The organism is Serratia nematodiphila DZ0503SBS1, from assembly GCF_000738675.1.
GTDB lineage: Bacteria > Pseudomonadota > Gammaproteobacteria > Enterobacterales > Enterobacteriaceae > Serratia > Serratia nematodiphila.
Window position 1 is genome coordinate 4,115,252 of the sequence record NZ_JPUX01000001.1, and the last position, 112,048, is coordinate 4,227,299.

A 112,048-nucleotide genomic window follows, 5' to 3' on the forward strand; every position below is an offset into this window, starting at 1 on the left:
GTGCCGACCACCGCCGCCAGACTGGTCCAGCGGCCGTTGGCGAACTCGCCCATGATGTCGCGGCGGCGGGTGAACATCACCAGCGCGATCATCGGCGCCGGCAGCGCCAGGCTCAATATCACCTGACTGTAGACCAGCGCGTCGGTGGCGTTGACGCCCATCGCCACCACGATAAACGCTGGCACCATGGTCACCAGGCGGCGCACCCACACCGGGATGCGGAAGCCGACGAAGCCCTGCATGATCATTTGCCCGGCCATGGTGCCCACCACCGAGCTGGAAATGCCGGAGGCGATCAGCGAAGCCAGGAAGATGCCGGCCGCCGCCGCGCCGAACAGCGGCGTCAGGGTATGGTAGGCGGTGCCGATTTCGGCCACGTCGCTGTTACCGGCGTGGAAGGCGCTCGAGGCCATGATCACCATCGCAATATTCACCAGCCCGGCAAGCGCCAGCGCGATCACCACTTCAATATTGGAAAAACGCAGCAGCTTGCGCCGCTCGCCGTTGTCGCTGGCCGGGCTGCGGTGCTGAGTCAATCCCGAGTGCAGGAAAATGGCGTGCGGCATCACGGTGGCGCCGATAATGCCGACGGCGATGGTCAGCGCCTGGGCATCCGGCAACTGCGGCGTCACCATGCCGAGGCCGGCCGCCTGCCAGTCCACCGGCACGATGAACATCTCCACCAGGTAGCACAGCGCAATGATGCCCACCAGGCCGCCAATCATCAGCTCGACCGGGCGGAAACCTTTCTTTTCCACCATCAACAGCGCATAAGTGATCACCGCCGTCACCCCCATCCCCGCCAGCAGCGGCATGTGGAACAGCAGCGCCAGCGCGATCGCCCCGCCGAGAAACTCCGCCAGATCGGTGGCCATCGCCGCCACTTCGCTGAGCAGCCACATGCCGATCACCACCGGCCGTGAAAACTGGTCGCGGCACATTTCCGCCAGATTGCGGTTGGTGACGATGCCCAGTTTGGCCGACAGCGCCTGAAACAGCATGGCGATCAGGTTGGCCATCACCACCACCCACAGCAGGCTGTAGCCGTATTTCGCCCCGGCCTGAATGTTGGTGGCGAAATTACCGGGATCCATATAGGCGATAGAGGCAATCACCGCCGGGCCGGCGAACAGCAACGGCGTGAAGGCACCGCGCTTGCGTCCGGCAAGGGCGGCGCCAATCGCGATGTTGGTCCGTTCGGTTAACGATGAGGGGGTTGCCGCGTCTCGCATGAAGTACCCTTAATCTTTTACTGGTTATTTTTCCACCGTTCATGCTGACAATGTAGCATCGGCTACACTTTATGCAACAGGCGAAATTAATGGGCTTTGTGTAGAGATATTTCTAACTACCACAATGCATGGCATCGAATTGATAATGTGTGCTATTTGGACTAACTTAGGGCAACCCTCCCGCATTGCCGGGAGACGCCATTTTTATGCTTACAGGACGCCCCACGCTATGGTTACCCGCGCGCCAGATAACGCCGACCGCCACGCCCAGACCGACATGCCGGACGAGGCCGAGCACGCCCTGCGTTTTAGCCGCGCCCGCGAAGCGCAGTCCAATGCGCTGATCGAAGATTACGTTGAGCTGATCGCTGATTTGCTGCAAAGCACCCGTGAAGCCAGAACCACCGATATCGCGCGCCGCTTCGGCGTGTCTCACCCGACGGCGATCAAAAATATCGCGCGGCTCAAAAGCGCCGGGCTGGTGGAGTCGCGCCCTTATCGCGGGGTGTTTTTAACCGAGGAAGGCGAACAGCTGGCGCAGAAGGTGCGCCGCCGTCACCGCATCGTGGTCGATCTGCTGATGTGCCTCGGGGTGCCGAGCGAAACCGCCGAGCTGGACAGCGAAGGGATTGAACACCATATCTCGGACGAAACGCTGGCGGTGTTCGAGCATTACCTGCAAAAGCACGCCAAACCCTGACTCCCGGAGCACCGATGAGCTACGCCGTGCAGCAAGTCTACGATCAGCGCCTGGTGGTATTCGCCGAAGCCGGGCCGATGTTGAAAAGCGAAAACGACGTCAGCCTGTTTATCGCGCCCGCCTTTGAACACGAGGCCGGGATGATTGCCCTCCCCGTCAGCCGCCTCGACGCCGCCTTCTTCCAGCTGAGGAGCGGCATGGCCGGCGCCGTATTGCAGAAATTCATCAACTACCGCCTGCGCGTGGCGCTGCTGGGCGATATCTCCCCCTGGCTGGCGCAAAGCTGCGCGCTGCAAAACTTCGTGCGCGAAGCCAATCGCGGCGAACAGGTCTGGTTCCTCCCTTCTCTCGCCGAGCTCGAACAGCGCCTTGGCGCCTGACGACAGGCAATAAAAAAGGGAGGCTTTCGCCTCCCTTGGTAACTCCCCTGCCTGAATCAGTGATTACGGATGTATTCGTCCATATCGGTTTTCAGGTTGTCGGACTTGGTGCCGAAGATGGCCTGCACGCCGGAGCCAGCGACGACTACGCCGGCTGCGCCCAGTTTCTTCAGGCCCGCCTGGTCAACTTTGGACACGTCGGCCACGCTGACGCGCAGACGGGTGATGCAAGCATCCAGGTTAGTGATGTTTTCTTTGCCGCCGAAGGCCTGAACCAGCGCCGCGGACATTTCGGAACCGCCCTGCGCAGACTGCTCGGCAGCGGTGTCTTCACGGCCCGGCGTTTTCAGATCCAGCTTGGCGATCAGCACGCGGAAGATGGTGTAGTACACCAGACCGTAGACGATGCCGACGATTGGGAACAGCCAGATTTTGCTGCTATTGCCGCTCAGTACGATAAAGTCGATCAGGCCGTGCGAGAAGCTGGTGCCGTCACGCATGCCCAACAGGATGCAGATTGGGAACGCCAGACCGGCCAGGATAGCGTGGATCACGTACAGGATCGGCGCGACGAACATGAAGGAGAACTCGATCGGCTCGGTGATACCGGTCAGGAACGAGGTCAGCGCGGCGGAGATCATGATGCCGCCGACTTTAGCGCGGTTTTCCGGCTTGGCCGAGTGCCAGATGGCGATGGCCGCAGCAGGCAGACCGTACATTTTGAACAGGAAGCCGCCGGACAGTTTGCCCGCGGTTGGGTCACCCGCCATATAGCGAGGGATGTCGCCGTGGAACACCTGGCCCGCCGCGTTGGTGAATTCACCGATTTGCATCTGGAACGGTACGTTCCAGATGTGGTGCAGACCGAACGGCACCAGAGCACGCTCAACCACGCCGTAGATGCCGAAGGCCACGACCGGGTTCTGGTAAGCCGCCCACTGCGAGAAGGTCTGGATAGCCGTACCGATCGGCGGCCAGATGAAGGACAGCACTACGCCCAGAACGATCGCCGCCAGACCGGAAATGATCGGCACGAAACGCTTACCGGCAAAGAAGCCCAGGTATTCCGGCAGTTGAATGCGGAAGAAGCGGTTGAACATATAGGCCGCGATGGCGCCGGAGATAATCCCCCCGAGCACGCCGGTATCCGCCAGGTGTTTGGCCGCAATCTCTTCAGCCGGCAGGTGCAGCACCAGCGGCGCAACCACCGCCATGGTTTTCACCATGATGCCGTAGGCCACCACCGCCGCCAGCGCGGAAACGCCGTCGTTGTTGGTGAAGCCCAAGGCGACGCCGATGGCGAAAATCAGCGGCATGTTGGCGAAGACCGAACCGCCCGCTTCCGCCATCACGTGGGAGACTACCGCAGGTAGCCAGCTAAAGTTGGCGGAGCCGACGCCCAGCAGGATACCTGCGATAGGCAACACGGACACCGGCAGCATGAGCGATTTACCTACTTTTTGCAGGTTTGCAAATGCGTTCTTGAACATAGTTGAGTGTGCTCCTGAGTAATAATGCTTTGCTACTTCTTGTCGCGATACGTCGCGCTGCAAGGGGGGGAGAAAAACCCCTGCAATTCAGGGTGTCTGAGCACCCCTTGAATTTATTACGCAGAGTAAAATAAATAGCCTGCGCAATGTTTGATGACAATCACGTTTCGATGATCGAGCCGCGGCAACTTTGCATAAACCGGCGTTTTTTTGGCAAAAGAGAGCAAAAAACGCGCACCTACCACCTTGAAACGGGAGGGAACCTTACCCGTTTCAGTGATTAATTACGAGCTTAAAAAAAATTACGCAGACAATGACCTACAGCTATAGCCTAGGTCAAAGATCACAGATCGAGGTGAAATAAGCGTGAAAAGTTGGCGGTGGTGGCTTCGGCCAGCTGTTCCAGGCTAACGCCCTTCAATACCGCCATGTATTCAGCCACATCGCGCACATAGGCGGGTTGGTTTTCTTTGCCGCGATGCGGCACCGGCGCCAGGTAAGGCGAGTCGGTTTCCACCAGAATGCGATCCAGCGGCACGTAACGTGCCACTTCGCGCAGCTGTTCAGCATTGCGGAAGGTCACGATGCCGGAGAAAGAGATGTAGAAGCCCAGATCCAGCAAGGCTTCGGCCGTGGCCAGATCTTCGGTGAAGCAGTGCAGCACGCCGCCGCAGTCCTGTGCATTCTCTTCACGCAGGATCGCCAACGTGTCCGCGCGCGCGTCGCGGGTGTGGACGATCACCGGCTTGTTCAGATCCCGGCCGATACGGATATGCTCGCGGAAAGAGTCCTGTTGCAGCTCAAGGTTATCCTTCTGGTAGAAGTAATCGAGCCCGGTCTCCCCCAGCGCCACCACCTGCTCCGCCGCCGCCAGGCGACGCAGCTCGGCGTAATCATAGCCCTCTTCCAGATTGAGCGGATGCACCCCGCACGAGAAGGCCACGTCGTTACGCTCGCCGATCAGTTCGGTCATGGAACGGTAGCCCGGCAACGTGGTGGCGACCGCCAGCACATAGCCGACGTCGCGCGCTTTGGCCTTGGCCAGCGCGTCGTCCACATTCTGGTGCAGCGTCTGATAATCCAGACTGTCAAGGTGGCAATGAGAATCGACTAACAACATAATTTTTAACTCTTTAACTTTACAGCGAGTGAGGGTGGGAATAGCCGGCGGCGCCGAGCATCTGTTCCCAGCGAAGTAACTGTTCGGTCAGCAGCAGCTCGCGGTTAACGCCCACCACGCTGAGCAGCTGGTGACGGCAGTTCAGCCACTGCTGCACGATCTGCTGCAGCGAGGCGCTGCTCAGCAGGCTGGCCAGCTGATGCACCAGCGGTTGCTGATCCTGATTCAATACATAGTGATGCGCGCCTTGCTGCCACTTCATGGCGTCCACCAGCAGCGCGCACAGCCAGTGCAGGCGCTCAGCGACGTCTTCATGGTTCAGCACCGGCAGCAGCGACAGCATATCGCGCTGCGGCAGCGCGGCGCTCAACGCGGCACACAGCGCGCTGCGCTGCTGCCACTGCTGTGGCTGCAACAGCTGTTCGGCGGCCAGCGGCGCGCCGTCGTGCAGGCGCAGCGCCGTGAGGCGGTCCGTCTGAGAGCCGGCCGCCTGTCGGCCCAGCCACTGCAGGCTGAGCTGCTCCTCCGGGCTGGCCAAATGCCAGTACAGGCAGCGGCTGCGCAGCGTCGCCATCAGCCGCGACGGCTCACGGCAACCCAGCAGGAAATAGGTTTTCTCCGGCGGCTCTTCCAGCGTTTTAAGCAGCGCGTTGGCCGCCGCCTCGGTCAGCTGTTCCGCCTGCGGCAGCCAAATCACCTTGGCGCCGCCCTGCTGCGCATGGGCATACAGCGTTTCAATCACCTGGCGAATCGGTTCGATGCCCAGGCTGCTCTTGCCCTTTTCCGGCGCCAGCACGTGATAATCCGGGTGGTTGCCCGCCAGCATCAGCCGACAGCTGTGACACTCGCCGCAGCTTTTTTCACCGTTGCGCTGCTGACAGATCAACCAACGGCTCAGGCCATAGGTCAGCGCATCGTCACCGTTGCCCGGCGCCGCGTGCAGCAGCAGCGCATGATGGCCGCGCCCCTCGGCGTACTGCCCAATCAGCTGGCGATAAGGGCCATTCAGCCACGGATACCAGTTCATTATGCGCCTTCCTGCTGCCGCAACCAGTGGCCGACGCAGTCGCGGATCGCCGCCGTCACCTGCTCCAGCGGCTGGGCAGCGTTAACGGTGACGATGGTTTCATCCTGCGCCGCCAGCTCGAGATAGCGCGCGCGGGTGCGTTCGAAGAACGGCAGCGCCTCCTGTTCAATGCGATCCAGCTGGCCGCGCGCCTGTGCGCGTTGCAGGCCGACCAGCGGCGGCAGATCGAGATAAACCGTCAGATCCGGGCGGAAATCCCCCAGCACGGTGTCGCGCAGCGAGGCCATCAGCTGCGGATCTACGCCACGGCCACCGCCCTGGTAAGCCTGTGAAGAGAGATCGTGGCGATCGCCCACCACCCAGGCGCCGCGCGCCAGAGCCGGTTTAATCACGGTTTCCACCAGCTGCACGCGCGCGGCGTACAGCATCAATACTTCGGCCTTGATGGTCGGCAATTCGCCGTCGATGCCGCGCTTGAACAGATCGCGCAGTTTCTCCGCCAGCGGCGTGCCGCCGGGTTCACGGGTGAAGACGATGTCGCTGACGCCGTGTTCGCGCAACACATTGACCACCGTATCGCGCGCGGTGGTCTTGCCCGCGCCTTCCAGCCCTTCGATAACAACGAATTTACTTTTCATTCTTTTCCTTTAACGCCTGACGGTACACGCGCACCGCCTGGTTATGGCTCGCCAGATTGGTGGTGAAGGTATGCCCACCCTTGCCGTCGGCGACAAAATAGAGATATGGCGTTTTGGCCGGATTGGCGGCCGCCTGCAACGAGGCCTCACCCGGCATGGCGATCGGCGTTGGCGGCAGGCCGGCGATCACATAGGTGTTGTAAGGCGTCGGCGTCTCCAGATCCTTGCGCGTGATGCTGCCATTATAGCTTTCGCCCATGCCGTAGATCACCGTCGGATCGGTCTGCAGACGCATGCCGATGCGCAAGCGGTTGACGAACACCGACGCCACCTTGCTGCGCTCTTCCGGGACCGCGGTCTCTTTCTCGACGATCGAAGCCATGGTCAGCAGCTCCTCCGGCGTTTTGTACGGCAGGCTGGTGTCGCGGCCGGCCCAGGCGGCCTGCAGCGCTTTGTTCATGCGCACGTGCGCGCGTTTGAGCAGCGCGATGTCGCTCATGCCGGCGGTATACTGATAGGTATCCGGGTACAAATGCCCTTCCGGGGTTTCGCCCGCAGGAATGCCGAGCGCAGCGGCGATCTCCGCTTCGCTCTTGCCCGCCAGGGTGTGTTTCAGGTATTTGGACTGCTGCAACACCTGCTGCCAGTCACGCAGGCGTGAGCCTTCGATAAAGCGTGCGGTGAACTGTGCCTCTTTGCCGCTGGCCAACAGTTTCAGCATCTGACGCACCGTCATGCCCGGCGTGAACCGGTAGGTACCGGCTTTAAATTCCGCCAGCTCCGGCTCCAGCTTCAGCAGCCACTGGAACCAGCGGCCATTGTGCACCAATTTGTCGCGCACCAGTAACCCTTCGAGCGCTACCCGGCCAGTGCCGGCCGGCAGTTTGAAGATGGTCTCTTGCTGGATGGCCAGCGGCGTATCGGCAAAGCGTTCGATCTTCTGATAGCCCCAAAACAGCAGCGCCAATGCCAGAACAACAATAACAGACAGGACCTTCAGCTTTCTTTTCTTCATCAATTAGCCATGGTTAACAGTGTGGACGCAAAAAATCATACAGCTGACGCGAAGCATAACGCCATGATTGTGCAGCGTTTACCGGCAGCAACGGCATCAGTGCATTGCTCACCAGAACTTCGTCGGCATCGGCCAGCGTCTCCAGCGGTTCACTGACGCAATGCAGACGGTATTCCGAGCCCGCCAGCAGCGCGATCACTCGCCGCCGCATCAGGCCCGCGACGCCCGCCTGGCTCAGATCCGGGGTAAATACCGCTTTTCCCTTACGCCAGAACAAATTAGCCGCACAGCATTCCACCAGCATACCGGCAGTGTCAAGCACCAGCGCCTCGTCGGCGCCCGTCTGGTCAAGATGCGCGCGGATCAGCACCTGCTCCAGGCGGTTCAAATGCTTCAACCCCGCCAGCAGCGGATTGCGCGCCAGCGCCACCGGGCTGAGCGCAAGCGTAATGCCCTGCTCGCGCCACTGCAAATAGTGCGCAGGGTAGCTGCTGCGGGCAACAATGCGCGTCGGGTTCTCGCACCCGGTCGGGCTGTAACCCCGCCCACCGCTGCCGCGCGTCAGTATCGCTTTGACCACGCCGAGCGGAATTGATTCGGCCGCCAGCGCCATCTCGCGCTCGAACGCCGCCCAATCGGTGGCGGGCAGCATCAGCCTCTGCGCCGCTTGCTTCAGCCGCTCCAGATGCCAGGGCAAAAGCTCGATTTTACCGTCGATAACCCGGGCAGTCGTAAAACAGCCATCGCCGAACTGCAGGCCGCGATCACTCGGCGCCAGCGCGTCGTGGCGTTGTCCGTTAATCCAGTACATGCTTCCTCCTGTTGCCGGGTTATTTCATTACGCTCGCAGAATAGCAGGCGGCGAGGCAATACGCAGCCCTGCTGACGGCCGGACGCCAGGCGTAAAAAAGCCCGGTTAAAAAACCGGGCTTTCATCAGCGTTCGACAGCGCGAGTTACACTCGGCGGAAGATCAGCGAGCCGTTGGTGCCGCCGAAGCCGAAGGAGTTACACAGGGTGTACTCCATATCGCTGACCTGGCGCGCTTCGTGAGGCACGAAGTCCAGATCGCAACCTTCATCCGGGTTATCCAGGTTGATGGTTGGCGGTACCGCCTGATCGCGCAGCGCCAGCACGGTGAAGATGGACTCGATCGCGCCTGCCGCCCCCAACAGGTGGCCGGTCATCGATTTGGTCGAGCTCACCAGCACACGCTCTGCATCGGCGCCGAACACGGATTTCACCGCCTGCGCTTCCGCCTGGTCGCCCGCCGGCGTAGAGGTGCCGTGCGCATTGATGTAACCGATTTGTGACGGGGTCACACCGGCGTCAAGCAGGGCATTTTCCATCGCCAGCGCAGCGCCTGCGCCGTTTTCCGGTGGCGACGTCATGTGATAAGCATCGCTGCTCATCCCAAAGCCAACCACCTCGGCGTAGATTTTCGCGCCGCGTTTTTTCGCGTGTTCGTACTCTTCGAGCACCATCATGCCGGCGCCGTCGCCCAGCACGAAGCCGTCGCGGTCTTTATCCCACGGACGGCTCGCCGCCTGCGGATTGTCATTACGGGTGGACAGGGCGCGCGCTGCGCCAAAGCCGCCGACGCCCAATGGGGTGCTGGCTTTCTCTGCCCCACCGGCCAGCATCACGTCCGCATCATTGTAGGCAATGATGCGCGCCGCATGGCCGATATTGTGCACACCTGAAGTACAGGCGGTGGCGATGGAAATGCTTGGGCCACGCATGCCGTACATGATTGTCAGGTGACCTGCAATCATATTCACAATGGTGGAAGGCACGAAGAACGGACTGATTTTCCGTGGGCCACCGTTAACCAGTGAACTGTGGTTTTCTTCAATCAAACCCAGGCCGCCGATGCCGGAACCGATCGCGGCTCCAATGCGGCTGGCGTTAGCCTCGGTGATGTCCAGACCTGCATCCTGCATGGCTTGCATGCCGGCAGCGATACCGTACTGGATAAAGGCGTCCATCTTGCGCGCATCTTTGCGAGAGATGAAATCCTCAGAATTAAAATTCTTTACCAGGCCAGCAAACTTGGTCGCATAGGCAGTGGTATCGAAATGGTCGATCAGGCTGATGCCACTCTGACCGGCAAGAAGAGCGTTCCACGTGGACTCTACCGTATTGCCGACAGGAGACAACATGCCCAGTCCGGTCACAACTACTCGACGCTTAGACACGTTTGTCCTCCAGGGAGGGAAAAATATGACACTAGGGATAGAAAAAACTTAGGCGGTCGAACGACCGCCTAGATATGTTCTCTTACTGCTGGCTAGCGTTGATGAAATCAATAGCTGCCTGAACAGTAGTGATCTTCTCAGCTTCTTCGTCTGGAATCTCGGTGTCGAATTCTTCTTCCAGTGCCATTACCAGCTCAACGGTGTCAAGAGAATCAGCGCCCAGATCTTCAACGAAAGAAGCGTTGTTCAAAACTTCTTCCTGTTTAACACCCAGTTGCTCAACAATGATTTTCTTAACGCGTTCTTCGATAGTGCTCATACTCTTAAATTTCCTATCAAAACTCGCTTTCGCGATGGTTTTCGTAGTGTATAAAATGCTGAAAAAGATGCAACTAAATCCCGGCTGGTCAAACCACGATTTTACGCTATTTTGCGGTTTTTGCCTCAAATAACGCAAATGGTTTTCACATTTTTTAAATCATGTACATGCCGCCATTGACATGTAACGTTTCACCGGTGATATAGCCGGCCTCATCAGAGGCCAAAAATGCAACAGCGCTGGCGATTTCTTTAGCATCGCCCAGCCGGTTGGCTGGAACTGATGACAAAATGCCTGCGCGTTGATCATCTGTCAACGCCCGTGTCATGTCCGTCTCAATAAAGCCAGGTGCCACGACGTTGACCGTAATGCCACGCGAAGCAACTTCACGTGCCAAAGATTTGCTAAAACCAATCAGACCGGCTTTAGCCGCCGCGTAGTTCGCCTGCCCTGCGTTCCCCATGGTGCCGACAACGGAACCGATGGTGATGATACGGCCAAACCGCTTTTTCATCATAGCGCGCATTACCGCTTTTGACAGGCGGAATACGGAAGTCAGGTTGGTGTCGAGGATATCCTCCCACTCATCATCCTTCATACGCATCAGCAGGTTATCACGCGTGATGCCGGCATTATTCACTAAAATGTCGATTTCGCCAAATTCGGCGCGAATCGATGCCAGCACGCTGTCGATAGATTGCGCATCAACAACGTTCAACATAAACCCTTTGCCGTTTGCGCCCAGGTAGCCGCTGATCGCCTCAGCGCCGCTCTCGCTGGTCGCGGTGCCGATCACTTTGGCGCCGCGTGCTACAAACGTTTCTGCAATGGCTCGGCCAATACCGCGGCTCGCGCCGGTGACCAGAACGATTTTACCTTCGAAGCTCATCATTTTCCTCTTTATTGTTCAAGCGCCGCCGACAGGCTGGCGGTGTCGTTCACCGCCGCAGCCGTCAGGGTGTCAACAATACGTTTAGTCAGACCGGTCAGCACTTTGCCCGGCCCCACTTCCAGCAGCGACGTCACTCCCTGTGCTGCGATAAATTCTACGCTCTCGGTCCAACGCACCGGGCTGTACAGCTGACGCACCAGCGCGCTGCGGATCGCTTCAGGATCGTTTTCGGTGCGTACGTCGACGTTGTTCACCACCGGCACCTGAGGCGCGTTGAAGGTGATGTCCTGCAGCGCCACGGCCAGCTTGTCGGCGGCCGGTTTCATCAGCGCGCAGTGCGAAGGCACGCTCACCGGCAGCGGCAGCGCACGTTTGGCGCCGGCCGCTTTACAGGCGGCGCCTGCACGTTCAACCGCTTCTTTGTTGCCGGCGATAACCACCTGGCCCGGCGAGTTGAAGTTGACCGGAGAAACCACCTGCCCCTGCGCGGACTCTTCACACGCCTTGGCGATCGCGTCGTTGTCCAGACCGATGATGGCGTACATCGCGCCGGTGCCTTCCGGCACCGCTTCCTGCATCAGCTTGCCGCGCAGCTCGACCAGACGGATCGCCGCCTTGAAGTCCAGCACGCCGGCGCAGACCAGCGCCGAGTACTCGCCCAGGCTGTGGCCCGCCATCAGCGCAGGCACTTTACCGCCCTGCTGCTGCCAAACGCGGAAAATCGCCACCGAGGCGGCCAACAGAGCCGGTTGGGTCTGCCAGGTTTTGTTCAGTTCTTCCGCCGGACCTTGCTGCACCAGCTGCCACAGGTCGTAACCCAGGGCGGAAGAAGCCTCGCCGAAGGTTTCTTCGACGATCGGGAACTGTGCGGCCAACTCGGCCAGCATGCCAACGGTCTGCGACCCCTGGCCCGGGAAAACAAAAGCAAATTGCGTCATTTTTTCTTCCTGTCCAAATCAGAAACGAACCAGCGCCGAGCCCCAGGTAAAGCCGCCGCCGAAAGCTTCCAACAGCACCAGTTGACCACGCTGAATTCGCCCGTCGCGCACGGCTTCGTCCAGTGCGGAAGGCACCGAGGCGGCAGAAGTGTTGCCGTGACGATCGAGCGTCACCACCACTTTCTCCATCCCCATGCCCAGTTTTTTCGCCGTTGCGCTGATGATGCGCAGGTTGGCCTGGTGAGGCACCAGCCAATCCAGCTCGCTGCGATCCATGTTGTTGGCCTGCAGCGTCTCGTCGACGATGCGCGCCAGCTCGGTGACCGCAACCTTGAAGACTTCGTTGCCCGCCATGGTGACATAGGCCGGCTTGTCTTGATTCTGACGATCCTTGTAAGGCAGCGTCAGCAGGTTGCCGTAGCTGCCGTCGGCATGCAGATGAGTAGACAGAATGCCCGGCTCTTCAGACGCCCCCAGCACCACCGCACCCGCGCCATCACCAAACAGAATGATGGTGCCGCGATCTTCAGGATCCAGCGTGCGTGACAACAGATCTGCGCCGATCACCAACGCATGTTTGACCGCGCCGTTTTTCACGTACTGATCGGCCACGCTGAGCGCGTAAGTAAAGCCGGCGCAGGCCGCAGCCAGATCGAACGCCGCGCAGTCTTTGATACCCAGCATGTCTTGCACCAGGCACGCCGCGCTCGGGAACGCGTGCGTATTCGTGGTGGTGGCCACCACGATCAACCCGATGTCTTCTTTAGCCACACCTGCCATTTCCAGCGCTTTTTCAGCGGCCTGGAAGCTCATCGTCGCAACGGTTTCATCCGCGGCGGCGATGCGACGTTCGCGGATACCGGTACGCGTGACGATCCACTCGTCAGAGGTATCCACCATTTTTTCCAAATCAGCATTGGTGCGCACTTGTACGGGCAAATAACTCCCCGTACCGAGAATCTTTGTATACATGTACGATCAGTCACTCTTAGGTAATACAGCCTCAAGGCGCGCAGCAATCCTTTCCGGGACTTGCCGCTGCACCGCCTGCACAGCCTGTTCGATTGCGACTGCAAACGCGTGAGGGTTCGCAGCGCCGTGGCTCTTGACTACGGTGCTGCGCAATCCTAACAGACATGCGCCATTATACTGGTCGGGGTTCAGGTGGCCGAACCGCTTAACCACCCGTTTTTGCAACCAACGGCCCAACAATTTCAGCCACCACGCTCGCTTGTTTCCGTCGCCGGACGATTTCAGCAGCGATAAGAACACCCTGACCACCCCTTCCATGGTTTTCAGGGTGACGTTGCCCACGAAGCCATCACAAACCAACACGTCGGTCTTGCCGGTGAGCAGTTCGTTTCCTTCCAGGTAACCAATATAGTTGATTGCCGGAGTATTTTTTAGCACAGCGGCCGCTTCGCGGATATTATCCAGGCCTTTGGTCTCTTCTTCGCCAATATTCAGCAGCGCCACCCGCGGTTGCGCAATGCCGATCACCTCTTCCGCCATCACCGCACCCATCACGGCAAACTGCACCAGCATGGTGCTGTCGCACTCAACGTTGGCGCCCAAATCCAGCACCACGGTTTTGCTGCGTTGCTGGTTCGGGATCGCCGTCATCAGCGCCGGGCGCTCGATGCCTTCCAGCGGCTTGACCAACAGCTTCGCCAATCCCATCAGCGCACCGGTATTGCCGGCGCTGACGCACCCCTGCGCGTTTCCGCTGCTGAGTTGCTCGAGCGCAATGCGCATCGACGTACCGCGGCTGGCGCGTATCGCTTGTGAAGGTTTGGCGTCGCCGGCGATCACGGACTCGGCGGGCACGACTTGCAGACGCTCCAGAAGAACCGGATCGGCGTGGGCAAGCAAGGGAGAGATGACGTCGGGATTGCCGACCAGCAGGAGATGAAGCTGTAAATTAGAGGCCAGTGCCTGCAACGAAGCAGGCACTGTGACGCAGGGACCGAAGTCCCCGCCCATTGCATCTAACGCCAGGGTTAGACGAGTCAAGGTATCGCTACTTAGCCGATAACCTTGCGACCGCGGTAGAAACCGTCGGCAGTGATGTGGTGACGACGGTGAGTTTCACCGGATACTTTGTCTACAGACAGAGTAGTCGTGGTCAGAGCATCGTGAGAACGACGCATGCCACGCTTGGAACGGGTTGGTTTATTCTGTTGTACGGCCATGGACCTTACTCCTCAATTACTTACGCTTTAAACTGGCTAATACGGCAAACGGATTCGGTTTCTCCGCCTCGGGAGGCAGTTGGCCAAATACCATGTCCGCTTCGGACACTTCACAGTGTTCAGATTCATGTACCGGAACGACAGGCAGTGAAAGAATAATTTCGTCTTCAATCATTGCCAACAGATCGACTTCGCCAAACTCGTCAACTTCGATCGGTTCGTACGCTTCCGGTAATGCCTCAGCCTGCTCATCATTGACGACCGGGCTAAAACAATATGTTGTGTGAACCTGATGTTCGAACGGGACTCCACAGCGTTGGCACATCAACGTTACCGTGACATCCGCATGCCCTGTTATCACCGCGAGGCGTTGATTGTCGATATTGAACGACAACGACACCTCGACATCACTGTCCACACTGACCACGGAGTCGGCAACACGAGTAACCTGCTCAGGCGCATAGACACCAGCATAGTCCAGGCGTTTCTGAGCGGTACGTACCGCATCAATGGTCAAGGGTAATTTTACCTTTTGCATAGGGCGCGCATATTAACTTTGTAACGACATAGAGTCAAAGAAAAAGGCCGTAAAACGGCTCCTTTCACCAATATTCGCTTCCACAGCGGCCGACAGTTTAAAATGCCGTACCCATTTACGCTACGGTTTGCGAAAAAAATTATGCAGAGATTGCTTTTAGCCTCCACCTCCCCCTATCGAAAAATGCTGCTGGAGAAGCTGCAGCTGCCGTTCGACTGCGCCGCACCGGAGGTGGATGAAACCCCCTTGCCCGGCGAAAGTGCCGAAGCGCTGGTGCTGCGCCTGGCGGCGGCGAAGGCTCAGGCGTTGGCCCTCGCCTATCCCGAGCATCTGATCATCGGCTCCGATCAGGTCTGCGTGATCGATGGCAACATCACCGGCAAGCCCCATACCGAGGAAAACGCCCGCGCGCAGCTGCGGCAGGCCAGCGGCCAGGCCGTGACTTTCTATACCGGCCTGGCGCTGTACAACGGCCGCAGCAAGCAGCTGCAAGCCTTGTGCGAGCCGTTTCACGTGCATTTTCGCGCGCTAAGCGAAGCGGAGATAGCCGCCTATGTGCGTCTGGAGCAACCGCTGAACTGCGCAGGCAGTTTCAAGAGCGAGGGATTGGGGATCGCGCTGTTCGACAGGCTGGAAGGCCGGGATCCGAACGCCCTGATCGGCCTGCCGTTGATCGCGCTGTTGGACATGTTGCGGGCTGAAGGCATCAACCCGCTGGTGTGACGCAGATTACTTGGCCGCCTGCCGGCGCAGCACCTGCAGGCAGTGGCGCAGTTCTTCGTCCATCGGCGCTTCGATGCGCATCGTTTCGCCGGTGGCCGGATGCTCAAAGCGCAGCGCCGCAGCGTGCAGGAACAGCCGCTTCAGGCCGGTGCCCGCCAGTTGACGATCGAACTCGCGATCGCCATAGCGATCGTCAAAAGCGATCGGGTGCCCGGCATGCAGAGTGTGCACGCGGATCTGGTGAGTACGCCCGGTGATCGGGCTGGCCTTCACCAGGGTGGCGAATTCGTAACGCTCTTCTACCTTGAAGCGGGTTTCCGAAGGCTTGCCTTCGCTGTTGACGCGCACGATACGTTCGCCGCTTTGCAGAATATTTTTCAGCAGCGGCGCCTGTACGGCCTTGCAGTGCGATTGCCACTGGCCGCGCACCAGCGCCAGATAATCCTTCTGCATGCCCTTCAGCCGCAGTTGTTCATGCAGCGAACGCAGCGCGGAACGCTTCTTGGCCACCAACAGCACGCCGGAGGTATCGCGATCGAGCCGATGCACCAGCTCCAGGAAACGGGCTTCCGGGCGCAGCGCGCGCAACCCTTCGATCACGCCGAAGCTCAGGCCGCTGCCGCCGTGCACCGCGGTGCCGGAAGGCTTGTTGAGGATCAGCAGGTGGTCATCTTCATACAGAATGCAGTCGGCCAGCGCCGCCACCTTATCCAGCTTGGCCGACACCGGCGTCTCTTCGCGCTCGGCCACCCGCACCGGCGGCACGCGCACCACGTCGCCGGCCGCCAATTTGTATTCGACCTTGATGCGCCCTTTATTGACCCGCACCTCACCTTTACGCACGATGCGATAAATCATGCTCTTCGGCACGCCTTTCAGGCGAGCGAGCAGAAAGTTGTCGATTCTCTGACCGGCTTCGTCGTCGGAAATCGTGATGAATTGTACTGCTGGATTGTTCGTTTTCATGGTGCGGGATTCTAAATAGAGCGCGTGAATAGCGCCACATCTTTTTCTGTGCTTAACTGTCTCTCTGACGGCGGGCGAAACCCCAGCGGACAATAAGGCAGCAAGCCGATTTGAACGTTTGCGATTTCTTCCGCAGTTAAGGAAAAGTCACCTTGCTATAACGGCATCAGCAGTGGAATAATGCAGTCACTTTCCGCGTTGATTCTCGTTAAACAGGGAAAACGGTGGAATTATAAAATTTGTCTGATCGCGCAAAAACGCAGCAATGGCGTAAGACGTAATGCGAAATCAAACAATTAGCGGGCTGCGGGTTGCAGCTTGGCCGGCAAATGGAATCAGATCTGTCGACGTAAATCAGAGGCTATTCCCCTAGTAAAAGTGCTGTCTTTCACAAAGAAAAGCAGGCTTACCGAGATAATGCGCCCCTATGCAGGCGACAACCGTGAGGTTGACGACTTTGCGAGAAGACACGGGGCTTTCGGTTTAACTCCGGCCATGAGGTTATTTTGCCCGCAGCTTTGTCGATAATGTAAAAATAACGAGTAAGTTAAGATGAAAAGAATGTTGATTAACGCAACTCAGCAGGAAGAGTTGCGTGTTGCCCTCGTAGATGGACAGCGGCTGTATGATTTGGATATCGAAAGTCCGGGTCATGAGCAAAAAAAAGCGAATATTTACAAAGGCAAAATCACCCGCATTGAACCAAGTCTTGAAGCAGCGTTCGTGGATTACGGCGCAGAACGACATGGTTTCCTCCCCCTTAAAGAAATCGCCCGCGAATACTTCCCTAGCAATTACTCTTCCCATGGTCGCCCGAACATCAAAGATGTGCTGCGCGAAGGCCAGGAAGTCATTGTTCAGGTAGACAAAGAAGAACGTGGCAACAAAGGCGCCGCCTTGACCACCTTCATCAGCCTGGCGGGCAGCTATCTGGTGTTGATGCCGAACAACCCGCGCGCCGGCGGTATTTCTCGCCGCATCGAGGGTGACGATCGCACCGAGCTGAAAGAAGCGCTCTCTTCGCTGCAGCTGCCGGACGGCATGGGCCTGATCGTTCGCACCGCGGGCGTAGGCAAATCTGCCGACGCGCTGCAGTGGGATCTTTCCTTCCGTCTGAAGCACTGGGAAGCGATTAAAAAAGCCGCCGAAGGCCGCCCTGCGCCGTTCCTGATCCACCAGGAAAGCAACGTTATCGTGCGCGCCTTCCGCGACTACCTGCGCCCGGACATCGGCGAAATCCTGATCGACAACCCGAAAATTCTCGATCTGGCCAAAGAGCACATCGCTGCGCTGGGCCGCCCGGATTTCAGCAGCAAAATCAAACTGTACAGCGGTGAAATTCCCCTGTTCAGCCACTACCAGATCGAATCGCAGATCGAATCCGCCTTCCAGCGCGAAGTGCGCTTGCCGTCCGGCGGCTCGATCGTCATCGACAGCACCGAAGCGCTGACCGCCATCGACATCAACTCCGCGCGCGCAACCCGCGGCGGCGACATCGAAGAGACGGCGTTCAACACCAACCTGGAAGCGGCGGACGAGATCGCTCGCCAGCTGCGCCTGCGCGACCTCGGCGGCCTGATCGTCATCGACTTCATCGACATGACGCCGGTACGCCACCAGCGCGAAGTGGAAAACCGCCTGCGTGACGCCGTGCGCCAAGACCGCGCGCGCATCCAAATCGGCCGCATCTCCCGCTTCGGCCTGCTGGAAATGTCGCGTCAGCGCCTCAGCCCGTCGCTGGGCGAGTCCAGCCACCACGTATGCCCACGCTGTAACGGCACCGGCACCATTCGCGACAACGAATCGCTGGCGCTGTCCATTCTGCGCCTGATTGAAGAAGAAGCGCTGAAGGAAAACACCAAAGAAGTTCACGCTATCGTGCCGGTTCAGGTCGCTTCGTACCTGCTGAACGAAAAGCGCGAATCCGTCAGCGCGATCGAAAAACGCCAGGGCGGCGTGAAAGCCGTCATCGTGCCGAACGATCAGATGCAAACTCCACACTACTCTGTGCTGCGCGTGCGCAAGGGCGAGGAAACCTCTACCCTCAGCTACCTGCTGCCGAAGCTGCACGAAGAAGACATGGAGCGCCCGCTGGAAGATGCGCCGATGGAACGCAAGCGTCCGGAGCAACCGGCCCTGGCTTCCTTCTCGCTGTCCGCCGATGCGCCGCCGCCGGCTGAAGAGCCCGTCACCGTGGCCAAACCTGTCGCTGCCGCCGCCAAGGTGAAAGCCGCAGCGCCGGTCGCCGCCAAGCCGGGCTTCCTGGGCCGCCTGTTCGGTGGTCTGAAGAGCCTGTTCGCCGGTGAAGAACAACCTGCCGTCGAAGAAGCCAAACCGGCCGAAACGCCGAAAGCGGAAGGCAACGGTGAAAACCGTCGTCAGGATCGTCGCGGTCAGCGCCGCCAAGGCACCGGCCGTAAAGAGCGCGGTGAGCGTGGCGAACGTCCGGAACGCGGCGAGCGTAAAGAGCGCGGTGAAGGCCGTGACAATCGCGAGCGCGACAACCGTGAACCGCGTGAAAACCGTGAAGGCCGTGAATCGCGTGAGTCCCGCGATGAGCAGCGCCGTAACCGCCGCAACCAGCAGCAGAACGCGCCGGTAGCGGAGGAAACCGCTTCGGAAGAAAGCGCTAAAGCGCCGCGCGAAGATCAGCAGCAACGCCGTGAGCAGCGCGCTGAACGCCAGCGTCGCCGTCAGGAAGAGAAACGTCAGGCTCAGCAGGAAGTGAAAGCGCTGGAAAGCGTTGAAGCGGTCGAGAGCACCGACGAAGAGCAGGAAGAACGTCAGCAGCAGAACATGCAGCGCCGTCAGCGCCGCACGCTGACGCAGAAAGTGCGTATCCTGTCTGCCGAAGAAGAGCTGCAGCGCGCAGCGGAAGAGCTGTTGGCGCCGAAAGCGCCGGTAGCGAAAGCCGAAGACGTGCAGCCGACCGCCGACGACAGCGTCAAGCTGCTGCCGGAAACCGTTGCCGCACAGCCGGAAGACGATGCCCAGGGCGAAAGCCGCGGCAACGGCGAAGGCATGCCGCGCCGTTCCCGCCGTTCACCGCGCCACCTGCGCGTCAGCGGCCAGCGCCGCCGTCGTTACCGCGATGAGCGTTACCCGCTGCAATCTCCAATGCCGCTGGCGGGTGCCTTCGCTTCGCCGGAAATGGCATCGGGCAAAGTCTGGGTAAGCTACCCGGTCGCTCAGGTTGAAGAAGCCGAAGTGCAGACCGAAGCCGTAGAGCAGGCGCCGGTTGTCGCCGCAGCGGTTGAACAACACAACGTTGCCGTGGAAGAAACCCAGGCCGCGGCCAGCGTCAACGAACCGGCACCAGAAGCCGCCGTTGAAACTGCCGCCGTTACCGTCACGGAAGAAGCTGCAGCCGTAGCGCCTGTCGTTGCTATCCCGGCCGAGGAAACCCCGGCGCCGGCGGAAGCCGCGGTTGAAGAGCCGAAAGTGGAAGAGACTGCCCCGGCAGTGGAATCCGAGCCGGTAGTTGAAACCGTTGCTGCAGAGCCTGTAGTTGAAGCTAAGTCGGTGGAGGACGAGCCTGTGGTCGAAACTGCGCCGGTAGAAGCCGAGCCGGCGGAAGAAACGCCAGTGGTAGAAGCTGCACCTGCGGCGGCAGCCGTGGAAGCCGCTCCGGTGGAAACAGCCCCTGCGCCAGTGGTTGCTCAGCAGCCGGCGCCGGTGAAAGCCGTGCAGAACGTGCTGTACAAACACATCGCCACTGCGCCGATGACCAAAGCGCCGGCACCAGCCTATGTGCCGGAAGAACGCAAGCACAGCGACTGGCAGCGCCCTTCCTTCAACTTCGAAGGCAAAGGCTCCGCAGGCGGCCATTCGGCGGTAAGCCAGGCGACCGCGCCGGCCACCAAACCGCAGCCGGTTAACGAATAAGTTAATCTGCAACCCTAAAAAAACCCGCCATCGGCGGGTTTTTTCTTGCCTGTAAAATACTCAGGCGATCTTCTTCAGTTTTTTGATGTCCAGAACATCCAACTTGCCGTCAAGCCGGCTGACGAACTGCTGAAAATGCGCCGTCTCATTATGCTTATCCAGCGCTTCGCTGCTGGCCCAACGCTCAAAGAACACGAAAACACCCGGCTTTTCCAGATCGCGATGCAAGTCATATTGCAGGTTGCCCAACTCCTGGCGGCTCGGCTCGATAATGTCGTGCACCGCTTCGCTGACGGCGGCTTCAAATCCCGCTTTCGCTTGCAGGGTGGCGATAACGCGTACTTCCATTGCTTTCTCCCTTTCCACTTGATGAAGGTCGACGGTATTGGCGTCGGCATCGTTGAAATCCCGGTTACTATGCGCCCGCCGCGCTATTGATTTCAACTTGTCGGCAACAAACAGATGCATCTGCGGCACTTTCCGCTTATCCTTACACCCCGGCGTGAATAAACCCATTATTCGCTTTTCATTAGACGTATTTGACCGCCGGAGCCTAGCTAGATGACCGCACAACCTCAAGTTCTGAAAATCCGCCGCCCAGACGACTGGCATATCCACCTGCGTGACGATGAAATGCTGAAAACGGTGGTGCCCTATACCAGTCAGGTATTTGGCCGGGCGATCGTGATGCCGAACCTGGTTCCGCCCGTAACGACCGTGGCCGCCGCGCGCGCCTACCGCGATCGCATTCTGGCGGCGGTCCCGCAGGGGCACAACTTCACTCCGCTGATGACCTGCTACCTGACCAACTCCCTGGCGGCCAGTGAACTGGTCAACGGCTTCGAGCAAGGGGTGTTTACTGCCGCCAAGCTGTATCCGGCCAACGCCACCACCAACTCCAGCCACGGCGTCAGCGACGTGACCGGCATTTACCCGTTGTTCGAGCAGATGCAAAAAATCGGCATGCCTTTGCTGATCCACGGCGAAGTGACCGATCCCGCCGTCGATATCTTCGACCGCGAGGCGCGCTTTATCGAACAGGTGATGGAACCGATTCGCCAGCATTTCCCTGAGCTGAAGATCGTCTTCGAGCACATCACCACCAAGGAAGCGGCGCAATATGTGCAGGCAGGCAATCGTTTCCTCGGCGCCACCATCACGCCGCAGCACCTGATGTTCAACCGTAACCACATGCTGGTCGGTGGCATTCGTCCACACTTGTTCTGCTTGCCGATCCTCAAGCGCAATGTCCACCAGGAGGCGCTGCGTCAGGCGGTGGCCAGCGGCTCGGACCGCTTCTTCCTTGGCACCGACTCCGCGCCGCACCTCAAGCACCGTAAAGAGTCCAGCTGTGGCTGCGCCGGTTGCTTCAACGCGCCGAATGCCATCCCGGCTTACGCCGCCGTGTTCGAACAACTCGGCGCGTTGGAGCACTTTGAAGCCTTCTGCTCGCTCAACGGCCCGCGCTTCTATGGCCTGCCGCTCAACGAAGACTTCATCGAACTGCAGCGCGTGCCAACCACACAGCCGGAAGAGATCGCCCTCGGCAATGAATCCGTGATCCCCTTCCTGGCGGGTGAAACCCTGAACTGGTCGCTGAAAGACTGATATTTTTGCTTCGCCCTCTTGCCCCCGCACTTGGTTAACTGTATAAATAAACAGTGAATCGCTTCGGGGGCAATTATGCGTGTTGAAGTCACTATAGATAAAACCCGGCCGCTGCCGGCGGGCGCCATTGAGGCGCTGACCGGAGAACTGGGCAAGCGGGTCAACCGCCAGTTTCCAGACGCCGTCGTGCACGTACGTTATGCCGGCGCCAACGGGCTCTCCGTGCTGGGGGGCGCCAAAACCGACCGGGATCTGATCGAGGAAATCCTTCAGGAAACCTGGGAAAGCGCAGACGAATGGTTTAGCGCAGAATAACACTGCAATGCTGTTTTTGCCGGGGGTCGCTCTCCGGCTTTTTTGTTTCTGGCGCCCTGCCCATTCATCGCTTACCCTTACTCTGGAACAAAATCCGCCTCAGCGCTGTATTTAACGCAAAGGAGTAAGCATGGCCCCGGACAAGGTGAAATCCGAAGACGCAATGACGTTTGGCGAACTGCTGGCGCTGATAGCCGATCAGAAAAGGCGCTTGAACGTACTGGAAGTGGCTTTTTCTTATCTGGCCTTCAGCCTGGATGACAAAGCCAACCAACGGCTGATCCACAGCCTGAAGCTGGAATCGCACAGCCAGAATCGCGATGCCGAAACGCAAAAGCATTTCGCCCATTTGGCCGAAGAGCTGGAAAAATGTCTGCATGGCGCATCGCCGCCTGCCGACGCGGAATAACGCGCTGCGCTCTGCTCATCCGCTGCTGCACATACAAATTTGTAGAATAATTGTTCAAATAAATATTTATTTTGCAAATTTCGGTGACAACCCTCTCCACCGATGAAAGCGGATGCGTATACTGTAATTGCTCTCATGATGATGAGCCGCATTGATCCTCGTTAGTCACTCACGGTAGTTACTACTCAATAAGGGGTCTTTATGGACAGAAATGATGAAGTAATTCAGACGCACCCGCTTGTCGGTTGGGATATCAGTACTGTCGACGTTTACGACGCCATGATGATACGCCTTCATTACCTGTCTTCACTAGACCAAACGCCCGAAGAAGCCCAAGTAGACCGAACGCTTTGGCTGACTACAGATGTCGCCCGTCAATTAATCAATATTTTAGAGGCCGGCATCGCCAAGATTGAAGCTACGGATTACCAGGATCTTGATCGCAGAAAACATTGATTCATCGTCCCCTAACCCTAAGGCGCCGTGACCGTTCCCGGCGCCTTTTTCTTTGCCTTTCACCGTTCAATCAGTGCATTGCGCTCGCCAACCTTTTATCATGGGGCGATAAGCAATTGCTATCAGAGAGGGTGGGCACGTGGAATATGATTTGATCGTGGTGGGCAGCGGTTCAGTCGGCGCGGCGGCAGGGTATTACGCTACCCGGGCCGGCTTGAAAGCGCTGATGATCGACAGCGCCATTCCTCCACATCGCAACGGCAGCCATCACGGCGATACCCGCATCATTCGTCACGCTTACGGCGAAGGTGAAAAGTACGTGCCGCTGGTGCTGCGCGCACAGGCGCTGTGGAATGCGCTGATTCAGCAATCCGGTGAAGAACTGTTCCAGTCGTGCGGCGTGCTCAACCTGGGGCCGCAGCACTCCGAATTCATTCGCAATGCTCAGCAGAGCGCGCAAAAGTTTCGCCTGAATGCGCAAACCCTCAGCGCCGAACAGATCGCTCAACGCTGGCCGGAATTCCGCGCGCCGGAAGGTTACGTCGGCGTCTTCGAGCCGGACGCCGGCTTCCTGCGCTCCGAACTGGCGGTTGCCAGCCTGATCAAACTGGCGAAAGAGGCCGGCTGCAGCCAGCTGTTCAACTGCCCGGTCAGCGCGGTGAACCCCATTGATGGCGGTGTTGAGATCGTCACCGGCGAAGGGCGTTTCACGGCGCGAAAAGCGGTGGTCACCGCAGGCACCTGGGTGAAAGCGCTGTTGCCGCAGCTGCCTATCGCGCCATTGCGCAAGGTATTCTCCTGGCATCAGGCGGACGGCCGCTACAGCGTGAACAATCGCTTCCCGGCCTTTACCGTCGAAGCGCAGGACGGCACGCACTATTACGGCTTCCCGGCGGATAACGATGGCCTGAAAGTGGGCAAACACGACGGCGGCCAGCCGATGGATGCTCCCGAACAGCGCAAACCCTTCGGTAGCTACGCCAGCGACGGCACGGAAGTTTTCTCCTTCCTGCGGCAATTTTTGCCGGGTGTAGGCGTATGTTTACACGGCGAAGCCTGCAGTTATGATATGAGCCCCGACGAAGATTTTATTATCGATACCCTGCCGAATTGCGATCGCCTGATGGTCATCAGCGGCTTGAGCGGCCACGGCTTCAAGTTCGCCAGCGCACTGGGCGAGATCGCCGCGCTGTTCGCGCAGGACAAAGCGCCGCCGGTTGACCTCTCCAGCTTTGGTCTGAAGCGATTCAGCTAAGCGAAGGATTTCGCTGTCCACGTTCCCGTCGCGCCCTGGACAGCGAAATCTGCCGGTTACAATTTATTAACCTGCTAACTCTTTTAAATACCAAGTAAAAATTCTGATAACGGAAATTTCTTGCATTCAGCATTTGAATTTCCGAATTGAACACTTGCAGTGTAAGTCCTATTTTACAGAAGATATGCTCCATCGGCTTTCAACAAGGACGTCACCATGAAACTACTTGTCGTGGACGAATGCTGCTTCACCCGGGTCGGTATAGCCAGCTACTTTGCTGATAGTGGGATTACGACGATCAAGTGCTGCCACAGCATTGAATACGCTACGCCGCTGTTGGCCAGCTTTCAGCCGAGCCACATTCTGGTGAACCTCAGCAACCAATGCCGCTATAACGAAGCGGACGCACAGCTGCAGGCATTTATGGAAGCCAGCCAGTCCGCCTTGCTGTTTATCTATCTCGATACACCTTACCCTTACAGCGAAGCGCCAATGCGCATTGCCGATAATGCCTTTCTGTTCAATAAAAGTATTCTGCCGCTCACCTTACGCACGCTGCGCGAAAATCCGCTGGCGCTGGCCGATGACGGCGAAGAGCGTTCCCTGTTCAGCCCACAGGAACTGACGGTAATGAAATATTGGATGGCGGAGATGCCGAACTACCGCATCGCGAAAAAGCTGCAGATCAGCTCGCATACGGTGTACGTGCACAAGCGTCACATCACGGAGAAGATCAACGCGCGCAACCGGCTGGAGTTCTACTCGCTGTATAACGTGCTGCGCTATTTCTACCCGCCGAGCGCGCCAACCAATTCGACGCCGCTGGCGCTGCTGGCGGTATAACATCAAGCCTGCGATAACGCAGGCTTTTTTATCGCCGCTCCTCCAGCACTCACGCGCGGCGCGCTGTAAAAGACGCCGAGAAAAGGACTATAATCAAGGGTCCTTCTCTTCAGGCGGCTGAAATGTTAAACCGAATACTGGCGGCTATCGTCAACAACGTGCGTGAGCACCTGGTGCTTTACCTTTGTCTGTGGCTGGTGCTGCTGGCGTTGGATGTCTATTTCTTCTTCGTCATGTAAGCCATGCCGCCGTTATTTCCCCGATTGAGCTTCAGCCGCTTCGGCGATCCCACCCAGGTGCTGGAATTGCAGCAGATGAGCAGACCGCTGCTGCGCCCCGGGCAGCGGTTATTGCAGATGCGCTATGCCCCGATCAATCCTTCCGATCTGATCCCGATCCACGGCCAATACGCGCACCGCATCGCCCTGCCGCAGGTGCCGGGATATGAAGGCGTAGGCATCATCCTCAATCCGCAGAATGGACATTCAACGGGCCGACGCGCGCTGGCGGTAATGGGTAACGGCAGTTGGCAAACCTTCGTCACGCTGCCTGAGGATCGGGTGATCTGGGTGCCGGACGACATTGACGACGCTGGCGCAGCGCAAATCTATATCAACCCGCTCACCTGCTGGGTGCTGTTGACGCAATGGCTGCCGCTCAACGCCGGCGACGTACTGCTGCTCAACGGCGGCGGCTCCGCTGTCAGCCTGCTGTTGGCGCAGCTGACGGCGCTGCGCGGTATTCGTCTGGCGGTCGTGGTGCGCAACGCCGCTCATCGCCAGGCTTTACTGGCCGCCGGCGCCTGGCGCGTTATCGAAGCGCCGCAGCTGGTGGAAATGACGAATTTTGGCGCCCGTGCGGCCATCGACTGCATCGGTGGAGAAGACGGATTGCAATTGGCGCGGGCGGTACGCTCCGGCGGCGATTTTGTGGCGCTGGGCCTGCTGAGCGGCCGCCAGGTAGACTGGCGGCGCGTGGTGGACGAGTTAAAGCTGCGCGCTTCGCTGTTCCACCTGCGCAAATGGAACGCACAGGCGGCGCCGGCGCAATGGCAGATGGCGTTTTATCAGTTGTTCCAGCTGCTGCGGCGCGGCCAGCTGGCGCTGCGCCCACCCGCCGCGATTTATCCTTTGCATCAGTACGCAGCGGCGCTGCAGCATGCCGCACAACCCGGCGTGAGCGGAAAAATCTTCCTCACTCCGGCGCCGCCGGAGGCTGGCGCGGCGGGCGGCCGTCCCCCAGGATAACCGCCAGCCGATAGCCGCCCTCGGTGGTCTCCAGCGCGATGCGCGCCACGATCGTCAGTGGCACCGACAGCAACATGCCCACCGGGCCGAGCAGCCAGCCCCAAAAGATCAGCGACAGGAACACCACCAGCGTCGACAGTCCCAGCCCGCGCCCCATCACCCGCGGTTCGAGGATATTACCGATCACCATGTTGACAGCGATAAAGCCGCCCGCCACCACCAGCGCATCCCCCAATCCGTTGAACAACAGCGCCTGAATCAGCGGCGGAATGGCGGCCAACACCGAGCCGATATTGGGAATATAGTTGAGCAGAAACGCCAGCAGCCCCCAGATAAAGGCGAAGCGCACGCCGACCGCCGCCAGGAAGATCCAGACGATCACCCCAGTGGCCAGGCTGATGATGGTTTTAATCACCAGATAGCGCGTCACGCCGTCCAGCGCCCGCCGCATCGCGGCGAGCCCCTCGTTCGGCTTATCCAGCGCCTGCTGCAGCTTGTAAGGCAGCAGCTGCACTTCGAACAGCATAAACACCACGGTCATCAGCAGCAGGAAGACGTTGGTCATGGCGCCAGACAGGTGCCCCAGCATGCGGGTGACCAGATTCATCGCCGCGCTGGGATCAACATACTGCAGCATCGCTTCGCTGGAGAGGCTGATATTGAAGCGATCGGCGTAATGCTGCAGCTCGCGCAGCTTCTCGATCATCATGCCGCGATACTGCGGCAGCGAGCGGGCGAACTCATTGAGCGAAGCGCCCAACATGCCGATAAACAGCATCACGACCACGATCACCGCCGTCAGCAGCAGCGTCACCCCGACGATACGCGGCACCCGCTTGCGTTCCAGCATCGCCACCAGCGGGTTCAGCACCATGGCGAGAAACACCGCCAGTAAAAACGGCACCACGATGTCGGCGGCGGCTTTCACCCCGGCCAGAATGATCACCAACATCGCCAGCAGGACGGCCAGACGCAGGCTGCTGTCGGTCACGTGGGTTCGGCCCATGACGTTTCCTTGTTATTTCACTGGGTTAACCGGCCTCATGGGGCCGTCTCTTGGCGCTAATGGTAGCAAAATCCGCCGCTGCACCGCAGGGATTTAGCGAAACCGTTCGACAACGTTAATCTTTCCGCCCTGCTCTGCGCCGCAAAAAATAGGCATAACCTTTGCCAACAAATAATCTCACCGGGCAACTCACGCGAGGTTTACGTAAAATGACAAAAGCTGACATTAATAGATAATAAGCCTAATTTTCAACAACTAGCACAATCGCCGGGCGAGAGAAACAATATCATCTTCAACGATTTATCTGAAGGTTCCCGAACATCTCAAACAAATTCACTGACTAATATTTCTAAGAAGTAACATAGTTAAATTTATTATTGATTTTATGTTTCCTAAAGTTTAATTATTGCAGCCAGCCAATCGGTAATCGAAGGAAACAGGATGCTCTGGAAAAATACCGCCGATCGTTTCGGCCATGTGTCAGTGTTGATCCACTGGCTGGTGGCGTTGACGGTGTACGGCATGTTCGCGCTCGGCCTGTGGATGGTCACGCTGGGCTATTACGACGTCTGGTATCACCAGGCGCCGGAGATCCACAAAAGCATCGGCACGCTGCTGTTCATCGTGATGGTGATCCGCGTGATCTGGCGCTTTGTCTCGCCGCCGCCCAAACCTCTGGCCAGCTATGGCCGCCTCACTCGCGTCAGCGCCATCCTCGCGCATCTGGCGCTGTACGCCGTGCTGTTCGGCATTCTGATCAGCGGCTATCTGATCTCCACCGCCGACGGTCAACCGATCAGCGTCTTCGGCTGGTTCGACGTGCCCGCCACCGTGACCGGCATGGCGGAACAGGCCGACACCGCCGGCGCCATACACCTTTACCTGGCCTGGGCCGTGGTAGTGCTCTCGGTACTGCACGGGCTGGCCGCGCTTAAACATCACTTTATCGATCGTGATGTCACTTTGAAACGGATGCTGGGTAGCAGCGCCGATTAACCTTTGGATTTATGGAGATTGCTATGTTGAAAAAGACCGTATTGGGCCTGACCGCAGGTGCCCTGCTGCTGAGCGCCGGTTCCGCACTGGCGGCGGACTACAAGATCGACAAACAGGGCCAGCACGCCTTTATCGAGTTCCGCATCCAGCATCTGGGCTACAGCTGGCTGTACGGCAGCTTTAAAGACTTCGACGGTGGCTTCACCTTCGACGAAAAAGATCCTTCGAAGGACAAGGTCAACGTGACCATCAATACCGCCAGCGTCGACACCAACCATGCCGAGCGCGACAAGCACCTGCGCAGCGCCGAATTCCTCAACGTGGAGAAGAACAAGCAGGCCAAGTTTGAATCCACCGAAGTGAAGAAAAACGGCGACGGTTATGCGGTGGTCGGCAACCTGACGCTGAACGGCGTCACCAAACCGGTTACGCTGGACGCCAAACTGATTGGCCAGGGCAACGATCCGTGGGGCGGCTACCGCGCCGGCTTTGAAGCCAACGGCAAGATCAAGCTGAAAGATTTCGGCATCACCACCGATCTGGGCCCGGCGTCGCAAGACGTTGAGCTGATCATCTCCGTAGAAGGCGTGCGCGAGAAATAAAAAAAAGCCCGGCTTGGCGGCCGGGCTTCTCATTTCCTCAGGCTCAGCGGGCTGGGCCTTCTTCTTCCGGTGCCGGAATGTGCATCGTGGTCTGCAGCAAGCCTTTCGACTTATTGAAGATCTTGACGCCATTTTCACGGCCGGCACGGCGCGCGCGCTGTTCTTCGCGCGGCAGCTTCAGCTCTTCGCGGCAAATCTCGCTGCAGCATCCTTCAAACTTGGCGGCGCAGCTCGGGCACTGAATAAACAACAGATGGCAGCCGTCGTTCTTGCAGTTGGTATGAGTGTCGCACGGCGCTCCGCACTGGTGGCAGTTGGCGATCACATCGTCGGAGATGCGCTCGCCCATGCGCTCATCGAACACGAAGTTTTTGCCGATAAACTTCAGCGGCAACCCCTGTTCTTTCGCTTTGCGGGTGTATTCGATGATCCCGCCTTCCACGTGGTAGATGTTTTTAAAACCGTTGTGCAGCATATAGGCGCTGGCTTTTTCACAGCGAATGCCGCCGGTACAGTACATGACGATATTCTTGTCTTTGCTGTCCTGCAGCATCTCCACCGCCATCGGCAACTGATCGCGGAAGGTATCCGACGGCACCTCGATGGCGTTTTCGAAGTGGCCGACTTCGTACTCATAGTGGTTGCGCATATCGACAAATACCGTATTCGGATCGTCGATCATCTGATTGACGCGCTCGGCCTGCAGATACTCGCCGACGTTGCTCGGATCGAAACTTTCGTCATCGATGCCGTCGGCCACGATACGCTCACGCACCTTGAGGCGCAGCACCCAGAAGGATTTGCCGTCGTCTTCGAGCGCGATATTCAGGCGTACCTGATCCAGCGCCGGGTGCGAGGCGAACAGCGCGGCTTTGAACGCGTCGAAGTTATGCTGCGGCACGCTGATCTGCGCGTTGATGCCCTCTTTCGCCACGTAGATGCGGCCAAACACCTTCAGTTTTTCAAACTGAACGTACAGGCTGTCGCGAAACGCCTTGGGATCGTCGATGGAGAAGTATTTGTAAAAAGAAACTGTGGTGCGCGGCTCGGTTTCCGCCAGCATGCGCGCCTTCAGTTCCTCATTAGAAATTCGGTTATGTAACACTGGCATGGTGTACTTTCCTGTCTTTCGGGAGGTGACTGATTACCGCGCGCAGCCAGCAGGCCCACGCGCGGCGCACATCATACCCGAAAAACCGCCGCCGCGCAGCCCTGGCGCAGCGCCCCGTTCAGCGCCCGCCGCCTTCGGTAAACGCGGAAGCCACCATACCGAGCGCCATCATCACGCCGGCAAGCGCCAATATCGCGTTCATCTGCAGATGTGCGCCGACGCTGCCGACCGCCGCCCCCAACACCAGCAGCCCCGCACTGATCCATGATGCCAACATATTTACCCTCTAAATAATTACCGACAATAATATCGCCATTATCTTTGGCAGGAAAGATTGTGGAAAAATTCGGCATTCGATGCATATTTAACGCCCCAAAAGGGATTTTAATGCGTTGTGTTTTCCCGGATCGCCAGAAAAATGCCACAATAGTCGCAAACAAACGGCAGAAACGAACCTTGCCGCCGAGTTCACCCGGCTGCCAGACCGTGCGATGACGCTGTCATTACACTTAAACAACCGTATTCAAACAGAGAACCCATGACTCAAGTTCCTACTTTCAATCGCTCCTTATTGCACCCGCGCTACTGGCTGACCTGGGTCGGCATCGGCTTGCTGTATCTGCTGGTGTTGCTGCCTTACCCCGTCATCTACTGGCTCGGCACCTCGATTGGGCGATTTTCCATGCGCTTTCTCAAGCGGCGCGTCGCTATCGCCCAACGCAACCTCGAGCTCTGTTTTCCCGACATGCCGCAGGCCGAACGCGATGCGCTGGTGGTAAAGAATTTCGAATCGGTCGGCATGGGGCTGTTTGAAACCGGCATGGCGTGGTTCTGGCCCAACTGGCGCATCGAGCGCTGGTTCAAGGTCAGCGGCCTGGAGCATATCCAAAAAGCGCGCGACAACCAGCAAGGCGTGCTGCTGATTGGCCTGCACTTTTTGACGCTGGAGCTGGGCGCGCGCATCTTCGGCATTCACAACCCGGGCATCGGCGTTTACCGCCCGCACGACAACAAGCTGATGGACTGGCTGCAAACCTGGGGGCGCATGCGTTCCAACAAGTCGATGCTGGATCGCAAGGACGTCAAAGGCATGATCCGTGCCCTGAAACAGGGCGATATCATCTGGTATGCGCCGGATCACGACTACGGCCCGCGCAGCAGCGTTTTCGTGCCGCTGTTCGCCGTGGACAAAGCCGCCACCACCACCGGCAGCTATGTGCTGGTGCGAATGGGTAAACCGGCGATCATTCCGTTCACCCCGCGTCGCCTGCCGGACGGCAAAGGGTATGAACTGATCATGCAGCCGGCGGTGGAAAACTTCCCGCTGGATAATGAACTCGACGCCGCCGCCTTCATGAATAAAGTGGTGGAAAAAGAGATCCTGATGGCACCGGACCAATACATGTGGCTGCATCGCCGCTTCAAGACCCGTCCGGAAGGCGAGCCTTCGCTTTACTGATAAAACCAACCCGCCGCCGGCGGGTTTTTTATTGCGTGCCTCTTGAGAATCGCCGGCGAGGGTGGGATGGTAATGCCTTTGCCGACACCCCAGGAGCCGCTATGTACATTGTCAGCCTGACCTACCATCGCCCGATCGCCGACGTCGACAGCCACCTTGACGGGCACATCGCCTGGCTTAAGAAATATTTTCAGGACGGCACCTTCGTCGCTTCCGGCCGCAAGAATCCCCGCACCGGCGGCGTGATCCTGGCCAAGGGCATTGAGCGTGCGCAGCTGGACGCCATCCTGGCCGAAGATCCGTTCAACGCCGTGGCCCACTACGAGGTCATCGACTTTAGCGCTACCACCACCGCCGCTGGTTTCGAGACGCTGGTCGGCTTATAAAACGCTGTAAATTCCGTGCGCTAAGCGCGGAATAAGGTTTAAACGCCATTTTTAAAACTTTATTTCATTTTTCACCCTATTTCCGTCTTCTGGTTTGCCGTTGCCACGCAGGCGGCGCATACTTATCAGGCTAACTTTCACGTTTTGCCCCTTCATCATGCCGCCGGCAAAGCGCGTCACCTTTCGGCAGTGGACATTTATGGCTTCGGCAGCAGAACCCGTTAACTGGAAACGCAACCTTTTCGTCGCCTGGGTCGGGTGTTTTCTCACCGGCGCCGCCTTCAGCCTGGTGATGCCGTTTCTTCCGCTGTACGTAGAGACGCTGGGCGTAACCGGCCATCAGGCGCTCAACATGTGGTCCGGTCTGCTGTTCAGCATCACCTTCCTGTTTTCCGCTATCGCCGCGCCGTTTTGGGGCGCCCTGGCCGACCGACGCGGCCGTAAACTGATGCTGCTGCGCTCCGCCCTGGGCATGGCGATCGTCATGGTGCTGATGGGCATGGCGCAAACGGTCTGGCAATTTCTCGCGCTGCGCGCGGTGCTGGGGCTGCTCGGCGGGTTCATCCCCAACGCCAACGCGCTGATCGCCACCCAGGTGCCGCGCAACCGCAGCGGCTGGGCGCTCGGCACCCTGTCTACCGGCGGCGTCGGCGGCGCGCTGATCGGCCCGCTGATCGGTGGCCTGTTGGCCGATCTGTACGGGCTGCGCCCGGTGTTTTATATCACCGCCGCGGTGCTGTTCGTCTGCTTTGTGCTGACGCTGCTGTATGTCAAAGAGCAATTCACCCCGGTGCAAAAGCGCGACATGTTGCACGCAAAACAGGTGTTCGCCTCGCTGAAGAACCCGAAGCTGGTGCTCAGCCTGTTCGTGACCACCATGATCATTCAGATCGCCACCGGCTCGATTGCGCCGATCCTGACGCTGTATGTGCGCGATCTGGCCGGCGCCACCCATAACCTGGCGTTTATCAGCGGGCTGATTGCCTCGGTGCCCGGCGTCGCGGCCTTGATGAGCGCCCCACGGTTGGGCAAGCTGGGCGATCGCATCGGCCCGGAGCGCATTCTGGTGTTTATGCTGATCGTCTCGGTGCTGCTGCTGATCCCGATGGCGTTCGTGCAAACGCCGTGGCAGCTTGGGGTACTGCGTTTTCTGCTGGGAGCGGCCGACGGCGCGCTGCTGCCGGCGGTACAGACGCTGTTGATTTATAACTGCACCAATCAGGTAGCCGGCCGAATCTTCAGCTACAACCAATCGTTCCGCGACGTCGGCAACGTCAGCGGTCCGCTGCTCGGCGCTGCGGTCTCCGCCGGCTACGGTTTTCGCGCGGTCTTCGCCGTCACCGCTTTAGTGGTGCTGTTCAACGCCGGTTATTCCTGGTGGTGTCTGCGACGGCGGCCGGGCTATTTGCGGGAAGACACGCTGCAGGAAGAACAATAGCTGCATTTATCGCCAGCTTCCTCCGTTGGCCGGATCAACGGCGCATTTCCCCCACTTTTAATAATGCCTCCTTCGGGCCGGCGAATTTTCGTCCCACCCAGAGCTTTCTTATCTCAACACTTTGTTTATCAACAATTAATTAACTTTCAGCGCATAAAACCCGCTGTCAATCATATTCCTGTCACAACCAACAGAAAAACCAGAAAAGGAGATGCTTGTCGACTTTTCGTCTAAAAAATGGGATACAGGTACTAGACAAAACCAACGACCAGTTATCAAATGGTTAAATAATATCACGCCAGATGTGAAACATCGGCCAAGTGAAGAAAAGGTCAGCACGCTTTCCACGGTTTATCAGCGTTGCAGCCACGGTGTTTGTCGGGTAATCCGCATTGGGCGGATCGCCTTTATTAAATACACATACATACCACAGTACGGGCTGCAGCCTTGCAGCGCCTTTTATTGGGAAATCGTTATGCAATCCTCTGTCAATAAGTCAGAAAGCCGGACCTTCTTCGGCCATCCCTATCCGCTGGGTTCTCTGTTCTTCACCGAAATGTGGGAGCGTTTCTCGTTCTACGGCATCCGTCCGCTGCTGATCCTGTTTATGGCCGCCACCGTGTACGACGGCGGTCTGGGTCTCGCGCGCGAGAACGCGTCGGCGATCGTCGGCATCTTCGCCGGCAGCATGTACCTGGCGGCACTGCCGGGCGGCTGGCTGGCGGACAACTGGCTCGGCCAACGCAAGGCCGTCTGGTACGGTTCGATCCTGATCGCGCTCGGCCACCTGTCGATCGCCCTGTCCGCGGTGATGGGCACCAACCTGTTCTTCATCGGCCTGATGTTCATCGTGCTCGGTTCCGGCCTGTTCAAGACCTGTATCTCGGTGATGGTCGGCACGCTTTACAAGAAAGGCGATGCGCGCCGCGATGGCGGTTTCTCGCTGTTCTACATGGGCATCAACATCGGCTCGTTCATCGCTCCGCTGATCTCCGGTTGGCTGATCAAGTCACACGGCTGGCACTGGGGCTTCGGCATCGGCGGTATCGGGATGCTGGTGGCGCTGGTGATCTTCCGGGTGTTCGCCGTCCCGGCGATGAAACGCTATGACCGCGAAGTGGGCCTGGACTCCACCTGGAACAGCCCGGTAGCGAAGAAAAAAGGCGTCGGCGCCTGGTTGCTGGCGCTGGCGGTCATCCTGGTGGCCGTCATCGTGCTGATCGCTCAGGGCACCATCGTCATCAATCCGGTCGAAGTGGCCAGCGTGCTGGTGTACGTGATCGCTGCGTCGGTCACCCTGTACTTCATCTATCTGTTCGCCTTTGCCGGCCTGAGCCGCAAAGAGCGCGCACGCCTGCTGGTGTGCTTCATCCTGCTGATCTCCGCTGCGTTCTTCTGGTCGGCGTTTGAGCAAAAACCGACCTCGTTCAATCTGTTCGCCAACGATTACACCAATCGCATGATTGGCGGCTTCGAGATCCCGGCGGTGTGGTTCCAGTCGATCAACGCCCTGTTCATCATCCTGCTGGCGCCGGTGTTCAGCTGGGCCTGGCCTGCGCTGGCACGCAATAACGTGCGTCCGAGCAGCATCACCAAGTTCGTGATCGGTATCCTGTGCGCCGCCGGCGGTTTCGGCCTTATGATGTTGGCCGCGCAGAATGTGCTGAGCAACGGCGGCGCCGGCGTATCGCCGATGTGGCTGGTGGGCAGTATCCTGATGCTGACGCTGGGTGAGCTGTGCCTGAGCCCGATCGGGCTGGCCACCATGACGCTGCTGGCGCCGGAGAGAATGCGCGGTCAGATGATGGGGCTGTGGTTCTGCGCCAGCGCGTTGGGCAACCTGGCGGCCGGTCTGATCGGCGGTCACGTCAAGGCCGACCAACTGGATATGCTGCCGGATCTGTTCGCCCGCTGCTCAGTCGCGTTGCTGATCTGCGCCGCCGTGCTTATCGTGCTGATCGTGCCGATTCGCCGCATGCTGGAAAATACCCAGTCCAAGAGCGCACAAAAGCCGGCGACCAGCGCCTGACGGATAAACCGTTTTATCTCGCAAACCGGCGCTCGATGCGCCGGTTTTTTTATGCCTGCCAGGCCTGGTGTTGCAATACCACCCGGTAGCCATCAGGATCTTCAAAGGTTTGCCCCGCCCGATCCCAATAGGGGTTATAGGCGGCGACCGCCAAGAACCCCGCCGCCCGCATCCGCTCACACGCGGCTCGCCATTCGTTCTCATCCGGCAGATAAAACACCAGCAGGTGATCCTGCGTCGGCGCTTGTCCAACCTGCACCCCACGATGCTGCGTGAACTCCAGATGGTAAGCATGCTGCGGATGCCCGATCATCATGCCGTCAAAGCCCAGATGATCGACAAACTCGCCCAGCCTTTCGAACCCCAGCCCACGGCAATACAGCGCGGCAATCTCTTGCAACCGATCTGTCGGGCGCGCGATGCGCAACACCGCTTTGGCTATCGACATGTACGCCTCCGCCTCATGATAATTTCATACAGCGCCATACCCGCCAGCATCGCCAACAGGAACGGCCACACCCGCTGCATCTCCGCCCCCGCCAACACCCAGGCCGGGCCGGGGCAAATCCCCGCGATGCCCCAGCCGATGCCAAACAGCGCGCTGCCCGCCAGCAAACGGCGATCCACACGCCCGGCGGCCGGGATCTGCAGCGGCTCGCCCAACAGGCTCCGCTCGCGTCGCCGCGCCCACAGGAAGGCCGGCGCCGCCACCGCGATCGCCCCAGCCATCACCAGCGCCAACGAGGGATCCCACGTGCCGGTAACGTCGAGAAACGCCAATACCTTGGCCGGATTGGCCATGCCGGCAATAATTAACCCCAGACCGAAAATCACGCCGCTCAGCAGCGCCAACAGCGTTTTAAGCATTTTCACCCCCCCAACGTGTGGCGCATCAGCCACACGGTCATAAAGCCCAGCAGCATAAACAACGCCGTGGCGGCCAGTGAACGCGGCGCCAACCGCGCGATGCCGCACACGCCGTGCCCGCTGGTGCAACCGCTGCCCAATCGAGTGCCCAAGCCCACCAACAGCCCTGCGGCCGCCAGCCAGCCGTTGCCAACCGAGATCTCACCGGATGGCAACGCCGCAGCGGCAGCATATAGCCAGGGGGAGAGCAGCAACCCGCCAATAAATGCGGCGCGCCAGCCCCGCTCCCGGCCGCCCGCGCTCAATAAACCGCCGGTAATGCCACTGATACCGGCGATCCGGCCGTTGAACAACAGCAGCAGCGCTACCGCGCCGCCGATAATGGCCCCGCCCGCCAACGCGGAATACGGCGTGAAGTGCTGCCAGTCAATGGTCATCGCGGTTCTCCGGCTGTGGGCAATACAGTTGATACAGGGTCGCGAGCAGCGCCAGCGCTTTGGCATCGGCCACCGCATAGTAAATCTGCTTGCCGGCTCGCCGGGTGGAGACCAACCCCTCCTCGCGCAGCACGCCAAGCTGTTGGGACAGCGTCGGCTGGCGGATATCCAGCGCCTGCGCCAGTTCGCTCACCGCCATCTCGCCCTGACTGAGCCGGCACAGCAGCAGCAGCCGATCTTCGTTGCCCAGGGTACGCAGCATCGCACCGGCCTGCGCCGCCGCCTTGCGCATCGCATCAATATCCATTGCCTCTCCATCAGTTTATAAAATCATATAATATAATTTTATAAACCATTTTGCCGTGCCGCGCCACAGACTGGTGTGAAACAGCGACGCATGGCATGCTGTCCTCCCTCTTTTGCCGCGCGGAGCCTGCTTACGATGCTGTTTTTTCACGACGTTCTGCCGCCCGATCGGCCTGTCCGGCCGTTAGCCAGGGATTATCGCCACGGCGACAGCGAGCCGGACCACTACCATAACTGCGCGCAGCTGATCCACAGCCTGAGCGGCGTGGTGCAGGTCACGACCCGGCTCGGCAGCTGGGTGGTGCCGCCCGGCCGCGGCGTCTGGGTGCCGGCGAAAGTGGTGCACAGCCTGCGTATCACCGGCCAGGTGGCGGCCAGGACGTTGTTCGTCGATCCGTTGGCGCGCGCCGATCTGCCGGCCCAATGCCAGGTAGTGCAGGTTTCCCCGCTGCTGCGCGAGTTGATTATCTGTGCGATGGAGATTGCGCCCGGCTACCCCAGCGGCGGGCGCGATGAGCGCGTGATGGAGCTGATTCTGGATGAGTTGCGAATGTTGCCGATCCTGCCGCTGCACCTGCCGGAACCTCGCGAAGCCTCGCTGCTCGCCCTGTGCCGCCATATCCAGGCCACGCTGGCGCAGCCCTGGACGCTGGAACAGGCTGCCGCTCATCTCAGCGTCAGCGGACGCACCCTGTCGCGACGCTTCCTGCGAGAAACCGGGCTGCATTTTAGCGACTGGGTGCGACGCGCCCGTTTGCTGGCGGCATTAAACGCGCTGGCGACCGGCCGCTCGGTGTTGGAAGTGGCGCTGGATCTCGGCTATGACAGCCCCAGCGCGTTCAGCGCCATGTTCCGCCGGCTGCTGGGAGTAGCACCCAGCGACTATTTCAGCCGGACTGCGCCGACGTTGGCGCCAGATAGCGCCCGGCGACGTTGAACAGCGCCTGCAGCGAGGCGCTGGCGGAGTCGACGTCGATGCCAACGCCATAAGTCGCCTCACCTTGCGGCAGCGTACAGCGAATATAAGCCACCGCTCGGCTATCGCTCTGATGCCCCAAGGTATGCTCGTGGTAATCCTCGATCGCCAGCGGCAAGCCGAAGCGCTGACGCAGCGCATCCACCGCGCTGGACAGCAGACCGTTGCCGGCCCCCTGCAGGCGCAGCGGCTCTCCCTCGCAGGCAACTCGCGCGTTGAAGCTGTATGCCTCTGCGCCATGGCTTTCCGTCTGGTAGCTTAACAGCTGCAAACGCGGCTGCTCCACCAGCCCGTAAGTATCGCGGAATAAGCGCCACAGCTGCGCGCCGCTCATTTCTTTGCCGCTGCCGTCGGTCGCGCGCTGCACCACCTGGCTGAAATCAATCTGCAAACCGCGCGGCAACGCCAGCCCATGATTCTGCTCCAACAGCCAGGCGGCGCCGCTTTTGCCGGACTGGCTGTTGACCCGGATCACCGCCTCATAGCTGCAACCGACATCGGCGGGATCGAGCGGCAGGTATGGCACCTGCCAGCGGCCATCTTGCCGCTGCCGCTGTGCGGCGAAACCTTTCTTGATCGCATCCTGATGCGAACCGGAGAAGGCGGTAAACACCAACTCGCCGGCATAAGGATGGCGAGGATGCACCGGCAGCTGATTGCACTGTTCCACCACCTCCACCACCTGCTTCAGGCGGCTGAAGTCGAGACCCGGCGCCACGCCCTGGGTATAGAGATTCAACGCCAGCGTGACCAGATCGACGTTGCCGGTGCGCTCTCCGTTGCCGAACAGGCAGCCTTCGACCCGATCGGCGCCGGCCAGCAAGGCCAGCTCCGCGCAGGCCACGCCGGTGCCGCGATCGTTATGCGGATGCACGCTGATCGCCACATCGGCGCGACGGCTGAAGTGACGGCAGAACCATTCGATCTGATCGGCATACACGTTGGGCGTGCTCACTTCCACCGTCGCCGGCAGGTTGATGATCATCGGCCGCTGCGGCCCCGGCTGCCAAACCTCCGCCACCGCTTCGCAGATCTCCAGCGCAAACTCTAACTCAGTAAAACAGAAGGTTTCCGGCGAATATTCGAAGCACCAGGCGGTATCGGGCTGCGCCTCGCACTGCCGGCGAATGCGCCGCGCGCCGTTCACCGCCAGCGCCACGGTCGCCGCCTTATCCTGGCGGAACACGATGTCGCGAAACATCGGCGCCGTGGCGTTATACAGATGCACGATAGCCCGCGGCGCCCCCTGCAGCGCCTCGAAGGTGCGATCGATCAGATCGTCGCGCGACTGCGTCAGCACCTGGATCGTGACGTCGTCCGGGATCAGCCGCTCGTCGATCAGCGTGCGTACAAAGTCGAAATCCGTTTGCGACGCCGAAGGGAACGCCACCTCGATCTCTTTGAAACCACACTGCAACAACAATTGATAGAATTCGCGCTTGCGCGCGTTATCCATCGGCTCCGCCAGCGCCTGGTTGCCGTCGCGCAGATCGCTGGAGCACCAGCGCGGCGCCTGCCGCAGCGTACGCGCAGGCCATTGGCGGTCCGGCAACGCCACCGGCGGGAACGGTCGGTATTTGCTTGAAGGGTCGATTAACATGGGCTTCTCCTGACGCCAGAGTGAACGATAGCGTCATTATTTCCCGCCATCGCCTCCTCTTCTCCCGCTTTGCGGACAACCATCGTCGCAAAGCGGACAACAAAAAAATTTGCATCCTGCGCCAGTGAGACAACAATTAGTTTTGACGTTTTCCCCCACCGCGCCGGCAATGCGCCGGACGCTTTACTCTCATTGTCAACGGAGGCGAACATGAGCCTGTATGCAACCCTGGAAGAAGCCATCGAGGCCGCACGCGAAGAGTTTATCGACACCGCCGAAGGCGGCAGCGGTGACGAACCGCCGGTGCCCCAGCAGTTCAATCTGCAAAAGTACGTGATGCAGGATGGCGACACGATGTGGCAGGCGGAGTTCTTCGAAGAAGAAGGAGAGGCGGTAGAATGTCTGACGCTGCGCAGCGGTGCGGCGGCGCAGGCGATCTTCGACGGTGACTACGACGAGGTGGAAATTACCGCCGAATGGATAGATGAAAACACCCTGTACGAATGGGAGGAAGGCGACTTTCAGCTCGAACCGCCGCTGGATACCGAAGAAGGCCAGGCCGCAGCCGATGAGTGGGATGAACGTTAACCCGCACCACGCTTTCATCGCCAAGGAGGCCGCATGATTATTCGCCGGGCACGCCCTACCGACTACCCCGCCATTTTGCAGCTACAGGGGGAAAACGTGCCGGAAGCGCTCGACGAGCGCCAAAAACGGCAGGGATTTATCGTATCGCGCATGAATGAGGCGCAGCTGGCGGCGATCAACCGCGGCATCGGCATATGGGTGGCCGAACAGGAGAACCAACTGGCGGGGTTTGTTTGCCTGATGCCCGCCGACGTGCAACCGCGCCCGCCGGTGGTGGAGGCGATGCTGGTGACGCTCGCCACGCAATCCTTCGCCGGACGGCCGCTGAGTGAGCAGCGGGTATTTCTCTACGGCCCCGTCTGCCTCGCCGCCGCCTGGCGCGGCAAAGGCGTGCTGAAGCGCCTCTACGCCGCGGTCAAAGCGCATACCTGCCATGACTATGACGTGGGCGCGTTGTTTATCGACGACGACAATCCGCATTCGTTGGCCGCTCACGTGCAAGGGTTGGGGATGACGGCGCTGGCGCCTTTCCATTGCGGGCAGCAAGGCTATCAGCTGGTGGTGTTCGCCACCCGCTGAACGAAATTACTCGTAGGGGCCATGCTGCGCATCAAACGGCAGCATAAAGGTGTCCACCACCATCGACAGCGGGACGTCTATCACCGTGACGTAGCGCCAGGGCGTGTCACGCAGATCCCACTGCACGCCGGGATAGTACTGGTGGCCATGCCCCGCACCGGGCACGGTGCGGCTGATAATGCTGCCGCAGCCGGTGAGTGTCATCACACCGGCCGTCACGCAGGCCAGCCGAAGATAGGGAGAGAGCTTCACGACATTGACTCTGAGCAAGGGGTTGTTTCGCGAGTGAACAACGCATCGGCCGCAGTCTATCACAGTTCCCTTTCTCCACCGGTACCGGCGCACGTAAGCAAAAGGTAAAAAAAACGGGGAATGCGCCATGCGCATTCCCCGTCTGAGCGTTGCCGATTAGCAATTAACGCCGGCCCGTAGGGTGCGCCAGCGGGTTGTGCGGCAACTGCTGATAATGCTCACGCCAGGCGGCGCCTTCCGGCAACAGCCAGACGCGCTGATGCAAACGAGCCAGCGTGACCGGATCGCTCAGCAGCTCCAGGCGTTTGCCCTTCACCAGCTTCTCAGGCCCCAACTGCAGCGCTTCGTTCACCCGCTCCTCACGATTGCGATCGAGCGTCGCGCGCAGATGGTGACGCGCCGTCGCCAACGCCGTCGCCAGCGCATTGAAGGATGGATTGACCACCGCATGCATAAAGCCGTTGGTCAGCGCGCGGTTGCGGTTGAGATGCAGATATTCTTCCGTCGCCAACAGCTCACGCGGCGGATTGTACTCTTCCGGGATCAGGAACAGCTTGGCGCGTTTGCTTTTCATGCCCAGCGTTGCGCGGCTCGACAACACCGACACAAACGGCGACAGGATCAGCGAGAACACGATCGGCGCCAACCACCACAGGAAGCGCAGATCCAGCCACGCCATGCCGCCGGCCCACACCAGGCCCAGCAACATCTGCGAGCCATGGCGGCGGAACGCTTCGCCCCACGGCGTATCATCATCGTCACGCTGCGGCGAATTCCACACCACTTCCCAACCGAGGAAGGCGCTCACCACGAACACGGTATGGAACAGCATGCGCACCGGTGCCAGCAGCACCGAGAACAGCATTTCCATCAGCATCGAAATGAACAGACGGAACGCCCCGCCGTATTCTTTCGCGCCCTTGGCCCAGATCAGCACAATACTGAGCAACTTCGGCAGGAACAGCAGCACCAGCGTGGTGGAGAACAGCGCTATCGCCAGCTCGGGCCGCCACTGCGGCCAGACCGGGAACAGCTGCCGTGGCTGCAGGAAGTATTGCGGCTCCATCAGCGTATGCACCACCTGCAATGCGGTGGAGAGCGCCAGGAACATAAACCACAGCGGCGCCGACAGGTAGGACATGACACCGGTAAGGAACACCGCGCGGTGCACCGGGTGCATGCCTTTCACCAGGAACAGGCGGAAGTTCATCAGGTTGCCGTGACACCAGCGACGGTCGCGCTTCAGCTCGTCCAGCAGGTTTGGCGGCAGCTCTTCATAACTGCCCGGCAGATCGTAAGCGATCCACACGCCCCAGCCGGCGCGGCGCATCAGCGCCGCTTCAACGAAGTCGTGCGACAGGATAGACCCGGCGAAAGAGCCCTCGCCCGGCAGCGGCGCCAGCGCACAGTGCTCGATAAACGGCTTCACGCGGATGATGGCGTTGTGCCCCCAGTAGTGCGACTCGCCCAGCTGCCAGAAATGCAGGCCGGCGGTGAACAACGGCCCGTAAACGCGGGTGGCGAACTGCTGCACGCGCGCATACAGGGTATCCATGCCGGACGCCTTCGGCGCCGACTGGATGATGCCGGCGTTCGGGTTGGCTTCCATCAGGCGCACCAGCCCGGTGAGGCATTCGCCGCTCATCACGCTGTCGGCATCCAGGATCACCATGTAGCTGTACTCACCGCCCCAGCGACGGCAGAAGTCGTCGATGTTGCCACTCTTGCGTTTGACGCGGCGGCGGCGGCGGCGATAGAAGATGCGGCCGTGGCCATCGACATCGCGGCACAGCTCCATCCACGCCTTTTGCTCGGCCACGCAGATGTCCGGATCGTAGCTGTCGCTCAGCACGTAGATATCGAAGTGTTCCAGCTGACCGGTCGCGGCGACGGACTCATAGGTCGCACGCAGGCCGGCGAACACGCGTTCGACGTCTTCGTTGCAGATCGGCATGATCAGCGCAGTGCGGTGCGCCGGGTTGATCGGCTCATCGCCCTTGATGGTGGAGGAAATGCTGTATTTGTCCTTGCCGATCAGCAGCTGCAGGAAGCCCATCAGCGCGGTCCAGAAACCGGCCGAGACCCAGCAGAACAGTACGGCGAACAGGATCAGAATGCCGGTTTGCAGCACATACGGCAGCAGCTGCAACACCGACTGCATCAGATCCTGATCCAGCATGGCGATAGGATCGATCAGCGCCCAGCCCTGGTAAGGCAAGATGGTTTTCATGTACCAGGTGGCGATGCCGGTTTGCACCAGCATCAGCACCAGCAGCACATAGCGGCGCATGGAGCCGACGGTACGCCAGCGGTTCTCGGCCTCGGCCTCCTCTTTGGTGGCGTGCCGATTGTGCGGCGACCGCCCCAGCAGAGAATCCCAGAAGCGCGCCACCGGGTTGGTGCGCCAGGCTTCCGGGAACATGGTGGTGCGTTTGATCGGCGGCGTCGCCTTCAGAATGGCGCGCCCTTCGGCATCGGTATCGAAGTCGTCATCGCTGACCGCATCCGGCCAGGCGTTTTCGATACGCGGTTTGACCGAGGCCAGCGCCACGTCATCCGCCGACAGGCTATTGACGTTGGCGTCGGCGGCGCCCATCTGCCGATGGAGCGCCTCCAGTGCCTGAGCGTCATCCGCCGTTTGAGGGTTGAGCGCCTCCGACCGCTCGGCGGTCAGAGGCAGCGCCGCAAGATAATCCTGGGCGGGTTGAGTAGGCTTATTCATTGGCAGGTAGCTGATAGCTCCAGGTTTCCGACAGAGTCTTATCGCCATTGACCAGCGCCGCACGCATTTCTACCGGCTTCTTGTCGTCTTTCACTTTCAGACGCACCGTCAGGCGCCAGCCTTTGGTCACTGGGTTATAGCGGACGTTGTTTTCTACCATCTCACCGTTGTCGCCGATGCTGATCTGAGAGGCGACCGGGGTATTGGCGTCCAGCCCTTTCAGCACCGGGCCAACGAAGTCGACCAGGAAGGCCACGCTGCCGTCTGGCTCGCGGATCAGGTTGGACTGCTTCACGTCGCCGGTCGAACGCATGGTACGGGCCACATAGGCGATATCTTGCGAATGCAGTTTGTCTTCATCGCGGGTGAAGTTCAAACGGTAGCTCAGCGTCAGCGGCTTTTTGGCTTCCGGCAAGGTATCCGGCGTCCAGAACGCGACGATGTTGTCGTTGGTTTCATCCGCCGTCGGGATCTCCACCAGTTCGACCTTGCCTTTGCCCCAGTCGCCCTTCGGTTCGATCCAGGCGCTCGGACGCAGATCGTAGCGATCGTCCAGATCTTCGTAATCCTTGAAGTTGCGGCCGCGCTGCAGCAGACCGAAGCCTTTCGGATTCTCGACGGTATAGGTGCTGACGGACAGGTGTTTAGGATTGTTCAGCGGACGCCAGATCCACTCGCCGTTGCCGGCGTGGATAGACAGACCGTTGGAATCGTGCAACGCCGGGCGGTAGTTCAGCGTCGGCGACGGCTGGTTCGGCCCGAACAGGTACATGCTGGTCAGCGGCGCCAGGCCCAGTTTGCCCACCTTGTCGCGCAGGAACACTTTAGACTCGACGTCCACGGTGGTATCGCGGCCCGGGATCACCGTGAAACGGTAAGCGCCGGTGGCGCGCGGGGAATCCAGCAGCGCATAGATCACCAGGTGCTTGTCGCCCTGCTTCGGACGCTCAACCCAGAATTCGCGGAAACGCGGGAACTCTTCGCCGGACGGCAAAGCGGTGTCGATAGCCAGGCCGCGAGCGGAAAGCCCGTAAACCTGTCCTTTACCCACCACGCGGAAATAGCTCGCGCCCAGCAGGCTCATGATCTCATCGTTTTTGTCGGCGCTGTTGATCGGATAAAGCACCTTAAAACCGGCAAAGCCGAGGTTTTTCACCGATTCAGGGTCGTGTTTGACCGAACCGAAGTTGAAGTAATCCGGGCTGTACTTGATCTGTTTTACGCTGGTGGAGGTGACTTCGTTGATTTTCACCGGCGTATCGAAGTACATCCCCTGATGATAAAACTCAAGCTTGAAAGGGGTTTTCAGCTTGCTCCAATAGGCTTTATCGTGATTGAACTGAATCTGCTGATAGTCTGCGAACTTCATCTCGCGGAACTGAGAAGGAAGGTTGCTCTTCGGGGCTTCGAAACCTTTCGCCGCCAGATCCTGCGCCTGCTTGGCGACATCATCAATAGAAAAGGCCCAAGCCGGCGAACTGAACAGCGTGAACAATACGGTCGCACCTAACCAACGAACGCTCGCGGCGCGTGGTTGTCCGGATAATATATTAACTAGCACATCCCCCCCTATTCGTGTGCTCAAAGCATTTAAATCCATATTAATGGATTACTCAGCTTTCCGACAACATGATAAATGGATGGTTCATGTTTACGGCTCATTGTTTAAGCAGCTGATGGAACACCAGCGTAGCAAGCCGCGCAACAAGACGCTATGGAAAAATGCGGGGGGCTATAGTAGGGTTCCGGATAACAATTTAACGTTTGACGACTTATTAAGCGTGTTAATGAGCACCCGATTAAATCACCAGCGGTAATCTATGACTAAAGGCAGCAAACAGCGCGAGTTTTTCCTCGACTCCATCAGAGCCTATTTGATGTTGCTCGGCATTCCGTTTCACCTCTCCCTCATTTATTCCAGCCACGCCTGGGCGGTGAACAGCGCGTCGCCCTCCTTTTCGCTCACGGTGCTGAACGACTTCATCCACGCCTTCCGCATGCAGGTGTTCTTCGTGATATCCGGCTACTTCTCCTACATGCTTTACGAGCGCTACGAGCGGCACCAGTGGCTGAAGGTCAGGCTGGAGCGGGTGGCGATCCCGCTGTTGAGCTCCATCCCGCTGATCACGGTGCCGCAGTTTTTCATGCTGAAATATTTCACCGACAAATTAAACGGCTGGGATGAATTTTCTCTCTATCAGAAAATAAATGTAACAGTTTGGGAATTGGTTTCTCATCTGTGGTTCTTATTGACGCTGTCATTGTTAACCTGCGCCTGTTTTTATCTGTTCCGTAAAATCAAGCGGCAAACCCGTGAACATATTCCAACGCTAATAAACAGAATGCGTGGATTAGGAAACATCTCACTGTATTTCTTTATTTATGCGGTATGCTACTCGGCCGCGCACCGCATTATTTTAATTTTCGCCCCGCAGCTATTATCCAACGGCCTGTTCAATTTCGTGGTGATGGAGACGATGTTCTACCTGCCGTTCTTCCTCCTCGGCGCCTATGCGTTTAAGTATGTGTGGCTTAAGGAGATTTTTCTGCGCCGCTCGCCGCTGGCGCTGCTCGGTTCGCTGCTGCTGTTTATCGCATATATGCTGAACCAAAAGCTGTTGGCGCACAGCAGCTATATGTTCGAGCTGGAAGTGGTGATCAAAACCCTAATGGGGATCCTGATGACCAACGTCGTGTTCTCTTTCGGGCATAACCTGCTGAATTATCACTCTCCGCGCATCACCTATCTGGTCAACGCCTCGCTGTTTATATATCTGGTGCACCATCCGCTGACCCTGATATATGGCGCTTTCGTGACGCCGTATATCGGCAACAACCTGTTGGGATTCTTGCTGGGCCTGCTGTTTGTGTTCTCTCTGGCCTTCGCGCTATATGAACTGCACAAGCGCATTCCGGCGCTGCGCTTCCTGTTCTCCGGCAAACCACAATAACCTTGCCCCCTGTTTGCAGGGGGGCTTCTGTCATATTGCCGCCGCGTAAAAAGCCTATACTGGTCGTTTGCATGCAGAGCACGCATTGCTCAGCCTGGCGTCGCCCGTTAGGGCAAAGTGATACGGCTGCATAGATAACCTAGCCGTTATAACTGCAATGCATAAGTAGAAATCCGGATCCCTGCCTTACGGTAGTGATTGGGCTCAACACCCCCGAAGGGCTGCGCGATCGTTTAATTTATTCGATGGCGTTAGCTGCATCTCCCTTCCGTCACGACAGAGAGGATTTTGAATGACCGATAAGAACACCCCGGCTCAAGAAGCCGTAGCGGAAAACGCCACCCTGCTGAAGATCCTCGGCAGGTTGCTGTCCGCGCTGGACGCTTCGATCAGCGGCAAAGAACGCAGCGTTTTGGTCGCTGAGCTTTCCAACTTCAATCTCGACGGCATTTCTGAAGCGGAAAGCAAGCTGGCCACCGAGCTGATCAAACGGGCACTGGAATCGCTCGATCATTAATCCTACCGCGCCTGCAAACCATTAAGCCTGCCTGCGCGGGCTTAATGGTTTTTCCCACCGTGCAAACCCGGCATTGTTGCCAAAACCGAAATACAGCAGCCTGATAATGTTGGATAAAAGGCAGAATTTCCCCTCTTCCCCTCACTTTCTTAGTTTAATCGCACCAACGGGCAATAATTGATCGATTGTTTTCGCAATCAGCCTTGGCGTTTTACCCACTAAACACGTTATCATCGAAACACGCGCAGTGCCCCCTATCCCCCAGCCTAAGGAGAGCAATATTTTGGATGCCAGCACCATTAACAGCTTGTTCGTCATCGGTGCCGTGCTGGTGGGGGCAAGCATTCTGCTCAGCTCATTTTCTTCCCGGCTCGGCATTCCGATCCTGGTGATCTTCCTGGCGATCGGCATGTTGGCCGGCGTCGATGGCCCCGGCGGCATCGTCTTCAGCAATTACCCGGTCGCTTATCTGGTCAGCAACCTCGCGTTGGCGGTGATCCTGCTCGACGGCGGCATGCGTACCCGGGTCAGCTCTTTCCGCGTAGCCCTGTGGCCGGCACTCTCTCTCGCCACCGTCGGCGTAGTGATCACCGCCGGCCTGACCGGCATGGCCGCCGCCTGGCTGTTCAATCTCGATCTGCTGCAGGGGCTGCTGATCGGCGCCATCATCGGTTCCACCGACGCCGCCGCGGTCTTCTCTCTTTTGGGGGGCAAAGGTTTGAACGAACGCGTCAGCGCCACGCTGGAGATCGAATCCGGCAGCAACGATCCGATGGCGGTGTTTCTCACCATCACGCTGATTGCGATGATCGCCGCCGGGGAAACCGCACTGAGCTGGACCTTCCCGCTGCATCTGATGCAGCAGTTCGGCATGGGCATCGTCTTCGGTCTGGGCGGCGGCTGGCTGCTGCTGACGCTGATCAACCACATCAAACTGGCGGACGGCCTCTATCCGCTGCTGGCGGTAAGCGGCGGTATTCTTATTTTCGCGCTGACCACCGCGCTGGACGGCAGCGGCATTCTGGCGGTGTATCTGTGCGGCCTGCTGCTGGGCAACCGGCCGATCCGCAACCGTCACGGCATCGTACAAACCTTCGATGGCCTCGCCTGGCTCAGCCAGATCGGCATGTTTCTGGTGCTCGGGCTGCTGCTCAACCCGCACGAGCTGCTGCCGATCGCCATCCCTGCCCTGCTGCTGTCGCTGTGGATGATCCTGTTCGCCCGCCCGCTGTCGGTGTTTATCGGCCTGCTGCCGTTCCGCAGCTTTACCCTGCGCGAGCGCGGCTTTATTTCCTGGGTCGGCCTGCGCGGCGCGGTGCCGGTGATCCTGGCGGTGTTCCCGATGATGGCCGGGCTGCCCAATGCCCAGCTGTTCTTCAACGTGGCGTTCTTCGTGGTGCTGGTCTCCCTGCTGCTGCAGGGCACCACACTGTCGTTCGCCGCCAAAAAAGCCAAGGTGATCGTGCCGCCGGCGCTGACGCCGATCTCCCGCGTTGGGCTGGACGTGCACCCGGAAAACCAGTGGGAACAGTTCGTGTATCAGCTTTCGGCGGAAAACTGGTGCGTCGGCGCGGCGCTGCGTGAGCTGAAAATGCCGCCCAATACCCGCATCGCCGCCCTGTTCCGTGGCAAAGAGTTGCTGCATCCTAGCGGCAGTACCCGGCTGCGGGAGAACGATATTCTGTGCGTCATCGGCCATGAGCACGATCTGCCGATCCTCGGCAAGCTGTTCAGCCAGGCGCCGGCCGTGACGCTCGACGAACGCTTCTTCGGCGACTTTATCCTGCAATCCGACGCCCGTTTAAGCGACATCTCGCAGGTTTATGGTCTCAATCTGCAAGACGACGTCGACGAGCAGCAGACGCTGGGGCAGTTCGTCATTCAGCTGATCGGCGGTGAACCGGTGATCGGCGACCAGGTGGAATGGGACGGCCTGACCTGGACCATTGCCGAAATGGACGGCAATCAAGTCAGCAAGATAGGCGTCCGAATCGTAACCGACTGACGCTACCGCGGGCGGCTTTACACGATGAGGGAACTTCTGGCCTTAAGAACGTTCTTAATCACTATCATGATGCATGAAATAGCGCGTCGCTGAACGATATCCCTTTGATATAAAAACCTAACAGCGGCGTCCATAGGGATTAAGGATGTGAACGGCAAGACTCGATTTCTTTCGGTGATGATGCTCATGGCGCTGGGCGTAGCGGCAGCCGATCTCAGCATCGCCGGTTTGGTCCATAGACTTTTAATTGGATAATTTCAACGTGACGCAGCAGGAACAAGAAAAAGACATTCTGGGGAAAATACTGGTGACGGTGTCCGCGCTTTGCCTGATTCTGGTGGCGGCGTTCCTGATCTGGGGATTCGTGCTGGATTGACGCCGCGCGACGCTCAGACATAAAAAAAACCGCCGCGGCGGTTTTTTTTATGGGTCAGGCGATCAGATCTTGCAACCTTCGCAGTCCGCTTCGTCTTCGAGGAACTCGGGGACCTCTTTTACCTTCTGCGCCGCTTTTTCTTCGGCTTTCGCCAGTTCGGCATCGATATCAAAATCGAAAATATCATCACTCATCGCTTGGTCCTCATTCTGCTTCGCGTTCAAACGCTGAGTATAATCGACAAGCCGCCGGCCGGAAACCTTTCAGTTTGCCGCCGCCAGCTGAGGTGTTTCATCCTGCGGCTTTTTTCCGTAGGCCATGTCGTACACGTCGTAGAAGTCGATTTCGCCCTTGTTACCGATGATAACCCGCATCTTCTGTTTCAGCGCGGCACCGATAGAGGGCTCATCCAGCAGTTGCTGCACCGCATAAGGCGACAGCGCACGGGTGAAGTACCACTCGCCGTTGTAGCAAACTCGCAGATCCAGCACCCCGATGTCCTCGAAGCGGTACACCGGCCGGATCTCGATCAGCAGCATGGCGAACATGAACAGCACGAAAGCGGTGAAGCCCAGGAAGGCATATATCCCCATGTACGGCACCTGATACATCACGGCGATCACCGCGAAATAACCGGCAAACATGGCAAGGCACAGATAGCGGTGAGTGCGGGCGAATTCGCTGTTGAAGCGCGGCTTGCCGTCCCGCCCTTCACGCCGATTGATCTGTTCAATCTCTTTAACCAAGATGCTTTTAATCGCGTCCATCGTTACAACCTTATGCTGGAAACAGCATTGCCATCAAATCTCACCGCTAAAAGTAACACAAGTACAGTTTTGCCGGGTAGATCAGTTAGCCAACTTAATGGCGGCAACTGTTATAGTTCGGCTTCAGCGCGGCTGGGCGGCTTTGCCTTGCGCAAACATGAACATGCGCTGGGCGACGTCGTCGGCCTGTTTGATTTTTTGCTTTTGCGGTTCGTTGCTGCGTTGAATGGCGCGGGCGTAAGCGATTTCATGGGCCTGATCGATCATCGCGATGATCCGGTCACGCTCGGTCTTCTCCATATTGCCCAACATGGTGGTGATAATCGCCTGGTAAGCGTTGGACGCGGCGCTCAGCGCTTTCTCTCTCGCCTCAAGGGCGGCGACGCGTTGCAAGAGCTCCTGCAGTTGCTCGGAGTGAGACATATCGACCTCCTGTTGCCGGGCAGCAAGCCTGCCTGATTACAGTTTAGCAAAGGATCGAAAGAGAAAGAGGAAGGAAAGCCAGCGGTTACGGTAAAGCACACCCGAAAATCCCAACGAGGAGCCGATAGTGCAAATCAACCCGGGTGCGCTTTACGATAAGCGCGGTGAGATGAAGGAAAGAAAGCTGGCGCGCTATGCAGGACTCGAACCCGCGTCTATCAATTTTCAAGCCAAAACAAGCCATTATAAAACCAATCACTCTGCCAACTGAGTTAATAGCGCGTTCCTTCGCTTCGGGGCGCCATTATCCATAACAACATTATGGACTCAAGCTTTTTCAGCATAATGCCCTGAATTTACAGATAAGTCTTAGGTTATCGATAGCGTTATGGCATTACGGCAGCTCAATAATCCGATAATCGCCGGCCATGAGCGGCTTGCACAAAATCTTGTAGCCATCGCTATCAAAATGGCTGGCCGCACTCTGGAGCCGCTGCGCCTGCGCCAGATTGCCGACCGAGCCCAGATAAAACCAATTGTGTATCACATGGTACTGACGCAGCGTCTCGCCCTGCTCCTCCAGCGCCACACGCCCGGCGAACGGCCAACAGGCGATGCGCAACTGCTCAAGCGCCGCGCTGAGCCGCAGAGCATGTTCCTGCGCCGACTCCAGGCCACAGCAGGCGCCGGCGCACTTGCGCAGGCTGTAACGGAAACAGGCTCGCCCGGCGGGCAGCTTGTCGATCCCCAGCTTGCCGTAACACAATCGATGCTCGTCGGCGATGGCGCGCAGCTTTTCCAGCGCGGCGTGGCGATTGGCAAACAGCCCGTAGAGATCGGGCGTGACGGCGAAGTCGATCTCTTTGGCGTGAGCAATCGTCACCGCATCAGCCTGTAAACGCAACGCGCACAGCTGCTTCGAGCGCCGCAGGCGTTTGTTGAACAGCGGCTGTTGTTGTTTGATCAACTGCGCCTCCAGCAGCAGTGCCCCCAACTCGCCGGCGGTCTCGACAAAGCTGATACGCCGGGTTTGGCGCAGCATTTTTGCCTCCTCCTGCGCGCGAAAATGCGCCATCACCCGGCTGCGTATATTGACGCTTTTACCGATGTAAAGCGGTAGGCTTTCGCTCTCGCCGTGGAACATATAGACGCCGGGGCCCTTGGGCAACGGTGCCAAGCAGGCGCGCAGGTGCTCCGGGTATTGATAAATGTCGAGTTCCGGCTCGAGGCGGTTTGGCATCATGGCGGTGGTATTATCCTGCTGATGAATGAGTACTGGTTTTTTACCCAGTATAACGCCCAACGCAGCCGGTTGCACACCCGGCGGATAATAACTCACCGTGATCTTTAGCGGGAAAGCCTTTACTATCCCCTTTCCAGCGGGAAAGCGCCTCACGTTTAGCGCCAGTTCAAGCTGGCGCTGCCATGATGGCAGACTGGAACCGCCGCTTTTATCGTTATGGAAAACCTGGGTATGTCATCACTGAAACTCCCCTCCCGCCGTCTGGCGTTGATCGCCGCCATCGTTTTCATCGCCGTCGCCGTCGCGCTGGCCATCTTTTGGCAACGCCCGCCGCAGCAGGATTACGTTACCGCGCCGGCCCGCCTGGGCGATATCGAAAACGCCGTGCTGGCCACCGGGCGGCTGGATGCCATCGAACGCGTCAACGTCGGCGCCCGCGTCTCCGGCGAAGTCAAATCGCTGAAGGTCAAGCTGGGCGATCGCGTCACCAAAGGGCAACCGATCGCCGACATCGACGATCAGCAACAGCGCAACGATCTGCGCAACGCCGAGGCGGCGCTGAACGTAGTCAAAGCCAATATGTTAGCCAAACAGGCCTTGCTGAAACAGGCGGAGTCGCGTTTCAAACGCCAGCGCCGCATGCTGAACGACGAAGCCAGTTCGCGGGAAGACTTCGAAACCGCCGAAGCCTCACTCGCCACCACTCGCGCCGATCTGCAGGCGCTCAATGCGCAGTTGGTGCAATCGCAGATCGAAGTCGACAAGAAAAAAATCGATCTGGGCTATACCCGCGTGGTCGCGCCGATGGACGGCATCGTCATCGCCGTGGTGACGCAGCAGGGGCAAACGGTCAACTCCAGCCAAAGCGCGCCGACCATCGTCAAGCTGGCGCGGTTGGATATGATGACCATCAAGGCGCAGATCTCCGAAGCCGACATCACCCGCATTTCACCGGGGCAAAAGGCGTACTTCACGATTTTCTCCGATCCGGATAAACGGTACGACGCCACGCTGCGCACCATCGAGCTGGCGCCGGAATCGGTGATGAAAGACGACTCGCTCGCCGGCACCAGCTCCGCGTCTGGTTCCGGCACCTCGAACGCCTCGGTTTATTACAACGCGCTGCTGGACGTACCCAACCCGGAGAACCGCCTGCGCATCGCCATGACCGCGCAGGTTTCCTTACTGCTTGGCGACGCGAAGAACACCCTGCTGGTGCCGATCCAGGCAGTGCATAAAACCGAAGGAAAAGTGCAGCAGGTGCAGGTGCTGACTCAGGATCAGCGGCTGGAAACGCGCGAAGTGACCACCGGCATCACCAACAACGTCGATATTCAGATCCTCAGCGGCCTGAAAGCCGGTGAAACCGTGGTGCTGTCGCAGCCCGCCGCCAAGTCGGCTGAGGATGGCATCTTCCTGTGAACGCGATCATCGAGCTAAAAGGCATCAGTCGAACCTACACCAACGGCGGTCAGGCGCTGACGGTGTTGAAAGACATCGATTTGACCATCGCCGCTGGCGAGCTGGTGGCGATCATCGGCGCCTCGGGTTCCGGCAAATCGACGCTGATGAACATCATGGGCTGCCTCGACGTGCCGGATCGCGGCGACTACTACATCAGCGGCCAGAACGCCGCCCACCTGTCGCCGGACGAACTGGCCCGCCTGCGCCGCGAGCATATCGGCTTTATCTTCCAGCGTTACCACCTGATGCCCGATCTCAGCGCGCTGGGCAACGTCGAAATTCCGGCCATCTACGCCAACGCCCGGCGCGATCAGCGGCGGCTGCGGGCGGCGCAACTGCTGGCGCGGTTAGGCCTGGAGGGTCGCGAAGACCACAAGCCCGGCCAGCTTTCCGGCGGCCAGCAGCAGCGCGTCAGCATCGCCCGCTCGCTGATCAACGGCGGCGAAATTATCCTGGCGGACGAACCGACCGGCGCGCTGGACACCCAATCCGGCCAGGAAGTGCTGGCGATCCTGAGCGAGCTGAATCAGCGCGGCCACACCGTGGTTATCGTGACCCACGATATGAACGTGGCGCAGCATGCGCACCGCGTCATCGAGCTGCGAGACGGCGAGATCATCGCTGACAGCGGCCGCCAATCGGCGCCCGCCACCGCGCTGTCGCCGCCGAACCGCAGTCGGCAAAGCGGCTGGCAAAGCCTGATTGACCGCACCCGCGAATCGCTGCACATGGCGCTAAAAGCGATGAACGCCCACCGCCTGCGCACCGCGCTGACCATGACCGGGATTATCTTCGGCATCGCCGCCGTGGTTACGGTGGTGGCGCTGGGCGAAGGCGCCAAGCAGCGCACGCTGGAGAATATCAAGGGGCTCGGCACCAACGTGGTGAGCATCTATCCGGGGCGCGACTTCTTCGACGACGCCATCGACAGCATCCGCACCCTGGTGCCGGCCGACGCCGACGCCCTGGCGCAACAAAGCTTCGTCGACAGCGTCAGCCCGGAGGTCAGCGCGTCCGACAGCATCCGTTTTCGCAGCAAATCCGCCACCGCCTCGATCACCGGCGTCGGGCGCGACTATTTCCGCGTCAACGGCATCACGCTGGTGCAAGGCGCCACCTTCCGCGACGATCGCAACGCGCTGCAGGAAGTGATCATCGACGACAACGCGCGCCAGGCGCTGTTCGGCGATTTTGGCGTCGAGCCGCTCGGCCAGATCGTGTTTCTCGGCTCGGTGCCGGCGCGGGTGGTCGGCGTCGCCAAAAGCGAACGCAACTATGCGCCTAACCGCATCAGCGTCTGGATGCCCTACAGCACGGTGATGTACCGTATGGTCGGCAAGACCACGCTCGGCGGCATCACCGTGCGCCTGAAGGACGACGTCGCCAGCGAAGCCGCCGTCAGCGCCATCACGCAGTTGCTGACCCAACGCCATGGCGTCAAGGATTTCATGACGTTCAACCGCGATCAGTTCCGTAAATCGATCGAACGCACCTCGATGACGCTCAGCCTGCTGATCCTGATGGTGGCCTCGATCTCGCTGGTGATCGGCAGCCTGGGCGTAATGAACATCATGCTGGTCTCGGTAACCGAGCGCACCCACGAGATCGGCGTGCGCATGGCGGTCGGCGCGCGGCGCGGCGATATCATGCAACAGTTCATGATCGAGGCGGTGCTGGTCTGTCTGATCGGCGGCATTTTGGGCATCGCGCTGTCGTTCGCCGCCGGTTCGCTGTTCACCACGCTGGCGGGCGGCATGTTCACCGCCATCTATTCCTGGCAAGCCGCCGCGACGGCGTTTTTCTGTTCAACCTTAATCGGCATGATCTTCGGTTATCTCCCCGCCCGTAAAGCGGCAAGGATGGATCCGGTCGTTTCATTGGCCAGCGAGTAACCCATGAAAATTATCTCTCCCCTGGCGTTAAGCCTCGCCGCCCTGCTCACCGCCGGCTGCGGCAACGCCCTGAAAAGCGACTACCGGGCGCCGCAGATCAACTATCCTGCAGGGTGGCAGCACACCGCCGAAAACGCCACGCCGACGCCGTTCGACTGGCGTGATTTCCACGATCCTGAGCTCGATCGCTGGCTGCAACAGGTGATGGCCAGCAACAACGATCTGGCCGTCGCCGTGCTGCGCGTCTACCGCGCGCGGCTCGAGGCGGAACGCGTCGGCATCAGCACCGCGCCTGACGTCAGCGCCTCATTAGGCAGCAGCATTAATCGCCCGCTGTCCGAGTCCTCCTCGTGGAATAAAACCAGCAACGCGTCGCTCACCACCAGCTATGAGGTCGATCTGTGGGGCAAGCTGGCGCGCCAGCGCGACGCCGCCGAGTGGGCCAGCCAGGCTTCCGAGCAGGATCTGCAAACGGCGCGCCTGACGCTGCTGGCCGACGCCGCCACGAATTACTGGCGCATCGGCTTCCTCAATCAGCAGATCGACGTCAGCCGGGCGAGCATCGCCTATGCCAAAACGACGCTACGGCTGGCCAACGCCCGTTATCAGGCCGGCAGCATCTCGGCGCTGGACGTGGTGAACGCGGAGCAAAGCTTGCTGGCGCAGGAAAGCCGACTGCTGGCGTTGCAGCACGAACGCCAACAGGCGCTGAACGAACAGGCGGTGCTGCTGGGTGCGCCTTCGGGCCAGGCCACTATCGCGCCCGCACGCCTGCCGACGGCGGCGATGCCGCAGATCAACACCGGCATTCCCGCCAGCGTCTTGAGCCGCCGCCCGGATCTCAGCGCTAAAGAGCTGCGGTTGCGCGCCGCCCTGGCCAACGTCGACGAGAAACGGCTGCAATACTATCCCGCGTTCAGCCTGACCGGCTCGCTGGGTGCCAGCAGCAGCGCGCTGCTGGAATTCCTGCGCAACCCGACGGGCAGCCTCAGCGCCGGCCTGACGCTGCCGTTCCTGCAGTGGCGGCAAATGGGCGTGGAGATCAAGATCGCCCGCAACGATTATGAACAGCAGGTGCTGGCGTTCAAACAGGCGCTGTACAAGGCGATGGGCGATGTGAACAACGCCCTGTCATTGCGTACGCAGCTGCTGGCGCAGGAGACGCAGTTGCGCGCTTCATTGGCGCTGGCGCGCAAATCGGAGCGGCTGAACGAGGTGCGCTACCGGCAGGGTGCCGTCACCATTACCGACTGGCTAAACGCTCAGGAGCAACGCCGTCAGGCGGAACTGGCGGTAGACGAAAACCGCTTCGCGCAGTACCAGAACCTGGCGAAAATCTATCTGGAGTTCGGCGGTTCGTCGGCGCCCTAATCCAAACTGCCTGGCCAGTTGGTCAGGCGTTTTTTTAGCGACGAACACATCAATTTTTCCTGTTTTATCTCCCGTACTCTCTATACTTGAAACATCATCAATCAGACGAAAAACCGTCAAATAGAACAATTATTAGACTATTCTCGCACCAAATCGGTGCAAATACTTAAGTTAAACTGCTGAATTTGATCGCCGCAAGATATAACGTTAAGCTATAGATGCAAAATAATTAGTCACCTAAATGACATAACCTTGGCATAAACGACGATATTTTGTGATCCACATCCCAACTTAAATGTGGATAATGAATCGTTTTGAATCGCGATTCGATTAGCCGATTTGATAACTCGAAAACAACAGTGAACGGAGATGACGCTTTCACGAACAACGAATAATTCATTAAGGGATGATTATATGAAGTTAAGAAAAAAACGACATAAACCGATGCACATTAACGACATCACCATCATCGATGACAGCAAACTCAAGAAGGCGATCACCGCGGCGGCCCTGGGCAACGCGATGGAGTGGTTCGACTTCGGCGTATACGGCTTTGTCGCCTATGCGCTTGGCCAGGTCTTCTTCCCCGGCGCCTCTCCCGGCGTGCAAATGATCGCCGCGCTGGCGACCTTCTCCGTGCCCTTCCTGGTGCGTCCGCTCGGCGGCCTGTTCTTCGGCGCTATGGGCGACAAGTTCGGCCGGCAAAAAGTTCTCTCGGTCACCATTATCATCATGGCGGTCAGCACCTTCTGTATCGGCCTGATCCCATCCTATGCGTCGATCGGCATCTGGGCCCCGATCCTGCTGCTGCTGGCCAAACTGGCGCAGGGCTTCTCCGTCGGCGGTGAATATTCCGGCGCGGCGATCTTCGTCGCCGAGTACTCGCCGGACCGCAAACGCGGGTTTATGGGGAGCTGGCTGGATTTCGGCTCCATCGCCGGCTTTGTGATGGGCGCAGGCGTAGTGGTGCTGATCTCCAGCATCGTCGGCGAAGCCAACTTCCTCGACTGGGGCTGGCGCATTCCGTTCTTCATCGCCGCGCCGCTGGGCCTGATCGGTCTCTATCTGCGCCATGCGCTGGAAGAAACCCCGGCGTTCCAGCAGCACGTGGATAAGATGGAGAAAGAGGATCGCAACGCCATCGAAAATCCGCCGAAAACCTCGTTCAAAGAGATCGCGGCCAAACACTGGAAAAGTTTGCTGGTGTGCGTCGGTATCGTGATTTCCACCAACGTGACCTATTACATGCTGTTGACCTACATGCCGAGTTACCTGTCGCATAACCTGCACTACTCGGAGGATCACGGCGTTCTGATCATCATCGCCATCATGATCGGCATGCTGTTCGTGCAGCCGGTGATCGGCCTGACCAGCGACCGTATCGGCCGTAAGCCGTTCATCATCGGCGGCAGCATCGGCCTGTTGGCGCTGGCGATCCCGTGCTTCATTTTGATCAACAGCAACGTCATCGGCCTGATCTTCGTCGGTCTGCTGGTGCTGGCGGTCCTGCTCAACTCCTTCACCGGGGTGATGGCCTCGATTCTGCCGGCAATGTTCCCGACGCACATCCGCTACAGCGCGCTGGCGATTTCGTTCAACATTTCGGTACTGATCGCCGGTGCAACACCGACCGTCGCTGCCTGGCTGGTCGAAGCGACCGGCAACCTGTACATGCCGGCCTACTACCTGATGGTTGTGGCGGTGATCGGTCTTATCACCGGTCTGTACATGAAAGAGACCGCCAACAAGCCGCTGCGCGGCGCGACGCCGGCCGCTTCTGACCGTACCGAAGCGAAAGAACTGCTGCAGGAGACCTACGACAACATCGAACAGAAAGTCGAGGACATCAACGCGCAGATCGCCGAGCTGGAAAAGAAAAAGCAGATCCTGATAGACCAGCACCCCAAGCTGGACTGATCGCCGCTGAAAGCCACCCGTTTGGGTGGCTTTTTTACTTTGATTTCAAAAGAAATAATGCGCAGCGCATTTTTATGACAATCAGGATTGGTGGTACGTTTTGCCGTACACTCTTTATTGATGAAGAACATGATCATGAGCAAAATGAACCTTCCCATCATCATCGGTATCCTGGTGATGCTGACCCTGTGGCTCGGCGCGCTTTTCAACATTGGCGATATCACCTTCAGCATTTCACGTCTGTTTCACTGGATTGAAAGCCAACGCGGCTAACCCGACGACGCCGCAGGCGGTGGGAAACTTCGGCTATGATTGATAGACGTTACGCCATTTTCCGAGACTGTCGCTCGCGATAAAGAGGACCGCATCATGACCGACTATGAGTTCTACAATCAGATCCTGACCCGCCTGGCCGCCAATCACCCCGGCACGCTGGATGAAAAAACCTACGAACTGTGGAAGCAGGACGCCACCAGCCCGCACGCCTTCGCCGATCCCTTCGCCTATCTTAAAACCAAGGGGCTGATACAAGCCTATGTGATGAGCGACATCGACGAGAACAACTATGATATCGATCCGCACCAAACGCGGATCACCACCGCCGGTCTCGAGTTCATACGCAACGGCGGGTTTAAGTAAGCAACAAAAAACCGCCGGGCGGCGGTTTTTTATCCTAAAAAGCCTGCGGCCGGTGGTTCAGGCGGGGAAAGGCCGATAAAAAATGCGCAGCACTTCGTTGTCGCCCTGGCGTGAAAAACCGCCTTCCGGCTGCCAGCGCAGATCGCGCGCCAGATTGAGATTTTCCCAACCGACCGCGCCGCCCACGCCGATGCAAAGATTTTTATTGCCCGCGGCAAATCCCGCACCGGTGCCGATCATGGCATGCAGCAATCGGGGCGCCGCCGCGTCGCGCATGGAAAATATACCGATAAAACATCCCTGCGGCGCGCGCAGCATATCCGCCATGGTGCGGATCTCGGTATCATCAGGGCTGACGAAATGTTTATATTGCTTATCGAACACCGTCAGCCACAGCTGCTTGTATTTCGCCTTGCTGAGCGCGCCTGAACGGTGGGCGCAAAGCACCACCGCATCCCAGCACATCTCCCCGCTCAACGAAAGGTACTCTTCCGTATCAGCTTGCGGCTTGTCGGCGTAATGCCGCGCAAACTCAGCCGCATTCAAATGCGGCGGCACGGCCTGTTTGGCAACGTCACTCTTGTAGCGCTTGAAATTCAACCAATGCATGGGGAGTATCCTCTTCACCCGCGAGATTAATGAATCTGAAACCGTGGATGAGACGAGCCATCACATCCAGGGCGTCGTCGGCGATGGCGGTTTCGTCGTCATCCAGCCCCTGCTCCACCGACCGCTCAATCGCGCTCATCACCGCCGGAGCGCTGGTTTCTTCCCCCTGCGCCACCACGTCTAATACGGCTTTGCCGATCGCCAGACAAAGCTCATGATCAAACTCAACCTCTTTATACGGCTGCATAATCACCCCGATAAATTTTCACCCAAGAATACTAGACCACAATGGCGTATCGCGCCTGCCATCGTAGCGCAGCAAGGCATGCAGCCGAAGATAAGTGCATCCGGCTCCGGGTTGATAGCCCGAAGCCCGATAAAAAGCAGGTTATTGCGGTGCTTGTTCGGTGGGGCGAATAATAAAACAAGTGGCGGTTGCCGAAGCCAGCAGCTTCCCTTCCGCCGTTTTTAGCGTGCCTTCAGCGAATGCGACGTTCTTCGCCGCATAGACCAGACGCCCCTCGGCGATCAGATCAGTTTCTTTCGGCACAGGGCGCAACATTTTAACCTGCAGATCGACGGTGCCATAGCCAATCCCCGCGCCCAGCGTACTGTGCACCGCGCAACCGGTCACCGAGTCCAAAACCGTGGCGGCGAAACCGCCATGTACGCCCCCCAGTGGATTCAGATGGCGCCCGTCGGCCCGCGCCGCGATGCGAATATACCCCTCTTCCACCGCGACCGGTTTCATGGGCACGGTTTCAGCGATCGAGGCCGGTGGGATCTTGCCAGCCATCGCAGCCTGTAATAACGCCAGCCCGGTCATTTTTGTCGGATCCATTGCTCTCTCCTCTGGTGGTAAACCGGTTATATAGGAGAGGTCTGACCTCTTAACTTGCTTTTTCGTGCTGATGTCGTCAGCCGCCTGCTCTTCAGATTCTCTGAACGTGACCGTCATCACTCTTTAGAGCTAATAACCACAATTTTTTAGCGCCTTTAGATTTAAAACAACTTTCTACTGTAAACACCGCCGGAAACTGAACGCAGTTAAGTTCAACATTATTAAGGCGTATCTATCATGGATTTCTTTCTGCAATTAGCGGTTATATTGGCATGCCTGCTGTATGGGGCGCGTAAGGGCGGCATTGCGCTGGGGTTACTGGGCGGTATCGGTTTGATGATCCTGGTGTTTGGCTTTCACCTGCAGCCCGGCAAACCGCCGGTAGACGTGATGCTGGTGATCATCGCGGTGGTGGCGGCCTCCGCCACCCTGCAGGCCTCAGGCGGGTTGGACGTCATGCTGCAGATCGCCGAGCGGATGCTGCGGCGCAACCCGCGTTATGTCTCGATCATCGCCCCCTTCGTCACCTGTATTCTCACTATCCTGTGCGGCACCGGCCATGTGGTGTACACCATCTTGCCGATCATCTATGACGTGGCGATCAAAAATAATATCCGCCCGGAACGGCCGATGGCGGCCAGTTCGATCGGCGCGCAGATGGGCATTATCGCCAGCCCGGTCTCGGTGGCGGTGGTGTCACTGGTGGCAATGCTCAGCAGCTACACCTTCAATGGCCGCCATCTGGAATTCCTCGATCTGCTGTCTATCACCATCCCTTCGACGCTGTGCGGCATTCTGGCGATCGGCATCTTCAGCTGGTTCCGCGGCAAAGACCTGGACAAAGACCCGGAGTTCCAGAAGTTCATCTCGGTGCCGGAGAACCATCGCTATGTCTACGGCGACGCCGCTACCCTGCTGGATCGGGTATTGCCGCGCAGCAACTGGATCGCCATGTGGATTTTCCTCGCCACCATCGCCCTGGTGGCGGTGCTGGGGGCCTTTTCCGGCCTGCGGCCCAGCTTCGGCGGCAAGCCGCTCTCCATGGTTCTGGTGATCCAGATGTGCATGCTGATGGCCGGGGCGTTGATCGTTATCATTACCCGCACCAACCCGGCGTCTATCTCTAAAAACGAGGTGTTCCGTTCCGGCATGATCGCCATCGTGGCGGTGTATGGCGTCGCCTGGATGGCGGAAACCATGTTCGGCGCGCACCTGGCGCAGATCGAGGCCACACTGGGTGTGTTGGTGAAAGAGTACCCTTGGGCCTATGCGCTGATCCTGCTGCTGGTGTCGAAATTCGTCAACTCGCAGGCCGCCGCACTGGCGGCGCTGGTGCCGGTGGCGCTGGCGATCGGGGTTAACCCCGCCTATATCGTCGCTTCGGCGCCGGCCTGTTACGGCTATTACATTCTGCCAACCTACCCCAGCGATCTGGCGGCAATCCAGTTCGATCGCTCCGGCACCACCCGCATCGGCCGCTTCGTGATCAACCACAGCTTTATTCTGCCAGGCCTGATCGGCGTCAGCGTCTCCTGCGTCTTCGGCTGGATCCTCGCTGCGGCGTTCGGTTTCTTATGAGTTGTACTTCGGAGCCCTGCGGGGCTCCCTGCAAACAGGATGACAATCCATGGGTATAAGGCATGACAAGACAGGAAGGAATGCGGGGGGAATACGAATTACAAAAACAAAAAAACCGCCTCTCGGCGGTCTACGACATTACTACTTATTGCTTTGATTATTCGGTATTTTTATTCCCTGGTACCCGGGGCGGGACTTGAACCCGCACAGCCATAAGCCGAGGGATTTTAAATCCCTTGTGTCTACCGATTTCACCACCCGGGCTCGGGAAAGTTGGAGGCGCGTTCCGGAGTCGAACCGGACTGGACGGATTTGCAATCCGCTACATAACCGCTTTGTTAACGCGCCTTTATTCTGTTTGCCTTTTCAGGCCAAAGCCGGTGACTCACCCACTTCGTTTTGTTCTTTTCAATCGCGATGTTGAAATCGCTTATCTTAATCATCTGATTCTTAAGTAATTTATTTCGTTACCGCCGAATCGATGGACTGCATTATGGACTAAACCCCCCACCTTGGCAACCCCCCGAAATAGCAAAAAGTTCTCTAACGCTTTCAACTGCTTATTTTGTGGGCGCACTGTTCACAATGCCAACGGAAAGGCAAGCGGAATGTTGATTTTATATGCATTGGCTCAGGGATTCACGGGCAAATCGGATCTTTTTTCTCGACAGGAATCGCTTACCCGTGCCCTCCCCGGCTTTTCATTTGCTTATGATGATGGGGTACCGGGCAAAGCATCATCATGGGGACATCGCGTAATCTTCGATGCACACGCATAGAGTCGCCGGCAACGGTGAGACAGATTATCTGCCCCGTCACACCTTCTGCTTTCCCTGACCGCAATCCCTCGCCCCTGACAGCGATTGCCGCATCGTTCGGCCGATACATCAAGCCGGCTAAAGCCGGCTACCGAGTTCGAGTAAGAAATCAACAGCCAGTCTGTTTCGGGCAGAAGCATGACGCGCCTTTTCATACACAACAGACAACGGCGCGCCAACGCTGTCAAACTCGTTCAGAACGGTGACAAGCCTGCCTGCAGCTAACGCCGGTGCCACAACGTAATGCGGCGCCTGAAGAATGCCCTGCCCACCTTCAGCCAATGCCAGCAGCACGGCGACGTGATCGCTGGCCAGTGGTCCGATAGGAAAGTGGCGATATGCTTCCCCGGATCGGGAGAATGTCCAGGTACGAAACTGGCCGCTATTGGCCATGATATAGCGTAGGCAAGCATGTTCGCCAAGATCGCCGGGGAAACTGGGTGCACCATGCTGCTGCAGATAAACCGGCGCCGCAACGGTCTGGAAACGATGTGGCGGCAAAGCGCGCGCAACCAGACGAGAATCCGGCACTTCGCCCAACATAACAGCCAGATCGAAACGTTCGGCCGTCATGTCAACATGTCGGTCGGTCAATGTCAGCTCGATATCTAGTCCCGGATGGGCAACCAGCCACTCGCTGAGTGCCGGCGCAACCACGCATTGACCAAAACTCACCGGTACACAAATCCGCAGTTTTCCGCGCCACGGTTGGGCGCTCCCCCCCAGCAGACTGCGTGCGTCCTCAATGGCCGTCATGCCTTGCCGACAAACGTCGAAGAAAACTTCACCATCGCCGGTCAATGTGATCTGCCGCGGTGAGCGGTGGAATAATTTCACGCCAAGTTCTGCTTCCAGACGCGCCACCGACTTGCTCACCGCAGAAGGCGTAATACGCAGCACACGTGCAGCGCGCGTGAAGTTACCGGCTTCGGCGGCTCTGACAAAGGTGCTGATATCACTGAATGGATCCATTCTTATTATTCCCTTAATTCACAGTAACTTTGATTATAAAGGCATTATCATTCCTGTTCATCATCCATATAGTTATTCCTCCACTAACTGATGAGGGATACAACATGTTGAAATTTACCAACGGTCTGTTTTCGCGACTATGTTTGCTTTCTACTATGGCTGTAACGGCAAGCCAAGCCGCAGCAGCTGCGACTAACTTAATACCGCAACAACAGCCGAAAGAAGAGCGTGCGGCGCTGGTCATGATCGAGTTCGTCAATGAGTGGCTGGATCCGCAAGGTAAGTTGCATGGTTTGATCCAGGACAAGCGATCGCTCGCCCGTTCCCAGGAAGCGGGCAAACGCGCCCTGGAGGCTGCTCGCCAGGCGGGGATGCCGGTCATTCACGCTACGCTGCAACTGTCGCCAGACTACCGTGAACTCGGGCGCAAACCATTTGGGCTACGCGGCGCCATCCCCAAAGCCGGCACCTGGCAAAAACAGGATAAAGGCTGGCAGTTCTATCCATCATTCGCTCCGCGATCAAATGAGTTTGTCATCAGCGGGCGTGCGGGTGCCAGCGCATTCGCCGCCTCCGATTTGGACAACTATCTGCGCGGGCAAGGCATTACCCGGCTGTACCTGGCCGGTTACGCCACCCACGTCTGCATCGAGTCCACATTACGCGCCGCACACGATCTGGGCTATGAGCCAGTGATCCTCAGCGATGCGACGGCCGCTTTCACCGCTCAGCAACAGCAACACGTTCTGAACGACGTAGTGCATCATTTTGGCTGGGCCATGATGACACAAGCGTTTATCGAAACTCTGTCTTTCGGCGATCAGACAGCGCTGAAAGCGAGATCCACCAACTCCCCGGAGCCCGCACAATCGCTGCGTCTGCTGACGGCTCCAGGCCAGAAAATCCCCGGCGTCTCCGGCGCTGCGCAAACACAGAGTGGCCTGCTGTTTCTCAGTGGCCATGTCCCAGTAACCGCTGACAACAAAGTCCCTTTAGGGCTGGAGAAGCAATTGGAATTGGCATTCAAGAATTTGAACGACACGCTGCAGCATGCAGGCAGTTCACCCGAAAATATTGTCAGAATGACGCTGTACGTGCGCAATTATCGTCCCGAACAGTTGGCCACAATTCGCAAGATCCGCGATCGTTGGCTCAAAGGGCATGAACCCGCCAGCGCCTTGATCGGCGTAGAAACTCTGTTCCGACAAGATGTGCTGGTCGAAATCGATGCGGTGGCGGTCCCCACCGCGCCTCAAACCGCAGTCTGATCCCAATCGTTGTGGTAAGTTGAAGGGCATTTTATCGCACCGCCGCTTTATTAAATGTGGCGGTGCAGTTAGCCTGCGATCGCCTCTACGATAAAAAGGATTTCATCATGCCGCACGCAACCTTATTAGCTCAGTTAAAAGCGCGGTTGGGTGAGCCGCCGGACATCAGCCCTTTCCCCCCGCAAGAACTTGGAAAACTGTGGGCGGACATTCACCGTCTGGCGAACGATGTCGAGCATCCGGAGTTCAGGACGCTGGCGTACCATATCAGGCAACAAACCAAAACGTTAGGCAAGGTTCCCGCCTTTGATAACGCTACCGCCATTGACGTTTTGCGCAACCTTGTTTGTTGGGAAGACGCGGTACTTTGCATTGCCGGCTTGACGGCATCGCCATCGCCGGCGCTGGCCACAGAGCTGCGCCGGATCCTGACTACGGGCGCCCCGCAACAAAAGGAGCCGGCCTTCTGGGCGTTACGGCGTTACGAAGCCCACGTATTGACCAGATATACCGATGATGAGATTCGCTCGCGCCTGCAGCAGGCCGTGATGACGCAGCACGCCCAGGACCCGTATGTGTTAAGTGAGTTCGCCGTGCTCTCTCGCCTCAGCCTCGCCGGCGCCCTGACGCTCTGCCAGTCGCAAACCGCCTACTATCAACCTCAGTCGCTCTACGACGACAGGAACGACATGCAGATTCTGAGCGACGAGCCTGCCTATATGGATTTCGCCCGGACCGCGTTGGAACAGGCGCTCAGGCACCTCGAAGCCATCCGGCGGGCCGAGCTACCCTATAAGGCCGACTGCGCCTTCTCAGTCGATGACGCGCATATTATTGCCCGGGCGGCTCGCATTACGGCGTGGCGAGATGAGCGCTGGTTCGGTCCGTTGATCGAACAGCTATTGCCGCAGGTTGCCGTTGCGCCCACCATGGCCAAGACCGCGCCCTCTCAGGCACTGGCCATCGCCCTGGGACATTCAATTCAGGCGGCACCCACGCCGGAAGGTGTCAAGGCACTGCGCTATACGCTAGAGTCGGTTCGTCATGCCGGGATTAAAAAGAAACTGGGGCGCAATGTAAAACCCGCAGAACGCAACCTGGCCGAACGCCCCGATATGGCGCTGAAATTAAGCGGCCAACTGCCCGCCGGGAAAAAGCAAACCGCCATGCTCGCATCTTGCCTCGAGGCCAGTATGTGGCTAGGCAGTGAGTTCACCTATCATGACTGGCATTCACAGTTGCACAACTCTCCGGCCGGCGCGCCGTTAGCGCATTCTCTGATTTGGCTGGCTCGCTGCCCGGGCCAGCCCGACCGCGTATTTGTGCCGCTGGACGGCGCTCTGGACGCTCACGGGCAGCCCCTGGACTTGCCGAATGACGCCGAGATTCTGCTGTGGCATCCGTTGATGGCGGATGAAGGTGAACGGCAGGCGTGGCGCACATTCATTATCTCACGTCGCATCGCCCAGCCGTTCCGTCAGGCCTACCGCGAGTATTACTTCCGCTCCGCCGATTTTTCCGGGTATTTACTGGCACTTCGCCCACTGTTGGGCCTTGCCCGGCAGCAAGGATGGCATATCGGCGCCGGCGGCGTGGGCCTTGCGCGCCGCTTCGGTGAGTATCAGGCGCTGTTCGCCGTGAATGCCAAACTCTATCCTGGAGCCGATGGCTGGGGAGCGTCAGGTGCATTGACGGTCAATCGGCAAATCAACGGGCAGTGGGAGCGTATCGCCCCCGAGGCTCTGCCGGCAATCACGTATTCGGAGATGTGCCGCGCCGCAGATCTGCTAATCAGCCGCACGGCGTTAGCGGAGGGCGATGCCTTGGCCTCCGGCGCTTCACCGCAACAGCGGGCGCGTCACCTGAGTTATCTGACGGAAACCTCTAACATCGCTAACCTGCGCCGTGAAACGCTACGCCACATTTTCCACCAGCCCATCGCCGCAGGCAGGCTCACCGTAGAAACAAATCATCTGCGCATCGCCGACTATGCGTTGCATCTGGCGACGGGCCGAGTCACCCGCGCCGGCGCACCGGCGGAATTACCGTCAACCCCAAAATCGGGCGGCAAGTCGCCGATCTTTTGGCTACCATACGATGAATCCATCCTGAGTACCATCGTCGACCGCGCAGAGATTTTATTGGCCGCGACAGGCAGCGCCAGCTGATATTCACCTTGCCTTCAGGCATTTCTGACCGAGCGCCCCCATCAGCGGAACGCACGCACCATCAGGTAAAGACTCCCCTACAGTTTCAGGCACGGGAGCGGTGCTTTATTTCCGGGATTGGTCGGCTATCTGGGCCAAAGCAGCGGCCCTGGGCGCCGCTATAGGCATGTTCCTGCGGCGCAGTGCTACTGATAATCCTGTTGTTACCTGAAATCAAAGGCAAGCAGTTGGAATGACAATCGGCAAAATGTTGCAGAGTCAATCAAATGATTGAAATCGTATTGAAAAAGGGGGCACGACGGCTACCGGAGGACAAAACGAAAAAGGGGCCTAAGCCCCTTTTTCTTACCTGCCGAATCATGAAGATTCAACAGGCTAATGTTTGGAGCGGGAAACGAGGCTCGAACTCGCGACCTCAACCTTGGCAAGGTTGCGCTCTACCAACTGAGCTATTCCCGCATTACCAGAACTGACTGATTTCTTTGCTATCTTTCGGCAATTCATCGTTGTCGTCTGATGCGATGCATTCTACTTACCTGACGTGATGAGTCAATAAAATTGTTGGCGCACCACGATCGTTTGCCGCTTTTTGCAGCGTATCGATCACGGTTCCAGCAAATCGTTGCGTGCCGCGTTCAAATATTGGAACATCGACCAGAAAGTCAGCACCGCCGCGATATACAACAAGCCAATCGCCACATACTCTACGGAACGATCCGGCCGCCACAGCAAGCCCACCAGCGACATCATCTGCGCCATGGTTTTCACTTTGCCGATCCAGGACACCGCCACGCTGCTGCGTTTGCCAATTTCCGCCATCCACTCGCGCAGCGACGAAATGATGATTTCACGGGCGATCATGGTGGCCGCCGGCAGCGTGATCCACCAGCTGTGGTAGTGCTCCGCCACCAGCACCAGCGCCACCGCCACCATCACTTTGTCCGCGACCGGATCCAAAAACGCCCCGAAGCGCGTCGTTTGTTTCCAGCGACGTGCCAGGAAGCCGTCAAACCAGTCGGTGACGGCGGCAAACACAAAGATAACGGCGCAAACCATCGGAGCCCAGTTGAACGGCAGATAAAACGCCAGCACAAAGAATGGGATCAGAACTACGCGAAACAGGGTAAGCCAAGTCGGTATATTCAATTGCATAATGCTACGGTAACTATCTGGCTAGAGTGGAAATTAAGAGTATGTTGCTACATTGCCCTCAGTGTTTCAATGCATTGTAGATCTTTTCTGCCAATGCTTGTGAAATACCCGGCACTTTTGCAATTTCCTCCACGCTGGCGTTCAACAAAGGTTGCAGTCCGCCCATATACTTCAACAGCACCTGGCGCCGTTTCGGCCCTACGCCTTCAATCAGCTCCAATGCGCTGGTATTCCTGACTTTCGCCCTTCTCTGCCGGTGACCGGTAATGGCATGATTGTGCGAATCGTCGCGGATGTGTTGGATCACATGCAGCGCCGGCGAATCCGGCGGCAGAGAAATCCCTTCACCTTCCGGCACGAAGAACAACGTTTCTAACCCTGCCTTGCGGTCGGCGCCTTTGGCGATGCCGATCAACAGCGGCTTATTCTTGTCCCAGGTAACATTCAGCGATTTGAATACGTCGATCGCCATGCCGAGCTGCCCTTTACCGCCGTCGATGAAGATGACATCCGGGATCTTTTTCTCTTCCAGCGCCTTGCCGTAACGGCGCTTCAGCACCTGCGTCATCGCCGCGTAGTCATCGCCAGGAGTAATGCCGCTGATATTGTAACGCCGATACTCCGCTCGCACGGGGCCGTTTCCGTCGAACACCACGCACGAAGCCACTGTCTGCTCACCCATGGTATGGCTGATATCGAAGCACTCCATACGGTTGATTTCCGTCAGGTTCAGCACTTTGGCCAATTCCGCCAGCCGCTGATGGATCGTCGACTGTTGCGACAGCCTGGTGGTCAACGCCGTTGCCGCGTTGGTGCGCGCCAGTTTCAGATAACGGGCGCGATCGCCGCGCGGTTTGCTTTGAATTTGGATCTTGCGCCCCGCCAACTCGGAGAGCGATTCCGCAAGCAGGTCTTTTTCCGGCAGGCTGAAATCCAGCAGGATCTCGCCGGGCAGCGTACGCGCCTGGCTGCCTTGCAGATAGAACTGGCCGACAAAGGTCTGCACCACCTCACCCATATCCGTGCCGCCCGGCACTTTAGGGAAATAGCTGCGGCTGCCCAGCACCTTGCCCTGACGGATGAACAGCACGTGCAGGCACGCCATACCGGCATCGAACGCCACGCCGATCACGTCCAGATCGTCGCTGTCGCCCGACACGAACTGCCGTTCGGTAACGCGGCGCACAGCCTGAATTTGATCGCGAATGCGCGCCGCTTCTTCGAAATTAAGCAGTTTGCTGGCTTCTTCCATACGCTCAATCAGCTGGTGCAATACCTGCTGATCTTTGCCAGAAAGAAACAGCCGCACGTAATCCACCTGCTGCCGGTACTCGTCTTCGCTCACCAGCCCGGCAACACAAGGCCCCAAACAGCGGCCGATCTGATACTGCAGGCACGGACGCGAACGGTTGCGATACACGCTGTTTTCGCACTGGCGGATTGGGAACAGCTTCTGCAGCAGCGCCAGCGTCTCGCGCACGGCGTAAGAGTTGGGGAAAGGCCCGAAATATTCGCCTTTGGCGTGTTTGGCGCCGCGATGCACAGCCAAACGGGGATGGGTATCCGCACTGAGAAAAATCAGCGGGTAAGATTTATCGTCTCGCAAAAGAACATTATATCGCGGTTGGTACAATTTAATGTAGTTATGTTCCAACAGCAGCGCTTCTGTCTCGGTGTGGGTAACCGTTACGTCTATTTGCGCGATATTTTTAACCAGCGTCTCGGTTTTACGGCTGCTGACCTGCTGCCGAAAATAGCTGGCGAGACGCTTTTTCAGGTCTTTGGCTTTACCGACGTAGATCACCGTACCCGTGGCGTCATACATACGGTAGACGCCGGGCTGGCTGGTGACGGTACTCAGGAAGGCTTTGGCATCAAAACGGTCATTCACTGCTTAACAACGTCTCCGCATTGAACAATCCATGTCGGATGGCCAGGTGAGTCAATTCGACGTCGCCGCTGATATTCAGTTTGCTGAACATGCGGTAACGGTAGCTGTTCACCGTTTTCGGGCTGAGACTCAGTTGCTCCGAGATCTCATTCACTTTTTTGCCTTTGGTGATCATCAACATGATCTGTAGCTCGCGTTCAGACAAGCAGCTGAACGGCGTTTCAGCCTGTGGTTCCAACTGACTCAGGGCCATCTGCTGTGCGATATCAGACGCGATATAGCGCTGCCCGGCATGCACGGAACGCAAGGCGTTAATCACTTCCTGCGGCGCGGCGCCCTTGCTCAGGTAACCGGCGGCACCCGCCTGCATCACCTTCGCGGGCAAAGGATTTTCAGTATGGATGGTCAACATGATGACTTTGACGTCGGGTGCATAACGCACAATCTTGCGCGTGGCTTCCAGCCCGCCAATGCCCGGCATATTCATGTCCATCAGCACGATATCGACAGCGTTGCCGCGGCACCATTTTACGGCGTCTTCACCGCACTGAGCCTCACCGACAACTTTTATACCTTTGATATCTTCAAGAATGCGTCGTATCCCTGCGCGCACCAGTTCGTGGTCATCAACAAGAAGAACGCTAATCAAGGAAAAATCTCCAAAAAAAGGGAGTAACGCAATCGGCCTCTGTTTTCGCCAGAGATATTACTTGTTTTTCAGACAAGAATGAACACAGATTAATACATACTTCCGAATAACTTTGCGGAGCAGAGCTGATTTTTCAATTTTAGCCGTCTATGCCGCCGATAAATCGTCACGTCGGAAAAGATCGGGCGACGAAAATAATTTCGTCGCGCTGCGTCTGACACAGGATAGCGCGACAATCATGCCGCGAGGGAGAAATCTGTGTAAGCAATCACGACATGAATAATATTAACACGGCTGTTGGCTGTTTGTAATCATTTGATATTTAAAGGCGTAACAAAATCCGCGGCCAACGTGGGTCCGGCAACCCTCGGTCGAAACTATTATTCCCGGCAAACGCCGGTAAAATCGGCGCCTCCGCCCCCCAGTAATTATAATAACCCCGATTGTTCAACAATAACGTACCGGAAAAATACTTGTTAACCACCTCGAAATAACTTGCCGAGAGTAGATGATTCAGACAGGCAACGAGCGAACGTTGCCCACCCGCGAGACCTGAGCAAGCCCGGTGCAGATGACAGACTCATGCTATGCTATACTCCGCGCCCAGTTAAATTCGCCGCCGCGCCCGGGGCTACTTTTTAGCCCGCGCGCGGTGCGCCAAAGCAGCTTGTATCAGGCTACGGCCTCAAAAAATCAGGAGAGAAAATGAGCAACGTTGATTTCACTACGTCTGCAAACCCGGAAATCTTGGCGACCGAGGTTGCCTGCCTCAAAGCTACGCTGACGCTGATCTTGAAGTCGATCGGCCAGGCCGACGCCGGGAAAGTCATCATCAACATGGAACGTTTCATCGCGCAGATTGAAGATCCGACTCAGGCAGAAATCTTCAAGAACAGCATTCAGCAAATAAAGCACGCTTACCGTCAGTAAGCGTTGCGCCCCAGACCCGCACTTCTTGTGGGTCTGCTTTTCACCACGCTACGCCACACCCCATTGATCTTGCACGCGCTTTCGGGCAGTGTGTTGACTTTCCCCCCACACCCGAGACCGTTATGGGCATCCTTGTCAAAGCGCTGATCGGCGCGCTGGTCGTGGTTCTAATCGGCCTGTTGGCCAAAACGCGCAACTATTATATCGCCGGTTTAGTCCCGCTCTTTCCCACTTTCGCCCTGATTGCGCATTACATTGTCGGCAGCGAACGTTCAATTGCGGCACTGAAAACGACGCTGATTTTCGGCATGTGGGCGGTATTGCCCTACCTGGTATATTTGATTTCGCTGTATTTCCTGATTAACAGTCTGCGGCTGTCGTTAGCGCTGGGTGCGGCGGTATTGTGCTGGATTGCGGCGGCGTGGCTATTAATTACGCTGTGGGGATGGTGGCAAGGGCGTTAACGCCCTTGCCTGGGCTGTTACGGCCGCCCTGCCTGCAACACGAAGCCTCGCTGCCGATCGCCGGCGATGCGCAGATAGCGGCTTTCACCGGCGCGCAGCGTCATCGGCACGCTGCCGCTGGTTTCACGCCAAATACATAGAGAGTTCTCGATCATATCTTGCCCGATACTGACCGAAATATTGCCTGGTGGCACGCGAAACTCTGCTTTTTCTTTTGCCTCGAGTGAAGCGGCAAACTCCCCATTCACATAGACGCCAGTGCGGCAGCTGCCCGCCAGCATTCCGCTGTCGCGCACCACGACCACCGTAGCGTAAGGCGTATCCGGGATATTCTGATAGAGCATCAGACGGCTTGGGGGGGGCAACTCAGCCTGTTGCGGCGGTACGGCTTGAGTCGCACACCCCGTCAGCAGTGCAGAGGCAAATAACAACGCGGCGTAATGCTTCATCCTTGGCTCCTGAAGAAAATAATGCTTATCGTAGCAAGAGAATAGCTGTCTCCAGTAGCCTTCATACCGCAGAGACGAAAAAATCGGATAACTTCCCACTCCTCTCACGAACCTGCAGGGATAAGAAGATTCTGCATTAAAGCCATTGAAATAAAGGCGATTCTTTCAGATTTAAAACTTGATCATGCCACGTTGGATATCTGCCGCAAAAGCACCACTGACGTAACTGAAACCATCCTGCGTGACATAAACCCGGGTATGACCGGTCTCTGATAACACCGCCACCATATATCCCAGGCTGATCATTTCATGGGACGGAACGTTCATCGGGGTTAGAAATCCGCGCCCACGGCACCACTGATAAAAGCGGGTTCGCCCATATCCCAACACGGCGCCAACATCGGAGAGGTGCTTAAAAGTATCATAATCCTCTGATGGTGAAGGTAAACCGTCATGACTTTCAGGCGTTTTCTTTATCCCAGACAAAATAAACTCCTTTTTTGACTCTGTCGCGTACAGTTATCCTTCCTCTAAAATGAATTTAAAAAATCCAAATTTAAAATGCAAATGAATTCCCTGTAACTAAAAAGTCTTCCCCAGAAAAAACCTGAAAATAAAACCCCAATAAAAAAACAGAAATAAAAAAATAAGGTATTAATACCGAGCATTAAATCCTTGGCATGGGTAAATATCCTAAATAAAAATAATATTCATACCCGATAAGAAAATGCTTAGCTTGCATATTATTTCCCTCATTAAAACGATGCAATTGCGGTCAGATCATTGCGGCATAAAGAGAATGAATAAAATCAATGCCACATCGTCCAGCCCTCGCCGTGAGGTCGCGGATCCTTACAGACTGCCCTCAATGCGCCACATCCTCTCTCAACGCGGCACTTCCTAAATCACACCTAAACAATAACCATTATCATTTCCAATTGTTCCGCCAGTTTATTACACTTTCCTACCTCGTCAGTTAGGAACATTCCTAGGCTGCGAGCCTCAGGATAGAGAAAGAGTTAGGGACACCATGAAGAATTGCCGTTGTTTGATTGTTTTGCCGTTATTGATGTTGACCGCCTGCACCCAATGGGAAAGGCCTGGCGCGGTTGAGAGTACCCGGAATGCCGAATATGCCGAATGCCGCAGCCGCGGATACGATCGCTTCCCCCCGGACGTGGTGCGGGACGTGGAGTTCAGCTACGAAAACAAATACATTCCTTGCGAGAAGAATAAGAAAGACTGTCCATCGGGATACCGCTACGACAAGGAGCCGTCAATTAAAACAGTGCAGACCGATCGCAATCAGTCCGCCCGAGACGCCACCATCGAAGCCTGTATGTACGGCAAAGGCTGGCGGGAGAAAACCTACTATTGGCCGCAATGGTAATGTGGCGGCGTTTGCCTGGGGCGAGATGCCGCTAACCCATTCAACCATCGTCATCACATCGGTTCAGCCCCAGCGCAACCAGCGTTTCCGTCCTGACCGGCGTTAAAGGCACACGCGGCGACGGTAAAGGCCAGCCCAAAAGCTGCCTCGCCGCCGTTGCGCAGACTTTACCCTGGCATGCCCCCATACCACAGCGGCTGCTCATCTTAGCCGTGTTCCAATCCGGCTGATGGTGTACCTGTTCCAACGTAACGTCTTCGCAGCGGCACAGTAACGTTTGCGGATTGGCCAGCGAATTCAAGCGCTCATCGAGTGCGAAGGCATTTGCCGCCGCCGTGGCGAAACGCCGCCACCGCCGCCGCTGCGCCGCCAGGCGCTCTGCCTTTTCCCGCTGCCCGGTGGCGGCATAACCGGCAATGGCGCCTTCAGTGAGCGCCAATTCACTGCCGCCGATGCCGGTACACTCCCCGGCAGCAAAAATTTGCACCTGACTGGTTTGCTGCCAATGATTCACCGCTACGGCGTCATGCTTTATCCGACACCCCAACAGCATCGCCAGCTCAATGTTCGCCACCAGACCAAAACCGCAGGCCAGCCTGTCGCAGGCCACCGTACTTTCCCGCCCGCCGTTATTGACACGCACCGACGCCAAGCGCTCTTGCCCCAAGGCCGCCAGCACCCGGCTACCGGCACGATAATGGCTTGGCATCAGAGAGAAAGCCTGACGCAGCTTGGCCGGCCAGCGCCACAGGCCGCCGGCGAAAGCCGCCAACCGCCACAGCGGCGCCTGCTCCGCCAACATGACCACCTCTCCGCCGGCCTGTTTCACGCTGTCGGCCACCGCCAACAGCAGCGGACCACTGCCGGCGATCACCACTCGCTCGCCACGGATCGCCAACCCCTGCTTGATTTGCGCCTGTAAACCACCGGCGCCGGTCACCCCCGGCAGCGTCCAGCCGGGAAACGGCAACAACAGTTCACGCGCGCCATTGCATAAAATCAGCTTTTGATAGCGAATCACGCCGCAGCCCTCGGCGTCTTCATATGCCAATCGGTTAGCGCCACACTGCGCCACCAGCTTGCAGCCAGACTGCAGCGCAATATTTTCCCGCGCCGCCACCGCCTGCCGATAGCGGCTCGCCGTTTCAGGTAAAGCCACCTGCATCCCGTCGCGCCAGATTTGCCCGCCGGGATGCGGATTATCATCAATCATTCGCACCTGGCCACCACTTTCCGCAGCGGCCAGCGCCGCCGCCATGCCGGCCGGCCCGGCACCGACGATCAGCACCTCACAATTGAAGTTACTCATCATCGTTCCTCTCTATGCGCATGCCGGCTTGGCACAGCGTTTGGCACGCCAGCCGACGCAGGCCGTTAATGGTCACCCGGCACTCCTGACAAACGCCCATGCCACAAAAGGGAGCCCGCGGTTGGTGTGAAACAGATAACCGACAACGATCGTCGCCGCACAGGCTGAGCGCCGCAGCAACGCTGAGACCAACCGGCACCCGCCGGTGTTCTCCATCGATGCTCAACGCGATCGTATTTTGTCTTTCATTCATACAGGCAACTCCTCGGCGGCAAACGCCCGCGCAGCCAAATACGGGGAATCGTCAATCTCCGGCGTTTGCCGGCCAATCTGCGCAGTAATCAGCGCAGCGCTGCCGAGCGCAGTCGTGACGCCCAATCCCTCATGCCCCAAAGCCAGCCACAGCCAGGAATGCCGCGGATGCACGCCCAACAGCGGCAGCCCGTCGGCAGAGGCGGCGCGCAACCCGGTCCAGCAGCGAATGATGTTCATCTGCGCCAGTGCGGGCAAGAAATGCTGCGCACGCGTAAGCATTGCCGCCAACAGCGGCATGTCCAACGCCGAATCGACGGCGTCGAACTGGCGGGAAGAGCCGATCAGCCATTGTCCGGTGGGCCGCGCCTGCACATTGAAAGCCACCGACGTGCCGTTACTGGCATGCGCGCTGGCGCCATACCCCAGCTCCACCAGTTGATGCCGCACCCGCGGCGGGTAGCGATCGGTGATCGCCAGTTGGCCCTTCTTGGCGTGAAGCAAAGTCTGCGGTAATAGGCTATTGGCCCTAAGGCCGCAGGCCAGGACCACCACCGGCGCGGCCAGACGTCTGCCGTCCGCCAGCCGCACGGCTTCCTCTTCTAACGCTGTCGCTTCACCATGCACCACGTCAATTGCCGCACCACGGTCGGCCAACAGCCAGCGAGCCGCGAGCGGCGCATACAGAATGCCATCGCCCGACACCCGCAGTCCGCCGGCCAGGCCGTGCCGCAGCATCGGCTCCATGACGGCGATCTGCTCTGCCGTCAGCAGTTCCGCGGCCACGCCCTGCTCCGCCAGCCGCACCCGCTTTTGCTCGGCGATGGCCATTTCATCCGCTTGATCCGCCAACCACAGCGTACCGCAGCCACGCCAGGCGCAGGCTTCCGGCATGCGCCCCGTCACTTCGCGCCACAACCGCAGCGAATAAGCGCTCAACGCCAGCTCGGCAGGATTATCGTCCATGCAAACCAGATGCCCCATACCGGCGGCGGTGGCGCCGGCGCGGCGATCGTCCACCACCGAGACACGATACCCTTCCCGCGCCAGCCGCCAGGCGCAAGCGGCGCCGATGATACCGGCACCGACCACGATGACATCGGCTCCCCGCTCGGCGCCCATCAGCGTATCCCCCAGACGAAGGGATCGCGTTCGTCGAGCAGCAGTTGGCTATCGGCGCACACATAGGCCTGCCCGCGAATAAAGGGGGCAATGCGATCGCCGTTCCAACGATAATAGGCCTGGAATTCGCTGCCGATCACGCTGGCCTGCCGCCACTGCGTGTCCGGCGGCAGTTTGCCGTCCGCCGCCAGACACGCCAGTTTGGCGCTGGTGCCGGTACCGCACGGAGAACGGTCATAGGCTTTGCCGGGGCACAGCACGAAGCTGCGGCTGTCGGCCTGCGGATCGTCACCGAACAGTTCGATATGGTCTATCGCTCCGCCGTCTTCACCGCGGATGCCCGCCTGTTCCAGCGTTTGCCGCACCGCCCAGGTGAACGCGGTCAAGGCCTCCAGATTGTGTTTATCGATGGGCAACGGTGACTCGCCGATCAGGAAGAACCAGTTGCCCCCCCAGGCGATGTCACCCGTCACTGCCCCGTGACCGGCAACCTCAAGCCGCACCTGGCGGCGATAGCGATAAGCCGCCACGTTCTCCACCGTGACGCTGCCGTCATCATGCAGCGTGGCGCTTACCGGGCCGACCGGGGTCTCGATCAGGTGGCGCCCGGCGTGGATGCGCCCCAGATGAGCCAGCGAAGCGATCAGCCCGATAGTGCCGTGTCCGCACATGCCCAGATAGCCGCTGTTGTTAAAGAAGATCACCCCGGCGGTGGCCTGTGGCGAGCAGGGGCGGCACAGCAACGCCCCCACCAGCACGTCATTGCCACGCGGTTCGAGCATCACCGCGCAGCGCCAATCATCATAATGTTGTGCGAAACGCGCCCGCCGTTCCGCCATGCTACCCTCGCCGAGATCGGGAAAACCTTCCACGATCAGGCGGGTCGGCTCTCCGCCGGTATGAGAATCGATCGCCCGCAAAGCGGTGATATGCGCAGAAAGTGCCATCGGCGTCTCCTGGGTTAATGAGATGTTACCAATGGCATTAGCCTGAACGAATGTGAGCATGACGGCTTGATGCGTTTCGGCGCAGCGAATGAAGAAATCAGCACAGTGACAAACGTCAGGCCTGACGCGTCGCGGGTATGAGTTTAACGGTTGTCATAATAATGACTTATTTATCATGTCGTTATTTTCATGCTAAACCCTTGCGTAGCGAGAAACGCCGCAGTTTTCAAGCAACCGCCAAACACCGTCCGGCAAAAGTATGCGGCAATCCGCATATTTGGCAGCCCGCCGGAAATAGCGCTTGCTTCGTTACAAAAAAGTTAATATTGATGCGAAAGCGCCAACCTGGCTCGCCTGTTTTTCCGGCTAACGACCGAAAAGGGACTGTTATGCGATCCACTTCAGACTACCCGCCTCCGGTTTCTCTCTCGCCGCCTTCGCTTGTGGGGCTGCCGGAGCAGGAGGACGTTTTTGCCGTCGAACATCTGTCGCGCCTGTGCGACGGACTGGCGCAGCAGCGCCCGAACAACCTGCGCGATCTGCTGAATACGCTGGCGCTGATCGCGCCGTTGCTGAACGCGATCCCCAACGTGGTGTTCTTTATCAAAGACGCCCAGGCTCGCTACCTGCTGGCCAACCTGACGCTGGCCAGGCGCTGCGGTTTCAAAACCGTCACGCCGCTGCTGGGCAAAACCTCCGCCGACGTTTTTCCCGCTCAGCTCGGATCCGGCTATACCGAGCAGGATCTGCGGGTATTGCGCCACGGCGTGCTGATCCAGGATCAGCTGGAAATGCACCTGTACAACGGCCGAGAAACCGGCTGGTGCCTGACGCAAAAGCTGGCGCTGTATGACGCGCAGGGAAAAATCATCGGTATGGCGGGTATTTCTCACGATCTGCAGGAGGCCAGAGCCAATCACCCGGCCTACCAGCGGCTGGCGGCGATCGACGTGCATATCCGCCGCCACTACGCCAGACCGATCGCGCTTGAAGAGCTGACGGCGCTGACCGGGTTATCGGTGGCGCAGATCGAACGCTACTGCAAACGTATCTTCCACCTCACCCCGCGCCAGATGATCCACAAAGTGCGGCTGGAAAAGGCCACGGAACTCCTGGCCGGCGATCTGCCGATCACGGACATCGCGCTGCAGTGCGGCTATACCGATCACAGCGCCTTCAGCCGTCAGTTCAAAGCGATGACCGGCTCCACGCCGCGCGATTTTCGCCTGACGCTTTCCGCTTAACGCGCTGATTTACCCCGTTAACCCTCTCTTCTCACGGCGTACCGACGCCCGATTTTTCACGCCCGTTTTCCGCCGCGATTGTGCCAATTTCGTCGCGGCAATCGGCGAAAAGCGTCAAGCCTCCCTGCGCAATACCGGTCAATCTGTCGGTGAGCCTTACCAAAGATTCACTTTTCATTAACACTTTCGGACGACAGGACAAACACGATGAGCCATAAAACTCTAAGCTGGAGCGGCGTATTCCCGGCGGTGACGACCCAATTTCGCAACGATTTCTCTCTGGATCTCGACGCCACCCATACGGTGATCAAAAACCTGGTGCGCGACGGCGTCTCCGGCCTGGTGGTGTGCGGCACCGTCGGTGAAAATACCTCGATGACAGTGCAGGAAAAGCTGGCGGTGATCGAGGTGGCGAAAGACGCCGCCGACGGTAAAGTGCCGGTGATCGCCGGCATCGCCGAGTTCACCACCGCCTTCGCGCAGAACATGGCGCGTGAAGCGCAAAAGGCCGGCGTCGACGGAATTATGGTGATGCCGGCGCTGGTCTACTCCGCCAAACCGCACGAAACCGCCGCGCACTTCCGCAGCGTCGCTGGCGCGACCGATCTGCCGATAATGGTCTACAACAACCCTCCCATTTACAAAAATGACGTCACGCCCGACATTCTGACCTCGCTGGTCGACTGCGAGAACATCGTGTGCTTCAAAGACTCGTCGGGCGATACCCGCCGCTTTATCGACCTGCGCAATGAAGTCGGCGATCGCTTCGTGCTGTTCGCCGGGTTGGACGATGTGGTGCTGGAAAGCATCGCCGTCGGCGCGCAAGGCTGGATCTCCGGCATGTCCAATGCCTTCCCGCGCGAAGGGGAAACCCTGTTCCGGCTGGCGAAGGAAAGACGCTATGAGGAAGCGTTGGCGCTATACAGCTGGTTTATGCCACTACTGCACCTCGATGCCCGCCCCGATCTGGTGCAGTGCATCAAACTCTGCGAACAGCGGGTCGGCCGCGGCAGCGCTGTCACTCGCCCTCCGCGCCTGGCGCTGCAGGGAGAAACGCTCACCGAGATCAACGCCGTGATCGATAAAGCGCTGGCCACCCGCCCTGCGCTGCCGAACGTCGGCCTGTGACGCCTTCATCGCCCGGCCATGCCGGGCGTCATGCTTTATCCACCGGGGGAACCGATGCCCAACGATCGCTACGCCGCCATCAGCGGCCAACAATTTATCGGCGGCCAACGCCGCGCCGAAGGGGAAGCGTCGCTGTGTAGCCTGCGCGCCGACGACGGTCAGCCAACCGGCTACCGCTTCCACCAGGCCACGGCGGCAGAAACCGCCGCCGCCGCAGAAGCCGCCGCAGCAGCCTTTGCGCCCTATTCACAGCTCAGTGCAGAACAACGCGCGAACTTTCTCGACGCCATCGCCGAAGAGTTAGACGCATTGGATGATGTTTTCTTCACCTTCGCCATGCAGGAATCGGCCTTGCCGTCTGCGCGGTTGAGCGGCGAACGCGCCAGAACCAGCGGCCAGATGCGGCTGTTCGCCACGCTGCTGCGGCGCGGCGACGTCGAGGGCGTGCGCATCGACTGCGCGCTGCCGCTGCGTTCCCCCCTGCCGCGCCCCGATCTGCGTCAATACCGCACGGCGCTCGGCCCGGTGGCGGTCTTCGGCGCCAGCAACTTCCCGCTGGCGTTTTCCACCGCGGGCGGTGATACCGCCGCCGCGCTCGCCGCCGGCTGCCCGGTCGTGTTCAAGGCGCACAGCGGCCATATGATCACCGCCGAGCTGACCGCTCAGGCGATCGAGCGCGCTCGGGAACGCACAAGGATGCCCGCCGGCGTCTTCAACATGATCTTCGGCAATCGCGTGGGGGCCGATTTGGTACAACATCCGGCGATTCAGGCAGTGGGATTCACCGGCTCGCTGCAAGGCGGCCGGGCGCTCTTCGATCTGGCGATGCAACGCCCTCAACCTATACCGGTCTTCGCAGAAATGTCGAGCATCAATCCGGTAGTGATCCTGCCCAAGGCGTTGGCGCGGCGCGGGCAGCGCATTGCGCAGGAACTGGTCTCTTCCTTCACACTCGGCTGCGGTCAGTTCTGCACCAAGCCCGGCGTGATCGTCGCGCTGCGCGGCGCCGCCTTCGATCGGTTAACCGAAACGATGAGCGCCCTGGTTAACGCCGCCGAGCCGCAGCCGATGCTGAATGCCGGCACGCTGGAGCACTACCGTCACGGGCTGGCAGCCCTCGATGCCCATCCAGGTATGCGGCGTCTCGCAGGCCGAAGCGAAACGCCCACGCTTCGGGCGGCGGCGCAGCTTTATCAGGCGGAAGAGGCGCTGTTGCTGCAGGCTGACCCGCTGCTGCAACAAGAGGTCTTCGGCCCGGTCAGCATCCTGGTGGCGGTGGATAACGAAGCGCAGCTGCATGCGACGCTGGCGGCATTGCAAGGTCAGTTGACCGCCACGCTGCTGGCGGACGACGACGATCTCGATGTGGCCGCCGGTCTGACGACACTGTTGGCGCGCAAAGCCGGTCGGGTGCTGTTCAACGGGTATCCGACCGGGGTGGAAGTGTGCGACGCCATGGTGCACGGCGGCCCTTACCCGGCCACCAGCGATGCACGCGGCACCTCGGTAGGCACGCTGGCCATCGAGCGTTTCCTGCGGCCGGTTTGTTTGCAAAACACCCCTGCGGCGCTGTTGCCGCCGGCGCTGCAGGACGCCAACCCGCTCAACCTGCTGCGGCTGGTGAACGGCGTTTACACCCGAGCCCCCCTGGTTTCACCTGCCCCAAATTAGCCCGGCCGCATCTGCCTGCCACTCAATAACAAAAGGGTAATACCATGACAACCCAAGGCAAATTCAAGAAGCAGCTTACGCTCACCGACCTGACGTTCATCGGTCTGGGCGCCATCTTCGGCTCCGGTTGGCTGTTCGCCGCCAGCCATGTCTCCTCCATCGCCGGCCCGGCCGGCATCTATTCCTGGCTGATCGGCGGCCTGGCGGTGCTGCTGCTCGGCATCGTCTACTGCGAGCTGGGCGCCGCCCTGCCGCGCGCCGGCGGCATCATTCGCTATCCGGTATTCTCGCACGGCGAACTGATGGGTTATCTGCTGGGGTTTATCACGCTGATCGCCTTCTCCAGCCTGATCGCCATCGAAGTCGTCGCCGCCCGGCAGTACGCCGCCGCCTGGTTCCCGTTCCTCAGTCAGCCGGGTTCCGGCGATCCAACCGCGATCGGCTGGCTGGTGCAGCTGGCGCTGCTGTGCTTTTTCTTCGCGCTCAACTATTACAGCGTCAAAACCTTCGCCAAATCCAATAACCTGATCAGCGTGCTGAAGTTTCTGGTGCCGCTGTTGGTGATCGTGGTGTTGTTCAGCTTTTTCAAACCGGAAAACCTGCACAGCCAGGGCTTTGCTCCCTTCGGTTCCGCCGGCGTTGAGGCCGCCATTTCCGCCGGCGGCATCATCTTCGCCTACCTCGGCCTGACGCCGATCATTTCGGTCGCCAGCGAGGTGCAACGGCCGCAACGCACCATTCCCATCGCGCTGATCCTGTCGGTGGTGCTGTCCACCATCATCTATGTGCTGCTGCAGATAGCGTTTCTCGGCAGTATCCCCAGCGAGATGCTGAGCGGTGGCTGGGCCGGCATCAGCCAACAGTTCTCCCTGCCGTTCCGCGACATCGCCATCACGCTGGGCATGGGATGGCTGGCGTTTCTGGTGGTCAGCGACGCGATCGTTTCGCCGAGCGGCACCGGCAATATCTATATGAACGCCACGCCCCGCGTGATCTACGGTTGGGCGCGCGCCGGCACCTTCTTCAAACTGTTCACCCGAGTGGACGCCGAGTCAGGTATTCCTCGCCCGGCGCTGTGGCTGACCTTCGCTCTCTCGGTATTCTGGACGCTGCCGTTCCCATCCTGGGAAAAACTGATCGGCGTGGTGTCCGCCGCACTGGTGCTGAGCTACGCCATCGCCCCGGTCACCGCCGCCGGGCTGCGGCGCAATGCGCCCGATATGCCGCGTCCGTTCCGGGTCCGCGGTTTCTGCGTGCTCGGCCCGCTGTCGTTTATCATTTCGGCGCTGATCGTCTTCTGGTCCGGCTGGGACACCGTCTCCTGGCTGCTCGGCTTGCAGATCCTGATGTTCTTCATCTACATCCTGTTCAAGAATCAGGTGCCTACCCACGCCGTTAGTCTCCGACAGCAAATTTGGTCCTCGCTGTGGCTGATCGTCTTCTATGCGCTGGTGATCGGGCTTTCCTACCTCAGCAGCTTCGGCGGCATCGGCGCTATTGCTCATCCATGGGACACCCTCACCATGGCGGTGATTGCGCTGGCGATTTACTACTGGGGCGCCTATACCTGTTTACCCCAGGCCAATTTTATCGGCGATGAAGAAGAATGAACCCAGGGAGGACATCGAAATGACATCCATGCATGTGCTGTCGCTGGAACAGGCTTATCAACTGGCGTTGCGTACGCTGCGCAGCAACGGTTTCAATCAGGCGCATGCCGAGGCGGTGGCGCAAAATGTCACCCAGGGCGAACGCGACGGCTGCGCTTCTCACGGGCTGTACCGGCTGTTGGGCTGCGTACGATCGCTGCGGGCAGGCAAGGTTTCTGCCGATGCGATGCCCAGATTGCTCGACCAGGCGCCGGCCATCTTGCGCGCCGACGCCGGCGGTGCGTTTTCCCTGCTGGCCTACCGCACCGCTCTGCCGGCCTTTATCGAGAAAGTGCGCGCCAACGGTGTCGCCGCGCTGGCGATCAACCGCTGCGTGCATTTCTCCGCGCTGTGGGCCGATATCGAACCGCTGACCGAGCAGGGGTTGGTGGCCTTGGCCTGCACGCCCAGCCACGCCTGGGTGACGCCGGCCGGCGGTTCGCGACCGCTCTTCGGCACCAACCCCATCGCCTTCGGCTGGCCGCGTCCGGATCGGCCGCCGTTTTTGTTCGACATGGCCACCAGCGCGGCGGCGCGCGGCGAAATCGAATTACACCGCCGCGCCGGCACCCCGCTGCCTGAAGGCTGGGGCATTGATAAGGCAGGCAATCCGTCCACCGATGCCGCCAGCGTGTTGGAGGGCGCGATGCTGACCTTCGGCGGACATAAGGGCTCGGCGCTGGCGGCAATGGTTGAATTGCTGGCAGGGCCGCTGATCGGCGATATGACCAGCAAGGAATCGCTGGCCTATGACGATGGCACCGGTTCGTCGCCTTACGGTGGTGAGCTGGTCATCGCGTTGGATCCCGAGCGTTTTCTCGGTGCGGATAAGGCGAAATATTTCGCCGGAGCGGAGGCGATGTTTGCCGATATGCAGGCGCAAGGCGCCCGCATCCCCGGCGAACGCCGTTATCGGCAACGGCACCAGAGCGAGCAATACGGCGTGGAAATCCCCAAGGCGTTGTACGACGAAATAGTGGCGCTGTGCGATTAACGCTGGATTTATGCCCCGCGCCAGCAACCCGGCGCGGGGAGAGGCTTATCCAGCCTGAGCCATGTCGCTGTGCAGGCGCTTGCGCCACACCGGTTTGGTGTCCCAGCGTGCAAAGTGTTTCGCCTCTTTACCCGGCTGCACCTGATGCCACATGTCTTCTTGCCACCGGATCGGTTCCTTTCCTCGCAACGTTGGGCGGGTCTGTTTAATCGTCCGTTGCAAGACGTCTGCTTCTTCCGCAGTAATGGGCGGCGCCTGTCTGGCGGCGTCCAGCGCACGGCTTCCCAGCGGCGCCATCACCTGATACAACACGTTGACCTGCTGCAGCGTCGCTTGCTGATTAGTGCTCATCCCCTTACCCGACCAACCGTCGAAGTTTTCACCGGGATCGTCCCCCTGCGCGCGATACTCATTACCTGGCCCCTCGACGATATTCCATCCTTGCCAGGTCACCAGAGTGTGTAATCCATCGCGATCCTGCAGGTTTTTATTCTGGATCTGTTTGAGCACCGCGGCGCGGTTTGGCACACCGATCAGATTCATAAACTCGTCCAGCGCGTTCCAATGCTGCCCCGCCACCAAACCATTCCAGACATTACGCAAACAGTTCCAGGGAATGGTGTGGTGCCAGGTTAGCGTGATAAGCGGTTTGGTTGACGCATGTTGCCAACGGCTCGGTTCACTGCCCCGATCGCCTCTGATAATCCCATCGACTTCTAATGGCATAGCTGCCCCTCTTCTGGCTGAAATGAAAAATATGCGCAAGGCCGGTGGCCCGGTTGGCATAAAAACGTCAGCTAAAATCGTAGCAGTTCAGACTGGGATGGCAATAAAACGCAAAGCACGCTCTGCAGCCGGCCGGTAACCGCAGAACGTGCCCGAAAACGGTGAGTTTAAGATGAATTATCTGACCACCATCACCGAAATATTGGCATGGCGAACGATAGCGGCGGCGTTGGACCCCAGCAGATAGGTTTTCACGCTCGGGCGACGCGAACCGATGATGATCAGATCGGCGTCGATCTCTTCCGCCAGTTCCAACACCTGATCGCGTGCAGAACCGAAGCTGACGGTGTAATTGAGGCGATCCAACGGCAGATCGATTTCCGACATGATTTTCTTCAGTCTATCCACCGCCTTCACCTCCGCCTGATTCTCAAACTCCTTGAGGCCGAACGAATAGGCAGTAACAAAAGCCGAGGCATCCGGCAGCGCATGGAAGAAATGCACTTTAGCGCCGGACATCTTCGCCAAATATTCCACATGCTTCAGCGCATGCTCGGTCAACAGATCCTCTTCAATATCGATCGGCACTAAAATAGTCTTGTACATATCACGTCCTTTCTATGTAAACCGGGTGCCAACAGAATACTGCCGCGCACGGGCGCGGTGAATCGCTTTATCACGCTTTTGTGATCGAGGGGTAAATACTGACAAGGATAGTTTTTAATTTAACAAAATATAAACATTACACCGATAACGGATAGGCGATTAATTATTTATTACTCGAGATTAAATTAGCTGTAAATAAACCGCTTTGGCGGTAGCGGCGGTCTTATTGGCGACAGAAAGCTTTTTAATCGAGTTGCCGATGTGGAAATTGATCGTGCGCTCGCTCACCCCCATCAACAACGCGATCTCTTCCGCCGTTTTTCCTTCGCTGCTCCAGCGTAAAATGTCTTTTTCGCGCAGCGTCAGCACATCTTTTATCGCGTCATCATTCACCGATATCAAGGCCTCCCGCAGCGTTTTATGGGCGGTTTGCGCCAGCCAAAGGAAAAAAGTTTCATTTGCGGCACGCGCTTGCGGCGTTTGCTCAGGTAGCGCTTTACCGGCAAACGTCAGGATCCCCAACCTGCCATAGCAATCCTTGACCGACTGCGACCAACCGGCGCACAAGCCGAATTGCGCCATACGCCGCCAAAGCGTCGGCCGCTCATGATAAAAGCTTTCGTCCCACTGAAACTGCAGTGTGGAATGGTGAGCACGCTCAATAACCGGATCCTGCAAATATACCCGCTGCCGCCGATAATCCTCGAGATAGCTCGTTGAAATATTCCCTTCGATCAGCATCTTGGGGCTGCTGGCCGGATAACAGGAAAACACGATGTAGGAGAAATAATCAAACCCCAACGCCTCGGCGCAGGGCCCCAGCTGCGTCAGAAAGCATTCGCGATCGGCCAGGCTGCCAATCACCTCCGCCATGAGCCGTTGAGTGCGGGTATCCATAACGCAGGTTCTCCAGATAGCGATGCCGATTTATCGATAGGTCAGATTCACTATAGAATATCGCTGCCCGGCGCCAGTAGCCGTTTCATATAATAAAAAATACCAACGCTATAACGAAAACAGCTATTCCCCTTAAAATAAGCCTTTTTATTGCGCCGAACAGGAAAACTACGCGAATAGCATACTCTCCTCGACACGTAAACCTGTCATTTCTACCGTTAGACAGCCAGGACACCACCAATTACTTTCCAGACAGGCACCCAGTGCCGCCGTAAATCCAAAGAGATAATAAGCATTTGCGAATTTCGCATGGCATACAGTGACGGGGATTTTCTATGGCAGAAAGTAATGCGGCAATTCAATCGGCTGCGATTATCGGCGCGGGAACGATGGGCAGAGGCATCGCTTATCTTTTCGCGCAAAAAGGCATTCCCACGATGCTTTATAATCGCAACGGCAATACCCTCAATCAAGCTCGCGAATATATCGCGCAAGACCTGAATAAGAAAGTCGAACAGGGCAAGATCGCGCTGCGGGATAAAGACGCGGTGCTGGCCAATCTGATGTTCACTTCCGTGTTTGAGGCCATCGCCGACAGCGAGCTGGTGATAGAAACCATCGCCGAGCAAGAACAAACCAAACTTGAGGTGCTGGCGGCCATCGCCGCAGTGGTCAAGCCCGACACGCTGATCGCCACCAATACCTCCTCACTGTCGCTCAACAAGCTGGCAACGGCGGTAACGCACAGCGAACGCTTTATCGGTTTGCATTTTTTCAACCCCGCGCCGCTGATGAAGCTGATTGAAATCATTCCGGCCTACTTTACCGCGCACGCCACCACGGAACGCTGCCGCCAACTGGTGGCGGCGTTGGGGAAACGCGATGTCGTCTGCCAGGCCACGCCGGGGTTCATCGTCAATCGCATGGCCCGCCCCTACTACCTGGAAGGGTTCCGCCTGTTGGAAGAACATGTGGCGCGCGCGGCGCAGATCGACCGCGCCCTCAAAGCCGGCGGGCGCTTCCGCATGGGGCCGCTCGAGCTGACCGATTTTATCGGCCAAGACATCAACTATCAGGTCAGCCGGCAAATCTGGCAGGACATGCAATACGACCCGCGCTATACCCCTGGTCATCTGCAGCGTTCACTGGTCGATGCCGGTCTGTTGGGGAAAAAGAACGGCCGCTCCTATTTTGCCGCCGAAGAAACCGCCCCGCCGGTGACGGCCGCCAACAATGCAGACGTCGAGACGCTGCGCGTTTACGGCGAGCATCCTTTTTTTACCCTGTTGCAGCAGCGAGCCGCGCTTCAGTGGCCACAGCTGCGCGTGGAACAACGGCCGGCATTACCGGGGCTGGGAGCGGCCGTCCAGATCAATGACGCTTTCACCGTCAGCATCACCGATGGCCGCACGGCGAGCCAACTGGCCGAGCAGACGGCAGCGGATGCCTTTGTGGTCGATCTCGCCCTGAACTACGCCGACACCACGTATCTGGTGGCGGCGCACAGCCGCCACGCTTCTGCGGCCAATAAGGCGCTGTTTTTACGCCTGCTGCACACGGCAATCCCTCAGGTTGAATTTATCAAGGACTCTCCGGCGCTTATCGTCGCCCGCGTCCTCAGCAGCCTGATCAATGAGTCGGTGATCATGGTGGAAAGCGGCGTCTGCAGCCGGGAAGACATCGATGTCGCCGCCGTCGCGGGCGTTAACTACGCCGGCGGCATTTTCGACTGGCTCGGCAAACTGGGGGAGAAAAACGTCAGGACGACGCTGAGCAATCTGGCGCAGCTGCTGCACGCGGCGCGCTATGCGCCGCATTACACCCTTCTGCACGCCGCGCAACCGGCGCTGACGACCACGCCTTAAGGATCCATGATGAGCATTAAAGATGACGGCGTTTATCTGATCGACGGCACGCGCACGGCGATCGGCGCCTATGGCGGCAGCCTGGCGCATACCCGCCCCGACGACATGGCGGCGACGATCATTCGCGGCCTGCTGCAGCGCCATCCGGCGGCGGAAGCCGATCTGGACGAAGTGGTCCTGGGCTGCGCCAACCAGTCCGGCGAAGACAACCGCAACGTCGCCCGCATGGCGGCGCTGCTTTCCGGGTTGGATCCGTCGGTGCCTGCCATCACCCTCAACCGCCTTTGCGCCTCCGGGTTGGATGCGGTGATCTACGCCGCGGCGAAAATCCGCAGCGGCCTCAGCGAACTGATTCTGGCCGGCGGTGTGGAAAGCATGAGCCGCGCGCCCTATGTGCTGAGCAAAGGCGAAACGCCGTTCGACAAAGGCGTGAAGCTGTACGACACCACGCTGGGGTGGCGCTTTGTCAACCCGCGGCTGGCGGAGCGCTACGGCAGCGATCCGCTGGGCATCACGGCGGAAAACGTAGCCCAACGGCAACATATCTCACGCGAGGAACAGGACCTGTTCGCGCTGGCCTCGCAGCAGAAGGCCCGCCGGGCGATCGAAAGCGGCCGGCTGGCGCGGGAAATCACGCCCGTGGACGTGCCGGCCGATCGTAAAACGACCCGCACATTCGCGCAGGATGAATTTCCCCGGCTCAGCACGCTGCAACAGCTACAGGCGCTGAAACCGGCGTTCTCCGCCGGCGGTTCGGTCACGGCAGGCAACGCTTCCGGCATCAACGACGGCGCCGCCGCGCTGCTATTGGCTTCCGGTCGCTACGTGAAGCGCCAGGGGTGGCAACCGCTGGCGGAGATCGGCGACAGCGCGGCCGCCGGCGTGGAACCGGCGCTGATGGGGCTGGGGCCGATCGCCTCCACCGAGCGCTTGCTGCAGCGCGGCGGCTTCACCTTGAACGACTTCGACATCATCGAGATTAACGAAGCGTTCGCCTCACAGGTTCTGGCGGCGCTGAAACACTGGCGTATCGGCGCCAACGACGCGCGGGTCAACCCAAACGGCGGCGCCATCGCACTCGGTCATCCGCTGGGGATGTCCGGCGCGCGTCTGGTGCTGTCGGCAGCGCTGGAATTACGCGACCAACAGGCGAACAACGCATTGGTGACGATGTGCGTCGGCGTCGGTCAGGGGCTGTCATTAAACCTTAAAGCCGTTTAACACAAGGAACATACGATGAGCGTACTGAACATTCTTGAAGAAAAGCTGGCGGAAACCAAAAAACAGGGGCGTTTTCGCGAGTTCCTCAACCTTGAACGCGGCGTGCAGGACAAACCCTGGGCCACCAGCCACGGCCATCACGGTGAGCGCCGTCTCAACGTCTGGTGCTCGAACGACTATCTGGCGATGAGCCACCACCCCAAAGTGCTGCTGGCCACCACCGATGCGGTTAATCGGGTCGGGCTGGGCACCTGCGGCGCCCGCAGCATTTCCGGCACCTCGGTCTACCACAGCGAGCTGGAAACGCTGCTGGCCAGCGCCTATGGCAAAGAGTCGGCGCTGCTGTTCACCACCGGTTTCGGCGCCAACGACGCCACCTTATCCACCCTGTGCGACGCCATTCCCGATCTGATCGTGTTCTCCGACGAGCTGAATCACGCCTCGATGATTTACGGTATCCGCTACAGCAAAGCGGAGAAAAAAATCTTCCGCCACAACGATGTGGCACACCTCGCCGAGCTGCTGCAGGCCGCCGATCCGGCGCGGCCAAAGCTGATCGCTTTCGAGTCGCTGTATTCCATGGACGGTGACTTCGCCCCCCTGGCGCAGATCGTGGCGCTGGCGGAGCAGTACCAGGCGCTGACCTATCTCGACGAGATCCACTCCGCCGGCGTCTATGGCGAACGGGGGCTGGGCTACGCCGAACAACTGGGCCTGCTGGATAAAATCACCATTATTCAGGGCGGGTTCGGCAAATCTTACGGTGCGGCGGGCGGCTATATCGCCGCGCCCCGTTCGGTGGTGGAGGCGGTGCGCAGTTGGGCCCCGGCATTCGTCTTCAGCACCTCGTCGCCGGCGCCGGTGGTGGCCGCCGCGCTGGCCAGTTTTAAATACAACCTCGAGCATGACACCCAACGCAAACACCTGTTGGCGATCGTCGATCACCTGAAAACCGGCCTGCGCGCCGCCGGCATCCCTCTGGTGTCGGCGGACAGCCATATCCTGCCGCTGCTGGTCGGCGATCCGCACCGCAACAAACACATCAGTAAAGTGCTGCTCGATGAACACGATATTTACGTGCAACCGGTCAATGCACCGACGGTGCCCGCAGGCAGCGAGCGGCTGCGGGTGACGCCGACCTCGGCGCACTCCCATGCCGACGTGGAGACCTTCCTGGCGGCGCTGGGACGAGTCTGGGCGGCGAACGATCTGCGGAGGGCGGGATGAAGTTAGCGGATTATAACGGCCATCTGATCACGCTCTGTCTGATGGCGACCGGCACGTTCGCCATCGGCACCGACGCCTTTATCGTCGCCGGCGTGCTCAGCGACATTTCCGATACCTTTGCCGTCAGCCCCGCGCAAGCGGGGCAGTTGATATCGGTATTCGCGCTGGCTTATATGCTGTTCGCCCCTCTCACCGCCTGGCTGCTGGGCAACGTCAACCGCAAGCATATCCTGCAGTTGGCGCTGGTGCTGTTCATCGCCGGCAACCTGGCCTGCGCCTGGGCCACCAGCTACCTGCAGATCTCGTTCGGCAGAGTGCTGGCGGCATTGGGGGCGGCTTGTTACACGCCGCAGGCCGCCGCCGCCGCGGTGGGGCTGGTGGCGGAAAAACGCCGCGGTCTGGCCATTTCCATCGTCTATGGGGGCATGACGTTGGCTATTGCGCTCGGTATTCCGTTCGGCACCTTTCTCGCCAAACTGATCGGCTGGCGTGAAATTTTCCTGTTCATCGCCCTGCTGGGGGCAATTGCGCTGCTGGGCCTGTCGCTGGCGCTGCGGGCCATTGCGCCACCGGGCAAGCATTCGCTGAAAGAGCGGCTCGCCCCGCTGAAACAAAAGGCGGTGCTGACCACGCTACTGATCACCTTTTTTGCCGTTTGTTCGGAACACATCGTCTATAGCTACGTCAGCGTGTTGCTGAAAAACACCCAGTTCGGCCCGCAGGCGATCCTGCCCCTCGCGCTGCTGGTATTCGGCATTGGCGCGGTGATCGGCAATTTTGCCTCCGGCGCGTTAACCGATGCCCTCGGCAGCAAGTTCGTGCTGCTGTTTTCCGTGGCGATCCAGACGCTGTCCCTGTTTCTGCTGGCCTTCTATGTCACTTCCCCCTGGTGGGTACTGGCCATCTTTCTGGTCTGGGGTATTACCGGCTGGATGTATCTGGTGCCGATCCAGCATCACCTGTTGTCGCTATCGAAACGCTTTGGCGCGCTGACCGTATCGCTCAACAGCTCGGTGCTGTACGCCGGCATCGCGGCGGGCGGCATGCTGGGCGGCCTGGCGCTCTACGCGCTGCCGGCCTATTACCTGCCGCTGTTTTCGCTGCCGCTCGGCGCCATCGCCCTGCTGCTGACGCTGCTGTTTTTCCGGGGAGAGACCAGCAATGAGTGAATCACCGCCGGTGCTTTACGAACGCCATGGCGAGCAGGTTGCGGTCATCACCCTCAATCGGCCGGAAAAAAAGAACGCCATCAACCTGCAGATGGCCGAGCTGATCCGCACCTACCTGCGGCAGGCAGATAACGATGACTCGGTGCGAGCGATCGTCCTGGCCGGTCAACCGGCGGTATTTTCCGCCGGCATGGATATCAACGCCTTTCATCAGGGTGAACTGCCCATCGTCACGCCGGAGGGGTTTGGCGGGCTGATCCATGCACAGATCGCCAAGGTGATCATCGCCGCCGTTGACGGCATCGCGTACGGGGGCGGATTTGAGCTGGCCCTGGCGTGCGATCTGATCGTCGCCGGCCAGAACGCACGCTTCAGCTTCCCCGAAACCGGGCTCGGGTTAGTCGCCGCACAAGGCGGGTGCGCGCGCTTGCCGGCGCGTATTTCCCCCTATGTCGCGCTCGACTGGCTGCTGACCGGCAGAACCGTCGGCGCACAGGAAGCGTTGTCACACGGCGCCATTTCCCGCATCAGCGCAAGTTCGGCCCGGGAAGAAGCGTTGCGCATCGCCGAGCAGATCGCCGGAAAAGATCTTGCCGCCAGCCAGGCGGTTAAGGCCATCGTGCGTCAGGGGCTGGCGCGGCAAGAAGCCCCCTCATTCGATTTTCAACAAGGCCCGGTCGAGCGCCTGCGTCAGGCTGCCGCCCGTCGATAATGCCCCAGCCGGTTCGCCTGAACCGGCATTTCCCGTTTGTCCTCCACCGCTCATTTTACACAGCCTGCCTGTCGGCGCTGGGCTACACTGCCGGTAGCCCTAATGCGCTGATAAGGAAAAACAATGCGCCATTTACCTCTACAAACCCCCAGACTGATCCTGCGCCCGTTCACCGCCGACGATCTGCCCCACTTTACCGCCTACCGCAGCCACCCTGACGTGGCGCGCTATCAAAGCTGGAGCGACTACAGCGCCGCCGAGGCACAGGCCTTTTTCGCACAGCAACGGCAGCTCGAATTCAACCGTGACGACAGCTGGTTTCAACTGGCGGTCGAGCGCCGCGAGGACGGCGCGTTGCTGGGCGATGTCGCGGTGCATTTTTTCGATGAAGGGCGTCAGGCTGAACTGGGCGTGACCTTCGATCCGGTTCATCAACGGCAAGGACAAGCGCGCGAGGCGCTAAGCGCCGTCATCGCCCTGCTGTTCGGGCCGCTGGCGAAACACCGCATTACCGCCGTGGTGGACGCGCGTAATCTTCGCGCCGCCGCGTTGTTCAGTAAGCTGGGCTTTCGCCGTGAGGCCTGTTGGCGGCAAAACGTGTTTTTCAAAGGCGCATGGGGCGACGAATTCGGTTTCGCCCTGCTGCAAAGTGAATGGCGGGAGAATGCAAAGCATGACGCTACTGAATAAATACCTTGGGCAATACCAGTTCTCGGAACGGCATGCCATCGCCATCGCCGCACCGCAGGCGCGGATCCTGGAGGCCGTGGCCGCTTATGATCCCAGGCACGATCGCTTTTTCCGCAGCATGATAGCGCTACGCGAATTGCCCGCGCGCCTGATGCCACGCAATAAACCCAGCCCGCCGCCGTTTGGCCTACATAACTTTTGCCTGCTTGAGCAGGATGAAAGCGCGTTGGTCTATGGCCTGATCGGCCGATTTTGGCAGGCTGAATACGGCCTGGAGCAGGTCGCCAACGGGGCGGGGTTTCTGGCCTTCGCGCAGCCCGGCGTCGCCAAACTGGCGCTGGGTTATGTCGTGAGCCCCTCCGAGGGTGGGCGCTGTCGTCTGGTGACGGAAACGCGCATCTTCTGCCCCGACGACGCCAGCCGGCGGCGGTTTACCCCCTATTGGTATGCGATTCGCCTGGTGAGCGGGTTGATACGGCGCCGTATGTTGCGCGCCATTAAAACCGCCAGCGAAAAGCAGACGGCGAATCATTCACCAGATTGATTAATTTAAGAGCATTCTTAGAGAATGAAAATCATTATCAGCCTACTTTTTAATCACAACAAGATAGTGTTGAGAAGCCATTGACCCCGCCCCCTGCGGGGATTTTTTCGCCTATTTATCGCCTGTTTCAGGGAACGCCTGCATAAACAGGAAGGTGCAAGGCTTGCGCTGATACTGATTGATCTGCGGCACCAGCCGGGTGAAATGCTCGGTCTGGCAATGCACTTCGAGAGCCGCGCGATCCGGCCAGCTTTCGATAAAAATAAAGTGCCCGGGATCCTGCTGGTCGATGCACAGTTCATAACTGATGCACAGCGGCTCCTGCCGGGTTTTCTCCACCAGCTCGCGATACCACGGCATAACGGTGTCAATGTGTTCCGGGTGGATAAAATCTTCAGCGATGACCTTCAGCATGTTGCGCTCCTGCGTTCTGTTGTGCCGTGCTTCACCTTATCGCCCTCCCTCGCGAGATGAAAGCGCCACTCTCCAGTGTCTGTCATCGGGTTCCCAATTCGGTGATAGCGCACACAGATCTCGATCAAAGCGCTTGAACGCGCCCTGGCCCTGTGTGAACGTCTGATTAACAAAAAAGCAACACACCATTCACCATGGTGATGTCTGCATCAATCTGCCGACCCGATACGCGGCATTTTTTTCACCCCCAAAGGCCTGACCATTAGACCTTTGAGGTTTGCGAAAAAAGTCCGCTGTTACCGTCGTGTTGAGGGCAACGGCGCCAGGACGGTCCTTATGACCGACGCTTGTCATTCTCAGAAGAGAGGTTACCGCCAGTGAATCACGCCACCTATGCCGTTCCTGCGCTCAACGCCGCCATTCGCAAAACCTGGCGCAGACTGGTGCCCTTGATGTTCGCCATGTACTTCATCGCCTTTATCGACAGGGTTAACGTCGGCTTTGCCAAGGACGCGATGGCCATCGATATCGCGCTGTCGCAATCCGCCTTTGCCCTGGGCGCCGGGATATTTTTTGCCGCCTATGCGCTGTTCGGCATCCCGGCCAACCTGCTGATGAATCGCTGGGGCGCCAAACGCTGGCTCAGCGCCACCACCGCGCTGTGGGGGGCGCTGTCGGCCTGCACCGGGCTGGTGACCAATGAACAGCAATTTATCGTCCTGCGGTTTCTGCTGGGGATCGCCGAAGCCGGCTTTTACCCCGGCATCCTGCTGCTGGCGTCGATCTATTTTCCCAATAAGGTGCGCGCCTCGGTCATTGGCATTTTCGTGCTCGGCGTGCCGGCGGCGCTGACGCTCGGTTCACCGCTATCGGGGGCATTGCTGGAGATGCACGGCGTGTTGGGCAAGCCCGGCTGGTTCTGGATGTTCGTGCTGGAAGGATTGCCGGCCGTCGCCCTCGGCGTCTTCGCCTTTTTCTATCTCGACGATAGCCCACGGCAGGCCCGCTTTCTGACCGAGGAAGAACGCACGGCGCTGGTGGCACAATTGGCCGATGAACAGCAGCAGACCGAAACCAGCAGCGTCAAAGCGGCGATGAGCAGCGGCACCGTTTGGCATCTGGCGTTGATCTACGGCACCCTGCAGATTGGCGTCTACGGCCTGATGTTTTTCCTGCCGTCGCAGGTCGCCTCGCTGATGGGCACCCATCTCGGCTTCAAGGCCTCGCTGGTGGCCGCCATCCCCTGGGCGTTCTCCGCGCTGGGCGTCTATTTCCTGCCGCGCTATGCCGACAGAAACACCGCCAGAAGATTACCGATCGCCGTCGGGTGCATGGTCACGGCGGCGCTGGGGTTGGTGGTGTCTTCCTATGCCGGCCCTCTGCTCGCCATCGTCGCCCTGAGCTGCTGCGCAGTCAGTTTCCTGGCGGTACAGCCGATTTTCTGGACGTTTCCCGCGCAGGTGCTCACCGGCCCGGCGCTGGCGGCCGGCATCGGTTTTTGCACCACGCTTGGCGCCGCATTCAGCTTTTTAGCCCCGCTGATCCGCACCGAGGCGGAAGAGCGTTTTCACAGCCCGCATGCCGGGCCGTTGGTGCTGGCCGCCTTTTCGCTGCTGTGCGCCACGCTGTTGTGGGCGCTCAGAAACCGGCGCACCGACGTGAGCAAGCAAGACGCGGAGATCGCCGGATAGCGGCGCGTTATTTAACCCTTATTGAACCTGCGGATGGGACACTGGCACTCAGCCCTCTCGCTCGCAGGTGTTAAATGGATGAATTGACGCACATTATCGCCAAATACAGTCCGGAACCGGAGATGTTGCTGCTGCTGATTTTCCTGTTCGCGCTGGGAAAGTCGGTGATCGTGGTGTCTTCCGCCCTGCCGCCCGCCTCGGTGACGCTGCTGATGGGCATCGTTGCAGGCAAGCATGCGCTACCCCTCGGCGCGGTTTGGGCGGCCATCGCCCTCGGCGCCGCGTTGGGATCAATCTTGTCGTTCCACTGCGGCGCACGGCTGCACCGCCGAGATCTTGGCCGCCGGCTGCCGGCACGCTTTCACGCTCCGCTACGCAAAGCGCAACGTTCCTTGCAAAAGCGCGGGCTGCCGCTGCTGTTCGCCTCGCGTTTTCTGGCGGTGATGCGTTACACCGTGCCGCTGATGGCCGGCATGCTGCAACTGCCGGCGCGGCGCGTCTATGCCACCGCCGCGCTCTCGGCCGCCGTCTGGGCGCTGCTCTTGATGTCGGCGGCGCATTTATTCCCCGTTTCCTGACCTGAAAGATTCTTGGGCAAATGGCTCTCCCCTCCGCCGAGGTTGCGCCAGCGCACAGCCTCTCTTGCCGTATAAACTGCGGTGCGACACCGCAGTTTGCGCCAGATCACCTTTCTGAACATCAGTCGAAAAATGCGAATTTTTTTGCAAAAATCGCGCTTAAAACGGCGCAATGAGGAAACAAGCAGAGAAAAGCCTGAGCGTAACACGCTGATTTGGTTGGTGGGTCGTACAGGGTTCGAACCTGTGACCCATTGATTAAGAGTCAACGGCTCTACCGACTGAGCTAACGACCCAACGCGGTAAATTGTCCTCCTCGTCGGCGGCGCTGTCAAACGCTTACACTCATTACTTTTTCTCATGTGAATTTTACAACCCTTTGTTTAATCAACGAGATAAGCCGCATAAGGTCTATTAATCCCCTCTTTTGAAGAGTAATCTTCCGCTCCCTGAACGTCCGATTTGCCTCCTCCGTGTAAAGAGTGATCGACTTTTATCCCGCGTATAAATGTTGTAAACATGTTGCACAAAGGTGGCGTTATTGCACTACCTTACTAAAGCCGGATCAACCGGATAAATGTATAAAAAAGAGCCACTTCAGAGCTCACGACTTCACTAATGACAGGTAAAACAGGACATCATCAGATGGTAGATCACTCTAAAATAGCGACTGACGCGACGCCCGCTTCAGAAGATCATCTACGGCGAAACCTCACTAACCGACATATTCAACTGATCGCCATCGGCGGCGCCATCGGCACCGGTCTGTTTATGGGCTCCGGTAAAACCATCAGCCTGGCCGGCCCCTCGATCATCTTCGTGTACATGATCATCGGCTTTATGCTGTTCTTCGTGATGCGCGCCATGGGCGAGCTGCTGCTGTCCAATCTGGAATACAAATCGTTCAGCGATTTCGCCGCGGATCTGCTCGGCCCGTGGGCCGGCTTCTTCACCGGCTGGACCTACTGGTTCTGCTGGGTGGTCACCGGCATCGCCGACGTCGTGGCGATCACCGCCTACGCTCAGTTCTGGTTCCCCGAGCTGTCGCAGTGGATCGCTTCACTGCTGTGCGTGCTGTTGCTGCTCGGCCTTAATCTGGCGACGGTGAAAATGTTCGGCGAAATGGAGTTTTGGTTTGCGATGATTAAAATCGTCGCCATCGTTGGGCTGATCGTCGCCGGGCTGGTGATGATCGCCATGCAGTTCCAGTCGCCGACCGGCACCGTGGCCTCATTCACCCATCTGTGGAATGACGGCGGCATGTTCCCGAAAGGCATCAGCGGCTTCTTCGCCGGCTTCCAGATCGCGGTATTCGCCTTCGTCGGCATTGAACTGGTGGGCACCACCGCCGCGGAAACCAAGGATCCGGAGAAATCGTTGCCGCGCGCCATCAACTCGATTCCGATCCGCATCATCATGTTCTACGTGTTCGCCCTGATCGTTATCATGTCGGTGACGCCATGGAACTCCGTGGTGCCTGACAAGAGCCCGTTCGTTGAACTGTTCGTGCTGATCGGCCTGCCGGCCGCGGCCAGCGTAATCAACTTCGTGGTGCTGACCTCCGCCGCCTCTTCCGCCAACAGCGGCGTGTTCTCCACCAGCCGCATGCTGTTCGGGCTGGCGCAGGAAGGCGACGCGCCGAAATCGTTCGCCAACCTGTCCAAGCGCGCGGTACCGGCCAACGGCCTCACCTTCTCCTGTATCTGCCTACTGGGCGGCGTGGTGCTGATTTACCTGATCCCGAACGTGATGACGGTCTTCACTCTGGTGACCACCGTATCGGCGATTCTGTTCATGTTCGTCTGGACCATCATTCTGTGCTCGTACCTGGTCTACCGTAAACAGCGCCCGGCGCTGCACCAGAAATCGATCTACAAAATGCCTGCCGGCAAACTGATGTGCTGGGTGTGCATGGCGTTCTTCGTGTTCGTGCTGGTGCTGCTGTCGCTGCGCGAAGACACCCGCCAGGCGCTGATCGTCACCCCGCTGTGGTTCATCGTGCTCGGCCTGTCTTACGTGTTCCTGCGCAAGAAGAAAACCGCGTGATGCAAAAAGGGGCGGATCTCTCCGCCCCTTTCTTTACGCCTCTGGGCTAATCCGCTTCCGTCGCCACCGCCGCTTTATCCTTGCGCCGCACGCGCAGCTCGCTGACCACCACCCCAATCACGATCAACGCGCCCCCCAATAGCGCCACGCCCGGTAAACGCTCACCGGCGAGCCGCCCGACGATGCCCGCCCAGACCGGTTCACCGGCGTAGATCACCGTAGCGCGCGTGGGTGAAACGCTGCGCTGCGCCCAGTTCATGGTCAGCTGAATCAACGCGCTGGCCAGCCCCAGCCCTATGGCGCTGTACAGCAGGTAATCCGAATACGGCGGCGGCGACTCGCCGGTCGGCGCCATCATCAAAAATGAGGCCAGCGAGGCGGTCGCCAGCTGCACGATGGTCACCCGGCGGATATTCACCTTGCCGGCGAAAGCGCCGATGAGGATGATCTCTGCCGCCATGCCCAGCGTGCCGGCCAGCGTCAGAATTTCGCCGAGGCTCAGCGTCATGTCGGTGCTGCTCGGCGCCGCCAGCAGCATCAGGCCGGTAAAGGCCAGCAGAATACCGATCCACGACATGATGCCGGGGAACCGCCCCAGCACCAGCCATTGCAACAGCGGCACGATCGGCACGTACATGGCGGTGATGAACGCCGATTGGCTGCTGGTGATGGTCTGCAGGCCGACAGTTTGCATGCTGTAGCCGAACATGATCGCCAGCCCGATCAGCACGCCCGCCTTCAGTTCATACAGGGTCAGGCCGCGCAGCACGCGCAGCGAAAACAGCGTCAACGCCAGCGTGGCGGTGGCGAAACGCAGGCCGACAAAAAAGAACGGCCCGCTGACTTGCATCGCGTGGTGCACCGCCAAAAAGGTGCCGCCCCAGATCATAGTGATGAAAATCAACACCGCTTCCGGCAGCCTGATCTGCGGAACCACGGCGGAAATAAAGGATTTTTTTGCTGCTGACACCGGCTTGCCCTTCCTGCTGAGTGCAATATAATGCACAGATCCTGCCAGTATGAGATAAAGTCCGGCGATGAGCAATACGGCGCATAACGCGAAAACCGATCCCCCCAAAGTGCTGCAGTACCTGAGCAGCAATCTGCGCGGCTACCGCCAACAGGCGGGCCTGAGCCAGATGGCGCTGGCCGAGCTTTCCGGCGTCAGCCGCCGCATGCTGGCGGGCATCGAGGCCGGCGATCGCAACGTCAGCCTGGCGGTGCTCGACAAGATCGCCGCCGCCCTGGCGATTTCCTTTACCGATCTGATTCAGGCGCCGGAAGCGCGCGGCAGCCACCTGGTGGGAGAGTTGGCCTGGCAAGGCGCACAGCCGGGCAGCCAGGCGCTGTTCGCCGCCAGCGTGCCGGCGCGCCAACGGGCCGAGCTGTGGGAATGGACGCTGATGCCGGGCGAGCGCTATGACTCGGCGCCGGACGCCGAAGGCTGGAGTGAAATGATCTACGTGATTGCCGGCACCCTGACGTTGGAACTGGAACAAGGCACGCTGACCCTTTCCGCCGGCGCCGCGCAAACCTTCAACAGCGATCAACGTTACGCTTACGCCAACCACGGCGATCTCCCGCTGCGCTTTATTCGCAACGTCGCCTTCTGACTGCCCGCCAGCCCGCGCCGGCGGCGGATGTCGTGTCGCTGTCGTGCCGCTGTCGTGGCGCCGCCACCCCGCGCCTCCTACACTGGATGACAGTGACAGCGAACTCGGGAGTGCATCATGCAAAAGTACCGCATCAGGCCGTTACGTCTGGAAAAAGGCTGGTCGCAGGAGCAGCTGGCGACCATCGCCGGCCTCAGCACCCGCACCGTACAGCGGATTGAAAACGGCGAACAGGCCAGCCTGGAAACCTTGACCGCAATCGCCGCCGCGCTGGGCGTGCAGGTCCGCGATCTCAACGCACAGCCGCAACAGACAATGGAGGAGGAGGAGCCTGACGAACAGCGCCTTCGTAGCCAGGTCGCGGCAGAAGGCAAACTGCTGAGCATGGCGGTGCGTTTCGCCGTGATTGGCGTGATGTTGTTCGCCATTAATTGGTTTACCCACCCGCACTATCTCTGGTCGCTGTGGGCGATCGGCGGCATGAGCCTCGCGCTGGTCATGCGGGCGGTGCGCACTCTGCTGCTGCGCAACGTCTTCAGCCGCTGGCAGGAACAGCGGCTGGCGCAAAAACTCAGGCGTCTGCCGTGAGCGTTAGCCACTCGGCCAGCCGGGCCAACGCGCTGCCCGGCACGATCGCCTGCGGCGACAGCAGGTAATAGCCGCTGCCGTCGGGCGTAAAACCGAACGGCGCACTCAACAAACCGGCGGCCAGATCGTCTCGCACTTGCAACCACGGGCCGATCGCAATGCCAAGACCGGCGACCGCCGCCTGCAGGCTGAAATAGAAATGATCAAAGCGCTGCTCCGAATGCCCTGCCAACGTCATCCCCTGCTGCTGCGCCCAGTGCCGCCAGGCATCCGGCCGGGTGGCGGAATGCAGCAGTTTAGTGCCGGGCCGCAAACTCCGCAGGCTGCCCTCGGCGATCGTCATCCTTGCCAACGCCTCGGGTTGGCACACCGGCCCAACCTTTTCACTGAACAGCGCCAGGCTATGCACCTGCTTTCCCCAATCGAAGTCATTGCGCCTGATCGCCGCCGTAATGCCGTCATGGAACGAAAACGGCCCGCCACCGGCCACCAGCTGTAAGTTGATATCCGGGTGCGCCTGCTGAAAAGCCGGCAGACGCGGGATCAGCCAACGCATCAACAAGGTCGGTTCACAGGACAAGACCAGCGGCGCATCGAGCGCCTGCTGGCGCAGTTCCAGCGCGGTATGATCCAGAATGCCGAAAGCCTGCTGCGTCGCCTGAAACAGCTTGCGCCCCGCCGCCGTGAGCAGTACCCGCCGATGGCGGCGCTCAAACAACGCCACGCCCAGTTCCTCTTCCAGCGCCCGCACCGCCCGGCTGACGGCGCCGTGCGTCAAATTCAGCCCCTGTGCCGCCTGCGTAAAACTTTCCAGCCGCGCGGCGGCCTCGAAGCAACGCAGCCCGCCCAACGGCAACGGCCTGCCGGTTTTGCGTGAGTTTTTCTCACCGATATTGTCACTATTCATCGTTTGTCACCGAGAAAAATTACTCTTATAAATCAGTCACTCTATTGATAAACACCGCAAGGATAACTATGACTGAACTCATCGCTGTCGTCACCATTACTTTACTCGCCGTGATAAGCCCGGGGCCGGACTTTGCCATGGTCTCGCGCAATAGCCTGTTGCTTTCGCGCCGCGCCGGCGTCTTGACCGCCTGCGGCATTGGCGCCGGGGTGCTGGTCCATGTCAGCTATACGCTGATTGGCGTCGGCGTGTTGATTCAACAGTCGCCCTGGTTGTTTAACCTGCTTAAAGCCATCGGTGCCGCCTACCTGATCTACCTCGGCATTACGCTGCTGCGCAACGCGGCGCATCATGACGCAGCCCCCACAACAGCGCCGGCGGCCATCAGCGATTTCGCCGCCTTGAAAACCGGTTTTTTCACCAACGCGTTAAACCCGAAAACCACCATCTTCATCGTCAGCCTGTTCATGCAGGTGGTTTCTCCGCACACCCCGCTCGGCGTGCAAATCGGCTATGGTCTTTTTATCGCCGCCGTCCATATCTTCTGGTTTGCCGCCGTCGCGCTGCTATTTTCCGCACCGGGCGTCAATGCGCGCTTTTTACGTTTGCGCCGCGGCATCGATCGTACCTTTGGCGGGCTGCTGATCGCCTTTGGCGCCCTGCTGGCGATCGCCGGCATCAAGTAACGCCGCAACGCCAAGTTCGTCATTCGCTTCTATGCTTATCAGGGGTTTTTGTTAATCATCTGAGCGGGGTACGGAACATGACGAAACTGTTGGTGCTTTATTACTCAATGTACGGCCACATCGAACGCCTGGCGCAGGCGGTGGCCGAAGGGGCGAATCGGGTCGATAACGTGGACGTGACGGTCAAACGCGTGCCGGAAACCATGACGCCGGAAGCCTTCGCCAAGGCCGGGGGCAAGCAACACCAGCAGGCGCCGGTCGCCACCCCGCAAGAGCTGGCGGACTATGACGGCATTATTTTCGGCACGCCGACCCGCTTCGGCAATATGGCCGGGCAAATGCGCACCTTCCTCGATCAGACCGGCGGCCTGTGGGCGTCCGGCGCGCTGTACGGCAAGGTAGGCAGCGTCTTCTCCTCCACCGGCACCGGCGGTGGCCAGGAACAGACCATCAGTTCGACCTGGACCACTCTGGCACACCACGGTTTCATCATCGTGCCGATCGGCTATGCGACGCAGGAGCTGTTTGACGTTTCACAGGTGCGCGGCGGCACCCCGTATGGCGCCACCACCATCGCCGGCGCCGACGGTTCGCGGCAGCCGAGCAACGAAGAGCTGACCATTGCCCGTTATCAGGGCGAACACGTGGCCAAAATCACCGCCAAGCTGAAAAGTTAAGCGCCCTCCAGCCTCGTGATCCAAAGGGCCGCGCATTCGCACGGCCCCATCTTGTTGCCGACCCGCCGCAAGGTTAGAATGCCCCTCCCCCGGCCATTCAGCGTCTGAAGGCCAGGCCCGAATTCGTTCTGCCCGTCACTCATCCGCTTTCAGCCCGAGGACGGGCGTTCTGTTTTTTGCGCACAGCGAAGGGAATAAGTCAGTGTCTAAAGATTTTGATGAACTAATAAGAGACATGGATCTTATTATTGAAAATGTAGACAGCTTCAAGGCTCTGGCTCCGCGCGCGCCCGAGCCGGCTCCGGCCCCGCCGCCGCCGGTTCATCACTACGACTCGTTCTGCGAAAACATCGCGCTGAAAGTCGTCTTAAAGGTGCTGCTGTCTTCGGTGGACAAAATAGTCAAAGTGCAGATCGCCAACAAGGTCGAGCAAGAGATCGCCCAGATCGAACAGCAGGTGGTGCGCGCCGGCGGCGGCCCGGTGTCACCGGGCGATCTGGCGCAGATGACGCACTACGTTCGCCGCACGGTCAACGACCTGCTGGAATAGCGTTCTCCCCGCCCCTCCACGCCATGCTTATTCGGCGATATGAATTTTTACGTTATTTTTATATCGCCTGTTTTATGCTTGATACACTTCAAAAAATTGACGCATCGTCGGCGGGCACTCCGAGCAACAGCATGGTCAAAACCAAACAAATACTGGTCGTTATTCATCTTTGCAGCTTTTTAGTCCTTCTTTACAGCCTTTCAATGATCCCGCCCCTGCTGATGGGCCTGCTGTATAAAGAAAAAAGCGCCTTCTCGTTTTTCTATACTCTGGTGCTCGCCGCCACGCTCGGCGGATTAGGCTGGCTCGGCACCCGGCAGTCAAAAGTGCAGTTGCGCACCCAGGACGGCTTTCTGATTATCGTGATGTTCTGGCTGTTGTTTTCCGCGATCAGCGCCCTGCCGCTGTGGCTGGATGACACGCTGAACGTCCGGCTGGTTGACGCGATGTTTGAAGGTGTCTCCGGCATCACCACCACCGGCGCCTCGGTGCTGAACGACGTTTCCAGCGTGCCCAAATCATTCCTCTACTATCGTTCGCAGCTTAATTTTATCGGCGGTCTGGGGGTTATCGTGTTGGCGGTGGCCGTGCTACCGCTGCTGGGCATCGGCGGCGCCAAACTTTATCAGTCGGAAATGCCCGGCCCATTCAAAGAAGAACGGCTGACGCCACGCTTGGCCGATACGTCGAAAAATCTGTGGTTGATTTACCTTGGACTGGGGTTGGCCTGCACCGTCGCCTTTCGCCTGGCGGGCATGCCGTGGTTCGATGCGTTGTGCCACGGCATCTCTACCGTCTCACTCGGCGGATTTTCCACCCGCAATGAAAGTCTGGGATACTACGACAGCTCAGCGGTGGAAATGGTCGGCGGCATTTTCTCTATTCTGGCGGCGGTGAACTTCACGCTCTATTTCGTCGCCATCGGCCGCCGCAGCGTGAAACCGCTGTACCGTAACCCAGAGCTGCGCTTTTTCCTGTTGATTCTGTCCATCGTCGTCGCGATCGTGTGTATCGAGCTTTACCGTTCGGGCATGTACAGCGTCAAAGACGCCTTCGTACATGGCTTTTTCCTCACCAGTTCTATGATGACCGACAACGGCCTGGCGATCGCCGATTACATCAAGATCCCGTCCCATACCATCATGCTGCTGCTGGCGGCGAGTTTCTTCGGCGGCTGCGTCGGCTCTACCTGCGGCGGCATTAAAGCGCTGCGTTTTCTGATCATGTACAAGCAAAGCCGGCTTGAGATCAATCAACTGGTGCATCCCAACGCCATATATACCATCAAGGTCGGTAATGCGCCGATCCAGGATCGGGTGCTGCGCTCCGTTTGGAGCTTTTTCTTTCTCTACGTGCTGTTCACCTGCCTGTTTATCTGGCTGCTGAATCTAATGGGCTATGATCTGGTCACCGCCTTCGCCACCGTCGCCGCCTGCATCAATAATATGGGGCTGGGATACGGGGAAACCGCCGCGGGTTTCGGCACGCTAAATGATGCGGCAAAATGGCTGATGTGCGCCGCCATGCTGCTCGGGCGCCTCGAGATCTACCCGATGTTGATCCTTTGTTCACGCGCATTTTGGCGTTTTTGATCCGCCTAACAATGCGCAGGATGCCGTTTCGTTTTGCCATGACTGACACATTCACAACATGAATATGTTGCATTGTTGTATTCGTTTCACTGCGATAAGTTTATTTTACTGTAAATATATACAGTATTTTTTAACTTATTGAGGATATGAATATGCGCTTTAACAACAAGATGTTGGCCTTGGCCGCCCTGCTGTTCGCCGCGCAGGCGTCGGCCGACACGCTCGAATCCATCGACAACTGCGCGGTCGGCTGCCCGACCGGCGGCAGCAGCAACGTGTCTATCGTGCGTCATGCTTATACGTTGAACAACAACAGCACCACCAAGTTCGCCAACTGGGTGGCCTATCACATCACCAAAGACACGCCGGCCAGCGGCAAGACGCGCAACTGGAAAACCGATCCGGCGCTCAACCCGGCGGACACCCTGGCGCCCGCCGATTACACCGGCGCCAACGCCGCGCTGAAGGTCGATCGCGGTCATCAGGCGCCGCTGGCCTCGCTGGCGGGCGTTTCCGACTGGGAATCGTTGAACTACCTGTCCAACATCACGCCGCAAAAGTCCGATCTGAACCAGGGCGCCTGGGCGCGGCTGGAAGATCAGGAACGCAAGCTGATCGATCGCGCCGATATCTCCTCGGTCTATACCGTAACCGGGCCGCTGTATGAGCGCGATATGGGCAAACTGCCGGGCACCCAGAAAGCGCACACCATCCCCAGCGCCTACTGGAAGGTGATTTTCATCAACAACAGCCCGGCAGTGAACCACTATGCCGCTTTCCTGTTCGATCAGAACACGCCGAAGGGCGCCGATTTCTGCCAATTCCGCGTGACGGTGGACGAGATCGAGAAACGCACCGGCCTGATCATCTGGGCCGGTCTGCCGGACGACGTGCAGGCTTCGCTGAAGAGCAAACCCGGCGTTCTGCCGGAGTTGATGGGCTGCAAAAACTGACGGAAAAACCCGCCGAAGCGGGTTTATTCTTCACGCGGGCGCCGGCGGATTATTCCGTCAGCGCCTTTTGCGCGGCGGCCAACTCACGCTGACGGGGTGAGGCTACCGCGTGATCGCGCGCCAACAGCGTATACACCGTCGGCAACACAAACAGGGTAAACAGCGTGCCCACCAGCATGCCGGAGACGATCACCAGCCCCAGGCCGAAGCGACTGGCAGCCCCGGCGCCGCTGGCGAACAGCAGCGGGATCAAACCGAACACCATCGCCCCGGTGGTCATCAGCACCGGCCGCAGACGAATTTGCGCCGCCTGCAAAATCGCGGCGCGCCGCGTCAGCCCCTGATGCATCTGCAGCTCGTTGGCGAACTCCACCATCAGAATGCCGTGCTTGCTGATGAGCCCGATCAGGGTCACCAGACCGACCTGGGTATAGATATTCATCGTGGCGTAGCCCAGCGCCAGCGGCAGCAAGGCGCCGCAGATCGACAGCGGCACGGTGATGAGGATAATCAGCGGATCTTTCAGGCTCTCGTACTGCGCCGCCAGCACCAGGTAAATGATCACCAGCGCCGCCAGGAACGCGAACGCCAGCGCGCTGCCCTCCTGGGTGTATTGGCGCGAATCCCCCTGCCAGTCGTGGCTAAATTCGGCCGGCAGCGCATTGGCCTGCCGTTCGAGGAAAGCAACCGCTTCGCCCATCGAAACGCCGGGCGCGGGAATAGCCTGCAGGGTGGCGGCGTTCTGCTGGTTGAACTGGGTCAGCTTGTTCGGTTCGACCTTAACGGCCACCGATACCACGGTGGAGAGCGGCACCAGCGTATTGTCCTGGGCGCGAACATATTGCCGCGCCAGCGCCTGCGGCGTCAGCCGTTGTTCGCGCAGGCTCTGCGGGATAACGTCATAAGCGCGCCCGTCCATCCCGAAGCGGTTGAGGTAGTTCTCTCCCACCAGCACAGCCAACGATTCGCCGATGTCGCTCATGCGTATCCCCAGACTGTTGGCCTTGGCGCGATCGATGTGCACCTCCGCCAGCGGGTTGTTGTAGTCCAAATCGCTGTCCACCACCATAAACAGGCCGCTGTTTCTGGCGTTCTGCTTCACCTCCTCCAGGGTGCGGTACAGCTGCGGGTAGTCCTGCGGCGTACGCAGCACCATCTGCACCGGCAGCCCTCCGGTGGAGCCTGGCAAGGCGGGCAGCTGGAAGGCGAAAATGCTGGTGCCTTCAACATCGTTCACCGCCCGTTGCAGATCGGCCTGCACCGCCGACGCCGAGCGCTGGCGCGCCTGCCACAGCGTCAAGTTGATGCCGCCGATGCCGGACGCCGTGCCGTCGCTGCCGTTGATGATCCAGCGGCTTTCGGTTTCCGGCATGCGGTTGTAAACCTCGTCCAGCTTGTAGGCAAAGCGTTCGACATAGTTCAGGTTGGCCTGCTGCGGCGCCTTGATGGCGGTCAGTACGATAGCCTGATCCTCGGTCGGCGCCAGCTCGCGCTGCGGCATCAGGTACAATAGCGGCAGGCTGATCATCACCAGCAGCGCTAGCGTGCCGGTCAGCCAACGGTGGTGCAGCGAGAAATCCAGCGCGCGCGCATAGCGCCGCGTCAGGCCGCCGAAGAACCATTCGGCGGCGTGCGCCACGCGCCCTTCGCTCTGTTTGGCCGGCAGCAGGAGCGAGCTCATCACCGGCGACAGCGTCAGCGCCACCACGCCGGACACCACCACCGCCCCGGCCAGCGTCAGCGCGAATTCGCGAAACAGCGCGCCGGTCAGCCCGCCCATCAGGCCGATCGGCGCATAGACCGCGGCCAGCGTCAGGGTCATGGCGATCACCGGCCCGGCCACCTCGCGTGCGCCGATCATCGCCGCCGCCAGCGGCGTTTTCCCCTCTTCGATATGGCGATGCACGTTTTCCACCACCACGATGGCGTCGTCCACCACCAAACCGATCGCCAGAACCATCGCCAGCAGCGTCAGCAAATTGACGCTGAAGCCAAAGGCCAGCATCAGCCCGGCAGCGCCAAGTATCGACAGCGGAATGGTCACCACCGGGATCAACACGGTGCGCAGCGACCCCAGACACAGGTAGATCACCGCCACAACGATCGCCAGCGCTTCGAGCAGGGTATGCACCACTTCATCGATCGAGGCCTGAATAAAGCGCGCGGTCTCGAACGCCAGCGCCATCTTCACGCCCGGCGGCTGCATCTTGTCGATCGCCGGCATCAGGTGGCGGATGCCGTCGACGATCACCAGCGGATTGCCGGTCGGCGTGGGGAAGACGCCGAGGAACACCGCCGGTTCGCCATCCATCAAGGCGCTGGTTTCCGTGGCAGCGGCGCCCAGCTCCACGGTGCCGACGTCTTTCAAGCGCACCAGACCGTTGCCGTCGTTGCGCACCACCAGATTGCGAAACTCCTCTACGCTGGTGAGATCGGTATTCACCCGCACGTTGGCAACCACATACTGCCCTTTCACCTTGCCCGGCGCCGCCTGGTAGTTGTTGCGCCGCACCGCATCGGCCACGTCGGCAGCGGTCAGACCGCGGCCGGCCAGCCGATCGCTGTCCAGCCACAGGCGCATCGCCATTTTTTGCCCGCCGAACACTTCAACCTTGGCGACGCCGTCGATGGTGGTGAACATCGGTTCCACCACCCGCGTCAGGTATTCGCTCAGCGCCGGCGTGGACAGCGTCTTACTGGAAAAACCGACATAGGCCACGGCGGTGGCTTCACCGGCTGAGCGCTCAATCACCGGATCGTAAGCCTGCTCCGGCAGCTTATAGCGCACCTGGTTGACCTTGGCCATCACTTCGGTCAGCGCCTGGGTGGAGTCGCGGTTCAGCGCCATGCGCACCGTCACCACGCTGCGCCCCTGCACCGAGGAGGAAGAAAGGTAGTCAACGCCCTCGACGGACGACACCGCCTGGGCGATCGGCTGCGTAACAAAGCCCTGCATCAGCTCGGACGACGCGCCGGGATAGTCGGTGCTGATGGTGATGGTAGAGTTTTCCAGCAGCGGGTATTGGCGGATCGGCAGTTTGCTGAGCGCCAGCGCGCCGAACAGCAGAATCAAGGTGCTGACCACCAGCGCCAGCACCGGCCGGCGCACGAACAGATCGGTAAATGTCATCGGTCTCTCCTCAGGAACCGGCCTGGGCGGCGTTCAGAGCATCCTGCGCTACCGGCTCGGCCGCCATGCCGTCGCTCAGCTTGAGCTGGCCCGAAGTCACCACCCGGTCGCCTTCCTGCAGGCCGTTGACGATCTCGACACGCCCGTCGTTGCGCTCACCTACGGTGACTGAGACGCGCTTGACCGTCATGCCCTTTTCACCCTGCTGGGCCAGAAACACGGTATCGCCGTACGCCGTATAGGTCAGCGCCGTTTCCGGCACCGTCAGCACCGCCACGCGCTGCTGCTGCGTGACGCGAATGCCCGCGTACATGCCGGCTTTCAGCAATCCTTGACGGTTGGCCAACGTCGCCTGCACCTGCACGGTGCGAGATTTGCCGATCATCGGATCGATAGCGGTAATGGCGGCGGGGAAAGCGCGCTCGGGATAGGCGCCGACCTGCACCGACACCGCCTGCCCCAACGCCAGTCCGGCGCTGCTTTGTTCGTCCAGCGAGAAGTTGACGCGCAGCGTATCGGCGTCCACCAGATTGGCCACCGCCTCGGCGGCGTTGAGGTATTGCCCTTCATGCACGCGACGAATGCCGATGACGCCGGAGAACGGCGCGCGGATCGCCTTTTGCGCGATTTTGGCCTGCGTTTCCTGCACCGCCCCGAACGCCATATCCCGTTCGGCCAGCGCATCGTCCAACTGCTGCCGCGCGGTGGCGTTGAGGTTCATCAGCTTGCGCATGCGCGCCAGCAGCAGATCGGCATTGCGCAGTTGCGCCTGCAGGCGCACCAGCTCAGCCTGCTCGACCGCATCGTTGAGCTGCACCAGCAGTTGCCCCTGCCGTACCGTTTGGCCGGATTCGAACAGGATGCGCGTAATGCGGCCGCTGGTCTCTGCCGCCACTTCCACCTGACTGGCCGCCTCCAGCTCGCCTACGCCGGCGTAACTGCGCGCCGCCTGTTCACGCAGGGCAGGCGCCAGCGCCACTTTCACCGGCGGATAGGCCGGCGCGCCTTCGCTTTGCCGTGCGGTGGATCGCATCGCTACCGCAGCGACGGCGAGCGCCGCCAGCAGCGCGGCAATAATGAGATATCGTTTCATCATGCAGCCTCACGCGTGTTGGCCAGCCGTTGACGCAAACGGCTGGCGATGGCCGTCACCCACAGCCCGCCGATCACCGTGATGTGTTCCAGCGCGAAGTAGAGGGAGATCTGCATGTTGGGAGCGGACATATTCCAGAAGGTGTGTACGATCGCGATAGTCAGGATCAGGAACGCCGACAGCATACCGGCGCCCAGCCACACCCAGCGGTTCAGCAAGATCAATACCGAACCTGTCAGCAGCACCGACGCCGACGCCAGGTTGAACAGCCAGGCCGGATGCAAACCGGCGGCGCGCATCTCCGCCAGGCTCCCTTCGATGTCGAACAGCTTGGCGAGCCCCGACGAGATGAAAATCACCATCAAGCACAGACGTGCGAGCAGCCAAAGCCAATAACTGTCCAGAGCGGTGTTGATAAAGCGTTGCATAACGGTTTCTTCCTGATTTTACAGCCGAGCCATCCTTCTCCCCGATAAGACGGGGGCAGGTCTTGAGAGATGCCGGTTGCCAAGCCCGGCAGGCTGAACTATAAAACCTCAGGTTAACTTGAGGTCAAGTTGAGGAAAGATAAAATGGCAAGAAATGAACCGATTGACGCCAATCGGCTATTGACCGTCGGGGAAGTGGTGAAACGCAGCGGCGTGGCGGTATCCGCACTGCACTTCTACGAGAGTAAAGGGTTGATTCAGGCGACGCGCAACGCCGGCAATCAGCGGCGTTATCCGTCTGTGGTATTACGCTATATCGCGGTGATCAAGATCGCGCAGCGCGCGGGCCTTCCGCTGGAAGAAATCCGCGCCGCACTAAGCCGCTTCCCCATCGGCAGCAAGCTGACCTCAGAACAATGGGGAGTGCTGTCCTCCGCCTGGCGCAAAACGCTGGATGAGCGTATTCAACGGCTAACGGTGCTGCGCGACCATCTCGACAGCTGCATCGGCTGCGGCTGCCTGTCGCTCACCGACTGCCCGCTGCGCAACCCGAACGATATATTGGGCCGGCAAGGGGCCGGCGCGCATATTTTCGAACACCCGGATGGGCAATGATAAGCGGCTAGGCAACCGGCATCATGGAAAG

116 protein-coding genes, 5 tRNA genes and 1 pseudogene (2 of these 122 cut by a window edge) are annotated in these 112,048 nt (G+C 59.1%); 61 read left to right on the top strand and 61 right to left on the bottom strand.

The features are described 5' to 3' along the window. Window positions 1-1,232, bottom strand: the 5' portion of a protein-coding gene (locus JL05_RS19030) for an Nramp family divalent metal transporter (protein WP_033633348.1). 73 nt of this gene lie to the left of the window's left edge; only the first 1,232 of its 1,305 coding nucleotides appear in the window; the start codon lies at window positions 1,230-1,232; its stop codon lies beyond the left edge, outside the window. 229 nt (window positions 1,233-1,461) lie between these two features. On the opposite strand from JL05_RS19030, the gene mntR reads away from it, so the two are divergent. Together mntR and JL05_RS19040 are read left to right on the top strand one after the other, a co-directional pair. Beyond that, window positions 1,462-1,932, top strand: a complete 471-nt coding sequence (gene mntR / locus JL05_RS19035; protein ID WP_016928182.1) for a manganese-binding transcriptional regulator MntR — start codon at window positions 1,462-1,464, stop codon at window positions 1,930-1,932. A gap of 14 nt (window positions 1,933-1,946) precedes the next feature. Further along, the gene (locus JL05_RS19040) at window positions 1,947-2,312 is read left to right on the top strand and encodes a DUF4180 domain-containing protein (RefSeq protein ID WP_033633349.1); all 366 of its coding nucleotides are present in this window, start codon (window positions 1,947-1,949) and stop codon (window positions 2,310-2,312) included. A gap of 56 nt (window positions 2,313-2,368) precedes the next feature. Here JL05_RS19040 and ptsG read toward each other — a convergent pair whose 3' ends face one another. From ptsG to yceD, 14 genes are all read right to left on the bottom strand, one after another. After that, window positions 2,369-3,802 (bottom strand): PTS glucose transporter subunit IIBC, encoded by a 1,434-nt coding sequence (ptsG, locus tag JL05_RS19045; RefSeq protein ID WP_015377458.1) that lies wholly within the window; start codon window positions 3,800-3,802, stop codon window positions 2,369-2,371. Window positions 3,803-4,145: 343 nt separating this feature from the next. Beyond that, window positions 4,146-4,922 (bottom strand): metal-dependent hydrolase, encoded by a 777-nt coding sequence (locus JL05_RS19050; protein WP_033633350.1) that lies wholly within the window; start codon window positions 4,920-4,922, stop codon window positions 4,146-4,148. 19 nt (window positions 4,923-4,941) lie between these two features. After that, window positions 4,942-5,949, bottom strand: coding sequence for a DNA polymerase III subunit delta' (gene holB / locus JL05_RS19055; RefSeq protein WP_033633351.1), 1,008 nt, complete (start codon window positions 5,947-5,949; stop codon window positions 4,942-4,944). Further along, on the bottom strand, window positions 5,949-6,587 hold the full coding sequence (gene tmk / locus JL05_RS19060) for a dTMP kinase (RefSeq protein WP_033633352.1): 639 nt from the start codon (window positions 6,585-6,587) through the stop codon (window positions 5,949-5,951). Before tmk ends, holB begins: the two co-directional genes overlap by 1 nt. Continuing rightward, window positions 6,577-7,602 carry an endolytic transglycosylase MltG gene (mltG, locus tag JL05_RS19065; protein WP_033633353.1) on the bottom strand — a complete coding sequence of 342 codons (1,026 nt, stop codon included), beginning with the start codon at window positions 7,600-7,602 and terminating at the stop codon, window positions 6,577-6,579. The genes tmk and mltG overlap by 11 nt, the downstream gene beginning before the upstream one ends. 13 nt (window positions 7,603-7,615) lie before the next feature. Beyond that, entirely contained in the window at window positions 7,616-8,413 is a 798-nt protein-coding gene (gene pabC, locus JL05_RS19070) for an aminodeoxychorismate lyase (RefSeq protein ID WP_033633354.1), read from the bottom strand. Window positions 8,414-8,557: 144 nt separating this feature from the next. After that, window positions 8,558-9,799, bottom strand: coding sequence for a beta-ketoacyl-ACP synthase II (gene fabF, locus JL05_RS19075; RefSeq protein WP_033633355.1), 1,242 nt, complete (start codon window positions 9,797-9,799; stop codon window positions 8,558-8,560). Between the two features lie 82 nt (window positions 9,800-9,881). Then, window positions 9,882-10,118 (bottom strand): acyl carrier protein, encoded by a 237-nt coding sequence (gene acpP, locus JL05_RS19080; RefSeq protein WP_004719003.1) that lies wholly within the window; start codon window positions 10,116-10,118, stop codon window positions 9,882-9,884. A gap of 154 nt (window positions 10,119-10,272) precedes the next feature. Then, window positions 10,273-11,007 carry a 3-oxoacyl-ACP reductase FabG gene (gene fabG, locus JL05_RS19085; protein ID WP_004928729.1) on the bottom strand — a complete coding sequence of 245 codons (735 nt, stop codon included), beginning with the start codon at window positions 11,005-11,007 and terminating at the stop codon, window positions 10,273-10,275. Window positions 11,008-11,018: 11 nt separating this feature from the next. Next, window positions 11,019-11,948, bottom strand: coding sequence for an ACP S-malonyltransferase (gene fabD, locus JL05_RS19090; RefSeq protein WP_033633356.1), 930 nt, complete (start codon window positions 11,946-11,948; stop codon window positions 11,019-11,021). Window positions 11,949-11,966: 18 nt separating this feature from the next. Next, window positions 11,967-12,920, bottom strand: a complete 954-nt coding sequence (locus JL05_RS19095) for a beta-ketoacyl-ACP synthase III (protein ID WP_033633357.1) — start codon at window positions 12,918-12,920, stop codon at window positions 11,967-11,969. Between the two features lie 6 nt (window positions 12,921-12,926). Then, window positions 12,927-13,961 (bottom strand): phosphate acyltransferase PlsX, encoded by a 1,035-nt coding sequence (gene plsX / locus JL05_RS19100; RefSeq protein ID WP_004928717.1) that lies wholly within the window; start codon window positions 13,959-13,961, stop codon window positions 12,927-12,929. A gap of 11 nt (window positions 13,962-13,972) precedes the next feature. Continuing rightward, a complete protein-coding gene (gene rpmF, locus JL05_RS24995) occupies window positions 13,973-14,140 on the bottom strand; it encodes a 50S ribosomal protein L32 (RefSeq protein WP_004927778.1) in 168 nt (55 codons plus the stop codon). Between the two features lie 16 nt (window positions 14,141-14,156). Continuing rightward, window positions 14,157-14,678, bottom strand: coding sequence for a 23S rRNA accumulation protein YceD (yceD, locus tag JL05_RS19105; protein WP_004927780.1), 522 nt, complete (start codon window positions 14,676-14,678; stop codon window positions 14,157-14,159). Window positions 14,679-14,819: 141 nt separating this feature from the next. Here yceD and JL05_RS19110 point away from each other — a divergent pair, with 141 nt between their 5' ends. Continuing rightward, window positions 14,820-15,401: a Maf family protein gene (locus JL05_RS19110; RefSeq protein ID WP_004927784.1), complete on the top strand. Its 582-nt coding sequence runs from the start codon at window positions 14,820-14,822 to the stop codon at window positions 15,399-15,401. A 6-nt stretch (window positions 15,402-15,407) separates the two neighbouring features. Here the strand turns inward: JL05_RS19110 and rluC are convergent, their stop codons facing one another. Then, window positions 15,408-16,367 carry a 23S rRNA pseudouridine(955/2504/2580) synthase RluC gene (gene rluC / locus JL05_RS19115; RefSeq protein WP_015377448.1) on the bottom strand — a complete coding sequence of 320 codons (960 nt, stop codon included), beginning with the start codon at window positions 16,365-16,367 and terminating at the stop codon, window positions 15,408-15,410. A gap of 552 nt (window positions 16,368-16,919) precedes the next feature. On the opposite strand from rluC, the gene rne reads away from it, so the two are divergent. Next, a complete protein-coding gene (rne, locus tag JL05_RS19125; RefSeq protein WP_072010112.1) occupies window positions 16,920-20,252 on the top strand; it encodes a ribonuclease E in 3,333 nt (1,110 codons plus the stop codon). 60 nt (window positions 20,253-20,312) lie between these two features. On the opposite strand, the gene JL05_RS19130 is transcribed toward rne, so the two are convergent. Further along, a complete protein-coding gene (locus JL05_RS19130) occupies window positions 20,313-20,600 on the bottom strand; it encodes a putative quinol monooxygenase (protein WP_015377446.1) in 288 nt (95 codons plus the stop codon). Between the two features lie 213 nt (window positions 20,601-20,813). On the opposite strand from JL05_RS19130, the gene pyrC reads away from it, so the two are divergent. The 8 genes from pyrC (at window position 20,814) to JL05_RS19170 (ending at window position 26,385) form a co-directional block, all read left to right on the top strand. Further along, window positions 20,814-21,860, top strand: coding sequence for a dihydroorotase (gene pyrC / locus JL05_RS19135; RefSeq protein ID WP_004927803.1), 1,047 nt, complete (start codon window positions 20,814-20,816; stop codon window positions 21,858-21,860). Between the two features lie 75 nt (window positions 21,861-21,935). Next, on the top strand, window positions 21,936-22,175 hold the full coding sequence (gene dinI / locus JL05_RS19140; protein ID WP_015377444.1) for a DNA damage-inducible protein I: 240 nt from the start codon (window positions 21,936-21,938) through the stop codon (window positions 22,173-22,175). 130 nt (window positions 22,176-22,305) lie between these two features. Next, window positions 22,306-22,584, top strand: a complete 279-nt coding sequence (locus JL05_RS19145; RefSeq protein ID WP_004927809.1) for a hypothetical protein — start codon at window positions 22,306-22,308, stop codon at window positions 22,582-22,584. A gap of 201 nt (window positions 22,585-22,785) precedes the next feature. Beyond that, window positions 22,786-23,040: a biofilm formation regulator BssS gene (bssS, locus tag JL05_RS19150; RefSeq protein WP_004927812.1), complete on the top strand. Its 255-nt coding sequence runs from the start codon at window positions 22,786-22,788 to the stop codon at window positions 23,038-23,040. Between the two features lie 139 nt (window positions 23,041-23,179). Further along, window positions 23,180-24,295, top strand: coding sequence for an N-methyl-L-tryptophan oxidase (gene solA / locus JL05_RS19155; RefSeq protein ID WP_033633360.1), 1,116 nt, complete (start codon window positions 23,180-23,182; stop codon window positions 24,293-24,295). 216 nt (window positions 24,296-24,511) lie between these two features. Next, entirely contained in the window at window positions 24,512-25,138 is a 627-nt protein-coding gene (locus tag JL05_RS19160) for a LuxR C-terminal-related transcriptional regulator (RefSeq protein WP_033633361.1), read from the top strand. Between the two features lie 122 nt (window positions 25,139-25,260). Further along, window positions 25,261-25,377 carry a DUF2770 family protein gene (locus JL05_RS25000; protein ID WP_004927822.1) on the top strand — a complete coding sequence of 39 codons (117 nt, stop codon included), beginning with the start codon at window positions 25,261-25,263 and terminating at the stop codon, window positions 25,375-25,377. A 3-nt stretch (window positions 25,378-25,380) separates the two neighbouring features. Next, complete coding sequence (locus JL05_RS19170; protein ID WP_033633362.1) at window positions 25,381-26,385, top strand: zinc-dependent alcohol dehydrogenase family protein; 1,005 nt, start codon at window positions 25,381-25,383, stop codon at window positions 26,383-26,385. On the opposite strand, the gene JL05_RS19175 is transcribed toward JL05_RS19170, so the two are convergent. Next, window positions 26,333-27,391 (bottom strand): AI-2E family transporter, encoded by a 1,059-nt coding sequence (locus JL05_RS19175; RefSeq protein ID WP_033633363.1) that lies wholly within the window; start codon window positions 27,389-27,391, stop codon window positions 26,333-26,335. The genes JL05_RS19170 and JL05_RS19175 overlap by 53 nt on opposite strands. A 441-nt stretch (window positions 27,392-27,832) precedes the next feature. Between JL05_RS19175 and JL05_RS19180 the strand changes: the two genes are divergently transcribed. Then, the gene (locus JL05_RS19180) at window positions 27,833-28,387 is read left to right on the top strand and encodes a cytochrome b (protein WP_004927830.1); all 555 of its coding nucleotides are present in this window, start codon (window positions 27,833-27,835) and stop codon (window positions 28,385-28,387) included. A gap of 23 nt (window positions 28,388-28,410) precedes the next feature. Next, window positions 28,411-28,989: a YceI family protein gene (locus JL05_RS19185; RefSeq protein WP_015377429.1), complete on the top strand. Its 579-nt coding sequence runs from the start codon at window positions 28,411-28,413 to the stop codon at window positions 28,987-28,989. Between the two features lie 43 nt (window positions 28,990-29,032). Here the strand turns inward: JL05_RS19185 and trhO are convergent, their stop codons facing one another. Continuing rightward, entirely contained in the window at window positions 29,033-30,100 is a 1,068-nt protein-coding gene (trhO, locus tag JL05_RS19190) for an oxygen-dependent tRNA uridine(34) hydroxylase TrhO (RefSeq protein WP_015377428.1), read from the bottom strand. Between the two features lie 118 nt (window positions 30,101-30,218). Continuing rightward, on the bottom strand, window positions 30,219-30,377 hold the full coding sequence (locus tag JL05_RS19195) for a hypothetical protein (RefSeq protein WP_015377427.1): 159 nt from the start codon (window positions 30,375-30,377) through the stop codon (window positions 30,219-30,221). Window positions 30,378-30,638: 261 nt separating this feature from the next. Here JL05_RS19195 and JL05_RS19200 point away from each other — a divergent pair, with 261 nt between their 5' ends. From JL05_RS19200 to JL05_RS19215, 4 genes are all read left to right on the top strand, one after another. Next, window positions 30,639-31,559 carry a Kdo(2)-lipid IV(A) acyltransferase gene (locus JL05_RS19200; RefSeq protein WP_015377426.1) on the top strand — a complete coding sequence of 307 codons (921 nt, stop codon included), beginning with the start codon at window positions 30,639-30,641 and terminating at the stop codon, window positions 31,557-31,559. A 101-nt stretch (window positions 31,560-31,660) separates the two neighbouring features. After that, window positions 31,661-31,945, top strand: a complete 285-nt coding sequence (locus tag JL05_RS19205) for a YciI family protein (RefSeq protein ID WP_033633364.1) — start codon at window positions 31,661-31,663, stop codon at window positions 31,943-31,945. A 199-nt stretch (window positions 31,946-32,144) separates the two neighbouring features. Continuing rightward, window positions 32,145-33,383 carry a multidrug efflux MFS transporter MdtG gene (gene mdtG, locus JL05_RS19210; protein WP_033633365.1) on the top strand — a complete coding sequence of 413 codons (1,239 nt, stop codon included), beginning with the start codon at window positions 32,145-32,147 and terminating at the stop codon, window positions 33,381-33,383. A 475-nt stretch (window positions 33,384-33,858) separates the two neighbouring features. Then, window positions 33,859-35,412 (top strand): peptide MFS transporter, encoded by a 1,554-nt coding sequence (locus tag JL05_RS19215; protein ID WP_033633366.1) that lies wholly within the window; start codon window positions 33,859-33,861, stop codon window positions 35,410-35,412. A 49-nt stretch (window positions 35,413-35,461) separates the two neighbouring features. Here JL05_RS19215 and JL05_RS19220 read toward each other — a convergent pair whose 3' ends face one another. Genes JL05_RS19220 through JL05_RS19235 form a run of 4 tightly spaced genes read right to left on the bottom strand, consistent with a single transcriptional unit; the run spans window position 35,462 to window position 37,023 of the window. Further along, the gene (locus JL05_RS19220; RefSeq protein WP_033633367.1) at window positions 35,462-35,860 is read right to left on the bottom strand and encodes a VOC family protein; all 399 of its coding nucleotides are present in this window, start codon (window positions 35,858-35,860) and stop codon (window positions 35,462-35,464) included. Then, the gene (locus JL05_RS19225) at window positions 35,851-36,279 is read right to left on the bottom strand and encodes a YeeE/YedE family protein (RefSeq protein ID WP_033633368.1); all 429 of its coding nucleotides are present in this window, start codon (window positions 36,277-36,279) and stop codon (window positions 35,851-35,853) included. The genes JL05_RS19220 and JL05_RS19225 overlap by 10 nt, the downstream gene beginning before the upstream one ends. A 2-nt stretch (window positions 36,280-36,281) precedes the next feature. After that, window positions 36,282-36,716 carry a YeeE/YedE family protein gene (locus tag JL05_RS19230; protein WP_033633369.1) on the bottom strand — a complete coding sequence of 145 codons (435 nt, stop codon included), beginning with the start codon at window positions 36,714-36,716 and terminating at the stop codon, window positions 36,282-36,284. Continuing rightward, the gene (locus JL05_RS19235) at window positions 36,706-37,023 is read right to left on the bottom strand and encodes an ArsR/SmtB family transcription factor (protein ID WP_004927863.1); all 318 of its coding nucleotides are present in this window, start codon (window positions 37,021-37,023) and stop codon (window positions 36,706-36,708) included. The genes JL05_RS19230 and JL05_RS19235 overlap by 11 nt, the downstream gene beginning before the upstream one ends. A gap of 135 nt (window positions 37,024-37,158) precedes the next feature. Here JL05_RS19235 and JL05_RS19240 point away from each other — a divergent pair, with 135 nt between their 5' ends. Beyond that, window positions 37,159-37,959, top strand: a complete 801-nt coding sequence (locus JL05_RS19240; protein ID WP_033633370.1) for an AraC family transcriptional regulator — start codon at window positions 37,159-37,161, stop codon at window positions 37,957-37,959. Here JL05_RS19240 and leuA read toward each other — a convergent pair. After that, complete coding sequence (leuA, locus tag JL05_RS19245; RefSeq protein WP_033633371.1) at window positions 37,910-39,598, bottom strand: 2-isopropylmalate synthase; 1,689 nt, start codon at window positions 39,596-39,598, stop codon at window positions 37,910-37,912. The genes JL05_RS19240 and leuA overlap by 50 nt on opposite strands. A gap of 210 nt (window positions 39,599-39,808) precedes the next feature. Here leuA and JL05_RS19255 point away from each other — a divergent pair, with 210 nt between their 5' ends. Beyond that, window positions 39,809-40,186: a MysB family protein gene (locus JL05_RS19255; RefSeq protein WP_004927872.1), complete on the top strand. Its 378-nt coding sequence runs from the start codon at window positions 39,809-39,811 to the stop codon at window positions 40,184-40,186. A 33-nt stretch (window positions 40,187-40,219) separates the two neighbouring features. Continuing rightward, the gene (locus JL05_RS19260; protein WP_033633373.1) at window positions 40,220-40,765 is read left to right on the top strand and encodes a GNAT family N-acetyltransferase; all 546 of its coding nucleotides are present in this window, start codon (window positions 40,220-40,222) and stop codon (window positions 40,763-40,765) included. A 6-nt stretch (window positions 40,766-40,771) separates the two neighbouring features. Here JL05_RS19260 and JL05_RS19265 read toward each other — a convergent pair whose 3' ends face one another. The 3 genes from JL05_RS19265 to mdoG form a co-directional block, all read right to left on the bottom strand. After that, window positions 40,772-41,017 carry a YceK/YidQ family lipoprotein gene (locus JL05_RS19265; RefSeq protein ID WP_033633374.1) on the bottom strand — a complete coding sequence of 82 codons (246 nt, stop codon included), beginning with the start codon at window positions 41,015-41,017 and terminating at the stop codon, window positions 40,772-40,774. Between the two features lie 163 nt (window positions 41,018-41,180). Beyond that, window positions 41,181-43,739, bottom strand: coding sequence for a glucans biosynthesis glucosyltransferase MdoH (gene mdoH / locus JL05_RS19270; protein WP_016928223.1), 2,559 nt, complete (start codon window positions 43,737-43,739; stop codon window positions 41,181-41,183). Then, window positions 43,732-45,300, bottom strand: coding sequence for a glucans biosynthesis protein MdoG (mdoG, locus tag JL05_RS19275; RefSeq protein ID WP_004927882.1), 1,569 nt, complete (start codon window positions 45,298-45,300; stop codon window positions 43,732-43,734). The genes mdoH and mdoG overlap by 8 nt, the downstream gene beginning before the upstream one ends. 259 nt (window positions 45,301-45,559) lie before the next feature. Between mdoG and mdoC the strand changes: the two genes are divergently transcribed. The 4 genes from mdoC to JL05_RS25850 all read left to right on the top strand — a co-directional run bounded on the left by mdoC (window position 45,560) and on the right by JL05_RS25850 (window position 49,588). Next, complete coding sequence (gene mdoC, locus JL05_RS19280) at window positions 45,560-46,690, top strand: glucans biosynthesis protein MdoC (RefSeq protein WP_033633375.1); 1,131 nt, start codon at window positions 45,560-45,562, stop codon at window positions 46,688-46,690. A 292-nt stretch (window positions 46,691-46,982) separates the two neighbouring features. Further along, a complete protein-coding gene (locus JL05_RS19285; protein ID WP_033633376.1) occupies window positions 46,983-47,207 on the top strand; it encodes a hypothetical protein in 225 nt (74 codons plus the stop codon). A 283-nt stretch (window positions 47,208-47,490) separates the two neighbouring features. Further along, window positions 47,491-49,212, top strand: coding sequence for a potassium/proton antiporter (locus JL05_RS19290; protein WP_015377414.1), 1,722 nt, complete (start codon window positions 47,491-47,493; stop codon window positions 49,210-49,212). A 247-nt stretch (window positions 49,213-49,459) separates the two neighbouring features. Then, a complete protein-coding gene (locus JL05_RS25850; protein ID WP_016928228.1) occupies window positions 49,460-49,588 on the top strand; it encodes a hypothetical protein in 129 nt (42 codons plus the stop codon). A 62-nt stretch (window positions 49,589-49,650) separates the two neighbouring features. On the opposite strand, the gene JL05_RS25855 is transcribed toward JL05_RS25850, so the two are convergent. From JL05_RS25855 to cho, 5 genes are all read right to left on the bottom strand, one after another. After that, window positions 49,651-49,782, bottom strand: a complete 132-nt coding sequence (locus JL05_RS25855; RefSeq protein WP_015377413.1) for a hypothetical protein — start codon at window positions 49,780-49,782, stop codon at window positions 49,651-49,653. Window positions 49,783-49,851: 69 nt separating this feature from the next. Further along, a complete protein-coding gene (locus JL05_RS19305) occupies window positions 49,852-50,355 on the bottom strand; it encodes a YlaC family protein (RefSeq protein WP_016928229.1) in 504 nt (167 codons plus the stop codon). Window positions 50,356-50,478: 123 nt separating this feature from the next. Next, on the bottom strand, window positions 50,479-50,778 hold the full coding sequence (locus tag JL05_RS19310) for a sigma-S stabilization anti-adapter protein IraP (RefSeq protein ID WP_016928230.1): 300 nt from the start codon (window positions 50,776-50,778) through the stop codon (window positions 50,479-50,481). A gap of 185 nt (window positions 50,779-50,963) precedes the next feature. Then, window positions 50,964-51,060 (bottom strand) — tRNA-OTHER (locus tag JL05_RS19315). Between the two features lie 112 nt (window positions 51,061-51,172). Next, a complete protein-coding gene (cho, locus tag JL05_RS19320; RefSeq protein ID WP_033633378.1) occupies window positions 51,173-52,021 on the bottom strand; it encodes an excinuclease Cho in 849 nt (282 codons plus the stop codon). A 231-nt stretch (window positions 52,022-52,252) separates the two neighbouring features. Between cho and etsA the strand changes: the two genes are divergently transcribed. From etsA to JL05_RS19350, 6 genes are all read left to right on the top strand, one after another. Then, window positions 52,253-53,443 carry a macrolide efflux RND transporter periplasmic adaptor subunit EtsA gene (gene etsA / locus JL05_RS19325; protein WP_457852709.1) on the top strand — a complete coding sequence of 397 codons (1,191 nt, stop codon included), beginning with the start codon at window positions 52,253-52,255 and terminating at the stop codon, window positions 53,441-53,443. Beyond that, on the top strand, window positions 53,440-55,377 hold the full coding sequence (locus JL05_RS19330) for a MacB family efflux pump subunit (RefSeq protein WP_033633379.1): 1,938 nt from the start codon (window positions 53,440-53,442) through the stop codon (window positions 55,375-55,377). The genes etsA and JL05_RS19330 overlap by 4 nt, the downstream gene beginning before the upstream one ends. A gap of 3 nt (window positions 55,378-55,380) precedes the next feature. Further along, entirely contained in the window at window positions 55,381-56,748 is a 1,368-nt protein-coding gene (gene etsC, locus JL05_RS19335; RefSeq protein ID WP_033633380.1) for a macrolide efflux RND transporter outer membrane subunit EtsC, read from the top strand. Window positions 56,749-57,162: 414 nt separating this feature from the next. Beyond that, window positions 57,163-58,665, top strand: a complete 1,503-nt coding sequence (proP, locus tag JL05_RS19340; protein ID WP_015377406.1) for a glycine betaine/L-proline transporter ProP — start codon at window positions 57,163-57,165, stop codon at window positions 58,663-58,665. 135 nt (window positions 58,666-58,800) lie between these two features. After that, a complete protein-coding gene (locus tag JL05_RS25460) occupies window positions 58,801-58,938 on the top strand; it encodes a hypothetical protein (protein WP_162180462.1) in 138 nt (45 codons plus the stop codon). 96 nt (window positions 58,939-59,034) lie between these two features. After that, window positions 59,035-59,304, top strand: coding sequence for a hypothetical protein (locus tag JL05_RS19350; protein ID WP_033633383.1), 270 nt, complete (start codon window positions 59,035-59,037; stop codon window positions 59,302-59,304). A 57-nt stretch (window positions 59,305-59,361) separates the two neighbouring features. Here JL05_RS19350 and JL05_RS19355 read toward each other — a convergent pair whose 3' ends face one another. From JL05_RS19355 to JL05_RS19365, 3 genes are all read right to left on the bottom strand, one after another. Further along, window positions 59,362-59,913, bottom strand: coding sequence for a hypothetical protein (locus JL05_RS19355; protein WP_033633384.1), 552 nt, complete (start codon window positions 59,911-59,913; stop codon window positions 59,362-59,364). Continuing rightward, complete coding sequence (locus JL05_RS19360) at window positions 59,879-60,160, bottom strand: hypothetical protein (RefSeq protein WP_033633385.1); 282 nt, start codon at window positions 60,158-60,160, stop codon at window positions 59,879-59,881. The genes JL05_RS19355 and JL05_RS19360 overlap by 35 nt, the downstream gene beginning before the upstream one ends. A gap of 141 nt (window positions 60,161-60,301) precedes the next feature. After that, window positions 60,302-60,754 carry a PaaI family thioesterase gene (locus JL05_RS19365; RefSeq protein ID WP_004927931.1) on the bottom strand — a complete coding sequence of 151 codons (453 nt, stop codon included), beginning with the start codon at window positions 60,752-60,754 and terminating at the stop codon, window positions 60,302-60,304. A gap of 237 nt (window positions 60,755-60,991) precedes the next feature. Between JL05_RS19365 and JL05_RS19370 the strand changes: the two genes are divergently transcribed. Further along, the gene (locus tag JL05_RS19370; RefSeq protein ID WP_004927934.1) at window positions 60,992-62,332 is read left to right on the top strand and encodes an anaerobic C4-dicarboxylate transporter; all 1,341 of its coding nucleotides are present in this window, start codon (window positions 60,992-60,994) and stop codon (window positions 62,330-62,332) included. Window positions 62,333-62,510: 178 nt separating this feature from the next. Here the strand turns inward: JL05_RS19370 and JL05_RS19375 are convergent. From JL05_RS19375 to JL05_RS19385, 3 genes are all read right to left on the bottom strand, one after another. Further along, window positions 62,511-62,596: transfer RNA gene (locus JL05_RS19375), tRNA-Leu, on the bottom strand. Window positions 62,597-62,606: 10 nt separating this feature from the next. Next, window positions 62,607-62,680, bottom strand: a tRNA-Cys gene (locus tag JL05_RS19380). Between the two features lie 548 nt (window positions 62,681-63,228). Further along, window positions 63,229-64,122 carry a LysR family transcriptional regulator gene (locus JL05_RS19385; protein WP_033633387.1) on the bottom strand — a complete coding sequence of 298 codons (894 nt, stop codon included), beginning with the start codon at window positions 64,120-64,122 and terminating at the stop codon, window positions 63,229-63,231. Window positions 64,123-64,226: 104 nt separating this feature from the next. On the opposite strand from JL05_RS19385, the gene JL05_RS25670 reads away from it, so the two are divergent. The 3 genes and pseudogenes from JL05_RS25670 to JL05_RS25885 form a co-directional block, all read left to right on the top strand. Further along, entirely contained in the window at window positions 64,227-65,390 is a 1,164-nt protein-coding gene (locus JL05_RS25670) for an isochorismatase family protein (protein WP_202963932.1), read from the top strand. 107 nt (window positions 65,391-65,497) lie between these two features. Then, a complete protein-coding gene (locus JL05_RS19395; protein ID WP_033633388.1) occupies window positions 65,498-67,558 on the top strand; it encodes a DUF4132 domain-containing protein in 2,061 nt (686 codons plus the stop codon). A 78-nt stretch (window positions 67,559-67,636) separates the two neighbouring features. Then, window positions 67,637-67,794: pseudogene (locus tag JL05_RS25885) on the top strand (MFS transporter); the annotation flags it as partial. A 147-nt stretch (window positions 67,795-67,941) separates the two neighbouring features. Here JL05_RS25885 and JL05_RS19400 read toward each other — a convergent pair. From JL05_RS19400 to uvrY, 4 genes are all read right to left on the bottom strand, one after another. After that, window positions 67,942-68,017 (bottom strand) — tRNA-Gly (locus JL05_RS19400). A 144-nt stretch (window positions 68,018-68,161) separates the two neighbouring features. After that, window positions 68,162-68,710, bottom strand: coding sequence for a CDP-diacylglycerol--glycerol-3-phosphate 3-phosphatidyltransferase (gene pgsA, locus JL05_RS19405; RefSeq protein WP_004927937.1), 549 nt, complete (start codon window positions 68,708-68,710; stop codon window positions 68,162-68,164). A gap of 58 nt (window positions 68,711-68,768) precedes the next feature. Further along, window positions 68,769-70,601 (bottom strand): excinuclease ABC subunit UvrC, encoded by a 1,833-nt coding sequence (gene uvrC, locus JL05_RS19410; protein ID WP_033633389.1) that lies wholly within the window; start codon window positions 70,599-70,601, stop codon window positions 68,769-68,771. Then, the gene (uvrY, locus tag JL05_RS19415) at window positions 70,594-71,250 is read right to left on the bottom strand and encodes a UvrY/SirA/GacA family response regulator transcription factor (RefSeq protein WP_004927947.1); all 657 of its coding nucleotides are present in this window, start codon (window positions 71,248-71,250) and stop codon (window positions 70,594-70,596) included. Before uvrY ends, uvrC begins: the two co-directional genes overlap by 8 nt. Window positions 71,251-71,955: 705 nt before the next feature. Here uvrY and JL05_RS19420 point away from each other — a divergent pair. Together JL05_RS19420 and JL05_RS19425 are read left to right on the top strand one after the other, a co-directional pair. Continuing rightward, window positions 71,956-72,180, top strand: coding sequence for a DUF2594 family protein (locus JL05_RS19420; protein ID WP_004927950.1), 225 nt, complete (start codon window positions 71,956-71,958; stop codon window positions 72,178-72,180). Window positions 72,181-72,302: 122 nt separating this feature from the next. After that, window positions 72,303-72,644 carry a GlpM family protein gene (locus JL05_RS19425; protein WP_004927953.1) on the top strand — a complete coding sequence of 114 codons (342 nt, stop codon included), beginning with the start codon at window positions 72,303-72,305 and terminating at the stop codon, window positions 72,642-72,644. 17 nt (window positions 72,645-72,661) lie between these two features. Here JL05_RS19425 and JL05_RS19430 read toward each other — a convergent pair whose 3' ends face one another. Then, complete coding sequence (locus JL05_RS19430; protein ID WP_028128013.1) at window positions 72,662-73,093, bottom strand: hypothetical protein; 432 nt, start codon at window positions 73,091-73,093, stop codon at window positions 72,662-72,664. A 171-nt stretch (window positions 73,094-73,264) separates the two neighbouring features. Further along, window positions 73,265-73,579: a hypothetical protein gene (locus tag JL05_RS25465; RefSeq protein ID WP_033633390.1), complete on the bottom strand. Its 315-nt coding sequence runs from the start codon at window positions 73,577-73,579 to the stop codon at window positions 73,265-73,267. A 544-nt stretch (window positions 73,580-74,123) separates the two neighbouring features. Here JL05_RS25465 and JL05_RS19440 point away from each other — a divergent pair. Next, on the top strand, window positions 74,124-74,483 hold the full coding sequence (locus tag JL05_RS19440; RefSeq protein WP_004927961.1) for a hypothetical protein: 360 nt from the start codon (window positions 74,124-74,126) through the stop codon (window positions 74,481-74,483). A gap of 40 nt (window positions 74,484-74,523) precedes the next feature. Here JL05_RS19440 and JL05_RS19445 read toward each other — a convergent pair whose 3' ends face one another. Genes JL05_RS19445 through JL05_RS19455 form a run of 4 tightly spaced genes read right to left on the bottom strand, consistent with a single transcriptional unit; the run spans window position 74,524 to window position 78,113 of the window. Beyond that, window positions 74,524-75,792, bottom strand: a complete 1,269-nt coding sequence (locus tag JL05_RS19445; RefSeq protein WP_033633391.1) for an FAD-dependent oxidoreductase — start codon at window positions 75,790-75,792, stop codon at window positions 74,524-74,526. Continuing rightward, a complete protein-coding gene (locus JL05_RS25005) occupies window positions 75,785-76,045 on the bottom strand; it encodes a (2Fe-2S)-binding protein (RefSeq protein ID WP_004927966.1) in 261 nt (86 codons plus the stop codon). Before JL05_RS25005 ends, JL05_RS19445 begins: the two co-directional genes overlap by 8 nt. Then, window positions 76,042-77,166, bottom strand: coding sequence for an NAD(P)/FAD-dependent oxidoreductase (locus tag JL05_RS19450; protein ID WP_033633392.1), 1,125 nt, complete (start codon window positions 77,164-77,166; stop codon window positions 76,042-76,044). Before JL05_RS19450 ends, JL05_RS25005 begins: the two co-directional genes overlap by 4 nt. Beyond that, window positions 77,166-78,113, bottom strand: coding sequence for a 4-hydroxyproline epimerase (locus JL05_RS19455; protein WP_033633393.1), 948 nt, complete (start codon window positions 78,111-78,113; stop codon window positions 77,166-77,168). The genes JL05_RS19450 and JL05_RS19455 overlap by 1 nt, the downstream gene beginning before the upstream one ends. A gap of 389 nt (window positions 78,114-78,502) precedes the next feature. Between JL05_RS19455 and JL05_RS19460 the strand changes: the two genes are divergently transcribed. After that, window positions 78,503-79,357 carry an AraC family transcriptional regulator gene (locus JL05_RS19460; protein WP_031300114.1) on the top strand — a complete coding sequence of 285 codons (855 nt, stop codon included), beginning with the start codon at window positions 78,503-78,505 and terminating at the stop codon, window positions 79,355-79,357. A 31-nt stretch (window positions 79,358-79,388) separates the two neighbouring features. Here the strand turns inward: JL05_RS19460 and JL05_RS25470 are convergent, their stop codons facing one another. After that, window positions 79,389-79,535, bottom strand: coding sequence for a hypothetical protein (locus tag JL05_RS25470; protein ID WP_153303148.1), 147 nt, complete (start codon window positions 79,533-79,535; stop codon window positions 79,389-79,391). A gap of 29 nt (window positions 79,536-79,564) precedes the next feature. Between JL05_RS25470 and JL05_RS19465 the strand changes: the two genes are divergently transcribed. From JL05_RS19465 to JL05_RS19480, 4 genes are read left to right on the top strand one after another with little or no spacing between them, the layout of a single operon-like run. Beyond that, on the top strand, window positions 79,565-80,485 hold the full coding sequence (locus JL05_RS19465) for a dihydrodipicolinate synthase family protein (protein WP_033633394.1): 921 nt from the start codon (window positions 79,565-79,567) through the stop codon (window positions 80,483-80,485). A 54-nt stretch (window positions 80,486-80,539) separates the two neighbouring features. After that, window positions 80,540-82,156, top strand: a complete 1,617-nt coding sequence (locus tag JL05_RS19470) for an aldehyde dehydrogenase (NADP(+)) (RefSeq protein WP_033633395.1) — start codon at window positions 80,540-80,542, stop codon at window positions 82,154-82,156. A 44-nt stretch (window positions 82,157-82,200) separates the two neighbouring features. After that, the gene (locus tag JL05_RS19475; protein WP_033633396.1) at window positions 82,201-83,766 is read left to right on the top strand and encodes an APC family permease; all 1,566 of its coding nucleotides are present in this window, start codon (window positions 82,201-82,203) and stop codon (window positions 83,764-83,766) included. Between the two features lie 19 nt (window positions 83,767-83,785). Next, a complete protein-coding gene (locus tag JL05_RS19480; RefSeq protein ID WP_033633397.1) occupies window positions 83,786-84,799 on the top strand; it encodes an Ldh family oxidoreductase in 1,014 nt (337 codons plus the stop codon). A gap of 45 nt (window positions 84,800-84,844) precedes the next feature. Here the strand turns inward: JL05_RS19480 and JL05_RS19485 are convergent, their stop codons facing one another. The 3 genes from JL05_RS19485 to JL05_RS19495 form a co-directional block, all read right to left on the bottom strand. Next, window positions 84,845-85,525, bottom strand: a complete 681-nt coding sequence (locus JL05_RS19485) for a hypothetical protein (protein ID WP_004927990.1) — start codon at window positions 85,523-85,525, stop codon at window positions 84,845-84,847. A 177-nt stretch (window positions 85,526-85,702) separates the two neighbouring features. Next, the gene (locus JL05_RS19490) at window positions 85,703-86,131 is read right to left on the bottom strand and encodes a universal stress protein (RefSeq protein ID WP_004927993.1); all 429 of its coding nucleotides are present in this window, start codon (window positions 86,129-86,131) and stop codon (window positions 85,703-85,705) included. A gap of 180 nt (window positions 86,132-86,311) precedes the next feature. Continuing rightward, the gene (locus tag JL05_RS19495) at window positions 86,312-87,028 is read right to left on the bottom strand and encodes a LuxR family transcriptional regulator (protein WP_033633398.1); all 717 of its coding nucleotides are present in this window, start codon (window positions 87,026-87,028) and stop codon (window positions 86,312-86,314) included. A 335-nt stretch (window positions 87,029-87,363) separates the two neighbouring features. Between JL05_RS19495 and JL05_RS19500 the strand changes: the two genes are divergently transcribed. The 7 genes from JL05_RS19500 to JL05_RS19530 all read left to right on the top strand — a co-directional run bounded on the left by JL05_RS19500 (window position 87,364) and on the right by JL05_RS19530 (window position 94,456). Beyond that, window positions 87,364-88,893, top strand: a complete 1,530-nt coding sequence (locus tag JL05_RS19500; RefSeq protein ID WP_033633399.1) for a 3-hydroxyacyl-CoA dehydrogenase NAD-binding domain-containing protein — start codon at window positions 87,364-87,366, stop codon at window positions 88,891-88,893. Window positions 88,894-88,902: 9 nt separating this feature from the next. Beyond that, window positions 88,903-90,114 (top strand): acetyl-CoA C-acyltransferase, encoded by a 1,212-nt coding sequence (locus JL05_RS19505; RefSeq protein ID WP_033633400.1) that lies wholly within the window; start codon window positions 88,903-88,905, stop codon window positions 90,112-90,114. Window positions 90,115-90,129: 15 nt separating this feature from the next. Beyond that, window positions 90,130-91,341 (top strand): 5-aminolevulinate synthase, encoded by a 1,212-nt coding sequence (hemA, locus tag JL05_RS19510; protein ID WP_015377390.1) that lies wholly within the window; start codon window positions 90,130-90,132, stop codon window positions 91,339-91,341. Beyond that, window positions 91,338-92,510 (top strand): MFS transporter, encoded by a 1,173-nt coding sequence (locus tag JL05_RS19515; RefSeq protein ID WP_033633401.1) that lies wholly within the window; start codon window positions 91,338-91,340, stop codon window positions 92,508-92,510. The genes hemA and JL05_RS19515 overlap by 4 nt, the downstream gene beginning before the upstream one ends. Continuing rightward, on the top strand, window positions 92,503-93,222 hold the full coding sequence (locus JL05_RS19520; RefSeq protein WP_033633402.1) for an enoyl-CoA hydratase/isomerase family protein: 720 nt from the start codon (window positions 92,503-92,505) through the stop codon (window positions 93,220-93,222). Before JL05_RS19515 ends, JL05_RS19520 begins: the two co-directional genes overlap by 8 nt. 123 nt (window positions 93,223-93,345) lie before the next feature. Further along, the gene (locus JL05_RS19525; RefSeq protein WP_004928012.1) at window positions 93,346-93,912 is read left to right on the top strand and encodes a GNAT family N-acetyltransferase; all 567 of its coding nucleotides are present in this window, start codon (window positions 93,346-93,348) and stop codon (window positions 93,910-93,912) included. Further along, window positions 93,896-94,456, top strand: a complete 561-nt coding sequence (locus JL05_RS19530; protein ID WP_033633681.1) for a hypothetical protein — start codon at window positions 93,896-93,898, stop codon at window positions 94,454-94,456. Before JL05_RS19525 ends, JL05_RS19530 begins: the two co-directional genes overlap by 17 nt. A 111-nt stretch (window positions 94,457-94,567) precedes the next feature. Here the strand turns inward: JL05_RS19530 and JL05_RS19535 are convergent, their stop codons facing one another. Then, window positions 94,568-94,870 (bottom strand): putative quinol monooxygenase, encoded by a 303-nt coding sequence (locus JL05_RS19535; RefSeq protein WP_033633403.1) that lies wholly within the window; start codon window positions 94,868-94,870, stop codon window positions 94,568-94,570. Window positions 94,871-95,322: 452 nt separating this feature from the next. Here JL05_RS19535 and JL05_RS19540 point away from each other — a divergent pair, with 452 nt between their 5' ends. Together JL05_RS19540 and JL05_RS19545 are read left to right on the top strand one after the other, a co-directional pair. Then, window positions 95,323-96,561 carry an MFS transporter gene (locus JL05_RS19540; protein WP_415837868.1) on the top strand — a complete coding sequence of 413 codons (1,239 nt, stop codon included), beginning with the start codon at window positions 95,323-95,325 and terminating at the stop codon, window positions 96,559-96,561. Window positions 96,562-96,635: 74 nt separating this feature from the next. Further along, window positions 96,636-97,139, top strand: a complete 504-nt coding sequence (locus JL05_RS19545) for a DedA family protein (RefSeq protein WP_033633405.1) — start codon at window positions 96,636-96,638, stop codon at window positions 97,137-97,139. A 220-nt stretch (window positions 97,140-97,359) separates the two neighbouring features. Here the strand turns inward: JL05_RS19545 and JL05_RS19550 are convergent. After that, a tRNA-Lys gene (locus JL05_RS19550) sits at window positions 97,360-97,435 on the bottom strand. A 349-nt stretch (window positions 97,436-97,784) separates the two neighbouring features. Between JL05_RS19550 and cycA the strand changes: the two genes are divergently transcribed. Continuing rightward, entirely contained in the window at window positions 97,785-99,185 is a 1,401-nt protein-coding gene (gene cycA / locus JL05_RS19555; RefSeq protein WP_004928028.1) for a D-serine/D-alanine/glycine transporter, read from the top strand. 46 nt (window positions 99,186-99,231) lie between these two features. Here the strand turns inward: cycA and JL05_RS19560 are convergent, their stop codons facing one another. Beyond that, on the bottom strand, window positions 99,232-100,155 hold the full coding sequence (locus JL05_RS19560) for a DMT family transporter (protein ID WP_015377382.1): 924 nt from the start codon (window positions 100,153-100,155) through the stop codon (window positions 99,232-99,234). A gap of 67 nt (window positions 100,156-100,222) precedes the next feature. Between JL05_RS19560 and JL05_RS19565 the strand changes: the two genes are divergently transcribed. Both JL05_RS19565 and JL05_RS19570 read left to right on the top strand, forming a co-directional pair. Continuing rightward, window positions 100,223-100,798 carry a helix-turn-helix domain-containing protein gene (locus tag JL05_RS19565; RefSeq protein ID WP_015377381.1) on the top strand — a complete coding sequence of 192 codons (576 nt, stop codon included), beginning with the start codon at window positions 100,223-100,225 and terminating at the stop codon, window positions 100,796-100,798. A 117-nt stretch (window positions 100,799-100,915) separates the two neighbouring features. Then, on the top strand, window positions 100,916-101,386 hold the full coding sequence (locus JL05_RS19570; protein WP_033633407.1) for a helix-turn-helix domain-containing protein: 471 nt from the start codon (window positions 100,916-100,918) through the stop codon (window positions 101,384-101,386). On the opposite strand, the gene JL05_RS19575 is transcribed toward JL05_RS19570, so the two are convergent. Further along, on the bottom strand, window positions 101,370-102,293 hold the full coding sequence (locus tag JL05_RS19575) for a LysR family transcriptional regulator (protein WP_033633408.1): 924 nt from the start codon (window positions 102,291-102,293) through the stop codon (window positions 101,370-101,372). The genes JL05_RS19570 and JL05_RS19575 overlap by 17 nt on opposite strands. Window positions 102,294-102,361: 68 nt before the next feature. On the opposite strand from JL05_RS19575, the gene JL05_RS19580 reads away from it, so the two are divergent. The 5 genes from JL05_RS19580 to JL05_RS19600 all read left to right on the top strand — a co-directional run bounded on the left by JL05_RS19580 (window position 102,362) and on the right by JL05_RS19600 (window position 106,751). After that, window positions 102,362-102,979 (top strand): LysE family translocator, encoded by a 618-nt coding sequence (locus tag JL05_RS19580; RefSeq protein ID WP_033633409.1) that lies wholly within the window; start codon window positions 102,362-102,364, stop codon window positions 102,977-102,979. Window positions 102,980-103,056: 77 nt separating this feature from the next. After that, complete coding sequence (wrbA, locus tag JL05_RS19585; RefSeq protein WP_015377377.1) at window positions 103,057-103,656, top strand: NAD(P)H:quinone oxidoreductase; 600 nt, start codon at window positions 103,057-103,059, stop codon at window positions 103,654-103,656. Between the two features lie 235 nt (window positions 103,657-103,891). Next, the gene (locus JL05_RS19590) at window positions 103,892-104,206 is read left to right on the top strand and encodes a hypothetical protein (protein ID WP_004928047.1); all 315 of its coding nucleotides are present in this window, start codon (window positions 103,892-103,894) and stop codon (window positions 104,204-104,206) included. 131 nt (window positions 104,207-104,337) lie between these two features. After that, on the top strand, window positions 104,338-105,798 hold the full coding sequence (locus JL05_RS19595; protein ID WP_033633682.1) for a TrkH family potassium uptake protein: 1,461 nt from the start codon (window positions 104,338-104,340) through the stop codon (window positions 105,796-105,798). A 152-nt stretch (window positions 105,799-105,950) separates the two neighbouring features. Then, entirely contained in the window at window positions 105,951-106,751 is an 801-nt protein-coding gene (locus JL05_RS19600; RefSeq protein ID WP_015377376.1) for a DNA/RNA non-specific endonuclease, read from the top strand. Between the two features lie 49 nt (window positions 106,752-106,800). Here the strand turns inward: JL05_RS19600 and JL05_RS19605 are convergent, their stop codons facing one another. From JL05_RS19605 to JL05_RS19615, 3 genes are read right to left on the bottom strand one after another with little or no spacing between them, the layout of a single operon-like run. After that, window positions 106,801-109,881, bottom strand: coding sequence for a MexW/MexI family multidrug efflux RND transporter permease subunit (locus tag JL05_RS19605; protein ID WP_004928056.1), 3,081 nt, complete (start codon window positions 109,879-109,881; stop codon window positions 106,801-106,803). Window positions 109,882-109,891: 10 nt separating this feature from the next. Continuing rightward, complete coding sequence (locus JL05_RS19610; RefSeq protein WP_033633410.1) at window positions 109,892-110,977, bottom strand: efflux RND transporter periplasmic adaptor subunit; 1,086 nt, start codon at window positions 110,975-110,977, stop codon at window positions 109,892-109,894. Next, window positions 110,974-111,402 carry a DoxX family protein gene (locus tag JL05_RS19615; protein WP_033633411.1) on the bottom strand — a complete coding sequence of 143 codons (429 nt, stop codon included), beginning with the start codon at window positions 111,400-111,402 and terminating at the stop codon, window positions 110,974-110,976. Before JL05_RS19615 ends, JL05_RS19610 begins: the two co-directional genes overlap by 4 nt. A 144-nt stretch (window positions 111,403-111,546) precedes the next feature. Between JL05_RS19615 and soxR the strand changes: the two genes are divergently transcribed. Continuing rightward, window positions 111,547-112,017 carry a redox-sensitive transcriptional activator SoxR gene (soxR, locus tag JL05_RS19620; RefSeq protein ID WP_033633412.1) on the top strand — a complete coding sequence of 157 codons (471 nt, stop codon included), beginning with the start codon at window positions 111,547-111,549 and terminating at the stop codon, window positions 112,015-112,017. Window positions 112,018-112,024: 7 nt separating this feature from the next. Here soxR and JL05_RS19625 read toward each other — a convergent pair whose 3' ends face one another. Further along, window positions 112,025-112,048: the 3' portion of a LysR substrate-binding domain-containing protein gene (locus JL05_RS19625; protein WP_033633413.1), read on the bottom strand. The gene runs 906 nt beyond the window's last position; only the last 24 of its 930 coding nucleotides appear in the window; its start codon lies beyond the right edge, outside the window; the stop codon is at window positions 112,025-112,027.

Coding starts and splice junctions, on each gene's coding strand:
- mntR (WP_016928182.1), top strand. CDS start 1,462: ATGGTTACCCGCGCGCCAGATAACGCCGACCGCCACGCCCAGACCGAC.
- JL05_RS19040 (WP_033633349.1), top strand. CDS start 1,947: ATGAGCTACGCCGTGCAGCAAGTCTACGATCAGCGCCTGGTGGTATTC.
- ptsG (WP_015377458.1), bottom strand. CDS start 3,802: ATGTTCAAGAACGCATTTGCAAACCTGCAAAAAGTAGGTAAATCGCTC.
- JL05_RS19050 (WP_033633350.1), bottom strand. CDS start 4,922: ATGTTGTTAGTCGATTCTCATTGCCACCTTGACAGTCTGGATTATCAG.
- holB (WP_033633351.1), bottom strand. CDS start 5,949: ATGAACTGGTATCCGTGGCTGAATGGCCCTTATCGCCAGCTGATTGGG.
- tmk (WP_033633352.1), bottom strand. CDS start 6,587: ATGAAAAGTAAATTCGTTGTTATCGAAGGGCTGGAAGGCGCGGGCAAG.
- mltG (WP_033633353.1), bottom strand. CDS start 7,602: ATGAAGAAAAGAAAGCTGAAGGTCCTGTCTGTTATTGTTGTTCTGGCA.
- pabC (WP_033633354.1), bottom strand. CDS start 8,413: ATGTACTGGATTAACGGACAACGCCACGACGCGCTGGCGCCGAGTGAT.
- acpP (WP_004719003.1), bottom strand. CDS start 10,118: ATGAGCACTATCGAAGAACGCGTTAAGAAAATCATTGTTGAGCAACTG.
- fabG (WP_004928729.1), bottom strand. CDS start 11,007: ATGAGCTTCGAAGGTAAAATCGTTCTGGTCACCGGCGCGAGCCGCGGT.
- fabD (WP_033633356.1), bottom strand. CDS start 11,948: ATGACGCAATTTGCTTTTGTTTTCCCGGGCCAGGGGTCGCAGACCGTT.
- JL05_RS19095 (WP_033633357.1), bottom strand. CDS start 12,920: ATGTATACAAAGATTCTCGGTACGGGGAGTTATTTGCCCGTACAAGTG.
- rpmF (WP_004927778.1), bottom strand. CDS start 14,140: ATGGCCGTACAACAGAATAAACCAACCCGTTCCAAGCGTGGCATGCGT.
- yceD (WP_004927780.1), bottom strand. CDS start 14,678: ATGCAAAAGGTAAAATTACCCTTGACCATTGATGCGGTACGTACCGCT.
- JL05_RS19110 (WP_004927784.1), top strand. CDS start 14,820: ATGCAGAGATTGCTTTTAGCCTCCACCTCCCCCTATCGAAAAATGCTG.
- rluC (WP_015377448.1), bottom strand. CDS start 16,367: ATGAAAACGAACAATCCAGCAGTACAATTCATCACGATTTCCGACGAC.
- rne (WP_072010112.1), top strand. CDS start 16,920: ATGAAAAGAATGTTGATTAACGCAACTCAGCAGGAAGAGTTGCGTGTT.
- JL05_RS19130 (WP_015377446.1), bottom strand. CDS start 20,600: ATGGAAGTACGCGTTATCGCCACCCTGCAAGCGAAAGCGGGATTTGAA.
- pyrC (WP_004927803.1), top strand. CDS start 20,814: ATGACCGCACAACCTCAAGTTCTGAAAATCCGCCGCCCAGACGACTGG.
- dinI (WP_015377444.1), top strand. CDS start 21,936: ATGCGTGTTGAAGTCACTATAGATAAAACCCGGCCGCTGCCGGCGGGC.
- JL05_RS19145 (WP_004927809.1), top strand. CDS start 22,306: ATGGCCCCGGACAAGGTGAAATCCGAAGACGCAATGACGTTTGGCGAA.
- bssS (WP_004927812.1), top strand. CDS start 22,786: ATGGACAGAAATGATGAAGTAATTCAGACGCACCCGCTTGTCGGTTGG.
- JL05_RS19160 (WP_033633361.1), top strand. CDS start 24,512: ATGAAACTACTTGTCGTGGACGAATGCTGCTTCACCCGGGTCGGTATA.
- JL05_RS25000 (WP_004927822.1), top strand. CDS start 25,261: ATGTTAAACCGAATACTGGCGGCTATCGTCAACAACGTGCGTGAGCAC.
- JL05_RS19170 (WP_033633362.1), top strand. CDS start 25,381: ATGCCGCCGTTATTTCCCCGATTGAGCTTCAGCCGCTTCGGCGATCCC.
- JL05_RS19175 (WP_033633363.1), bottom strand. CDS start 27,391: ATGGGCCGAACCCACGTGACCGACAGCAGCCTGCGTCTGGCCGTCCTG.
- JL05_RS19180 (WP_004927830.1), top strand. CDS start 27,833: ATGCTCTGGAAAAATACCGCCGATCGTTTCGGCCATGTGTCAGTGTTG.
- JL05_RS19185 (WP_015377429.1), top strand. CDS start 28,411: ATGTTGAAAAAGACCGTATTGGGCCTGACCGCAGGTGCCCTGCTGCTG.
- trhO (WP_015377428.1), bottom strand. CDS start 30,100: ATGCCAGTGTTACATAACCGAATTTCTAATGAGGAACTGAAGGCGCGC.
- JL05_RS19195 (WP_015377427.1), bottom strand. CDS start 30,377: ATGTTGGCATCATGGATCAGTGCGGGGCTGCTGGTGTTGGGGGCGGCG.
- JL05_RS19200 (WP_015377426.1), top strand. CDS start 30,639: ATGACTCAAGTTCCTACTTTCAATCGCTCCTTATTGCACCCGCGCTAC.
- JL05_RS19205 (WP_033633364.1), top strand. CDS start 31,661: ATGTACATTGTCAGCCTGACCTACCATCGCCCGATCGCCGACGTCGAC.
- mdtG (WP_033633365.1), top strand. CDS start 32,145: ATGGCTTCGGCAGCAGAACCCGTTAACTGGAAACGCAACCTTTTCGTC.
- JL05_RS19215 (WP_033633366.1), top strand. CDS start 33,859: ATGCAATCCTCTGTCAATAAGTCAGAAAGCCGGACCTTCTTCGGCCAT.
- JL05_RS19220 (WP_033633367.1), bottom strand. CDS start 35,860: ATGTCGATAGCCAAAGCGGTGTTGCGCATCGCGCGCCCGACAGATCGG.
- JL05_RS19225 (WP_033633368.1), bottom strand. CDS start 36,279: ATGCTTAAAACGCTGTTGGCGCTGCTGAGCGGCGTGATTTTCGGTCTG.
- JL05_RS19230 (WP_033633369.1), bottom strand. CDS start 36,716: ATGACCATTGACTGGCAGCACTTCACGCCGTATTCCGCGTTGGCGGGC.
- JL05_RS19235 (WP_004927863.1), bottom strand. CDS start 37,023: ATGGATATTGATGCGATGCGCAAGGCGGCGGCGCAGGCCGGTGCGATG.
- JL05_RS19240 (WP_033633370.1), top strand. CDS start 37,159: ATGCTGTTTTTTCACGACGTTCTGCCGCCCGATCGGCCTGTCCGGCCG.
- leuA (WP_033633371.1), bottom strand. CDS start 39,598: ATGTTAATCGACCCTTCAAGCAAATACCGACCGTTCCCGCCGGTGGCG.
- JL05_RS19255 (WP_004927872.1), top strand. CDS start 39,809: ATGAGCCTGTATGCAACCCTGGAAGAAGCCATCGAGGCCGCACGCGAA.
- JL05_RS19260 (WP_033633373.1), top strand. CDS start 40,220: ATGATTATTCGCCGGGCACGCCCTACCGACTACCCCGCCATTTTGCAG.
- mdoH (WP_016928223.1), bottom strand. CDS start 43,739: ATGAATAAGCCTACTCAACCCGCCCAGGATTATCTTGCGGCGCTGCCT.
- mdoC (WP_033633375.1), top strand. CDS start 45,560: ATGACTAAAGGCAGCAAACAGCGCGAGTTTTTCCTCGACTCCATCAGA.
- JL05_RS19285 (WP_033633376.1), top strand. CDS start 46,983: ATGACCGATAAGAACACCCCGGCTCAAGAAGCCGTAGCGGAAAACGCC.
- JL05_RS25855 (WP_015377413.1), bottom strand. CDS start 49,782: ATGAGTGATGATATTTTCGATTTTGATATCGATGCCGAACTGGCGAAA.
- JL05_RS19305 (WP_016928229.1), bottom strand. CDS start 50,355: ATGGACGCGATTAAAAGCATCTTGGTTAAAGAGATTGAACAGATCAAT.
- JL05_RS19310 (WP_016928230.1), bottom strand. CDS start 50,778: ATGTCTCACTCCGAGCAACTGCAGGAGCTCTTGCAACGCGTCGCCGCC.
- cho (WP_033633378.1), bottom strand. CDS start 52,021: ATGATGCCAAACCGCCTCGAGCCGGAACTCGACATTTATCAATACCCG.
- etsA (WP_457852709.1), top strand. CDS start 52,253: ATGTCATCACTGAAACTCCCCTCCCGCCGTCTGGCGTTGATCGCCGCC.
- etsC (WP_033633380.1), top strand. CDS start 55,381: ATGAAAATTATCTCTCCCCTGGCGTTAAGCCTCGCCGCCCTGCTCACC.
- proP (WP_015377406.1), top strand. CDS start 57,163: ATGAAGTTAAGAAAAAAACGACATAAACCGATGCACATTAACGACATC.
- JL05_RS25460 (WP_162180462.1), top strand. CDS start 58,801: ATGAGCAAAATGAACCTTCCCATCATCATCGGTATCCTGGTGATGCTG.
- JL05_RS19350 (WP_033633383.1), top strand. CDS start 59,035: ATGACCGACTATGAGTTCTACAATCAGATCCTGACCCGCCTGGCCGCC.
- JL05_RS19355 (WP_033633384.1), bottom strand. CDS start 59,913: ATGCATTGGTTGAATTTCAAGCGCTACAAGAGTGACGTTGCCAAACAG.
- JL05_RS19360 (WP_033633385.1), bottom strand. CDS start 60,160: ATGCAGCCGTATAAAGAGGTTGAGTTTGATCATGAGCTTTGTCTGGCG.
- JL05_RS19365 (WP_004927931.1), bottom strand. CDS start 60,754: ATGGATCCGACAAAAATGACCGGGCTGGCGTTATTACAGGCTGCGATG.
- JL05_RS19370 (WP_004927934.1), top strand. CDS start 60,992: ATGGATTTCTTTCTGCAATTAGCGGTTATATTGGCATGCCTGCTGTAT.
- JL05_RS19385 (WP_033633387.1), bottom strand. CDS start 64,122: ATGGATCCATTCAGTGATATCAGCACCTTTGTCAGAGCCGCCGAAGCC.
- JL05_RS25670 (WP_202963932.1), top strand. CDS start 64,227: ATGTTGAAATTTACCAACGGTCTGTTTTCGCGACTATGTTTGCTTTCT.
- JL05_RS19395 (WP_033633388.1), top strand. CDS start 65,498: ATGCCGCACGCAACCTTATTAGCTCAGTTAAAAGCGCGGTTGGGTGAG.
- pgsA (WP_004927937.1), bottom strand. CDS start 68,710: ATGCAATTGAATATACCGACTTGGCTTACCCTGTTTCGCGTAGTTCTG.
- JL05_RS19420 (WP_004927950.1), top strand. CDS start 71,956: ATGAGCAACGTTGATTTCACTACGTCTGCAAACCCGGAAATCTTGGCG.
- JL05_RS19425 (WP_004927953.1), top strand. CDS start 72,303: ATGGGCATCCTTGTCAAAGCGCTGATCGGCGCGCTGGTCGTGGTTCTA.
- JL05_RS19430 (WP_028128013.1), bottom strand. CDS start 73,093: ATGAAGCATTACGCCGCGTTGTTATTTGCCTCTGCACTGCTGACGGGG.
- JL05_RS19440 (WP_004927961.1), top strand. CDS start 74,124: ATGAAGAATTGCCGTTGTTTGATTGTTTTGCCGTTATTGATGTTGACC.
- JL05_RS19445 (WP_033633391.1), bottom strand. CDS start 75,792: ATGAGTAACTTCAATTGTGAGGTGCTGATCGTCGGTGCCGGGCCGGCC.
- JL05_RS25005 (WP_004927966.1), bottom strand. CDS start 76,045: ATGAATGAAAGACAAAATACGATCGCGTTGAGCATCGATGGAGAACAC.
- JL05_RS19450 (WP_033633392.1), bottom strand. CDS start 77,166: ATGGGCGCCGAGCGGGGAGCCGATGTCATCGTGGTCGGTGCCGGTATC.
- JL05_RS19455 (WP_033633393.1), bottom strand. CDS start 78,113: ATGGCACTTTCTGCGCATATCACCGCTTTGCGGGCGATCGATTCTCAT.
- JL05_RS19460 (WP_031300114.1), top strand. CDS start 78,503: ATGCGATCCACTTCAGACTACCCGCCTCCGGTTTCTCTCTCGCCGCCT.
- JL05_RS25470 (WP_153303148.1), bottom strand. CDS start 79,535: ATGAAAAGTGAATCTTTGGTAAGGCTCACCGACAGATTGACCGGTATT.
- JL05_RS19465 (WP_033633394.1), top strand. CDS start 79,565: ATGAGCCATAAAACTCTAAGCTGGAGCGGCGTATTCCCGGCGGTGACG.
- JL05_RS19470 (WP_033633395.1), top strand. CDS start 80,540: ATGCCCAACGATCGCTACGCCGCCATCAGCGGCCAACAATTTATCGGC.
- JL05_RS19475 (WP_033633396.1), top strand. CDS start 82,201: ATGACAACCCAAGGCAAATTCAAGAAGCAGCTTACGCTCACCGACCTG.
- JL05_RS19480 (WP_033633397.1), top strand. CDS start 83,786: ATGACATCCATGCATGTGCTGTCGCTGGAACAGGCTTATCAACTGGCG.
- JL05_RS19485 (WP_004927990.1), bottom strand. CDS start 85,525: ATGCCATTAGAAGTCGATGGGATTATCAGAGGCGATCGGGGCAGTGAA.
- JL05_RS19490 (WP_004927993.1), bottom strand. CDS start 86,131: ATGTACAAGACTATTTTAGTGCCGATCGATATTGAAGAGGATCTGTTG.
- JL05_RS19495 (WP_033633398.1), bottom strand. CDS start 87,028: ATGGATACCCGCACTCAACGGCTCATGGCGGAGGTGATTGGCAGCCTG.
- JL05_RS19500 (WP_033633399.1), top strand. CDS start 87,364: ATGGCAGAAAGTAATGCGGCAATTCAATCGGCTGCGATTATCGGCGCG.
- JL05_RS19505 (WP_033633400.1), top strand. CDS start 88,903: ATGAGCATTAAAGATGACGGCGTTTATCTGATCGACGGCACGCGCACG.
- hemA (WP_015377390.1), top strand. CDS start 90,130: ATGAGCGTACTGAACATTCTTGAAGAAAAGCTGGCGGAAACCAAAAAA.
- JL05_RS19515 (WP_033633401.1), top strand. CDS start 91,338: ATGAAGTTAGCGGATTATAACGGCCATCTGATCACGCTCTGTCTGATG.
- JL05_RS19520 (WP_033633402.1), top strand. CDS start 92,503: ATGAGTGAATCACCGCCGGTGCTTTACGAACGCCATGGCGAGCAGGTT.
- JL05_RS19525 (WP_004928012.1), top strand. CDS start 93,346: ATGCGCCATTTACCTCTACAAACCCCCAGACTGATCCTGCGCCCGTTC.
- JL05_RS19530 (WP_033633681.1), top strand. CDS start 93,896: ATGACGCTACTGAATAAATACCTTGGGCAATACCAGTTCTCGGAACGG.
- JL05_RS19535 (WP_033633403.1), bottom strand. CDS start 94,870: ATGCTGAAGGTCATCGCTGAAGATTTTATCCACCCGGAACACATTGAC.
- JL05_RS19540 (WP_415837868.1), top strand. CDS start 95,323: ATGTTCGCCATGTACTTCATCGCCTTTATCGACAGGGTTAACGTCGGC.
- JL05_RS19545 (WP_033633405.1), top strand. CDS start 96,636: ATGGATGAATTGACGCACATTATCGCCAAATACAGTCCGGAACCGGAG.
- cycA (WP_004928028.1), top strand. CDS start 97,785: ATGGTAGATCACTCTAAAATAGCGACTGACGCGACGCCCGCTTCAGAA.
- JL05_RS19565 (WP_015377381.1), top strand. CDS start 100,223: ATGAGCAATACGGCGCATAACGCGAAAACCGATCCCCCCAAAGTGCTG.
- JL05_RS19570 (WP_033633407.1), top strand. CDS start 100,916: ATGCAAAAGTACCGCATCAGGCCGTTACGTCTGGAAAAAGGCTGGTCG.
- JL05_RS19575 (WP_033633408.1), bottom strand. CDS start 102,293: ATGAATAGTGACAATATCGGTGAGAAAAACTCACGCAAAACCGGCAGG.
- JL05_RS19580 (WP_033633409.1), top strand. CDS start 102,362: ATGACTGAACTCATCGCTGTCGTCACCATTACTTTACTCGCCGTGATA.
- wrbA (WP_015377377.1), top strand. CDS start 103,057: ATGACGAAACTGTTGGTGCTTTATTACTCAATGTACGGCCACATCGAA.
- JL05_RS19590 (WP_004928047.1), top strand. CDS start 103,892: ATGGATCTTATTATTGAAAATGTAGACAGCTTCAAGGCTCTGGCTCCG.
- JL05_RS19595 (WP_033633682.1), top strand. CDS start 104,338: ATGGTCAAAACCAAACAAATACTGGTCGTTATTCATCTTTGCAGCTTT.
- JL05_RS19600 (WP_015377376.1), top strand. CDS start 105,951: ATGCGCTTTAACAACAAGATGTTGGCCTTGGCCGCCCTGCTGTTCGCC.
- JL05_RS19605 (WP_004928056.1), bottom strand. CDS start 109,881: ATGACATTTACCGATCTGTTCGTGCGCCGGCCGGTGCTGGCGCTGGTG.
- JL05_RS19610 (WP_033633410.1), bottom strand. CDS start 110,977: ATGATGAAACGATATCTCATTATTGCCGCGCTGCTGGCGGCGCTCGCC.
- JL05_RS19615 (WP_033633411.1), bottom strand. CDS start 111,402: ATGCAACGCTTTATCAACACCGCTCTGGACAGTTATTGGCTTTGGCTG.
- soxR (WP_033633412.1), top strand. CDS start 111,547: ATGGCAAGAAATGAACCGATTGACGCCAATCGGCTATTGACCGTCGGG.